The organism is Roseovarius sp. M141, assembly GCF_024355225.1.
Lineage (GTDB): Bacteria > Pseudomonadota > Alphaproteobacteria > Rhodobacterales > Rhodobacteraceae > Roseovarius.
Genome location: NZ_VCNH01000008.1, coordinates 965001 through 1080343, shown reverse-complemented (window position 1 = coordinate 1080343; position 115343 = coordinate 965001). Strand labels below are relative to the sequence as shown.

General features: G+C 60.7%; 99 protein-coding genes, 1 tRNA gene and 7 pseudogenes (2 of these 107 cut by a window edge). 51 read left to right on the top strand and 56 right to left on the bottom strand.

Annotation, left to right across the window (positions count from 1 at the left end; all coding sequences use genetic code 11):
- A pseudogene (locus tag FGD77_RS09355) lies at nt 1–115 on the top strand (transposase) (its annotated part extends 105 nt beyond the left edge of the window); the annotation flags it as partial.
- A gap of 61 nt (nt 116–176) precedes the next feature.
- On the opposite strand, the gene FGD77_RS09350 reads toward FGD77_RS09355, so the two are convergent.
- The 3 genes from FGD77_RS09350 to FGD77_RS09340 form a co-directional block, all read right to left on the bottom strand.
- Complete coding sequence (locus FGD77_RS09350; protein WP_255008847.1) at nt 177–1286, bottom strand: AI-2E family transporter; 1110 nt, start codon at nt 1284–1286, stop codon at nt 177–179.
- 127 nt (nt 1287–1413) lie between these two features.
- The gene (locus FGD77_RS09345) at nt 1414–2694 is read right to left on the bottom strand and encodes a D-amino acid dehydrogenase (protein WP_255008845.1); all 1281 of its coding nucleotides are present in this window, start codon (nt 2692–2694) and stop codon (nt 1414–1416) included.
- A gap of 312 nt (nt 2695–3006) precedes the next feature.
- Nucleotides 3007–6786 (bottom strand): PEP/pyruvate-binding domain-containing protein, encoded by a 3780-nt coding sequence (locus FGD77_RS09340; RefSeq protein WP_255008843.1) that lies wholly within the window; start codon nt 6784–6786, stop codon nt 3007–3009.
- Between the two features lie 43 nt (nt 6787–6829).
- On the opposite strand from FGD77_RS09340, the gene FGD77_RS09335 reads away from it, so the two are divergent.
- Nucleotides 6830–7927 carry an ABC transporter substrate-binding protein gene (locus tag FGD77_RS09335; RefSeq protein WP_255008841.1) on the top strand — a complete coding sequence of 366 codons (1098 nt, stop codon included), beginning with the start codon at nt 6830–6832 and terminating at the stop codon, nt 7925–7927.
- A 272-nt stretch (nt 7928–8199) separates the two neighbouring features.
- Here the strand turns inward: FGD77_RS09335 and FGD77_RS09330 are convergent.
- The 5 genes and pseudogenes from FGD77_RS09330 to FGD77_RS09310 all read right to left on the bottom strand — a co-directional run.
- Nucleotides 8200–8582: pseudogene (locus FGD77_RS09330) on the bottom strand (DDE-type integrase/transposase/recombinase); the annotation flags it as partial.
- Nucleotides 8583–9062: 480 nt separating this feature from the next.
- Complete coding sequence (locus tag FGD77_RS09325; RefSeq protein WP_255008839.1) at nt 9063–9365, bottom strand: FmdB family zinc ribbon protein; 303 nt, start codon at nt 9363–9365, stop codon at nt 9063–9065.
- 60 nt (nt 9366–9425) lie between these two features.
- Nucleotides 9426–9935 carry an AmiS/UreI family transporter gene (locus FGD77_RS09320; RefSeq protein ID WP_255008837.1) on the bottom strand — a complete coding sequence of 170 codons (510 nt, stop codon included), beginning with the start codon at nt 9933–9935 and terminating at the stop codon, nt 9426–9428.
- Nucleotides 9936–10020: 85 nt separating this feature from the next.
- Nucleotides 10021–11247, bottom strand: coding sequence for a formamidase (gene fmdA, locus FGD77_RS09315; RefSeq protein WP_255008835.1), 1227 nt, complete (start codon nt 11245–11247; stop codon nt 10021–10023).
- Nucleotides 11228–11446, bottom strand: coding sequence for a hypothetical protein (locus FGD77_RS09310; protein WP_255008833.1), 219 nt, complete (start codon nt 11444–11446; stop codon nt 11228–11230). Before FGD77_RS09310 ends, fmdA begins: the two co-directional genes overlap by 20 nt.
- 118 nt (nt 11447–11564) lie before the next feature.
- On the opposite strand from FGD77_RS09310, the gene FGD77_RS09305 reads away from it, so the two are divergent.
- Nucleotides 11565–12299 (top strand): winged helix-turn-helix domain-containing protein, encoded by a 735-nt coding sequence (locus FGD77_RS09305; RefSeq protein ID WP_255008831.1) that lies wholly within the window; start codon nt 11565–11567, stop codon nt 12297–12299.
- Here FGD77_RS09305 and FGD77_RS09300 read toward each other — a convergent pair.
- From FGD77_RS09300 to FGD77_RS09290, 3 genes are read right to left on the bottom strand one after another with little or no spacing between them, the layout of a single operon-like run.
- The gene (locus FGD77_RS09300; protein WP_255008829.1) at nt 12269–13432 is read right to left on the bottom strand and encodes a sensor histidine kinase; all 1164 of its coding nucleotides are present in this window, start codon (nt 13430–13432) and stop codon (nt 12269–12271) included. The two genes, FGD77_RS09305 and FGD77_RS09300, sit on opposite strands and share 31 nt — an antisense overlap.
- A complete protein-coding gene (locus FGD77_RS09295) occupies nt 13429–16071 on the bottom strand; it encodes an ATP-binding protein (protein ID WP_255008828.1) in 2643 nt (880 codons plus the stop codon). The genes FGD77_RS09300 and FGD77_RS09295 overlap by 4 nt, the downstream gene beginning before the upstream one ends.
- Before the next feature lie 39 nt (nt 16072–16110).
- Nucleotides 16111–16731 carry a transposase gene (locus FGD77_RS09290; RefSeq protein ID WP_255008826.1) on the bottom strand — a complete coding sequence of 207 codons (621 nt, stop codon included), beginning with the start codon at nt 16729–16731 and terminating at the stop codon, nt 16111–16113.
- A 381-nt stretch (nt 16732–17112) separates the two neighbouring features.
- Between FGD77_RS09290 and FGD77_RS09285 the strand changes: the two genes are divergently transcribed.
- The 3 genes and pseudogenes from FGD77_RS09285 to FGD77_RS09275 form a co-directional block, all read left to right on the top strand.
- Nucleotides 17113–17538, top strand: a complete 426-nt coding sequence (locus tag FGD77_RS09285) for an MbcA/ParS/Xre antitoxin family protein (protein WP_255008824.1) — start codon at nt 17113–17115, stop codon at nt 17536–17538.
- Nucleotides 17539–18100: 562 nt separating this feature from the next.
- A pseudogene (locus FGD77_RS09280) lies at nt 18101–19026 on the top strand (tyrosine-type recombinase/integrase).
- Nucleotides 19027–19039: 13 nt separating this feature from the next.
- Nucleotides 19040–19372 (top strand): annotated as a pseudogene (locus tag FGD77_RS09275) (transposase zinc-binding domain-containing protein); the annotation flags it as partial.
- Between the two features lie 393 nt (nt 19373–19765).
- On the opposite strand, the gene FGD77_RS09270 reads toward FGD77_RS09275, so the two are convergent.
- The gene (locus tag FGD77_RS09270) at nt 19766–21277 is read right to left on the bottom strand and encodes an arylsulfatase (RefSeq protein WP_255008822.1); all 1512 of its coding nucleotides are present in this window, start codon (nt 21275–21277) and stop codon (nt 19766–19768) included.
- 179 nt (nt 21278–21456) lie between these two features.
- Between FGD77_RS09270 and FGD77_RS09265 the strand changes: the two are divergent.
- Nucleotides 21457–21726, top strand: a pseudogene (locus FGD77_RS09265) (integrase core domain-containing protein); the annotation flags it as partial.
- Here FGD77_RS09265 and FGD77_RS09260 read toward each other — a convergent pair.
- From FGD77_RS09260 to mutM, 8 genes are all read right to left on the bottom strand, one after another.
- Nucleotides 21723–22199: a hypothetical protein gene (locus FGD77_RS09260; protein WP_255008820.1), complete on the bottom strand. Its 477-nt coding sequence runs from the start codon at nt 22197–22199 to the stop codon at nt 21723–21725. The pseudogene FGD77_RS09265 and the gene FGD77_RS09260 overlap by 4 nt on opposite strands.
- A gap of 317 nt (nt 22200–22516) precedes the next feature.
- Nucleotides 22517–24934: a DNA topoisomerase (ATP-hydrolyzing) subunit B gene (gene gyrB, locus FGD77_RS09255; protein ID WP_255008817.1), complete on the bottom strand. Its 2418-nt coding sequence runs from the start codon at nt 24932–24934 to the stop codon at nt 22517–22519.
- Between the two features lie 84 nt (nt 24935–25018).
- Nucleotides 25019–26122, bottom strand: coding sequence for a DNA replication/repair protein RecF (gene recF / locus FGD77_RS09250; RefSeq protein WP_255008815.1), 1104 nt, complete (start codon nt 26120–26122; stop codon nt 25019–25021).
- 44 nt (nt 26123–26166) lie between these two features.
- Entirely contained in the window at nt 26167–27285 is a 1119-nt protein-coding gene (gene dnaN / locus FGD77_RS09245) for a DNA polymerase III subunit beta (protein ID WP_255008812.1), read from the bottom strand.
- Nucleotides 27286–27428: 143 nt separating this feature from the next.
- Nucleotides 27429–28784: a chromosomal replication initiator protein DnaA gene (dnaA, locus tag FGD77_RS09240; RefSeq protein ID WP_255008811.1), complete on the bottom strand. Its 1356-nt coding sequence runs from the start codon at nt 28782–28784 to the stop codon at nt 27429–27431.
- A gap of 473 nt (nt 28785–29257) precedes the next feature.
- Complete coding sequence (gene rpsT / locus FGD77_RS09235; RefSeq protein ID WP_255008809.1) at nt 29258–29521, bottom strand: 30S ribosomal protein S20; 264 nt, start codon at nt 29519–29521, stop codon at nt 29258–29260.
- A gap of 425 nt (nt 29522–29946) precedes the next feature.
- Nucleotides 29947–30723, bottom strand: a complete 777-nt coding sequence (locus FGD77_RS09230) for an enoyl-CoA hydratase (protein WP_255008808.1) — start codon at nt 30721–30723, stop codon at nt 29947–29949.
- Nucleotides 30724–30796: 73 nt separating this feature from the next.
- On the bottom strand, nt 30797–31648 hold the full coding sequence (gene mutM, locus FGD77_RS09225) for a bifunctional DNA-formamidopyrimidine glycosylase/DNA-(apurinic or apyrimidinic site) lyase (protein WP_255008806.1): 852 nt from the start codon (nt 31646–31648) through the stop codon (nt 30797–30799).
- Between the two features lie 86 nt (nt 31649–31734).
- Here mutM and ubiE point away from each other — a divergent pair, with 86 nt between their 5' ends.
- The 4 genes from ubiE (at nt 31735) to FGD77_RS09205 (ending at nt 36980) form a co-directional block, all read left to right on the top strand.
- Nucleotides 31735–32478 (top strand): bifunctional demethylmenaquinone methyltransferase/2-methoxy-6-polyprenyl-1,4-benzoquinol methylase UbiE, encoded by a 744-nt coding sequence (gene ubiE / locus FGD77_RS09220; RefSeq protein WP_255008804.1) that lies wholly within the window; start codon nt 31735–31737, stop codon nt 32476–32478.
- 3 nt (nt 32479–32481) lie between these two features.
- On the top strand, nt 32482–34014 hold the full coding sequence (gene ubiB / locus FGD77_RS09215) for a 2-polyprenylphenol 6-hydroxylase (RefSeq protein WP_255008801.1): 1533 nt from the start codon (nt 32482–32484) through the stop codon (nt 34012–34014).
- A 117-nt stretch (nt 34015–34131) separates the two neighbouring features.
- Nucleotides 34132–36327 carry a YjbH domain-containing protein gene (locus FGD77_RS09210; protein ID WP_255008799.1) on the top strand — a complete coding sequence of 732 codons (2196 nt, stop codon included), beginning with the start codon at nt 34132–34134 and terminating at the stop codon, nt 36325–36327.
- Nucleotides 36324–36980: a YjbF family lipoprotein gene (locus FGD77_RS09205; RefSeq protein ID WP_255008798.1), complete on the top strand. Its 657-nt coding sequence runs from the start codon at nt 36324–36326 to the stop codon at nt 36978–36980. Before FGD77_RS09210 ends, FGD77_RS09205 begins: the two co-directional genes overlap by 4 nt.
- 150 nt (nt 36981–37130) lie before the next feature.
- Here FGD77_RS09205 and FGD77_RS09200 read toward each other — a convergent pair whose 3' ends face one another.
- From FGD77_RS09200 to FGD77_RS09190, 3 genes are all read right to left on the bottom strand, one after another.
- The gene (locus FGD77_RS09200; RefSeq protein WP_255008796.1) at nt 37131–37328 is read right to left on the bottom strand and encodes a hypothetical protein; all 198 of its coding nucleotides are present in this window, start codon (nt 37326–37328) and stop codon (nt 37131–37133) included.
- Between the two features lie 816 nt (nt 37329–38144).
- Nucleotides 38145–38825, bottom strand: a complete 681-nt coding sequence (locus FGD77_RS09195) for a flagellar hook capping FlgD N-terminal domain-containing protein (RefSeq protein ID WP_255008794.1) — start codon at nt 38823–38825, stop codon at nt 38145–38147.
- Nucleotides 38826–38837: 12 nt separating this feature from the next.
- Nucleotides 38838–40280 (bottom strand): flagellar hook-length control protein FliK, encoded by a 1443-nt coding sequence (locus FGD77_RS09190; RefSeq protein ID WP_255008782.1) that lies wholly within the window; start codon nt 40278–40280, stop codon nt 38838–38840.
- A gap of 230 nt (nt 40281–40510) precedes the next feature.
- Between FGD77_RS09190 and FGD77_RS22435 the strand changes: the two genes are divergently transcribed.
- From FGD77_RS22435 to FGD77_RS09155, 7 genes are all read left to right on the top strand, one after another.
- Nucleotides 40511–40684: a rod-binding protein gene (locus tag FGD77_RS22435; protein WP_369682714.1), complete on the top strand. Its 174-nt coding sequence runs from the start codon at nt 40511–40513 to the stop codon at nt 40682–40684.
- Between the two features lie 58 nt (nt 40685–40742).
- The gene (locus FGD77_RS09180; protein ID WP_255008778.1) at nt 40743–41033 is read left to right on the top strand and encodes a flagellar protein FlgN; all 291 of its coding nucleotides are present in this window, start codon (nt 40743–40745) and stop codon (nt 41031–41033) included.
- Nucleotides 41034–41240: 207 nt separating this feature from the next.
- A complete protein-coding gene (locus FGD77_RS09175) occupies nt 41241–42071 on the top strand; it encodes a flagellin (protein ID WP_255008776.1) in 831 nt (276 codons plus the stop codon).
- Between the two features lie 75 nt (nt 42072–42146).
- A complete protein-coding gene (gene flaF, locus FGD77_RS09170; protein WP_255008774.1) occupies nt 42147–42524 on the top strand; it encodes a flagellar biosynthesis regulator FlaF in 378 nt (125 codons plus the stop codon).
- On the top strand, nt 42521–42925 hold the full coding sequence (flbT, locus tag FGD77_RS09165; RefSeq protein WP_255008770.1) for a flagellar biosynthesis repressor FlbT: 405 nt from the start codon (nt 42521–42523) through the stop codon (nt 42923–42925). Before flaF ends, flbT begins: the two co-directional genes overlap by 4 nt.
- On the top strand, nt 42922–43137 hold the full coding sequence (locus tag FGD77_RS09160) for a hypothetical protein (RefSeq protein ID WP_255008765.1): 216 nt from the start codon (nt 42922–42924) through the stop codon (nt 43135–43137). The genes flbT and FGD77_RS09160 overlap by 4 nt, the downstream gene beginning before the upstream one ends.
- The gene (locus FGD77_RS09155) at nt 43107–43727 is read left to right on the top strand and encodes a DUF1217 domain-containing protein (RefSeq protein WP_255008764.1); all 621 of its coding nucleotides are present in this window, start codon (nt 43107–43109) and stop codon (nt 43725–43727) included. The genes FGD77_RS09160 and FGD77_RS09155 overlap by 31 nt, the downstream gene beginning before the upstream one ends.
- A gap of 577 nt (nt 43728–44304) precedes the next feature.
- On the opposite strand, the gene FGD77_RS09150 is transcribed toward FGD77_RS09155, so the two are convergent.
- Complete coding sequence (locus tag FGD77_RS09150) at nt 44305–45684, bottom strand: FliI/YscN family ATPase (protein WP_255008762.1); 1380 nt, start codon at nt 45682–45684, stop codon at nt 44305–44307.
- 86 nt (nt 45685–45770) lie between these two features.
- On the opposite strand from FGD77_RS09150, the gene FGD77_RS09145 reads away from it, so the two are divergent.
- From FGD77_RS09145 to FGD77_RS09105, 9 genes are read left to right on the top strand one after another with little or no spacing between them, the layout of a single operon-like run.
- On the top strand, nt 45771–46157 hold the full coding sequence (locus tag FGD77_RS09145) for a FlgB family protein (RefSeq protein ID WP_255008760.1): 387 nt from the start codon (nt 45771–45773) through the stop codon (nt 46155–46157).
- 12 nt (nt 46158–46169) lie between these two features.
- Complete coding sequence (flgC, locus tag FGD77_RS09140; protein ID WP_255008758.1) at nt 46170–46559, top strand: flagellar basal body rod protein FlgC; 390 nt, start codon at nt 46170–46172, stop codon at nt 46557–46559.
- A 47-nt stretch (nt 46560–46606) separates the two neighbouring features.
- Nucleotides 46607–46897, top strand: coding sequence for a flagellar hook-basal body complex protein FliE (gene fliE / locus FGD77_RS09135; RefSeq protein WP_255008756.1), 291 nt, complete (start codon nt 46607–46609; stop codon nt 46895–46897).
- A gap of 4 nt (nt 46898–46901) precedes the next feature.
- On the top strand, nt 46902–47171 hold the full coding sequence (locus FGD77_RS09130; RefSeq protein ID WP_255008754.1) for a flagellar biosynthetic protein FliQ: 270 nt from the start codon (nt 46902–46904) through the stop codon (nt 47169–47171).
- 1 nt (nt 47172) lies between these two features.
- Nucleotides 47173–47892, top strand: coding sequence for a flagellar hook-basal body complex protein (locus tag FGD77_RS09125; protein ID WP_255008752.1), 720 nt, complete (start codon nt 47173–47175; stop codon nt 47890–47892).
- A gap of 10 nt (nt 47893–47902) precedes the next feature.
- Nucleotides 47903–48688 carry a flagellar basal-body rod protein FlgG gene (flgG, locus tag FGD77_RS09120; RefSeq protein ID WP_255008750.1) on the top strand — a complete coding sequence of 262 codons (786 nt, stop codon included), beginning with the start codon at nt 47903–47905 and terminating at the stop codon, nt 48686–48688.
- Nucleotides 48688–49104, top strand: coding sequence for a flagellar basal body P-ring formation chaperone FlgA (gene flgA, locus FGD77_RS09115; protein ID WP_255008748.1), 417 nt, complete (start codon nt 48688–48690; stop codon nt 49102–49104). The genes flgG and flgA overlap by 1 nt, the downstream gene beginning before the upstream one ends.
- Before the next feature lie 11 nt (nt 49105–49115).
- Nucleotides 49116–49844, top strand: a complete 729-nt coding sequence (flgH, locus tag FGD77_RS09110; RefSeq protein WP_255008746.1) for a flagellar basal body L-ring protein FlgH — start codon at nt 49116–49118, stop codon at nt 49842–49844.
- Between the two features lie 10 nt (nt 49845–49854).
- Entirely contained in the window at nt 49855–50394 is a 540-nt protein-coding gene (locus tag FGD77_RS09105; protein WP_255008744.1) for a flagellar basal body-associated FliL family protein, read from the top strand.
- Here the strand turns inward: FGD77_RS09105 and FGD77_RS09100 are convergent.
- The 10 genes from FGD77_RS09100 to fliL form a co-directional block, all read right to left on the bottom strand.
- Nucleotides 50382–50801, bottom strand: a complete 420-nt coding sequence (locus FGD77_RS09100; protein ID WP_255008742.1) for a hypothetical protein — start codon at nt 50799–50801, stop codon at nt 50382–50384. The two genes, FGD77_RS09105 and FGD77_RS09100, sit on opposite strands and share 13 nt — an antisense overlap.
- Entirely contained in the window at nt 50798–51883 is a 1086-nt protein-coding gene (locus FGD77_RS09095; RefSeq protein WP_255008741.1) for a flagellar biosynthesis protein FlhB, read from the bottom strand. Before FGD77_RS09095 ends, FGD77_RS09100 begins: the two co-directional genes overlap by 4 nt.
- Nucleotides 51883–52656: a flagellar biosynthetic protein FliR gene (locus FGD77_RS09090; RefSeq protein ID WP_255008739.1), complete on the bottom strand. Its 774-nt coding sequence runs from the start codon at nt 52654–52656 to the stop codon at nt 51883–51885. Before FGD77_RS09090 ends, FGD77_RS09095 begins: the two co-directional genes overlap by 1 nt.
- A complete protein-coding gene (gene flhA, locus FGD77_RS09085) occupies nt 52653–54734 on the bottom strand; it encodes a flagellar biosynthesis protein FlhA (RefSeq protein WP_255008736.1) in 2082 nt (693 codons plus the stop codon). Before flhA ends, FGD77_RS09090 begins: the two co-directional genes overlap by 4 nt.
- A complete protein-coding gene (locus tag FGD77_RS09080) occupies nt 54731–55546 on the bottom strand; it encodes a transglycosylase SLT domain-containing protein (RefSeq protein WP_255008734.1) in 816 nt (271 codons plus the stop codon). The genes flhA and FGD77_RS09080 overlap by 4 nt, the downstream gene beginning before the upstream one ends.
- Nucleotides 55547–55624: 78 nt before the next feature.
- Nucleotides 55625–57898, bottom strand: coding sequence for a hypothetical protein (locus FGD77_RS09075; protein ID WP_255008732.1), 2274 nt, complete (start codon nt 57896–57898; stop codon nt 55625–55627).
- The gene (gene motA / locus FGD77_RS09070) at nt 57895–58764 is read right to left on the bottom strand and encodes a flagellar motor stator protein MotA (protein ID WP_255008730.1); all 870 of its coding nucleotides are present in this window, start codon (nt 58762–58764) and stop codon (nt 57895–57897) included. The genes FGD77_RS09075 and motA overlap by 4 nt, the downstream gene beginning before the upstream one ends.
- Before the next feature lie 70 nt (nt 58765–58834).
- Nucleotides 58835–59425, bottom strand: a complete 591-nt coding sequence (locus tag FGD77_RS09065) for a MotE family protein (RefSeq protein WP_255014164.1) — start codon at nt 59423–59425, stop codon at nt 58835–58837.
- On the bottom strand, nt 59425–59790 hold the full coding sequence (locus FGD77_RS09060; protein WP_255008729.1) for a hypothetical protein: 366 nt from the start codon (nt 59788–59790) through the stop codon (nt 59425–59427). Before FGD77_RS09060 ends, FGD77_RS09065 begins: the two co-directional genes overlap by 1 nt.
- Nucleotides 59791–59799: 9 nt before the next feature.
- Entirely contained in the window at nt 59800–60303 is a 504-nt protein-coding gene (gene fliL, locus FGD77_RS09055; RefSeq protein ID WP_255008727.1) for a flagellar basal body-associated protein FliL, read from the bottom strand.
- A gap of 122 nt (nt 60304–60425) precedes the next feature.
- On the opposite strand from fliL, the gene fliF reads away from it, so the two are divergent.
- The 7 genes and pseudogenes from fliF (at nt 60426) to FGD77_RS09020 (ending at nt 66123) form a co-directional block, all read left to right on the top strand.
- A complete protein-coding gene (fliF, locus tag FGD77_RS09050) occupies nt 60426–62048 on the top strand; it encodes a flagellar basal-body MS-ring/collar protein FliF (RefSeq protein WP_255008725.1) in 1623 nt (540 codons plus the stop codon).
- A complete protein-coding gene (locus FGD77_RS09045; protein ID WP_255008723.1) occupies nt 62048–62635 on the top strand; it encodes a flagellar biosynthesis protein in 588 nt (195 codons plus the stop codon). Before fliF ends, FGD77_RS09045 begins: the two co-directional genes overlap by 1 nt.
- Nucleotides 62635–62931, top strand: coding sequence for a FliM/FliN family flagellar motor C-terminal domain-containing protein (locus FGD77_RS09040; RefSeq protein WP_255008721.1), 297 nt, complete (start codon nt 62635–62637; stop codon nt 62929–62931). Before FGD77_RS09045 ends, FGD77_RS09040 begins: the two co-directional genes overlap by 1 nt.
- A 20-nt stretch (nt 62932–62951) precedes the next feature.
- Nucleotides 62952–63656 carry a flagellar type III secretion system pore protein FliP gene (gene fliP, locus FGD77_RS09035; protein ID WP_255008719.1) on the top strand — a complete coding sequence of 235 codons (705 nt, stop codon included), beginning with the start codon at nt 62952–62954 and terminating at the stop codon, nt 63654–63656.
- A gap of 534 nt (nt 63657–64190) precedes the next feature.
- A pseudogene (locus FGD77_RS09030) lies at nt 64191–64940 on the top strand (3-oxoacyl-ACP reductase family protein).
- A gap of 109 nt (nt 64941–65049) precedes the next feature.
- Entirely contained in the window at nt 65050–65394 is a 345-nt protein-coding gene (locus FGD77_RS09025) for a multidrug efflux SMR transporter (protein WP_255008712.1), read from the top strand.
- A 651-nt stretch (nt 65395–66045) separates the two neighbouring features.
- A tRNA-Arg gene (locus tag FGD77_RS09020) sits at nt 66046–66123 on the top strand.
- A gap of 454 nt (nt 66124–66577) precedes the next feature.
- Here the strand turns inward: FGD77_RS09020 and FGD77_RS09015 are convergent.
- Nucleotides 66578–66994, bottom strand: a pseudogene (locus FGD77_RS09015) (transposase); the annotation flags it as partial.
- Between the two features lie 430 nt (nt 66995–67424).
- Between FGD77_RS09015 and FGD77_RS09010 the strand changes: the two are divergent.
- The gene (locus tag FGD77_RS09010; RefSeq protein ID WP_255008710.1) at nt 67425–70409 is read left to right on the top strand and encodes a hypothetical protein; all 2985 of its coding nucleotides are present in this window, start codon (nt 67425–67427) and stop codon (nt 70407–70409) included.
- 519 nt (nt 70410–70928) lie between these two features.
- On the opposite strand, the gene truA is transcribed toward FGD77_RS09010, so the two are convergent.
- Nucleotides 70929–71738, bottom strand: coding sequence for a tRNA pseudouridine(38-40) synthase TruA (truA, locus tag FGD77_RS09005; protein WP_255008708.1), 810 nt, complete (start codon nt 71736–71738; stop codon nt 70929–70931).
- Nucleotides 71739–71923: 185 nt separating this feature from the next.
- Here truA and FGD77_RS09000 point away from each other — a divergent pair, with 185 nt between their 5' ends.
- The 5 genes from FGD77_RS09000 to FGD77_RS08980 all read left to right on the top strand — a co-directional run bounded on the left by FGD77_RS09000 (nt 71924) and on the right by FGD77_RS08980 (nt 78592).
- Nucleotides 71924–73351 (top strand): YcjX family protein, encoded by a 1428-nt coding sequence (locus FGD77_RS09000; protein WP_255008699.1) that lies wholly within the window; start codon nt 71924–71926, stop codon nt 73349–73351.
- Nucleotides 73348–73806, top strand: a complete 459-nt coding sequence (locus FGD77_RS08995; RefSeq protein WP_255008697.1) for a GNAT family N-acetyltransferase — start codon at nt 73348–73350, stop codon at nt 73804–73806. Before FGD77_RS09000 ends, FGD77_RS08995 begins: the two co-directional genes overlap by 4 nt.
- Nucleotides 73803–74804 carry a YcjF family protein gene (locus tag FGD77_RS08990; RefSeq protein WP_255008694.1) on the top strand — a complete coding sequence of 334 codons (1002 nt, stop codon included), beginning with the start codon at nt 73803–73805 and terminating at the stop codon, nt 74802–74804. Before FGD77_RS08995 ends, FGD77_RS08990 begins: the two co-directional genes overlap by 4 nt.
- A gap of 190 nt (nt 74805–74994) precedes the next feature.
- Nucleotides 74995–77973, top strand: a complete 2979-nt coding sequence (gene ileS, locus FGD77_RS08985) for an isoleucine--tRNA ligase (RefSeq protein ID WP_255008692.1) — start codon at nt 74995–74997, stop codon at nt 77971–77973.
- Nucleotides 77974–78055: 82 nt separating this feature from the next.
- Nucleotides 78056–78592 carry a HutD family protein gene (locus tag FGD77_RS08980; RefSeq protein ID WP_255008682.1) on the top strand — a complete coding sequence of 179 codons (537 nt, stop codon included), beginning with the start codon at nt 78056–78058 and terminating at the stop codon, nt 78590–78592.
- A 308-nt stretch (nt 78593–78900) separates the two neighbouring features.
- On the opposite strand, the gene rpsA is transcribed toward FGD77_RS08980, so the two are convergent.
- Both rpsA and FGD77_RS08970 read right to left on the bottom strand, forming a co-directional pair.
- Nucleotides 78901–80583 (bottom strand): 30S ribosomal protein S1, encoded by a 1683-nt coding sequence (gene rpsA, locus FGD77_RS08975; RefSeq protein WP_255008680.1) that lies wholly within the window; start codon nt 80581–80583, stop codon nt 78901–78903.
- A 242-nt stretch (nt 80584–80825) separates the two neighbouring features.
- Nucleotides 80826–81437 (bottom strand): d(CMP) kinase, encoded by a 612-nt coding sequence (locus FGD77_RS08970; RefSeq protein ID WP_255008678.1) that lies wholly within the window; start codon nt 81435–81437, stop codon nt 80826–80828.
- 243 nt (nt 81438–81680) lie between these two features.
- Between FGD77_RS08970 and dapF the strand changes: the two genes are divergently transcribed.
- The 5 genes from dapF (at nt 81681) to FGD77_RS08945 (ending at nt 85601) form a co-directional block, all read left to right on the top strand.
- Nucleotides 81681–82547 (top strand): diaminopimelate epimerase, encoded by an 867-nt coding sequence (gene dapF / locus FGD77_RS08965; RefSeq protein ID WP_255008676.1) that lies wholly within the window; start codon nt 81681–81683, stop codon nt 82545–82547.
- 8 nt (nt 82548–82555) lie between these two features.
- The gene (locus tag FGD77_RS08960; RefSeq protein WP_255014163.1) at nt 82556–83293 is read left to right on the top strand and encodes an amino acid ABC transporter ATP-binding protein; all 738 of its coding nucleotides are present in this window, start codon (nt 82556–82558) and stop codon (nt 83291–83293) included.
- Between the two features lie 27 nt (nt 83294–83320).
- The gene (locus tag FGD77_RS08955; protein WP_255008664.1) at nt 83321–84118 is read left to right on the top strand and encodes a transporter substrate-binding domain-containing protein; all 798 of its coding nucleotides are present in this window, start codon (nt 83321–83323) and stop codon (nt 84116–84118) included.
- Nucleotides 84119–84206: 88 nt separating this feature from the next.
- A complete protein-coding gene (locus tag FGD77_RS08950) occupies nt 84207–84899 on the top strand; it encodes an amino acid ABC transporter permease (protein WP_255008662.1) in 693 nt (230 codons plus the stop codon).
- Nucleotides 84900–84911: 12 nt separating this feature from the next.
- Nucleotides 84912–85601 carry an amino acid ABC transporter permease gene (locus tag FGD77_RS08945; protein ID WP_255008660.1) on the top strand — a complete coding sequence of 230 codons (690 nt, stop codon included), beginning with the start codon at nt 84912–84914 and terminating at the stop codon, nt 85599–85601.
- A 34-nt stretch (nt 85602–85635) separates the two neighbouring features.
- Here FGD77_RS08945 and FGD77_RS08940 read toward each other — a convergent pair whose 3' ends face one another.
- The 8 genes from FGD77_RS08940 to FGD77_RS08905 all read right to left on the bottom strand — a co-directional run bounded on the left by FGD77_RS08940 (nt 85636) and on the right by FGD77_RS08905 (nt 94946).
- On the bottom strand, nt 85636–86646 hold the full coding sequence (locus FGD77_RS08940) for a PAS domain-containing protein (protein ID WP_255014162.1): 1011 nt from the start codon (nt 86644–86646) through the stop codon (nt 85636–85638).
- 117 nt (nt 86647–86763) lie between these two features.
- Complete coding sequence (locus FGD77_RS08935) at nt 86764–87924, bottom strand: PLP-dependent aspartate aminotransferase family protein (RefSeq protein ID WP_255008658.1); 1161 nt, start codon at nt 87922–87924, stop codon at nt 86764–86766.
- On the bottom strand, nt 87921–88805 hold the full coding sequence (locus FGD77_RS08930; protein WP_255008657.1) for a DmsC/YnfH family molybdoenzyme membrane anchor subunit: 885 nt from the start codon (nt 88803–88805) through the stop codon (nt 87921–87923). Before FGD77_RS08930 ends, FGD77_RS08935 begins: the two co-directional genes overlap by 4 nt.
- 1 nt (nt 88806) lies before the next feature.
- The gene (locus FGD77_RS08925; protein WP_255008655.1) at nt 88807–89553 is read right to left on the bottom strand and encodes a 4Fe-4S dicluster domain-containing protein; all 747 of its coding nucleotides are present in this window, start codon (nt 89551–89553) and stop codon (nt 88807–88809) included.
- A 91-nt stretch (nt 89554–89644) separates the two neighbouring features.
- Nucleotides 89645–92473 carry a molybdopterin oxidoreductase family protein gene (locus FGD77_RS08920; RefSeq protein ID WP_255014161.1) on the bottom strand — a complete coding sequence of 943 codons (2829 nt, stop codon included), beginning with the start codon at nt 92471–92473 and terminating at the stop codon, nt 89645–89647.
- Between the two features lie 83 nt (nt 92474–92556).
- Nucleotides 92557–94014 carry a PLP-dependent aminotransferase family protein gene (locus tag FGD77_RS08915; protein WP_255008653.1) on the bottom strand — a complete coding sequence of 486 codons (1458 nt, stop codon included), beginning with the start codon at nt 94012–94014 and terminating at the stop codon, nt 92557–92559.
- Nucleotides 94015–94087: 73 nt separating this feature from the next.
- Nucleotides 94088–94669, bottom strand: a complete 582-nt coding sequence (locus tag FGD77_RS08910) for a DUF1523 family protein (RefSeq protein WP_255008651.1) — start codon at nt 94667–94669, stop codon at nt 94088–94090.
- A gap of 10 nt (nt 94670–94679) precedes the next feature.
- Nucleotides 94680–94946, bottom strand: a complete 267-nt coding sequence (locus FGD77_RS08905) for a hypothetical protein (RefSeq protein ID WP_255008649.1) — start codon at nt 94944–94946, stop codon at nt 94680–94682.
- A gap of 322 nt (nt 94947–95268) precedes the next feature.
- On the opposite strand from FGD77_RS08905, the gene FGD77_RS08900 reads away from it, so the two are divergent.
- Complete coding sequence (locus FGD77_RS08900) at nt 95269–95658, top strand: nuclear transport factor 2 family protein (RefSeq protein ID WP_255008647.1); 390 nt, start codon at nt 95269–95271, stop codon at nt 95656–95658.
- Between the two features lie 147 nt (nt 95659–95805).
- On the opposite strand, the gene FGD77_RS08895 is transcribed toward FGD77_RS08900, so the two are convergent.
- Nucleotides 95806–97014 (bottom strand): aminopeptidase P family protein, encoded by a 1209-nt coding sequence (locus FGD77_RS08895; protein WP_255008645.1) that lies wholly within the window; start codon nt 97012–97014, stop codon nt 95806–95808.
- Between the two features lie 163 nt (nt 97015–97177).
- On the opposite strand from FGD77_RS08895, the gene FGD77_RS08890 reads away from it, so the two are divergent.
- The 3 genes from FGD77_RS08890 to FGD77_RS08880 all read left to right on the top strand — a co-directional run bounded on the left by FGD77_RS08890 (nt 97178) and on the right by FGD77_RS08880 (nt 100933).
- Nucleotides 97178–98176 carry a P1 family peptidase gene (locus tag FGD77_RS08890; protein ID WP_255014160.1) on the top strand — a complete coding sequence of 333 codons (999 nt, stop codon included), beginning with the start codon at nt 97178–97180 and terminating at the stop codon, nt 98174–98176.
- A gap of 83 nt (nt 98177–98259) precedes the next feature.
- Entirely contained in the window at nt 98260–99381 is a 1122-nt protein-coding gene (locus tag FGD77_RS08885; RefSeq protein WP_255008643.1) for a transporter substrate-binding domain-containing protein, read from the top strand.
- A 73-nt stretch (nt 99382–99454) separates the two neighbouring features.
- Nucleotides 99455–100933 (top strand): NAD-dependent succinate-semialdehyde dehydrogenase, encoded by a 1479-nt coding sequence (locus FGD77_RS08880; RefSeq protein WP_303626360.1) that lies wholly within the window; start codon nt 99455–99457, stop codon nt 100931–100933.
- A 61-nt stretch (nt 100934–100994) separates the two neighbouring features.
- On the opposite strand, the gene FGD77_RS08875 is transcribed toward FGD77_RS08880, so the two are convergent.
- The 9 genes from FGD77_RS08875 to FGD77_RS08835 all read right to left on the bottom strand — a co-directional run bounded on the left by FGD77_RS08875 (nt 100995) and on the right by FGD77_RS08835 (nt 113283).
- The gene (locus FGD77_RS08875; protein ID WP_255008639.1) at nt 100995–101462 is read right to left on the bottom strand and encodes an Hsp20 family protein; all 468 of its coding nucleotides are present in this window, start codon (nt 101460–101462) and stop codon (nt 100995–100997) included.
- 138 nt (nt 101463–101600) lie between these two features.
- Entirely contained in the window at nt 101601–102395 is a 795-nt protein-coding gene (locus tag FGD77_RS08870) for a serine protease (protein ID WP_255014158.1), read from the bottom strand.
- 87 nt (nt 102396–102482) lie between these two features.
- Nucleotides 102483–103793 carry a glycolate oxidase subunit GlcF gene (gene glcF, locus FGD77_RS08865; RefSeq protein WP_255008637.1) on the bottom strand — a complete coding sequence of 437 codons (1311 nt, stop codon included), beginning with the start codon at nt 103791–103793 and terminating at the stop codon, nt 102483–102485.
- Nucleotides 103793–104914 carry an FAD-binding protein gene (locus FGD77_RS08860; protein ID WP_255008635.1) on the bottom strand — a complete coding sequence of 374 codons (1122 nt, stop codon included), beginning with the start codon at nt 104912–104914 and terminating at the stop codon, nt 103793–103795. The genes glcF and FGD77_RS08860 overlap by 1 nt, the downstream gene beginning before the upstream one ends.
- A 59-nt stretch (nt 104915–104973) precedes the next feature.
- Nucleotides 104974–106413 (bottom strand): FAD-linked oxidase C-terminal domain-containing protein, encoded by a 1440-nt coding sequence (locus FGD77_RS08855; RefSeq protein ID WP_255008634.1) that lies wholly within the window; start codon nt 106411–106413, stop codon nt 104974–104976.
- Between the two features lie 180 nt (nt 106414–106593).
- The gene (locus tag FGD77_RS08850) at nt 106594–108639 is read right to left on the bottom strand and encodes a hypothetical protein (RefSeq protein WP_255008631.1); all 2046 of its coding nucleotides are present in this window, start codon (nt 108637–108639) and stop codon (nt 106594–106596) included.
- On the bottom strand, nt 108636–111383 hold the full coding sequence (locus FGD77_RS08845; RefSeq protein ID WP_255008629.1) for a DUF4159 domain-containing protein: 2748 nt from the start codon (nt 111381–111383) through the stop codon (nt 108636–108638). The genes FGD77_RS08850 and FGD77_RS08845 overlap by 4 nt, the downstream gene beginning before the upstream one ends.
- Entirely contained in the window at nt 111380–112279 is a 900-nt protein-coding gene (locus FGD77_RS08840; protein WP_255008627.1) for a DUF58 domain-containing protein, read from the bottom strand. The genes FGD77_RS08845 and FGD77_RS08840 overlap by 4 nt, the downstream gene beginning before the upstream one ends.
- Entirely contained in the window at nt 112276–113283 is a 1008-nt protein-coding gene (locus FGD77_RS08835) for a MoxR family ATPase (RefSeq protein ID WP_255008625.1), read from the bottom strand. Before FGD77_RS08835 ends, FGD77_RS08840 begins: the two co-directional genes overlap by 4 nt.
- Before the next feature lie 68 nt (nt 113284–113351).
- Between FGD77_RS08835 and FGD77_RS08830 the strand changes: the two genes are divergently transcribed.
- On the top strand, nt 113352–113960 hold the full coding sequence (locus FGD77_RS08830) for a DUF1285 domain-containing protein (protein WP_255008623.1): 609 nt from the start codon (nt 113352–113354) through the stop codon (nt 113958–113960).
- A 127-nt stretch (nt 113961–114087) separates the two neighbouring features.
- Nucleotides 114088–115343 carry the 5' portion of an aspartate aminotransferase family protein gene (locus FGD77_RS08825; RefSeq protein ID WP_255008612.1) on the top strand. Its footprint extends 142 nt past the window's final position, so only the first 1256 of its 1398 coding nucleotides appear in the window; its start codon is at nt 114088–114090; its stop codon lies off the right edge, out of view.

Genomic DNA, 115343 nt, shown 5'->3' with positions numbered 1-115343 from the left:
GAGGTTTCGAAAGCCGCCAGTCTGAAGACTGCTGGAGGACGAGAATGCCAAGCTCAAACGCCTGCTGGCCGATACGATGCTCGACAATGTGGTTCTGAAGGATCTTCTGGAAAAGAACTGACGACATACTCCGAGGTCACGGAATTCTGCGCGTTGCGACCCTTAGAGTCGCGTGGCTAGGGCCGCTTGTATTCGATCCGGTCCGCCATGAGGATGGCGATGGGACGCGTAGGTTCGAACGATGAAAAGACGATCGACAGGATCGATGTCAGCGGCACCGCCAGCAGCGCGCCGGCCAGCCCCCAAAGCGCGCTCCAGACCGCCAGCGAAAGCAGCACGACAAACGGGCTTAGATTGACGCGCCGCCCGATCAGGCGCGGCTCGACGATATTGCCGACGATCATCTGCGCCACGGTCAGCAGGGCTGCCAGCAATAATGTCCACCACAGATCTCCGAACTGCACGATCGACAGGCACACTGGAAACGCGACGCCGATCAGCGATCCGAAATAGGGGATGTAGTTCAACAGCGCGATCACCAGCGCCCAGAAGATCGCAAAATCCACATCCAGCGCCCACAAAATGGCATAGGACACCGCACCCAGGATGACGTTGATCAATGTCTTGATCGCCAGATAGTCGCCGATCCGGTGGTTGATATCGCGGATCATCGCCTCGGTCCGCGCGGCGCCTTCGGCGTCACGCATCGCCGCCGACAGCTTGACCGCAAAGCCGGCCCGCTCGGACAGCAGGAACGCGGAATAGACGATGACCAGAAACACCGACGCCCCGACACCGGTGAAACTGTAAAGCGCGGTGTTGATCAGGCTTTGCAAGGACAGGCGCCCGAACGTGGCATCGCGGATCGTCTTCCAGTCGGGCCGCTCATCAACGCCCAGCATGTCGGCACCCTGCGCGACCAGCCTTTCGATGTTGGATTGATAGGTCGGCGCCTCGCGCAGGATGCGGCTGATCGTGTCCACCACGACGCCCAGCAGGGTCATGACCACCAATGTGAAGGCCATCAGTACCAACAGCCGCCGCAACGCAGGGGACAACCGCCCGATCAGCGGCACGACGCGCAGCGCCTCGGACGCGTTGATCAGAACGTAGACGGCGATCACAGCCGCCAGAATGGGCAGCAAAACAGGCTTGCCGATCAGCAGCAGGAAGCCGGTCAACACCAACAATAGCGCCGCGTTGACGAGCAACACCAACTGCTGCGGATACTCGATCATCGGCGCGGCCGGTTCTGCGGATCGGTCAGGACGGTATGGGGCATGCACGCGGCTCCTTCGGCACAGGCCGAACAGCGCCTGCAACTTTGCTAATGCAACGTTATGCCAAATTCGTAGCCGATTGCCACCAGTTGATCCCGGCCCCCGCCCCCTCGCAACAGGCTATACCGCCGCCTCAGGCGGCGCGGGGCGCGGTGCCGGCAACATAGCGGTCATAGTTCAGATCCGCCGTTTCGATATCGGATGCGCGGCCTGCGACCAGATCGCTCAGCACCCGCGCCGATCCGGCGGCCATGGTCCAGCCCAGCGTACCGTGACCGGTATTCAGGTATAGGTTCGGCGCGCCCGATTGTCCGATGATCGGCGTGCCGTCCGGCGTCATCGGGCGCAGACCGGTCCACAGCACGGCGCGGCTCTGGTCAGCGGCGCCTTTGAACAGCGATTCAACCGACATCGTCAGCGTCTCCTGCCGCTTCGCGCTCAGGCTCCGGTCCATGCCGGCCAGTTCGGCCATGCCGCCCACGCGGATACGGTCGCCCAGGCGAGTGATCGCGATCTTGTAGCTCTCGTCCATGACGGTCGATTGCGGCGCACGGTCAGGCGCGATGATGGGCGCGGTGATAGAGTACCCCTTAACGGGGTAAATCGGCAGTTTGAGGCCCAGAGGGCGCACCAGATCCGGCGAGTGGTTGCCCATCGCCACAACGAACACATCCGCGGTCACGCGACCCTCGGACGTCTCGACCGCCTCAATGCCACCGGGGCCTTGGATCAGCGCGCGGATTTCGATGCCCGGGCGGAATGTGACGCCCAGATCCTCGACCATCATCCGGGCCAGTTTGCTTGTGAACATATGGCAATCGCCCGTCTCGTCCCCCGGCAGGCGCAGGCCGCCTGCAATCAGGTCACGCGCACCGGCCAGTCCCGGCTCGGCCTCGATGCAGCCGTCAGCGTCCAGAACCTCGTAGCGCACACCGCCCTTTTCCAGAACCTTGATATCCTTGGCCGCGCCATCCACCTGCTTTTGCGTGCGAAACAGCTGCAACGTGCCCTTCTGACGGCTGTCAAAATCAATCCCCGTCTCGTCGCGGATCTCGGTCAGGCAGTCGCGGCTGTATTCGGCCAGCCGCACCATGCGCCCCTTGTTCACCTCGTAGCGCGCCTCGGTGCAGTTGCGCAGCATGCGCGCCATCCAGCTGAGTTTGCGCCAGTCCATCTGCGGCTGCACGATCAGCGGCGCATGGCGCTGGAACAGCCATTTCATCGCCTTCAACGGAATGCCCGGCGCCGCCCAAGGCGCCGAGTAGCCCGGCGAAATCTGCCCGGCATTGGCAAAGGTCGTATCCTCACCGACCGCGGCGTTGCGATCAATCACCGTCACCTCGTGACCATCCTTGGCCAGATACCAAGCGGATGTGACGCCGATGACGCCGCCTCCAAGAACAACGATTTTCATAGCTCACTCTCCTGCCAACGCGCGATCGCTTGGCGCCCACAAAAACACCATGCAGGCATGAATTTTCCATTTGATTTCGACACGCAGCGCATATCTTTTCGAAGATTATTCTAAATTTTCGGAAAAATATGATGCTTTGTTGCCGGATCAGGTGAAAGCACCGGACACAGTCCCGGAAATATCGGGTAATGCGCCCCTTTCGTGCATGAGCAACACCCTCTCTGACCGGCCTGACCGAGATCAGAATACTAACGCAAGACCATGGATACCATTAGGAGTTCTCCTGTCGTGACCCATCAATAACGTCCACCGTCAGGCTGATCTAAGTCGTTCAGTATCTGCCGTTTCAATAACACTGATCGCCCCGTCAGCAGTGACTTCAACCGGTGTGCCGTTGACCAAGCGGTTCAGTCCGCTGCACCCAACGAGCATCAAGATATCCTTTTCGCGTGCGACGATCGCCATGTGGCTTAGCCAGCCCCCGACTTCGCATAACACGGCACCAGAGCGCATGACGAAAGGCAACCACGCCGGGCTGACCATGCGGCATACGATGATGTCCCCATCCTGAAAGCCTGCAAAGGCGCTGGAATCCACTACAGATTCATCATCGACAAGGAAGACCCGACCGCTTGCGCCCTTGCCTCCTGACACAACGACCCCACCCAGTTCCCCGCCCTCAGACCGGGCGCCAGCACGGTGATCAAGTGAAAACAGCTCGCAATCCCTCAGTGTCAGAAGCACCTGACGTGGCGCTGATTTAATCAAGCTCTCGGTCGTCGATCTGCGTATGTCGGCCTCGACCTTTACGCGCTCCAGGTCCAGATGCTGAATCTCGAAGAGGTCCTGAATATCCAGCTGAAAGATCAGATCACCCAATTCGGTTTTGACACCGAGGGCCAGAATGGCGCGTCTGATCTCTGCCACGATCTTGAGGGCCTCGTGTTTCGCCTGCTCCTTCAGATCCTGAAACGCGATCGCCAGGTCAACAGGATCATATTGTCCGGAAAGTCCCGTTGCGCTGTCCAGATTGGCTGGCGTCGCGCTCGCGCCCTTCAATAATTGCCACAGCAGATCTGGCGCTTCGCTGTAGCGCGGCGTGCTCAATTCGTAGTCAAAGATCGCCCGGTGCCCCATCATCGCCATCAGTGCATTTCGCTGATGGTCTTCGGTCAATGACGCGCAGGACTCTATCAGGTTCACCGGCGCGTGGCTCAGGACGGGATGCAAAAGACGCTGTCGCGCGGCCTCGTCCTTCTGGCAATAGGTCTCTGCTTCCGTCATCAGGAAGCCCGCGAGAATATTGATCTTTTCAGCCTCGACGTAAATGTCATGCCGCAGTTTATCGTGCAGCTGCCTGATGCTGGTGATGATCTGCCTTTCTGGCAGAGCGGTGAAATCCGTTGCCCGCCAGATGATCATATCCTCTTCAAGCCCCGGCATCACGTGGTCGCGAAAATCCGATATCATCGGCACGGCCTGCTTGCGCAATTGCCTGGCTTTCGTGTTGCTCAGTCGCAGTGTCATCTGCGATTTCAACGCGCAGTCCACGTAAGTGCGGCCAAACAGATTGACCAAATGCCCCGGACGCCCTTCGGGCAGGTCGTAGCGAACACCCAGTTGGCGACATGCAAGGTCGACACTTCCCCCCGGTGACCACAGTGTCGCCATCAGCGAAAAGGACAGCGGCGTGGGGCGCGGAAGGACTTCGGACATTTCGTCCTGGGCAAGGATCACCTGGTCGGGCGCGGCATCGCCGTAATGGCTTAGAATGCGCCTCCATTCATCCAGGCGCGCCCGCTCGACGGCACCGCCTGCGGCAAGGGTGGTAATGTCGCGGCTCTGAACAATCTGAAAAGCGCCGTCGGCATAGGCCCACTCGATGTCCTGAGGACACCCGAAAACCTCCTCGATCTTTTTCCCAAGCTCAAGAAGCGGTTTGATATCGATGGGCCCGTCCTCGTCATGCGCGGGCAATAGAGTATACCGCCCAAAACGCAGACTTTGTGGCGTGACCCTACCGGACACAAGGTCATCACCGCACCCCTCGACCAACTCGACCATCATCATACCCGGTGCCGTAGGATCCTCGGTGAACAGCACGCCTGCAAATTCCGAGCGGACCATTTGCTGGACAAGAATATTGCCCTCGGCGCTTGTGCCCTCATCATGGTTGTAGGTGGCAGCCCTTGCCGAGGAGAAGGACGCGACGACCTCGTCCAATGCCTCGCGCATGCCGGCTTGTTCGACTTCAAGAACGCTGTCGAACACACCCGCAAAGCTCTGATCCGCGCCATCCTCGTTCGAGGCAGAGCTGCGGACCGCGCAGGGCTTTTGACCCACCATCCGCCAGATCATTCCGGAAAACGCCTCTTTGTCTTTGGTCGCCATCTGCGTGTATGCCTCGATGGCGTCTGATCTGATGACTACACCACCCGGAACCGGCACCCCTGCTTTCTTGAGAACGGACAGACGATAAGATTTATTGCCACTGCCAATCAGCGCCCCGGTATAGTCAAGCGGGACAATGCCATGGAAAATATTACGTACCTTCCACCGCTGCCAGGCGTGCTGAACAGCAGATCCAGAACGCTGGACAAGGCCCACTACAAAGGCCCGCTGAACAAGCAGCAAGATCAGGCTGGTGCAGAGATAAATGTTACCGGCGGCGCTCAGCTGAAAAACAAGCGCAAACATCGCGGGCGCACCGATGATCCAACATAGCGTTGCCTGCTTGGTCGACTTTGCCACAGCCCAGTGCAGGTAAATACCCGCCAGTAGGGCAAAAATACCCGGAAGGATATATGTGTGGTCAGGCATGCCCAATTGCGAAACCCACAAGAAGGACGCTGACGTCGATACGCTCGCCTTCTCTACGGCGCCCAGGCCCAGCATCATGACGGGCAAGAACAGCAACGCGATCAGGTTTCGCATCGGGGTCAGGCCCTTATCCGTATAGAACGCTTGAACGGCACGGGCCTTGCGCGTGGGGTCGGATCTCAGACGCTCCTTCAACGCTTTCATCTCGACCGCATACTTGGCAGTCACCATCTGATCGCGCTCTGATTTCAATGCGATCGGAAGAACAAGGATGCGCGACAATAGCGAAAGCGCGATTAGACCAACCACAAAATACGTCCGGTCGCCTATCCAGAGCAATGCTTCCGCCAGCCTGGAGACCGCTTTCTGCCAAAGGGTTACATTCTGCTCGGCCATCCACTGCTGAACATGGGGCTTAGGCTCTGGCCGAACAAAATAGTCCCAAGGGGTCGTATATCGTCCCCGAAAATCGAGACCGGCCTGACTCAACTCGAAGCCCAGAACCTGCGCCATAAAGCAGCTGCGCCTGTCGTAGCAGGCGGCAATGGTCGGCTTGTCCTTCAACAGCTCGATCCGCCGCTTCATCTCATCAGTCGGCAAAGCCCGGACAGGAATATTGATCGCGCCCGGCAAATGCCCGGTCGCAAAATCGCCCGGATACCGCGTATCGACAATCTGCAGATCCTCGCCCGAAAGAAGATGCTCGAAGTCAGAGGTGCCCAGTAGCGTGCTTTTGTTGTCATATTCGGGAATCGCCCGCAGGTCGGACAAGGAGCCGACACTGTGGTCACTAAACTTGCGTCCTTCGACGATCCACTTTTCAATGCCGCCCGCAATGAAACGGCAATCTATCCCGCGGGCCGCAAGCTTCGCACAGGTTTCACTGCTGCGGTTTCCGTTGTGGCAGAACAACACCACCTGTTTTCCATCCAATGGGATATCGGATTGCAAGAAATCTGGATACCGGACGTGTCGTGCGCCGGGTAGTGTACCCATAGCGTGTTCTGCGGTTTCCCGGATATCAAAGAACAGTGTAGGGGTGTCGCCGGCATCGTCCTGAAGCAGTTTTTCAGCCTCATCCGTGCTCAGCGCATTAAGGCTTTCCGACTGCTGATCAAAACTGGTTTCGACCAGCGCCTTGTCTTGGATTTCTGTCCCGTCAAACTGTGCTGGTCGTACAAGAGTAGCTTGAAGACGGGCCATCTCGCGCGCATTTTCTGAACGGAACTGCCAGATATTCAACATAGCGAAGGCCAGCGATGCCAGGACCAACCCCAGTATCATGCGCGTTGGGAAGCGGACGACCGCATTGGTCTTGCCGAACCTCAAGGACATCAAGATCGAAGACACATCCACGGTCGCTTTCGAATTGTCGGGCGGCAACGCCGATTTCCCGTTCACGCTGACCGACTACCATCTGACAATACTTCCGGCCAAGGACGATTCAGTCGATTGGAGATCTGCGGATGGGTGCGGCAGCTACATTCTAAGGGATGTCAATTTTGGCGTATCGGCTATGCTTGAGCGCAACTCAAATCACGGGCGCAACGACGTTGCCTGGTTTGACAGCATTGAGATGCTTGCGCTCGCGGGTCAAAATGCCCGAACGTCTGCCCTGATATCGGGCGATATTGATATTGCTGACCGGCTCGATCTGAAAACTGTCAATTTGTTGGCGCGAAACCAGAATATCGACATCAACGAAATTGCAGGCACGCAGCACTTCGCCTTCTCAGTGTCGACAAACAAGTCGCCGTTTGAAAACAACCACGTCCGGATGGCATTAATACATGCCATAAACCGCGAGGAAATGGTTGAGAAAATACTCTTTGGGTTTGGCTCAGTCGGCAATGATATACCTGTCGGCAAGAACCAGAAATATTACAACAGTGATCTTGAACAACGGACCTACGACCCCGACAAGGCAAAGTGGCACCTAAAGCAAGCTGGCATGGATGGTCTTTCGGTTGACCTCTCGGTAGCTGACGCAGCATTCAATGGTGCCGTTGATGCCGGTACTCTCCTCCAGAATTCGGCAAAAGCTACCGGCATCAACCTAAAGGCTGTGCGCGAACCCAATGATGGCTACTGGTCAAGCGTCTGGGTGCACAAGCCCTTCTCAGCGGCTTATTGGGATGGGCGGCCGGTGATGGATAAGATGTTCGCCAGTGCCTATACCTGCGGCGCATCTTGGAACGATACGTTCTGGTGCCATGAGCGGTTCGAGAAACTACTGGTTACGGCCCGGGCCGAACTTGATGAGGCCAAGCGCCAGGAAATCGTCCATAATCAGAGTGGGGCGATTATACCGATGTTCGCGAATTATGTATTCGGAACGTCCAAGAAAATCGGAAAGCCAGAAATCATGTGGTCAAATCTGGATCTTGACGGCTCACGTTGGGCAGAACGTTGATGGTTCGTATAAGGCTAACTTTCCACATTCAGAACTGGAGCCCTCACGGGCGGGTCAGTACGAAGGTCCGTTTTGTTCACTACATCATGCCAGTTCGGCCACCATGTAGTCCGTTCTGGAAAACCGTCTCACCTTTGTCGAAAGCTCCCTCATACCTATTGAGCCGCGCGCAGAGCGCCCCTATCCTTGCGGAATCCTTGGCATAGCCCGCGACAGTCTGGATGATGCGATGGCTGGTCTTGTCACGCTTACGTTCCGGTCTCTCGACTCATTTAGGTGGCCTTTCGTTCGAAAGCCAAGGGGCTTTTGTCGCCTCCCGTTGATTATATAACCCATTGATGTATTGAAATATAGTTCCTTCTCATTGTCTGCGTGTTTCCCGTTTCTGACGCCAGAGAGGCTCATCCTTCAGGGCTTTGAAAAAGATTTCGACCATAGAATGGTCATGGCAATTGCCTTTACCGATCATTGATACCAGAAAGCCATGTTTCTCCAGCCGTTTCTGATAATCTCAAGAACGGTATTGAGACCCGCGATCCGTGTGGTGAATGCAGCCTTTGGGTGGCTGGCGAAAGGCCACAGCCATATCCAGCGCACTGATTGCCAAATCGCTTTTCATGCGGTCACTGACAGCCCGGTCGATGACACGGCAGGAAACCCACGGGAAGTTACCCCCCAAAACACCGCATAGAAACTTAATGGCCCAGATCGTCTCCCAGGTTATTGATAAAGGCAAACCTCACGCATTTTGATTTGCGAATAAGATCGTCACGTTCTTTAACACTTCCCTCTCCCTCCTCGCGGAGTAATCGGTTTTCTTTGCGAAGGCGAGAGTTTTCCTTTTCAACACCCTCATGCGGTCCCAACATCAGATCATCATTCTGATGGTGCTGACCCACTTGTTCAGGATAGAAACGCCAACCCCCAAATCTGATGTAATCTGAGGGCGCGTCAACCCACTGGTCGTTGCTATGCGAACCGCATCACGTCTAAATTCCTCGGTGTATCTTGCTGCAATTTCTTGTCTCCTCCATTGTAAACATCGCTCGAAAGAGACCGGACCTAAACTGCGACAAGACCACATGAGCACAGCCCGTTTCGGCAGGCCTTTCAACCTTGAGAAACGCTTCGTGGGTCAGTGACCGATCATCCACTTGTATCGCGTTGGCCGCTCCTTTGGTTTTCCGATTTTGCACAGCGGGCAGCCGCAGCCTGCCAGATGTTTCTTGTTCACCACCCGCGGTTCGCTACCGCTTTTTTCCGAGCGCGACATGTATCCGCGCAGTTTCGAGTTCATCAGGTTGAGCCCGGGCAAGGCCACTTGGCGCGGGCTCGATTTAGTGCAGTTGGGACAACTGATTGCACTGGCTGCATCGACAATGGTGTTCCATGTATCGAACGTTCCGCAATCGTCACATGCGTAAGTGTAAATCGGCATCTTGCCTTCTCCCCTTGTTGATTTGCTCTGTTCCGACATCCGGCACCGGAGCGGTCCATTTTACAAAAGTCCTTCGAGTATTAGGAACCCAGGCACCCAGCCGGTCACGATGCCCGCGAACAGGGTCGCTGACGCCGTCGCCTTCAGGATCGGACGTTGCAGGGCCAGCAGCAGGAAATACATGAACCACACCACGGCCCAGATCGCCCAGTTGATCCCCATCCAATAGTCCAGCGTGGTCTGCGCCGTGGCCAGCGTCCTTAGTGCGACGGGCGTCACGGTGATGGCAACGAACAGGCTGAACCAGCCCAATCCGCGCCCGTCCACGGCCACCAGCCGGTTATAGGCCACCCAGAAGTACGTGGTCGCGAACAACAGCGTCAGCGATCCGGCACGGGTCGACTCCGCATCGGCCCCGGCGCCGAAAACCGAAAAAAATGCGACCAGCATGGCCACGGTTCCGGAGACGACATTGATGACGACAATCTCGCGATCCTCGATCTTGCCCGACAGCCAAAGACCGTTCAGGAACAGGACCACGCCGACATACAGCAATAAAAATCCTAGCATTCTACCTCAGTGCCTCCCCTTTTGGCCGGGCGACCGGGTATCGGCCCCGGTCGCACAATTTTGGTCTCGCAATCGCCAGAAGACCTTAGCTGGTCTTGGCGACATCCGCGCCGGTGACCTGTTTGGTCGGTCCGGACGCGTTAGGGTTGATATCGAAATCGAAGATCGCCGTCGGTATCGCCAAGGTGGCGCAAACGTTGGGGATGTCGACGATGCCCGCTATTCGCCCTTCGACCGGGGCGGTGCCCAGGATCATGTAGGCTTGTTCGCCTGAATAACCGAATTTCTTCAGATACTCGATCGCGTTCAGACAGGCCCGGCGATAGGCGACATGAGCATCCAGATAATACTGCTCGCCGGTGTGCTCGTCGACCGAGATGCCTTCGAAGATCAGGTAGTCGTCAAAATGCGGGTCGATCGGGCTGGGCTTGAAGATCGGGTTTATGACGTTGTATTTTGCCATGCCGCCCTTGATCACATCGACGCTGATGTCGATCCAGCCGGCCATCTCGATGGCACCGCAGAACGTGATCTCACCATCGCCCTGCGAAAAGTGGATATCGCCCATCGAAAGCCCCGCGCCCTTCACATAGACGGGGAAATAGACCTTCGAGCCGCGCGACAGGTTCTTGATGTCGCAATTGCCGCCATGTTCGCGTGGCGGCACTGTCCGCCAGGCTTCGGCGGCGGCGGTGCTTGCGGCGTCGCCTGTCATCTGCCCCATCAGGGCCGTGTCCGAATACGGCATCGCGGCAAGTGGCGGCACCCGGTCGGGATCGGTCGCCACCAGTTCGCCCTCGCGGCGGTTGGCCTCGTCCAGCAACTTGCGGTCGGGCAGGCAGCCGATCAGGCCGGGATGGATGATGCCGGGATAACGCACGCCGGGGATATGGCGCGATGTCGTGTAGATACCCTGGAAATCCCAGCATGATTTGCTGGCATTTGGGTAATGCTCGGTCAGGAAACCACCCCCGTTCTCCTTGGCGAACAGGCCGTTGAAGCCCCATTCGGAATCCGCTTTCGCGCCCAGATCCAGAATATTGACCACCAGCAGGTCGCCCGGCTCTGCGCCCTCGACGCCGAACGGACCGCTGAGATAGTGAACGCGGGTCAGGTCCACATCGCGTATGTCGTTGGCACTGTCGTTGTTGCCGATCTGTCCGCCGGTCCAGTCGTGACATTCCACCCTGACCGTTTCGTTGGGTTTCAACATTTCTACAAATGGGATATCGGGGTGCCAGCGGTTGTGGGTCTTGACGTCGTGATCTTCCGGCGCCTTGTTGAGATCAACTTCAAATACGGTTCTTGGCATTGTGTTTCCTCCCTGGGTGCAGCGGCGTGCCGAAATCGCACCCCGTTTTGCTGATCCGATGCGAATCGCGCAGCGTCGCATGGGCAGGAAGATTGGTATCGAAGCTTTGTAATCGCAGTGTGCGCCAGAGCTGGCACTTTTGTAATTTTTTGTAACCGGATCCGCCTGCACCGGGCCTGTCGGCGACCACACCCGCCATAATAGAATTAGCTTCTCAATGGCTTGGCCCGTCAGCGCGACAATATCCTGCTTCGCGTGCCTTCCCTGCGCTACCTTCACAGTCGACGTCGCCAAATGAAACGGATTAGTGTTGATCCATGGCTGGAGAGCACATTGCAAACAAGGTTCTCGTCGTTGATGACGACAGGGGTATCTGTACCTTCCTCGAGCGGTTTCTGGGCGGCGAAGGCTTTGCCGTGCAAACCGTTCACGAGGGGCACAAGATGCGGCTGGCGCTGGCCGATGACGCGTTCAACCTGATCCTGCTGGATCTGGGGTTTCCACAGGGCGAGGACGGAATGACCCTCGCCCGGCGTCTGCGGGCGCAATATGATTATCCTCTGATTATCCTGTCGGGCAAGAATTCGACCATCGACAAGGTCGTCTGCCTGGAACTGGGGGCCGACGATTATGTCACGAAACCGTTCGAGCCGCGCGAGTTGCTGGCCCGCATGCGGTCGGTGATGCGGCGTTATTCGAAGCGGGTCGAACCCGCGCCTGATCCGGATCGGCCTGAAACGGCGCTCAGCTTTGCCGGCTGGAAACTGGATCTGGAACACCATGCCCTGCTGTCGGCGGCAGGGGAACGGACCCGGCTGACTGGTCGTGAATTCGAGGTCCTGCGAACGCTGGTTCAGCGCCGTGGTCGGATCCTGACGCGCGAACAGATCCTGGATATCGTCGCCAATCGTGCCTGGTCCCCCTATGATCGCAGCGTCGACGTGCTGATCGGCAAGATCCGGCGCAAGCTGCATGATGACGCCAGTGACGGACAATTCATCAAGACCGTGCGCGGCGTCGGTTACATGTTTGCGCCCCCTGACCGGGTCTGAGTTGCGCTTGGCAGGAAAAGCGTTACGGATGCACCCTGCCCCGGCGCACTTTCGATCTCGATCCAGCCGCCATGGGCGCGCACGAAATTGTCCACCATCGCCAGCCCCAGACCGTTTCCGTCACCGCGTTTCTTGGTGGTAAACAGCGGCTCCAGCGCCCGCGCCCGCACCCTGTCGGACATGCCGCCGCCGGTATCCGTGATCGTCAGTTCGACAAAATCCCCGGACACTTTGCGCGCCTGTTCCGCTGCCCGCATCGGCCCGATCCGCAGGTTTCGGGCCTTGATGCACAGCGTCCCTCCGTCGGGCATCGCATCGCGCGCGTTCAGCGCGAGATTCAACAGGCTTGTTTCCAATTGCCCGCGCAACACCTCAACGCGATCCAGCCGGTCCGGCAAGTCCAGCCGCACCGACCATTTGTCGCCAAAGGTCCGTTGCAATATCACGATGTAATCAGGCAATATTTCGGCCAAGTTGACCACGGATGGATTTTCGCCCGGATGGGTTCCAAAGTTCAGCATCCGCGTTGTCAGATCCTTGCCCGTGAGGGTCGCATCAATCGCTTCGGAGACCAGTTCGCGATACTCGGGATGGCCTTCGCCGATCCGCTCTTCGAGCAGCCGTAGATTGCTCAGCAGTACCGCCAGAATGTTGTTGAAATCATGGGCGATACCGCAAGCCAGTTGTCCGATTGCCTCCATGTGCTGTTTTTGCTGCAACCGGACGGCGTTGAGTTTCTGTTCGTTCAGTAACTGGATCCGTTCGAAACACCGGTCGAGCGTCGACAACAGATCCTCACTGTGGAACGGCTTGGACAGATAGTCGTAGGCCCCCGCCTGCAAAGCGTGGATCACAGTTTCCACTGAAACATAGGCTGTGATCATCAGGCAGATAAGGTCCGGGTTGATCTGACGCAGCTTGCGAACCACATCCAGGCCGCCGTTTCCGGCGCCAAGTCGGATATCGACAAGCGCCACCGCCACGTCCTGCCCCCTGACGGACTGCATGGCGCTGTCGATCCCGTCGGCGTGCAGCGCGTCATAGTTTTCCAGCGTCAACAACCGGCAAAGGCTTTCCGAGAAATCTATGTCGTCATCGACGATCAGGATGGTGCGGCGCGGCTTTTCGGTCATGATGACAATCCTGTGGCCAACGGAAGTTGAAATTGCACCGTCGTTCCGCCTCCTGCTTGACTGACCACTCTGACCTGACCGCCCAATTGCTCGACGATACGTTTGACCAGCGGCATTCCCAAACCGACCCCGAAGGCCTTGGTGCTGTAAAGTGGCTCGAATATCCGCTTTTGGATGTCGGCGTTCATACCCACACCGTTATCGGTCACCTCTAGAACAACACCGTCGGCGTCGCTTGAGGTCGACACTACGATCCGGCCCTCGCCATCATGCACATCGCAGGCCTGATCCGCATTGATCAAGACGTTTACAAAAGCCTGCCGCAGCCTTTCGCTGTCGGCAAGCACTTTTGCGTGCGACCCCAGATCACGGACGGTCGGCGTACGCAGCTCAGGTCCGATATCCGCCAATGCGCGCGTGACCCAGCCGTCCAGCTCTATCGGGACCGGACAAAACGAATGGCTGCGTGAAAAGTCCAGCAGGTCGTCGATGATCTTGACGCAGCGCCAGGCGTTGCGCTGTAACCGATCCAGTTCCCCCAGGGTTTCGGGATCGTCAGTGGCCACCGAGCGGCGCAATACATCCGCCGAGTTCACAAGTGTGCCCAACGGGTTGCGCAATTCGTGGCTGACTGTCGCTGTTACTTCGCCAATCGCTGCCAGTCTCTCGTTTACCGCTAGTTCCTGTTGCGTTTGCGCCAACTGTTCAAGCGAGGTCAACAGGTCGCGTTCCGCCAGCTCGCGACTTTCATGCGACAGCACGATCCACCACGTCCCCACGGCCAGCAAGGGCAGCAACGCAAGGAACACGCCGATCAGCACGATACTGCTGCCCAGATGGGGGGCCTCGGGGTCCGGCTCGATCAACCGATAGGTGATCAGGATTGCTGCGGCGACCACAACCGTCAAGGCCAGGAACACCCCGCCCGCCTTGACCACGCGATTGATCGTACCGGAAGCGATCTTGCGCCGCAGTCCGCCCAGCCAATGCACTGCATCGGCCTCATCCCCCTCCTCATCCTCGACCGGCGGCGCCTTGCACATGTCATGGCAATGCGATTCCAGGCTGCAACACAGCGAACAGATCGGGCGCTGATAGAACGGGCAATGCGCCATGTCGGGGCGTTCGTATTCAAAGCCGCACAGTTCGCAGCGGATGGTCTCCTGTTCGCCCCCGGAAAAGCTGAAAGGCGCGCGCGCAATATAATATCGGCCACGTGTTGCCATCCCGATCGCCACCGCCGTCACCAGCGCCAGAACAAAGGCAAGCGGCGCGGCATAGACCTGTGCAAGCGTGCCCAAGTAGCCCATGAAAGCCGCAAAGGCCACCAGCGAGGCCAGCCCCATCGCGCCGCAACCAACCGGATTGAAATCCGGCAGGTAAGCGCGTTTGAACTCGGTAAAGGAAGGACTGACCCCCAGCGGCTTGAGGATCGCCAGATCCGCGAAAATCGCCCCCACCCAAGCCGCCGCGATGACGGAATAGATCGCCAGCACGACTTCGAGCGTGTCAAACACCCCCAGCATCATCAGCAAAAGCGAGATCATGATGTTGAACAGCAGCCAGACCACCCGACCAGGATGGTACAGCGTCACGCGGGAGAAGAAATTCGACCAGGCCAGCGAGCCGGCATAGGCGTTGGTGACGTTGATCTTGACCTGCGAGATGATGACAAAGACGGTTGCCGCCGCCAGCACCACCGCCGGATCGGCGCTGACGTATTCATAGGCTTTGATGTACATATGAACGGGTTCCAGCGCCACCGCGTTGGGCAGGCCCGCCGAAACGACCAGAACCGCAAGGAAACTCCCGAACAGGATCTTCAGCCCACCGACAAGAATCCAGCCTGGCCCCGCGAGGATCACCGCCGCCCACCATCTGGCCCGGTTCGTGTCGCTCTTGTCCGGTAGAAATCGAAGATAATCCACCTGTTCCCCGATCTGGATCGACAGGGCGAACAGGATGCCCAGGGCGCTGCCGAACGACAGGATGTTAAACTGATCGCCACCCTCCTGCGTTCCCATGAAAGCGCCCCATTTCTGGATCGTTCCGGGATCCTTGATGAGGATATAGACGAATGGCAGCAACTGCATTGCGACCCAGATCGGCTGACTGATCAGTTGCACCCGGTTGATCATCGTCACGCCCATGAAGGTAATCGGGATGATGACGATGGACGAGATCAGGTAACCGAGCACAAGCGGAATATCGGCCAGCAGCAGCAGGGCCTGCGCCATGATCGCACCCTCGAGCGCAAAGAAGATAAAGGTGAAAGTGGCGTAGATTAGTGACGTGATGGTCGAGCCGATATAGCCGAAACCCGCGCCGCGGGTCAGCAAATCCATATCAATGTTGTAGCGGCTGGAATAGTAGGCAATCGGAAAGCCGGTGACAAAAATGAACACCATGGCCACCAGAATGGCCGGAAACGCGTTGGCAAAGCCGTAGCTCAACGTGATCACGCCACCGATGGCTTCGAGTGCGAGAAACGAAATCCCACCAATGGCGGTGTTTGCGATGACGAAAGGGGACCATTTTCGAAATGATCGGGCCGCGTATCGCAACGAGTAATCCTCAAGCGATTCATTGGCGATCCACGAGTGATAGGATCTGAGCAGAGGTGAATATGCGTTTTTCAAGGCGCGACTCGGCTCCAGTGACGTAACCGTGAAGTAATCTCATACCACAACCTTTGCCAATCGCCGCCTTGCGTTCGCGCCCACTTCGCTTGGCCTTGCAAACCCGCTCCCCGATGTTCGAAGGCACGTCGACGGAGCGCCGCACCGCATGTTTCGGAAATCACAAGCATAGATGGGACCGTTGCGTTGTTGAGGCCTGGTCGAGGTTGGTTTCTTGAGACTTCCATCAGGCTGCCGCAGCGAGGAGTTTCCGGGCAAAACCGATCTCGCTTCGACGTCGGGCAGATCGATTTGAATGTGGCCGTTCTTGATCGTGCGGATCGTTTCGATCGCCATGAGCGTCGCTTTCGCCGAGCGCAGAGAGTCCAAGGACTGGCGCGCTCCGAGCACCCGCGTCAGAGCGGCGTGATCGCTCTTGATCCTGTTGTTCCGCCATTTGCGATCAATGTGCGTGATACTGTAGAAATGCGGATCGTAGCCGTGGTTCAGATCCTGAATGACCTTGCGATAGCTCGGCGCCATGTCCGTGCAGATGGCGACCGGCCGGTAAAGGCGGACGCGCTCAATGGCCTTTTTCAGAAGGGCCCTGGCCGCTTTGGCGTCACGCCTGATGGATGGCCTGAAGTCGATGAACTGACCTTTCTGATCCCCGCACGCCATAGCCTCTCGGCAGATTGCTTCGCAATCGCCTGTTGGCCAGTAGATAGCGCCGCTTCCCTCCCGGAAGGATATAGGTCTCACCAACATACCAGTTTGGACCAGTCGCGGTTTGATGCCGCTCCTTTGATAGCATTTTCTGCACCAAAGGAGACAAAGAATGAGACACGTAAAAACGGACGAGTTCCGCAAGGATGCGGTTCGCATCGCGCTGACCAGTGAACTTACACGTAAGCAGGTAGCCACACAGCTTGAGTTGCCGATCCCACGTTGAGATACTGCAAATGATTGGAGGTCGAGATGCAGATAGCTGGCTTTTCACCCTCACCCGAAGGATCCGACGATCTAGAACCCCGTACGCTTTTACGAGAGGATCGTGCGCGCGTGAGCGGTCCGGGACTGCGCGCATTCGGCAACATCGCTGATCAGTTCGGCCTGAGCGAAGCCGAGCGCAAAACCCTGCTCGGCGACCCGCCGCGATCAACATATCATCAGTGGATGCCGAAAGCGCGTGATATTGACCCCTTACGCTGCCACCCGATACGCTCCTACGGGTCTCTACCATCCTTGGTATCTACAAGGCCCTGCACATCCCTTTTCGAGGACCAGGATCAGGCGATGGTCTGGCTGAAAGGACCCCACAAGAGCACCCTCTTCGCGGGCGCCTCGCCGATGACGTGTATGCTCGACGGTGGCCTAGATAGCTTCATGTCCGTGCGTCGTTATCTCGATGCTTGGTGCGCGGGACATTCGGGCGCTGCGGCGTCCGAGGGAAAAATCGAGCCTGTCACCGAAGACGACCTCGCCTGAGCGGCCATAACCGGCGCACACCGACATGGATGGTTCAGTTTGCGCGGCAGTGCAGCCCTCCTAAACAGCCCTCCATTTATCGTCCATAGCCGCATGATGTCGTTGGTTCTGCATCGCGTGGCAGCTTGTATCTCCCTGATTGCAATATTCTAATCTTCAGGAGGTTAATCAAAATCAGTAATAAAATGAAGATCTATGCAGTAGTTTCACGCGGACCTCAGAAGGGGGAGACCGTTACACCACATCTCCATGACGATGGGAAATATGTGGTATCACCAACACCGTTTGAGCGAGACCATGTTCGCGCGGCAACTTTGGAAGGCTTCGCATCCAAAATTCGGAAAGGTGTGAAAGGACGCTTTTATTTTCCTATTGCAAAGGGCCCCCGGCTTTTCAGCCAATCGTCGATATACATTGAAGGTTAACGGACCGAGGACGAAGCCGCTCCGCGGCATTGGTGCCTTTGGCTGATGGGGTGAGCCGCCCATAGCTGTGCGCATTTTGTGATCTGGCTGACCTGATTGACGATTGGGGTTTCTCAATCGTCAATCAGGAGGTTCCCATGACAGAGGAGAAGATGAGCCCGCTGCGCCAGCGGATGATCGATGACATGCGCATTCGAGGAATGGGTGACAAACATCAAAAGTCACATATTCGGGCAATCAAGGATTTCGCGGCGTTCCTTGGGCGATCACCAGATACCGCGACGCCGGAGGACCTGCGCACCTATCAGCTTCATATGACGGACGCAGGGGTCACGCCATCGACCTTCAACACGCGCATCGTGGCACTGCGGTTCTTCTTCGGCATGACCTGCGGGCGCGAGGAGATGAAGCGCTACATGCAGTTCCGGACCGAGCCGCGGAAGCTGCCTGTGGTCTTCAGCGTCGAGGAGGTGTCAGACATCCTGATGGCGGCACCCGGACCTGGGTTGAAGTATCGCGCCGCGCTCAGCATTTCCTATGGCGCAGGTCTCAGAGCCGCCGAAGTCTGCAGCCTCAAGATCGGCGACATCGACAGCGACCGGATGCTCATCCATGTCGAACAGGGCAAGGGGCAGAAAGACCGCAAGGTGATGCTCTCGCCCGGATTGCTGGAGCTGTTGCGCGCCTGGTGGCGCGAGGCGCGCCCGGAGGGCTGGCTGTTTCCCACTGCCCGGCAGGCGAATGCATGCATTCGCCGAGAGGGGGCAAGCCCAAGATCAACCCGATCTCACCGCGGCAGCTGAACCGCGCCTTTACCTCGGCCAAACACATGGCAGGCGTCAAGAAGCCCGCGACACTGCACACATTGCGGCATAGCTTTGCCACCCACCTGCTGGAGGCCAATACCGATGTGCGGGTGATCCAGGTGCTGCTCGGCCACGCCAAGCTGACGACCACTGCGCGATACACCCATGTGGCCACCAAGACGATCCGCGACACGGTCAGCCCCTACGAGATGCTGGCCAAGCTGCAGGATCAGACGGTGAAGCGAAGCCTGGAGTAGACAAGGCACTGGGGTGCCCCGGCCAAAGCTGGAGATTGCTGACATCTTCCGCGCCCATGGTCCCGCGTGGCGGCGGGCCAATGCGGGGCATGTCAGCCTTGCCCAGCTCAAGGTGATGTCGGCGATCGAGGCCTGCCGGACCGAAGCGCTCGGCGGGCATGTGGCCGGGTGCGCCAAGTGCGGCCACCATCACATCGCTTACAATTCCTGCAAGAACCGGCACTGCCCGAAGTGTCAGGGGCCAGCCGCGCGCGACTGGATGGACGCGCGGGCCGAGGACTTGCTGCCGGTGGAATATTTCCACGTCGTCTTCACCCTGCCAGCCGAGATCGCGCAGATCGCCTATGCGCTGCGGTGTGGTCCGGTCGGCCGTCAGACCGGTGAACATCATCGCGCAGACCATCGGGTTCACGAGCGAGAACAGGGTGGCGATGGCCTGCAGGGCGTATTCCATCGATAGTTCCTTAGCAGCAGTGCTTCAGGTGGACCCGACGGATTTCAGACGGGCGCTTCCAATAAACTCATTTTTGTCGCTCGCCCTGATCCCTGTCTGTGACCGCCCGGAACCTGAAGGTTGATAACGACGGTCGAACCCGCCGACGATTAGAATCGGGTGCGGATCCATATCGATACGATAGACCTGCTGAAAGCACAGCTCGATGCCAAGGCGAACCTGGTCTTGGCGATGTTATCAAAGATCACCCCGCCCTGCGCGCGCAAGGCGAGATGATGCTGCCGTTTATTGACTGTAGCCTTTGAATTCCTTCGCCCCCGCAGGAATATTCGGGTACTTTTTCACGCTCTTCTCGTAGGCCCCGATGGCGTGGAGCATCGGGTCAAAGAGCCAGGCCATGGTCAGCGTGGTGGTCCACAAGTTGAAATCTTCATGCGGGTCGCTGGACAGATCGAAGAACAACGGCAGTTGCGGCTCGATGTAGGCCTGATCGATGGCTTCGAACGCCGGGCCTGCGGTCATCCGCTTGATCATCTTGTAATTCCGCCACTTGACCGACATCAGCTCGCCATCTGTCCCGAAGAACATGTAATCTTCGCGACCGGTGGTCTTGCTTTTACCCAGCATAAAGTCCGAGGCGTCCTTGCCATCAATGGGCCGGTCCGTGGGGACCAGGCTCGAAGCACTGACCAGAGAGGCGAGCGTTGGCATCCAATCCACCGCCGCAAGCATTTCGTCGGTAACCTGGCCCTTGGCAAACTTGCCTGGCCAGCGAACGATGGCGGGAACGCGCATGCTGCCCTCGAAAGGCGTGTAGAAGAAATCGCCGCGGAACGGGCCGTTCGAGCCGCCATTCGCACCTGCGCCGCCAGAGAGACCGCCGGTGGCGTTGTCACTGCTGAGAACAACGATGGTGTTGTCCTCGACGCCTGCCTCTTTGATGCCATCCAGCACCTGCCCGACACGATAGTCCATCTCGGCGATGCAGTCCGAGTACATCCCACCGCGTTCTGGCGACGTGCCCACGAATGCCGGATTGCACTGGATCGGTGGGTGCATCTCTGAATAGCCAAGATAGACGAAGAAGGGTTTCTTGGCCGCGGCCTGTTCCTTGATGAAGTTGACAGTCTTCGGAATGAGGTAATCTGCGTCGATGACCGGACGCACATTCATGTCCAAATCCATCGCGGGCTTGGACGGCTCACCCTTCTTGCCTTCCAGAACGTGCGGCGGGACGTTCAGCAGCTCGGTCTTTTTTTCTTCTGCCAGAATTTCTTTCGCCAAAAGGTTGTACATCGGATAGCTTGTGAAGCCAGACTGGTCCCAGCTGTTCGGGATTCCCCACCACTCGTCAAAGCCCTGATCGTTGGGCAAGCGGCCTTGCACGTTGCCCAGATGCCATTTGCCATACAGCGCCGTGGCATAGCCGGAATCCGACAGCAATTCCCCGATCGTGTATTCCCACGGCGTCAATCCGTCCTGACCGCCCGGCGGCGGAAGCACGGAATAAGTGCCGGACCGGACCGGGTGGCGCCCGGTCATGATCGCCGAACGCGATGGCGTGCATTGCACCTCGACGTTGTAGTTTGTGAAACGCAAACCCTCAGCAGCCAGCTCGTCTATACGCGGCGTTGCCGTCGTGCCACCGTAAACGCTCCAGTCGCCATAGCCGACGTTGTCGACAAGGATGAACACGACGTTGGGTTTCTCGTCCTGCGCCGACGCCGGTAGGGCCACGCACATCGCCGCGCCAATCAGGGCGCAGCCAAACGTGTTGTGTATTGCGCTTCGTCTCATGTGTATTCCTTGTTCAGATTAGGTTCGGGTCGTTACGTGTGGTCCGGTTTGCAGCCAACCGGACCATTTGGTTCATTGGCGCCCCATTTTGCAGGGTGCCGGTGAAATTGCACTGTCAGTCCTTGGTGACCATGGCCTTCTGCAACTTGGCCTTGTCTGCTTCGGTCATCACCGGGTGTCAGTATTGTTCACACGACTACCAGAAAATCCTACGCCAACATGGGTTCAAGGTATCGATGAGTGGCAAAGGCAATTGCCATGATAATGCAGCTGTCGAGACCTTCTTTAAATCCATCAGGGCTGAACTGATCTGGCGACATCCGTGGGAAACACGGCGGAAGGCCGAGATGGCAATCTTTGAATACATCAACGGGTTCTATAACCCGCGCCGCCGACACTCAGCACTGGGCTGGAAAAGCCCTGTCGCTTTCGAACGAAAGGTCGCTTAAACGAGCACTTGAGCCGACACTAAAGCGCGACAGGTCCAATACCGTGCCAAGGCTTCCAAAGGCTCTTGATCATCCAGGGCCTTCGCGATTTCTTTTTCGGCGGAGCGCTCGGCAGCTTCGAAAAATCTTTTGGTGCGACGACGGGAAAAGTTGCCCGCGATATTACTCCAAAGCTCAGCCGGACCCTCGGAGTGGTTGGTTTTTCCTAGTACAATAGGTACCCAACTTAAATGGTATTCACCATTCATCCAGCCAAATCGGTGAAACGCGATTGCACGAAAATCGTTCTGGTTATCCATCATCTGAAGCTGGGCCAGCGTCAGCGGACCTGTCGCACACGGCTTATCATTTACAAAAACCGGTTCTATCCAACAGGCATCTTCAGCGACGTTTGCGGCACGGTATCCGCCTGTAAAATGTAAATAAAATCCAGTTCCGCCTGTCTGACGCGGAAGTTCAATAATCTGTGTCACGCTTGCCCCCACCCGACCTTTACCGTCAAATCCAGAGTAAGCTATAAGCTAAGTTCGGTGTAGAAGGATTTGCAGCGCCAAATGTACTGTTAGCGAACGCTATAAGTTAGCGGCAATCTGAAGCCAGACCGCAACGCGAGACCTTTACTTCACCAGTTTCTCGTTCAGAGAATTCCGAGATCACATGAAACGGAGTTTCCCAATGGCTGGATCGCTCATTTCCGCTTGCGACTCCAAACCCTTCGAACGAAGACTTATGGGCGTTTCGCGAAGAATTATGGGGTGTGCGAAGTGCTTTGGGAAATCCTACATATCAATCAAAAGTCCAGATTTTCCACATTCAGTGCGTTCTGCTGGATAAACTCTCGGCGCGGCTCGACCACATCGCCCATCAGCTTGGTAAACAAATCGTCGGCCTCGGCCACGTCATCTACCTTCACTTGCAGCAACGTGCGCGCGTCCGGGTCCAGCGTCGTTTCCCACAGCTGGCCGGGGTTCATTTCACCCAGGCCTTTGTAGCGTTGAATCGACAGCCCCTTTGCGCCCTCGGTTAGGATTGCGTCGAGCAGGTCGAGCGGACCATAGATCATCTGCGCGCGGTCCTTGCGCATCAGCTTGGCCGGCAGATCATAGACATCCTGCAATGCCTTGGTGAACGTGCCCGTGCGCTTGGCATCACCACCGCGCAGGATGGCACCGTCCAGCGTGCGGACCTCTTCGACACCGCGTAGGATACGGGCCAGACGGATGCCGTGATCCTGCGTGATTCGGCCCTGCCAGCCACGTTCATATTCCAGCGCGATCAGGTTCAGACGTTCAGCAACCCGGTCGGCAACGCCTTGCAGATCCGCCTCGACCGCGCCGGCGGTAAAGGCACCCGCGATCGCCGCCTGCTCCAGAATGTGGCGCGGATAATGGGTGGGAAACGCCTCCAAAACGCGGCGAAGCTGGCGAGCCATATCGACCACGCGCGCCAGATCACCACCGGCTATATCCTCGCCGTTGCCCTGCCGCAGGGTAACGCCCTCGATACCCTGCTGGACGAGGTATTCCTCCATCGCCGGCTCGTCCTTGAGGTACACCTCGGACTTACCGCGCGTCACTTTATACAGCGGCGGCTGCGCAATATAAAGATGACCGTTTTCAATAAGTTCCGGCATTTGCCGGTAAAAGAACGTCAGCAACAATGTCCGAATATGCGCGCCGTCGACATCGGCGTCCGTCATGATGACGATCTTATGATAGCGCAATTTGTTAATGTTGAATTCATCCCGGCCGATGCCGGTACCCAGCGCCATCACCAGATTGCCGATCTCCTGGCTTCCCAGCATCCGGTCGAAGCGCGCGCGCTCGACGTTCAGGATCTTGCCCTTCAGCGGCAGGATGGCCTGCGTGCTGCGGTCGCGCCCCGTCTGCGCACTGCCCCCGGCGCTGTCCCCCTCGACGAGGAATACTTCGGTCTTGGTTGGATCCTTTTCCGAGCAATCCTTCAGCTTGCCTGCCAGAAAGTTGACGTCCATCGCTGTTTTGCGCCGCGTCAAATCACGCGCCTTGCGCGCCGCCTCGCGGGCCAGCGCGGCCTCGACGATCTTTGAGGTAATGACCTTGGCCTCGTTCGGGTTTTCCTCGAACCACTCGGCCAGCTTCTCCGACACAAGGTTCTCAACCGCCGGGCGCACCTCGGACGAGACCAGCTTGTCCTTGGTTTGACTAGAGAATTTCGGATCCGGCACCTTGACCGATAGAACGCAGGTCAGCCCCTCGCGCGCGTCGTCGCCGGTGAAGTTCACCTTCTCCTTCTTGGCGATACCGCTGGTCTGCGCATAGTTGTTGATGGTCCGCGTCAGCGCCCCGCGAAAACCCGCCATATGGGCGCCGCCGTCGCGCTGCGGGATGTTGTTGGTGAAGGGCAGCACCGTCTCGTGATAGCTATCATTCCACCACATCGCGACCTCGACGCCGATATCGTCACGCTCGCCGACAATAAAGATCGGATCGGGCAGCATCGCCACCTTGTGCCGGTCCAGATACTTGACAAATTCCTTGACGCCGCCTTCGTAATGCAACTCAGATTCCAGAGGCTCTTCGGGGCGCTCGTCGCGCAACAGGATGCGCACACCGGAGTTCAGGAACGCCAACTCGCGCAGACGCTTTTCCAGCGTCTCAAAGCTGTAATTCAGGTTCGAAAACGTGTCGGTCGACGCCAAAAACCGCACCTCGGTCCCCTTGAGGCCATTTGCGGGGCCGACAACCTCAACATGACGAACGGTATCGCCCCGCTCGAAACGCCCCAAATGCTCCTTGTCGTGACGCCAGACGCGCAGCTCCAGCCAATCGCTGAGCGCGTTGACCACCGACACGCCGACGCCGTGCAGACCGCCCGACACCTTGTAGGAGTTGCTGTCGAATTTCCCGCCCGCATGCAGCTGGGTCATGATGACTTCGGCGGCAGAAACGCCCTCCTCCTCGTGGATCGCCACCGGAATGCCGCGGCCGTTGTCGCTGACCGAAACCGAGCTGTCGGCGTGGATCGTCACCGTCACACGGTCGGCATGGCCTGCCAGTGCCTCGTCGATGCCATTATCGACAACCTCATACACCATGTGATGCAGGCCCGAGCCGTCATCAGTGTCGCCGATATACATGCCAGGACGCTTGCGAACGGCATCCAAACCCTTGAGAACCTTGATAGAATCGGCGCCATATTCTTCTGGCGCGACGACTGCCTCGGACATGCGGAATTTCCCCAGTAATTTTGTCATTTTATAAGGGTTTCAGCGGGGGATGTCACGCAGCTATGCGCCGATTTCCGCCCCGTACTAAAGCGCAGCGACGCGGGACAGCCCAGCCTCATCCGTCACCTCGACATGCTGCGCCCGCGCGCCAAGCTCTGCAAATAGTTCAGGCCCCGTTCCCGTCATCCACGCCTGCGCACCAAGCGCGCAAATCTCATCATACAGCGCGGCGCGGCGGTCCGCATCCAAATGCGCCGCAACTTCATCCAGCAGCAGGATCGGCGGCGCGCCCAACGACTTGGCCAGCGCCCGCGCATTGGCCAGGATCAACGACACCAGCAACGCCTTCTGTTCCCCGGTCGAACAATCGCGCGCCGACACGCCCTTGGCCGCGTAAACGCCATATAGGTCCGCCCGGTGCGGCCCGACCAATGTGCGCCCCGCCATCAAATCGCGAAGCCGACTTTCGGCCAATGCAGTTCCATAATCCGCTTCGCTGCCCGGCATTTCGCCATCGGTCACCGTCAACTCCAACTCAGCCACAGGAAAGGCCGTCTCGGCCTCCGCCTGCGCGCGGTGCAATTCAACCAGCGCTGCACGCCGCCCTGCGTCGATCTCGGCGCCGCTGCGCGCCATCTGCGCTTCCAGCGCCTGATACCAATGTGCATCACGCACCTGATCCTTGAGCAGGCGATTGCGCTCGCGCATGGCCTTTTCGAAATCCAGGACCGCCTCGGCATGGCTGGGGATAAAACTCATCGCGACCCGGTCCAGAAACCGCCGCCGCCCCTCGGCCGACTCGATCCACAGCCGGTCCATCGCAGGCACCAGCCACAAAACCCGCGCAATCCGGCCCAGCGCCAGTTGCGCCGCTGCCTTGCCGTCGATTTTAACTTGGCGCGCGCCGCCATCCTCCGCCCAGATCTCGACCTCATGCACGCGGGTTTGCGACTGCAAGATACCGGACACTTTCCACCCCAGCGCCTCGGGCCGCCGGACCATGTCTTGCGCCGCTGCGCGCCGCAAACCGCGTCCTGGGGAAAACAGAGAGACCGCCTCGATCAGATTGGTCTTTCCCGCACCGTTCGGCCCATGAATGGCCACAGGCCTCCCGTCCAGCGCCAATAGCGCCGATTTATGCGACCGGAAATGTGAAAGACCGAGCGATGACAGATGCAGACCTGTCACTTACCGGCTTTCAATGTTCCAAAAATACTCAAATCTGACCTGCGTCACACGCGCATCGGCATGACGACATAGACCGCGCTATCATCATTGCCCTCACGCATCAGCGTCGGATCACCGGCCGAGTTGAAGAGGAACACGGCATTTTCGCGATCCACCTGGCTGGCAATTTCCAGCAGGTATTTCGCGTTGAACCCGATTTCCAGCCGCTCGTCACCATAGGCGACGGCCAGCTCCTCTTCGGCGGCACCGCTGTCAGGGGCGTTGACCGACAGGATCAGACGGTCCTCGTCCAGCGAAAGCTTGACTGCGCGGGACCGTTCGCTGCTGACGGTGGCCACACGGTCGACGGCCTGCGCAAATTCGGCGGCGTCCACCTCCATCCTGCGGGTGTTGCCCTGCGGGATGACGCGGGTGTAGTCGGGGAATGTGCCATCGATCACCTTGGATGTCAGCGTGATGTTCGGCGTGGCAAAGCGGACCTTGGTTTCGCTGACCGATACGGCGACGATCATATCGTCATCTTCCAGCAGCTTGCGCAGCTCGCCCACGGTCTTGCGTGGGACGATCACGCCGGGCATGTCTTCGGCCCCTTCCGGCAGATCGGCGTCGATCCGCGCCAGCCGATGGCCGTCCGTGGCCACGCAGCGCAGAGCCTTGCGCCCCTCGGCGTCGGCCACATGCATGTAAACGCCGTTCAGGTAATAGCGCGTCTCTTCGGTCGAGATGGCAAATTTCGATTTGTCGAAAAGCCGCCGCAACACCGGTGCCTTGGCCGAAAAGTTGCTGGCGTATTCCGAGGACGCCATGACCGGAAAATCCTCTTTCGGCAGCGTCGCAAGGTTGAAATTCGAGCGCCCCGCCTCGACCGTGAGACGCCCGGCGGTGCCATCATCGGCCAGCGTGACCAGTGCGCCGTCGGGCAGCTTGCGGACGATCTCGTGCAGCAGCACGGCCGACACGGTCGTCGCGCCCGCGCGTTCAACCTGCGCGAGGGCCTTGTCGCTGACCTCGATATCCAGATCGGTGGCGCGAAAATTGACGGTTTCGCCGTCGGCCTCAATCAGCACGTTGGCGAGGATCGGAATGGTATTGCGCCGCTCGACGACCGATTGCGCCTGCGCGACGGCCTTGAGCAGTGTTCCACGTTCGATGCTGAGCTTCATGCCCATCCTCCCTGAAAGATACCGACGCCGCGCCGGGACTGGCACGGTATCAACACCGCCTTGCGGCGCAAGCGGTTAATGCACTTTTTATGTGGAAAACACATATCGTCAAGCGCCGCCCGCCCGTAAAGGGGCGGCGCGGCTCACGCCTCCAGTGTGCGGCGCAGCAGTTCCAGATCCTCGGCGATCTGGCTGTCGGTCACGCGCAACTCATCAATACGGCGCACGCCGTGCATGACCGTGGTGTGATCGCGCCCGCCAAAGCGGCGTCCGATTTCAGGCAGGCTGCGCGATGTCATCTGCTTGGCCAGATACATTGCCACCTGGCGCGGGCGGGCAAAGATACGCACACGCTTGGGTCCGATCAGATCGCTGAGACGGATGTTGAAGTGGTCCGATACCTGACGCTGAATTTCCTCGATGGTCACCTGCCGCTCGCTGCTGCGCAGCACATCGGCCAGGCAATCCTGAGTCAACTCCAGCGTGATTTCATGTCCGACCAGCGACGCGAACGCAAAGAGACGGGTCAGCGCGCCTTCCAGAACGCGGACGTTTTTCGTGATGCGCATGGCCAGAAATTCCAGCACGCCATCGGCCAGCGTCAGACCGGGGTATTGCGTGCGGTAATATTCGACCTTGGATTGCAGGATACCAAGGCGAAGCTCGTAATTGGTGGGATGCAAATCTACGACAAGGCCGCATTGCAGGCGCGACTTGATCCGCTCTTCCAGATTCTCGATCTCGCCGGGGGCGCGGTCGGCAGAGATGATGATCTGCTTGCCGCCGTCTACCAAAGCATTGAACGTATGAAAGAATTCCTCCTGCGTGCTTTCTTTGCCGGCGATGAATTGCACATCATCGACCATCAGCACGTCGACCGCGCGGAACATGGATTTGAAATCCATCATCTTACGCTCGCGCAGGGCCTGCACAAAACGGTACATGAACTGCTCGGCCGACAGGTACACGACGTTCAACTCGGGCTGGCGCTGGGACAGTTCCCACGCAATAGCGTGCATCAGGTGCGTTTTACCAAGACCGACACCGCCATATAAAAACAGCGGATTGAACATAACGGGACCGCCGCTGGCCACGCGCTTGGCCGCCGCATGGGCCAACTCGTTCGGCTTGCCGACGACGAAAGTGTCAAAGCTGAACCGCTTGTCCAGCGGCGCGGCGGGCATCATCGGGTCGCGCCGGGCGGCCTGCGGGGCGGGCGCAGCAGCGGCGCGGGCGGGCGCGGGGCGGCCGGCCTGATTGTGCGGCACCTGAAAATGCACGCGGCGAATTTCGGGCGCGACGCTCTGCACATGATAGAGGATCTGATCGCCATATTTCTGCGAGACATAGTTGCCGACAAAGCTGGTCGGCACGGCAAAGGTCGCGACTCCCTCATCCATGTGAGAAAGCTCGAGCGGCTCGATCCAGCTCTTGAAATTGCTTTTGCCGACCGACTTGAGAAGATCCTGCTTAAGCCTACCCCATTGATCCTGTGTCATGCCTGTCCGTTCCGCAACTCATACGTTTCACTTGAACACGCGAGGCCAACTGTGGCCCGGCGCACGAAACGATCCCACTCCGAAGACAAAGCTTACCCGCCCCGCTGCAACGACGCAGCAGGCCCTCCGGTCCATTTAGGACGGATGTCAGGCACGACATAATACGCCCGCACGACCGGGATTCCGGTCCATGCGTAACGATCGTCGGTATACTTTATTTGGACATGCCGGGATATTCCCGAATTGACGCCGATCTGCGGCCCCCCCAAAGGCCCGCCACCGGAATCAGCCTGTCCCCCCAAGCGTGAATCGTAGGCTCAAGTTAGCAACTCGGCCTGAGCGGCGGCAACCGATCTTATGTCTTGACTCTGATTTTGCGTGAAAAGAATCTTTCAGCGTGTCCGACCCACTGAAAAGCAAAAGGGCGCCACATATTGGACGCCCTTTTAACAAATATTAACAATGCGTTAAGATCAAGCGATCGCTTTGACCCGGCTGGACAGGCGCGACATCTTGCGCGCAACGGTGTTCTTGTGGAACACGCCTTTGGTGACGCCGCGCATCAGCTCGGGCTGGGCCGCGCGCAGGGCTGCGGTGGCCGCCTCCTTGTCACCCGAGGCGATCGCCTCTTCGACTTTGCGCAGGTATGTACGGATGCGCGAGCGGCGCGCCTTGTTCACGGCCAGACGTGTTTCGCTCTGACGTGCGCGTTTCTTTGACTGAGGCGTATTTGCCATATGAATCTAACCCTTGATCTGGTGTCGTTTACAAAATTTCATGCGTGACGACACCGTCCGGGTCTTCGGACAGGGCCGGAGACGATTCTTGCCTGAGCGGGCATCACGCGCATGTATGACGGCGGTCAATACTTCCAGACATTGCAAAATGCAACCGCATAAAGCCACGCCCGCAGTGCACGCTCATCCAAACTGCGCCTGATTCCCCGGCACGTCACGAAATCCCGCAACAAATAGTGCCGCACACGTCTGCAAGCACAATTTATAGGCTGGGCGAGTCGCGGATGCTCGTCTGGGACGGAAGTTAAATGCAGGGAATCACGCAAGCGACCACATTAACCACGTCGCCGTCCTGTTTTACCGTGTAGATCTGCGTGACGGACAGGCGCGGTGCGTTGCGATACCCCAACTCCGACCGTTCCGCCCTATTTATCCCGGAACTGCGCCTGACGCTTTTCCTTGAACGCCGCCATCCCTTCGGACTGGTCTTCGGTCGCGAACAACGAGTGGAACACGCGCCGCTCGAACAAAAGACCCTCGGTCAGGGTCGTCTCATAGCTGCGGTTCACGGCCTCCTTGACGGCCATAACCGAAATCATCGATTTCTCGGCGATCTTGGCAGCGGCGCCGCGCGCCTCTTCCTTCAGCTTCTTGACCGGCACGACACGGCTGACCAGCCCCGAACGCTCGGCCTCGTCGGCGTCCATGAATCGGCCCGTCAGGTTCATGTCCATCGCCTTGGATTTTCCGATGAAGCGGGTCAGGCGCTGCGATCCGCCAAGGCCCGCCATGATACCAAGGTTGATTTCAGGTTGGCCGAATTTGGCTGTATCGGACGCGATGATAAAATCACACATCATCGCCAATTCGCAGCCACCGCCCAGCGCATAGCCGGACACGGCGGCGATGATCGGTTTGCGGATACGGGTGATCGCATCATGCTGCGAGCCAAAGAAATCTTCCGTAAACATTTCGACAAAGGACTTGTCCGACATCATCTTGACGTCAGCGCCCGCCGCGAAAGCCTTGTCCGATCCGGTCAGGATAATGCAGCGGACCTTGTCGTTTTTCTGCGCCTCCCCGAGTGCGCTGACCAATTCGCCCAGCAGCTGTTCGTTCAGCGCATTCAGGGCGTCGGGGCGGTTCAGGGTGATCTGGGCGACGTGGTCTTCTACTTCGACGATGATCGTCTCATAGGCCATGAAATATGCTTTCGCTTGTTCCTGTCAGACAGGCAGTCTTACCACTGAAGCCGCGCGGTTCAACCTCTCATTGCTATCTTTGGCACTTACCACAGTAGAAGCTGGAGCGGCCGGACTGCACGATACGCCCGACCGTTCCGTCGCAACCGTCGCGCCTGCACGGCTGCCCCTCGCGCCCGTAAACGTCGAAACTGTGCTGGAAATACCCCAATTCTCCGTCTGCTTGCCGAAAGTCGCGCAAGGACGATCCGCCCGCCTCGATTGCATCGCGCAGTACATCGCGGATGATCGGCACCAACGCGGCACCGCGGCGCGCACTAATGTGTCCAGCCTTGCGGCGCGGCGAAATACCGGCACGAAACAACGCCTCACACACATAGATATTCCCAAGGCCTGCGATGATGCGCTGATCCAGCAATACCGATTTGATCGGTGTGTTCCGCCCTGCCAGCGCAGAGACCAGATGCGCCTCGTCAAAGGCGTTTCCCAGCGGCTCGGGCCCCAGTTTTGACAGCAGGGGATGATCGTCCGCTCCGGTCGTAGCAAACAGATCCATCGCGCCAAAACGGCGCGGGTCGTTGAAGGTGATGCGGGCGCCATTTTCCATGTGAAACACAACATGGTCATGTTTTTCCGGCGCGGGATGGTCATGCACGAACTGACCAAGCGGATCGCCGGAAACCAACATGCGCCCCGACATGCCAAGGTGAATCAGCAGCGTTTCGCCCGTGTCCAGATCAGCAAGAATGTATTTTGATCGCCGCCGCAGGCCCAGCACCCTCTGCCCGGTCAGCCGCGCCGCCATATCGGGCGGAAAAGGCCAGCGCAGGTTGGGCCGGTTCACATCGGCCTGCGAGATGACGACCCCCTCCATCACGGGGGCGAGGCCGCGGCGAACTGTCTCGACCTCGGGCAATTCCGGCATGTGGGCGCCTTTCGGATACCGCGCCGCATTGTGTCTGCGCGGCTGCGCCCTATAACAAGGCCCAGAACAGGCGCAAGGCAAGAGCGATGAACGAGAAAACCACCCATTTCGGATTTCAGGACATCCCCGAGGACGAAAAGGCGGGCCGCGTGCGCGGCGTCTTTGGTTCGGTCGCAAGCAAGTATGACGTGATGAACGACGTGATGAGCCTCGGGATTCACCGCGCCTGGAAGGACGCGATGATGGATTGGCTGGCGCCGCGCCCCGGCCAGCGCCTGCTGGACGTTGCCGGCGGCACCGGCGACGTTGCATTCCGGTTTCTGAAGCGCGCCGGCAGTGGCCATGCCGCGGTGCTGGACCTGACCGAACCGATGCTGATCGAGGGCCGCAAACGCGCCGAGGCCGAGGCAATGGCAGACAGCCTCGACTGGATCGTGGGCGACGCGATGGCCCTGCCCTTCGACGACAATGCATTCGACGTTTACACGATCAGCTTTGGCATCCGGAACGTGACACGCCCCCAAGAGGCGCTGAACGAGGCCTATCGCGTGCTGCGTCCCGGTGGGCGGCTGATGGTGCTGGAATTCAGCCAGATCCCGAATGATATGATGCAAAAGGCGTATGACCTCTACAGCTTCAACATCATTCCACGCATGGGCCAAGCGATTGCGGGGGACCACGACAGCTATCAATACCTTGTCGAATCCATTCGTAAATTTCCAGATCAAGATACGTTTCTGAGCATGGTGAAACAGGCCGGTTTCGGCAATGCCAAGTATCGCAACCTGAGCCTGGGTATTGCCTGCCTTCATTCCGGCTGGAAGCTGTAGGAAATGCGCGGTCCGCACAATATCATCCGCCTGATTCGAACCGGCGCCACGTTGGAACGCACAGGCGCCATGAGCGTCGTGATGGACGCGATGGATGCGCCGCCGCTTGTGCGCACCACCTTGCGTCTGATCGCGTGGCCGTTCAAATGGCTGGGCGTCGAAGGCGATCCATCCGTGCCGCCCGCGCCGCGTGCGCTGACGGCATTGGGGCCGGCCTACATCAAGTTCGGGCAGATCCTGTCGACCCGACCCGACCTTGTGGGCAACGATCTGGCCGCGCAGATGCGCGTGCTGCAGGACAAGCTGCCCCCCTTCCCGACCGAAACCGCCAAGGCCAGCATCGAGTCCGAACTGGGCCTGCCGGTCGAGGCGATCTACGATGATTTCAGCCCGCCCGTCGCCGCCGCCTCCATCGCGCAGGTCCACAAGGCGCGGCTGAGGGACACGGGCGAAGCGGTGGCGATCAAAGTCCTGCGCCCCGGTATCGAGCGCGCGTTTCGCGTGGATATCGACGCCTTCTACTTTGCCGCCAACGTGATTGAATTCCTCTCGCCCTCGTCCCGGCGCCTGCGCCCGACCGACATCATCGCCCATTTCGAAGGCGTCGTCATGGGCGAATTGGACCTGCGGCTCGAGGCCTCCTCGGCCTCGGAATTTGCGGCCAACACCAAGGACGACAAGGGTTTTCAGCTGCCCGGCATGAAATGGGACCTGTGCAGCCGCCGCGTGATGACGATGGAATGGGCGGACGGCGTGCCGCTGGGCGACAATGACGCAATCGATGCGGCCGGTCATGACCGCACGGTGCTGGGCGACCGGGTGCTGCAACTGTTCCTCAGCCATGCGCTGCGCGATGGGTATTTTCACGCCGACATGCATCAGGGCAACCTGAAGGTCGCGCCAAACGGCAACATCATCGCTTATGATTTCGGCATCATGGGCCATATCGACGAATACACCCGCCGGGTCTATGCCGAGATCCTCTATGGCTTTATCAAACGCGATTACCACCGTGTCGCAGAAGTGCATTTCGAGGCCGGGTACGTGCCTGCCGACCGCGACGTCGATGAATTCGCCCGCGCCCTGCGCGCGGTGGGCGAACCGATTTTCGGCATGGATGCCAGCCGCATCAGCATGGGCAGCCTGCTGAGCTATCTGTTTGAAGTCACAGAACGTTTCGGCATGGAAACACGGACCGAGCTGATCTTGCTGCAACGCACGATGGTGGTGGTCGAGGGCGTGGCGCGGTCGCTGAACCCGCAGATCAACATCTGGCAGGTCGCAAAGCCCGTGGTCGAGGATTACATCCGCCAAAGCCTGGGTCCGCGTGCCATGGCCCAGAGCATGGGCAAGACGCTGATGGTACTCGCCCGGTTCGGCCCGCGCATGCCGCAGTTGGTCGAAGCTGCGCTGATGCGCCAGTCCAGCCCCCCGCCCGAACCTCGACGGCGCAGGCGCCGCGATCTGGCGACATGGGGCATCGGCGGGCTGGCAGCGGGGGCCGCACTGGCAACGGCGCTGGCCCATTTGGGATAATGCGTGTGCGTAGCGGCCACAATCCTGCGAAATAACGCTGTACTCGGCCAATTGCCCTGTTGTTCCAGCAGAGCCATCCCTATTGTGCGGAAAATTCTACGCTGCCGAGGGACGCCCGTGATCTGCAAACAGCCCATTGCTGCCACCTTGGTGGCAACCTTCATGCTGAGCCCCGCGAGCCTCGCGGCCCAAGCTCTAACCGCGGAAGAACTGAACTCGAGCCTTGCTCCGGACCGTCCAGCAGGCAATCAGATCACAACGCAAACCAACATCTACGGCACGCCCGGCGGTCTGATCGACATGCCGACCGCCGAAATGGCCCCCGATGCGCAATTGTCGACGACGGTGTCGTTCTACGGGGCAGGTAACAGTTCGACGACGCGCACGACGCTGACCTTTCAGGTGCTGCCGCGCCTTTCTGCCAGTTTTCGCTATTCGGGCATCGGTGGCATCATGCCCGATCGGGGGCGGCCGACTTTCAACACGCTCTACGATCGCTCCTTCGACCTGCGCTATCGCCTGGTAAACGAAGGGCGCTATGTCCCGGCTATTGCCATCGGCCTGCAGGATTTCATCGGCACCGGCCTCTATGGCGGCGAATATCTGGTCGCGACCAAGACCTTCAACTCGCGGCTGCGGGTGACGGGCGGTATCGGCTGGGGCCGGTTCGGCAGCCACAACAGCTTTGGTCGCACCGGCACCCGGCCCAAGACCCTGCTGGGTGAGGGCGGAATCCCAACTTATGACCGCTGGTTCCGCGGCGATGTCGCAGCCTTTGCCGGCCTGTCCTATGCGGCCACTGACAAGCTCAGCTTTGGGGTTGAGTATTCGTCCGACGGCTATGACCGTGAACAGCGCGACGGCAACATCAATCGCAAGTCATCATTTAACTTCAAGGCCAGCTACACCGTCAGCGACGCGCTGAGTTTTAGCGCCTATTCGCTTTATGGCGATGAGGTGGGCGCATCGGTAACGGTATCTCTGAACCCGCGCAGCCCCGCGATCAAGGGCGGAGCCGAGGGCGCGCCGTTGCCTGTCGCGCCGCGCGCGCCCGGCTCTGCGGCCGATCTGGGCTGGACCACCGACAGCACCCGCCAGAGCGGCGCGCGAGCAACCCTGGCATCACTGCTGGAACGCGAGGGTATCGCGCTACACGGCATGGATATGGATGCCACCCGCGCCAATGTGCAGATTCGCAACCACCGCTATGGCCAGCGCCCAGAGGCTTTGGGCCGCACGGCGCGGGCGATGACACGCAGCCTGCCCGCCTCGGTCGAGGTGTTCACGATCACGCAAATGGTGCAGGGGCAGCCAGCCGGCTCGGTTACGTTTAACCGCTCCGATCTGGAGCAGCTGGAGAATGCGCCCGCCGTTGACATGCTGGCGCGCACCGACATCGCCGACGGGCTGCGCTATTCGGACGGCATCACCCTGGCTGAAGATGCCTATCCGCGATTTGAATACGCCATCGGCCCCTTCCTGCGCCTCAGCGTGTTTGATCCTGACAACCCCGTGCGCGCCAACGCGGGTATTCAGGCGCGTGCAAAATATCACTTTGCGCCCGGCTGGGTCGCATCCGGCTCGATCTCGCAAAAGCTCTTGGGCGACTTGGACGACGTGCCTCTGCCCGGTACGTCGGGCCTGCCGCGGGTCCGCTCGAACGTGGCGTTCTATTCGCAGACCAACACGCCGACGATTGACTACCTGACCCTGTCGAAATACGGGCGCCCGGCCAAGGATTTCTACAGCCGCTTCACGGTTGGCTATATCGAACGGATGTATGCCGGCGCTTCGGCCGAGATCCTATGGAAGCCGGTCGACAGCCGCCTCGGCCTTGGGGCCGAACTGAATTATGTCCAGCCGCGCGAGTTCGACCAACGATTGGGTCTGCGCACACGCAATACGACGGGTGGCGTCATCCCCGAATGGAACGGCCACGCATCGGCCTATTACGATGTTGGCTACGGCTTTCACGGGCAATTGGACGTTGGCTGGTATCTGGCCGGCGACTTTGGGGCGACCTTGGCGGTAGACCGTGTTTTTGCCAATGGCTGGAGCATAGGCGCCTACGTCACCAAGACCGATGTAAGTTCGGCCACCTTCGGCGAAGGATCCTTCGATAAGGGTATCCGGATCGAGGTTCCCTTTGCCTGGGGTGTGGGCACGCCGACGATACAGACGTCGAAGACGACCCTGCAGTCCCTGTCACGCGATGGCGGCGCGCGACTGGATGTCGACGGTCGTATTTATGATCTGATCAAGGAAACAGATGCGTTGTCACTGGCCAATACCTGGGGGAGGTTCTGGAGATGAGCGTCATGAATGCGGTGCGCGGTGTTGCCCTAGGACTCGCCTGCCTGACGATGATCGCGGGCTGTTCGAACGCGCCCGACGATCAGGTGACGGCGGGCACATTTACCAAGTCGATCCTGAAAGGACGCAAAGCCACGCCCGCCCCCAGCGCGCAGCGAATCGCCGCTGATGTAGCCAAGGCGCTGGCGGCAACCGACGCGCCCCTGATACTGCTCGTGATTCCCGAACGGCAGGCCGTCACCGTCATGCAAAAGCTGGAGCAGAACCGCGGCTACGACACCTACGGCACGGCAGACCGGCGTACTGTGACCCTACGTGGCGGGATGGTGTCGGCCACACGCGGTTTGGGCAACGATATCATGTCTTCCGATATCGAAGCGGTGCGCGCCCTCGTCTCTACCCGGCAGGCCGGTACGGCGCAGCGCGTGACGCGTTATCTGGATGGCGAAGACTTGACCATTGCCGAGGTTCGCGCATGCACCGTGCGTATCACCGAAACGAACGCCCGGATCACCCATGTCAGTGAAACCTGCAAGGGCGATGGTACTGATTTCACCAACACGTATCAGGTGACGGCAGACGGCCTAATCACACAATCGCGGCAATGGCACAGCCCATCAGCTCAATACCTGACAATCCAGAAGCTGCGCTGACGCCCGGTAGCATTCTGAGAGTCGCAACTCTGGACGCCTATGTTGTTCAGACGCTATCGACACGACGATAGCCGCGCCACCGTCGGCATAAAAAAGGCGACCCCGAAAGGGCCGCCTTTTCGACTAGATCGCGAAAAATCGCGGATCCGATCAGGTGTCGTCGCTCGAATCGATCGCAGCAATCGCGATGATGCCAACGGCAAGACCAGCAGCAACCAGTGCGGGTGACACGTTCATTGCGCCTTGCGACGAAACGAACGGGTCTGCGTTGACGTCCTGTGCCACAACGGGCGCAGCAGCGACAACGGCGACAGCAGCGGCTGCCACAAAAGTCGAAATCTTTTTCATAACTAGCTCCTCTTCATTTGCCTCCACGAATGTCCGTGTGGCTTCAAAGCAGATATTACACAGCGGAGTCCGAAATAAAACTGTTTTTGGCACGATCTCCGTAAAACCACCCTTATTTGACGGACGCACCACGACCTCTATAAAAAGCTATTTCCTTTCCATGACTTAACGCTATGCGTGTGTTGTTTCTGCACCAAAATCCGACATGGGGTCGCGTATAAAGTGTGACCTGAGCCCAGGCATCTTCCAGATTCCACAGAGTCATCGGGGTTCAATCAGTGACTTGACGCCGCCATTTTGGCTTTCACTATACTTAGCGGAAGCTTCATGGATGACAGTTGGCCAAAGGCAGAATCTGACCTGTTCCGATAGTAAACTTCCCGCCAGTCGCCCATCGGATTCCACGTTTCGTGCCCAGCAACGTTCCGTTCAGGCAGCCATCCGCTATCTGGCAGCGTATTTTACACGCACGAAAGCGAGGCATTCGCCCTGCCTTCTTCAGCTTGTCGTTCTCTTCCCCCAAGACCATCAGCCGATTCGCGTCAGACGGCTCCATCACCGCCAGACCTCGCCTGTATCTTTAATATCTCGCAGAACTGGTCCCATGCCACCGACATACGTCAGCGCTATTCTCACCGGCGTCCTGCGCCTTGATCATCTATATGACCTGCTCGCTTGTGAATCGCGCCTTCAATCGCCCGCCCTTTTGTGGGGTGAACCCTACACAATCTGGAGGAGGTTTGCGGCCAACTACACCACTAACAGTTTCGTCTTACCCGCCAGTAATGCAGGGATATTGCGAGTGTATCAGAGATTTTATGCAGGGTGGCGCAACCCGAGAATATCAGCCGCCAATACGCGTTGCCCCCCTTCCATTACAAGAAGTGTGGAACCACCCGATAGTTGCGCCTCAATGATTCGCGCCTGACTTTGGACCGGCGTTGATCCCAGAACGTCCTGCCCCTGAAATGAATCGACTGAAATCGAATATGTGCCTGCGGGCAGCGGTGTGCCGTCTTCACCCAGACCCTTCCAGACAAAATCACCACCCGCGATCGGCACGCCCTGTTGCTGGACAATGCTGCCGCTGGAATCGCGCACCATCATCTGGGCAAGGTCCGCGCCAGGCAATGCAGTATACGTCAGCGATACGGGCGATCCGTCGAAGACAACTGGCATCTCGGCCCGCGCTGTCATGCCAACCCACCCCTGCAATTGCCCCATGCCAAGCACACCCAGTTGCTGGCCAAGACCCGTCAACAGATCGTTTGTCATCACCTGCTGTTCGACCGTCGAGAATGCGGCGAGTTGCGATGCGAATTCAGTCGAGTCAACTGGGTTTAGCGGGTCCTGATTCTTCATCTGCGCCGTCAACATCTTGAGAAATGTCTCAAAATCCGAATTTAACGTCGTCCCGGCCTCTGCGACGGCGGACGCAGGATTGCCGCTCGAAGCGCTGGGTGTAGCGGCGCCGGTAGTGGGGGAGGTGATGTCCATTTCTGGTCCTTTTCAAAGGCGAATATCAAGACGGTCAGTGGTCACGCCAGGCGCGCTCTGCGAAAGGAAACCCACGGTGCCGGTGTTCAAAACCTCATCCGCATGCGAGGGGTCACCAGATTGGTCCACTCCGGCATTGCGCGCCTCGCTTCCCTCCCTGGAAAAGGTGAAGTCGGTCCCGCCATAGCCAAGATCGCGGAACTCCTGATCCAATATGTCTATGTGGCGGCGCATGAGGTCCAGAGTCTCCTGTCGTTCGGCACTTACGCTCACCACCATGCCGCCATCACCCGGCGTCAGAGTGATTCGGACACGGCCCAACTCGGATGGGCTCAATGTCAGGTCCGATGGCTTGTCTAGAGCCTTCCCGGCGGCTTCGGAGAGTTGGATTGCAATATGGCGCGCCATCTGCGGAGTGCTTCCGCCTGCCACCGCGGGCATACGCAGCTCGGCGGTCGTAGTCGGCGCAGGACGTGGATCGCCGGATATCGCCGGGTCATTCACAATGATAGCTGATCCCCCGCCCTCTTCGCTCTCTGCCGAGTCCGTAGCAAAGGCAGCAACCACTGGCTCCGGCGGCGCGGGTGCCAGACTACGCATCATGTCCGGCGCCGTAGTCCTCACCGCACGGGGGCTTGCATCATTCGTCGCACTGCTCCTGTCAGGCAATGGGACATCTTCTGACGACTGCGCCCCAAACGGCAGGCCTGCGATCGCACCGCCCGGGGCCGTGATTTCGTCGGCAATGGTCGGTCCATCGCGGGTTGAAATCGGCAGCGCCGTGATGGTGGCGTCCAATTTTACAGGAGGAGTGCCGGCATTTACGACAGGTAAGAGGTCAGCCGTGCGCCAGTCAGACACCGACCGGGTTCTATCTGCATTGCCGCGAAGAACAGCCTGCGGCGATGAAACAATCTGATCTTGCTGAGGCAGAGCTGTCTGAGACGCGCCACCATGTGCCACCCCGCCCATTTCCGCACTGCTGTTACTGGGACTCACGGAAATCAATCTAGACGCATCCTGCCCTAAATCACTGTCACCGCGTGTATCATCAGCATACTGGGCTGGGCCGCCCGGCGTCGTTGTGAAAAATGCAGGTTCACCCAATTCGCAATTCATCTGGCCTGCCTGAGCTACATCATCGGCCACCTCTTCCTGGTCAGGATCAGGGGGATCCAGTGAATCCGCTTCATCAATTTCCAAGCCGTCCTGCACAGCCGAAGCCGATTCGCCCCGCGCCAGGCTGTCGCCCACCGCTTTCTGCTGGGATACATCAGCCATCCCCGGACGCGTCGTATTGGCTTTCGCAAAAGCCGCTTGGAAATCGGTGGAATCTGCCCCTTTTACAGCTTTGGTAGCCTTCTGCGGCTCGCTGCCTTTCACGGTCCCATCAGGCGCCGCACCAAGCCCCGACCGGGCTGAGGACGGATTGAATGTCGATAGAAAGCCGAGCATGCGCCCCTCCGGGTTTTCTTCCTTGTGAGGGGCATCTTCTCAAACTCTGGTTACTGCTTCTTTACCGGTTTGCGGTCAAATGGCCCCGAGTACGATAAATTCGAGGTATTCCCATGACTGAAACTTTACCATTCACGGCGACGCAGGCAGTCCAACCGCATGCCAAACGGGTGACGCCACCCTCGGCACGGGAAACCGCGCAGAAACTAGAGGCGACCTTTCTGGCGGAGATGTTGAAATCCGCTGGATTTGGCAAAAATGCAAATTTTTCTGGCGGCATTGGCGAGGAACAATTTGCATCCTTTCAAAGGCAGGCCCTGGCCGACGAAATGGTCAAGGCTGGGGGGCTGGGCCTCGCCGATGCCTTTTACCAATCAATGATGGAGGCGTCCTATGACAAATGAGGTCACTCACACACTGATAGATGATCTGAATACCCTCCTGGATCGGGAACGCGCCGCATTGCTGGACGGCGACCTTGAGGCAATTTCTGCACTTCTCCAGCGCAAGGAAGCTTTGATTGATCAGTTGAACACGCAAGCGCCACAATCGCGCGAGGACATGTTGGACCTGAAGGGAAAGCTCGCCCGAAATCAGGAATTACTGGACGGTGCGCTACAAGGCATCCGCAAGGTCGCCGCGCGCATGGCAGCCGTTCGCAGGATTCGCCGCAACCTTGAAACCTATGACAAAAGCGGTCGCAAATCCGAGGTTCCCGGCATCATCGAACACAAGATGGAAAAGCGCGCCTGACATTAATTTGCCTCAAATGCCACTGAGATAAAGGGCTGCCTTAGCATTCCATTAGCACATATCGGCCCATTCTAAGCCTGCATCCGATCTGGATGGCGCAGCATAAACGAAATGGCTGCACGGGTCAGAATGACATTTGAAAACCGCCTCGAATCCGAGGCGGGACATGAAACAGGCGCAAAGCGCCGCAAGCTATAGGAAAATGCTATGTCCAGCATTCTGACAAACAACAGCGCAATGGTTGCATTGCAAACCCTGAAATCAGTCAACAACAACCTGGGCAAGACTCAGGACATGATCTCAACCGGCAAGGAAATCGGCAAAGCCAAGGATAACTCGGCCATCTGGGCGATTTCAAAGGTGATGGAATCCGATGTCAGCGGTTTCAAGGCGATTTCGAAATCTCTGGCGTTGGGCGAATCAACCGTGGCCGTGGCCTCAGCCGGTGCCGAACAGATCACCAATATCCTGAAGGATATGAAGGAAAAAGTGGTCGCCGCAACCGGCGAAAACGTCGACTACGCCAAACTCACTGCGGACGTGGATGAGATGAAGGCGCAGATCACGTCAATCATTGGCGCGTCGCAGTTTAATGGTGCGAATCTGCTCGACTCCAGTGTCGCTGCGACCGGCATTACTGTCCTCTCGTCTATTGACCGCGACAACGCCGGTGCGGTTGCCGCCAGCAACATCACTGTCGATTCGGTTGATTTCACAGCCAACTTGGTTCTGACTGATGTATTGGTCGACAGCGCAGCAAACGCCGAAACGTCGATCACGGCGCTTGAGGCCCATATCCAGACCGCAGTCGATGGGGCCGCAGCCTTGGGTGCGTCAGCCAAGCGTATCTCCGACCAGGGTGACTTCGTCTCGAAGCTGACGGACGCCATGAAATCCGGCATCGGCGCCCTCGTCGACGCCGATATGGAGGCAACGTCGGCCCGCCTGCAGGCCCTTCAGGTCCAGCAGCAGTTGTCGACGCAATCGCTGTCAATTGCCAATCAGGCACCACAGGCGATCCTGTCGCTGTTCCGCTGATAATCCTGTCAGGGGTGCCCAACCGGCACCCCTGATCCCTCAGCCCAAGATCGAAATTTCCGGAAGGACTAACTTGTGAACGCGATTCGCCAAGCGCAGAATGCCTATGGACAGACCAATCACTCGATTCGGACCCTACGCGGGACGGAATATGACGCAGTAGCGCGCATTACTCACCGTCTGAAATCAGCCGCCGAAAGCGAGCCGCTGGACATGAAAGAGCTGGCCGGAGCAATTCTCGACAATCGCAGCATGTGGACTCTTTTCGGTACAGAAGTCGCCGATCAGGACAATCCTCTGCCCAAGGAATTGCGCGCGCGCATCTTCTATCTTGCAGAGTTTACCGATGAACACAGCCGAAAGGTGCTGAACCGCACCGCAAGCGCAGATGCACTGATAGAAATCAACACCGCCGTCATGCGCGGCCTTCGTGACAGGAGTGACGCGACATGAGCGGCCTTGTCCTCAAGCTCGGGCCAAAAGAGCGTGTTTTGATAAACGGCGCCGTGATTGAAAATGGCGACAAGCGATCGCGCCTTTCGGTTGTCACCCCCGAAGCGAACATTTTGCGCCTCCGCGACGCGATACACCCGGAACACGCCACGACGCCCGTCCGGCGTGTCTGTTATGCCGCGCAGTTGGTTCTGTCAGGGGATGCTGATCCCGATGACGCCCGCCTGCCCCTCCTGCGTCGCATAGAGGAACTGAGCCAGATCCTGACCGATGCCGACAGCCGTAGTCACTTGGCGCAAGCGACCCAATCGGTTCTGGACGGTCAATTTTATCAATGCCTGAAATCGTTGCGTAATCTACTTGGACGCGAGGATAGGCTGCTCGCTCGACACGCATCATGACCTTCCAGCCCGCTCTTGCCGCTGGCGGTCTGACTGGCTGGAGCTTTCTAAACCGCACCCTCGGACAGCAAACCAAAGCGTTCGAAAGAACCCCGGAGATCCGCCGTGATACCGAGTATTTTGAAAAGAATATTGCACAAGCCCGCACGGCACCGAAGACTTGGTATCGGATCGCCGCCTTTTGCGGGTTGCGCTCGGTGCGTTTGGACTAAGCGACGATCTGAATAGCAATGCGTTCGTTCGCAAGATTTTGGAGGGCGGGACACAAGACACCGACGCGCTTGCCAACAAGCTTTCGGATGTTCGATACCGCGAATTCTCCAAAGCGTTCGGCTATGGCAATATCGGCGGCGCGCGCACCGGCAGTTCGTCTTGGGCACGTGGCATTACAGCACGATTTCGGCAGCTGGAATTCGAGGTCGCTGTCGGTAATCAGGACCAAAGCATGCGTCTGGCGATGGATGCCAAGCGCAACATGCCAGATATCGCCAAGCAAACCGGCACGGATGAAACACGCTGGTTCAAAATCATGGGCAACCCCCCGATGCGTCAAGTATTTGAGACAGCGCTCGGCCTCCCACCGAGTTTTGCCCAAGCCGATCTAGACACACAAGTTGCCGAGTTTTCAGATCGCGCCAAACGGCAATTGGGCTTGGATAGCCTCAGCGCCTTATCGGACACTGCCATTCAGGATGCGGTGATCGAACGCTTTCTGATACGTGATCAAATCAAGGCATTTCAGGTTCAATCCGCCGGGTCCGTTGCCCTCACACTCTTGCAGAGCGCGCCACGACTTTTCTGATGCGTCGCAACTGTAGGCGATCTAGTGAAATATCTGGCGGACAGGCTCACGATATTTGCCAGATAACCAAACTGCTAGTGTAGCAGCACCCATCCGCGTAAATCACTCGCGACCAGCTTGGGCGCCATGCCAGGGCACACCCTGAGGCATGCGCGGACTCCGACTTACTCGACCTGCGGCGGCTTTCATTGACAACCACGGTTGCCATGCAAGCCACGTCGCGCGACCAACCACCTAGGAATTCATCTTATCTGCACATGCACCCGATGATCTGGCTTCCGCATACGGGAGCTTTATGTGCAGTTCGGATCCAGCGTATCAGTTCGAGGCCTGCCGCACAAATAGAACGTGGCGCGCAATGCGGCCTAAGCCGGTGGATCTCAGCCAAAAGCCAGCGTGCAATACGCACACTCGGCCGATGATCCGGGACAGTCCTCCAATTGCCTGATCTGGCAGCGCTGCCGACTAGGAAAGGAAAACCCATCCGTCTCAACCGTTCAATTCCCTCGAACCACTACGCGACCTCACGGCAAGACTGCTGCATCCCTACCCCACTGCGGACTCCGATCTCTCTATCCTATTTAGCCGGGCGCATACCGACGCCCGTATGCAATTTTTGCCCCTGTGACGGCGCAGCTGACGCACGTCGTAGAATCAGCGCCAAACGGTCGAAGCTGTCCTTTGTCGTTCCGGCTTCGATTTCCGCTAAAAAACGGTCAAGATCAGGCCAGGCCCGAATTGCCCTATCCAGTTCGGGATCACTGCCGTGCGCATACAGGCCTGCGCGAATCATGGTCTCGGAGCGGTCGTATGCCCCCAAAAGCGCGCGCGCCTGACGAAGCAGATCATTCTCCGCATCCGAGGCCGCACGCGGCAGGCTGCGTGAGACCGAGCGCAATAGATTGATTGCGGGATATCGCCCACGCTCGGCGATGTCGCGATCCATGACGACATGGCCATCCAAGACACCGCGCAGAATATCCGCCACAGGCTCATCCATATCAGATCCGGCTACCAGGACGCTGAAAATACCGGTAATACTGCCCTGACCTTCGCCCCCTGGGCCTGCCCGTTCGCAAAGCGACATGATCATATGCGCGGTTGATGCAGGATAGCCGCGCAAGCTGGGCATTTCTCCGGCGGCGGTTGCGACCTCGCGATGCGCCTCGGCAAACCGGGTGATCGAATCGGCCAGGAGCAAGACGTCCAGTCCTTGGTCGCGAAAATGCTCGGCCACGGCCATTGCGGTCCATGCGCATCGGCGGCGCACCAACGGTGATTGATCCGATGTGGCGGCGACGATCACGGACCGGGCCATGCCTTCGGGCCCCAAGACATTTTCAGCAAATTCGCGCAGTTCTCGCCCCCGCTCGCCAATCATTGCGAAAACGACGACATCGGCCTGCATATTGCGGCCCAAACTGGCCAAAAGGCTGGATTTCCCCACACCGGATCCGGCAAAAAGGCCAATCCTCTGGCCGCGAACGATAGGCAGGAACGTGTTGAACACTGCGGTTCCGGTCTCCAACCGGTCACCCAGGGAATTACGCTGTGCAGGCGGCGGCGGATCAGCGCGCAAGGCGCGCGACACGGCTCCGCGCATCAGAGGACGGCCGTCGATTGATCGCCCGTAGGGGTCGATTATGCGGCCGATCCATCCATTCGACGGCGCAATCGTTGCGGCATCCTGCAACGACACACGATCGCCCAAGGATACCCCCGTCGGCGCGTCGTCGGGCAGCATGACGACATGGTCTTGCGCCAGTCCCAGCACCTCACCAGACAGCTCAGACCCGTCGCGCCGCCGCACACACAGCCTGTCACCCAATCGCGCCGCCACCGACAAACCAGCGATTTCCAGCGTAGCGCCCGCAACGGCACTTACCCTTCCGATCGCATGGACGGCGTGCAAGCCCGCGATCTCCGCGCCAAGACACTCCAGATCATTTGTGCTCATCGGGCTCTCCAAAAAATCTTCTGAAAACAATTTCTAAAGGAATCACAGTTAATCCTTGATTGAAGACGACCGAGAGAGACGAAATAATGTTTGAGAAGCTGCAAATTTTTCGCATGGCCCACGCCATGGCCCAGCACGCCGGCGCACGGCAATCTGTGCTGGCGCGCAATATGGCGAATGCGGACACCCCCGGATACAAGGCCCGCGATATCGCGCCCTTTGCCCAGACATATAAGGCCGGGGACGGGTTCGCCGCCCGCACCACGCGTCCGGGGCATATTGGCGATAGCGCGGGCGGCTACGCGGTGGAAATGCGCGACGCTGCCAGTACCGAGACCGACCCAAACGGCAATTCCGTCTCGCTCGAGCAGGAAATGCTCAAGGCCGTCGATGTCAAACGGCAGCATGATCGCTCGCTGGCGATCTACAAGTCAGCCCTCACCGTTCTGCGCAGTGCAACCGGGCGCCGTTAAAGGAGACCATCCATGAGCGACTTTTCCGATTCTCTTTCCCTGTCCTCGTCCGGCCTCAAGGCGCAGGCCGCCCGCTTGCGGCATGTTTCCGAGAACATCGCCAACAGCGATACCCCCGGATATCGGCGCAAATCCGTTGCATTCGAAACAGTCATGGGCGGTACGACGCCCGGCGCCGTCGAAACGGGGCGTGTGCATCTGGACAAAAGCGAGTTGGAGCGGATCCACGACCCATCTCACCCAATGGCCGACGAGAGTGGCAACTATGCAGGCTCGAACGTCGAATTGATTATAGAAATTGCAGACGCGCGCGAAGCACAGCGCAGCTATGAGGCCAACCTGAAAATGTTCGATCAGGCGCGGCAGATGTCGTCCAGCCTGATGGACCTTCTGCGCCGTTGATTTGGCCGCAAAACAAACCTGAACAGTAATAGAAAAGGAATTCCAGAATGGAACTCAGTGCCCTTGGCGCCGCCAGCAAATACACCGCCGCCCGTCCCGCGACCGATCCCAAGGATGGCGCGGACGGTCCTGTCCAACTGGCCGCCAACCTCGCCCGCGATTTCGCTGCGACCCTGCAAGACAGCGAACAACTGGCCAAATCCGCGATGACCGGTGGGGCTGATCCACATGCGCTTGTCCAGGCCCTCGCCCAGACCGAACTCGCCGTCGAGACAGCCATCAGCGTGCGTGACAAGGTGGTCGAAGCCTATCAGGAAATCCTGCGGATGCCGGTCTAGGCCGATGCAAAGCGAAGTGATTTTCTACGACACCCTGCGTCAGGGATTGTGGGTGGCTGTGATGATCTCGGTCCCGATCCTGACGGTCGCCCTGTTGGCGGGGCTGACCGTGGGCCTGCTTCAGGCGCTCACCTCAATTCAGGAAATGACCCTGACCTTCGTTCCGAAACTGGCGGCCATCGTTGCCGTTTTCTGGATCTCGATGGGATTTATGACCACGACGCTCGTGTCGTTCTTTCAGGATCGGTTGATCCCGCTCATCATAGGAGGCTGACATGGAAAATGCTGGCTACACCACACTTACCCGCCAATCCGGCCTCATGCGCGAGATGCAGGTGGTCGCCAACAACATCGCCAATGCCGCGACCTCAGGATACCGGCAGGAAGGGCTGATCTTTTCCGAGCACATCACACGCATGCAGGACGGCCCGTCGCTGTCTATGGCCACGGCGAATGTCCGCAACACCTCGATGGTGCAAGGCGCATTGACGCAGACTGGCGGCACGCTCGATTTTGCAATTGAGGGCGACGGTTTCTTTCTGATTGAAACGCCCGCAGGCGAGCGCCTGACCCGCGCGGGCAGTTTTTCGGTCTCGGCCGACGGCGACATGGTGACGAATGACGGCTTTCGCGTGCTCGACGCGGGCGGCGCGCCGGTCTTCGTGCCGCCTGATGCGGCCAATCTGGCAGTATCGCCCGACGGCACGGTCAGCGATGATGGCCGCCCACTGGCGCAGATCGGGCTGGTTCAGCCGCTCGACCGCACCGGCATGGTGCGCGAAGACGGCGTCATGTTCCGCTCCGAAGCAGGGTACGAGCCAGCCGAGGGCGGGCGCATTCTGCAAGGGTTCGTGGAGGGTGCCAATGTCGATCCCATCGGCCAGATGGCCCGCATGATCGAGATCCAGCGCGCCTATGAGATGGGCCAGAGCTTCCTCGAGAACGAAAACAAACGCATCCGAACCGCGATGCAGACCTTCATCCAATCCAGATAGGAGACACCACATGCGTGCCCTGAAAATCGCCGCCACCGGCATGGCGGCTCAACAGATGCGGGTCGAGACGATCTCGAACAACCTCGCGAACATGTCGACCACGGGCTACAATGCCCGCCGCGCAGAATTTGCCGATCTGCATTATCAGCAGCTATCCCGCGCCGGCAGCATCAATGCGGCAGACGGCACGGTCCTGCCGACCGGCGTCCAGTTGGGCCTGGGCGTGCGGCCTGCCGCCGTGTCGGTGCATTTGGCGCAAGGCTCGCTTTCGGCGACAAACGGCGATCTGGACGTGGCCATCGACGGGAATGGATTTCTCGAAATACAGCTTCCGTCTGGAGAAATGGGCTACACGCGCGACGGTGGGCTGAAACGCTCAGCCGAAGGGGTCATCGTCACATCGGACGGTTTTCCGGTGGCGCCCGAAATTGTCATTCCCGACGATGCGCGCAGCATTTCGATCAATGGCGAGGGCGAGGTTTACGCCTATTTTCAGAACAATGTCGAAGCGCAGCTTCTGGGCCAGTTCACCCTGGCCAATTTCACCAACCCCAAGGGGCTGGAGGCCCGCGGTAGCAATCTGTTCACCGAAACCGAAGCATCCGGCCCCGCGCTCAGCACCACGCCGGGGCAGGACGGGCTGGGCACGCTCAGACAAGGCTATCTCGAGGACAGCTCGGTCGATCCGGTCCGCGAAGTAACCGAACTGATCGAAGCGCAGCGCGGGTATGAGTTGAATTCCAAGGTCATCTCGGCCGCCGATCAGATGCTCGGCGCAACTGTGCAGGTGCGCTGATGAGATATCTCGCCCTCATAGGCTGCCTGATCGCTACGCCCGCTGCCGCCGATACCGTGCTTGCCGCGCGTACCATCCGTGCGCAAACCCTGATCACAGCCCAGGATCTGGTGGTGAAAGATGTCGATGTCATCGGCGCCATTTCGGACCCCACCCTGATCGCCGGCCAAGAGGCACGCGTGGCGCTCTACGCAGGCAGGCCCATCCGGCCCGGCGATATCGGCCCACCTGCTTTGGTCGAGCGAAACCAGATCATTGCGCTGATCTATGACAGGTCCGGCCTCAGCATCACCGCCGAGGGCCGGTCGCTATCTCGGGCCGGTCCGGGCGAGACGGTGCGTGTGATGAACATGTCCTCTCGTATCACCGTCACAGGCCAGGTCCTGCCGGACGGCCGCGTTTTCGTATCTTATTAGGGGGCTGCATCATGCGCATCCATTTCGCCGGTTTTTGCCTTATCCTCGGCCTCGCTGCGTGCGGACGCGCCGGACATATCGGCAAAGCACCCGAGTTCACCCCATTAATAGATTCGCCCGAACAGGCTGCGATGTTCAGCCCCGGCCTGCCCGAGACGTCCACTTACGAGCGCAAGGCTGATCAGGCATCGCTATGGAATGCCGGGCGCCAGTCGCTGCTCGGTGACCGGCGCGCGATGAAGCGCGGCGATATCCTGACCGTTGTCATCGATATCGACGACGAGGCCAAAATATCAAACTCGACCTCCAGGTCGCGCTCCGGTTCGGAAAGCCTGGGGATCCCTCAGCTCTTCGGCCTGCCTCAGCGCATAGACGAAAAACTCCCGGTAGGCGCCAGTATGGCCGATGCCGTGTCGCTTGACTCGACCAGCAAATCAGGCGGCGACGGGTCGGTCAAGCGCCGGGAAGAACTGACACTGCGCGTCGCCGCGACCATCATGCAGGTTTTGCCCAACGGCATTCTGTCGATCCAAGGCAGTCAGGAAGTTCGCGTGAACTACGAAATGCGCGAGCTACTGGTCACCGGCTATGTACGCCCCGAGGATATCACGCGCCAGAACCAGATAACCTACGACAAGATCGCATCCGCCCGCATTTCCTACGGTGGACGCGGTCAGATCACGGACATGCAACAGCCGCGCATAGGCCAACAGATTCTGGACGCTGTGCTACCCTTCTGAAAGGACTCCAATGAGACTTCTCATACCCCTCATCCTATTACTGGTCGGCCTTGGCGGTGGGGTAGGCGCGGGCCTAGCCCTGCGCCCAACGCCGGAGGCCGCCGCGCTACCCCCGGGCAAGGGCGGAAAAAATGAAGCAGGCGTCGATGCGCATGCAACGCCCTCGGGCACCCATTCAGCCGCCAAGGATTATCGCAACTCGAATCACGGGGGCGACACTGCCGACAATTTGGAATACATCAAACTGAACAATCAGTTCGTCGTTCCCATCGTCACCAAGGACGATGTTGAAGCGATTATCGTGATGTCCCTCAGCCTTGAGATCGCGGCCGGCCAGTCAGAAACCGTCTATCAGCGCGAACCTAAGCTGCGAGACGAATTCCTGAGCGTCCTGTTCGATCACGCCAATATGGGCGGTTTTCGCGGCACCTTTACCGATACGGGAAAGCTGTCGTCGCTTCGCAACGGTCTGTTTAGCGTCGCAAAGAACACACTGGGACCGATTGTGACTGCTGTTCTCATCACCGATATCGCCCGTCAGGACTTGTAACTGCGCAACAGCGCCAGATCCTCGACGGCACGTTGATCGCGGCCCAGCGCAGACTTGCGCCGGGCCGCTTTTTGCTGCTCCAGCAGGGCCGAGACAACTTCGGCACGACCGAAAGTCTGGGTGAGCGCAGCCATTTTTTCCGCTTTTGAAACCAACACTTGCGCTAATTGTACGTTCAGATCCTGCCGCGAGCGCTGCGTCCAACCCTGCCAGAGCATATCCGCACCGATTGCGCGCGGCGCAGCCCATTGATCGGCAGGCAAGGCGCGTGCCGCGCGTCTTTTTTCATCCAGATCGACCAGCGCATGGCGCAAGTCTGCCTCCTGCCGCAGGACATCGCGCAACTTGGCCTGCTCGGCCTGATAGGCCGCTTCTGTCGCTTGTTTCAACTGGTGCAGATCGTTCATGTACGGCCCTTTGCGCGGTGCCGCATGGTTTCGGCAAATCTGATCGCCGCAGCGACGGCGCGGTAATGGTCGGGATCGATCTGCTGGCCAATCTCGGTCGTTGCGTGAAGCGCGCGGGCCGTGGGCGGATCGTGACGGATGGGCACCCCGTGCTGCATCGCCAGATCGCGGATGGCCAGCGCCACATGGTCGACGCCCTTGGCCACGCATTCCGGGGCTGCGCCCGGCGCGCGGCTCCATTTCAGCGCGACAGCATAGTGGGTCGGGTTGACGACAATCACATCGGCCGTCGGAACATCGGCCATCATCTGATCCTGTGCGATACGCATGCCCCGTGCGCGTCGCTCGCTCTTCATGTGCGGATCACCCTCCTGCTGCTTCGCCTCATCGCGCACCTCCTGATGCGACATCCGATTTTTGCGGAGATGATCGAAATGCTGCCACAGGAAATCGAGCACGCCGATACCGATTGCGACGAGGCAGACGATCAGCATGAATTCGGTCAACACCTGCGCGAGCAGTGCGCCAATGCCCCTCGGCTCGGCGTAAAGGGCGCTTTGCAACGCGGGCAGGCGCCAATTTAGAAACAGCCCGAGACTGACGGAGTAAACCACCAGCTTGACGAAACTTTTCGCGAACTCAAACAGCCCGCTCGCGCCAAATTTGTTTTTCGCGTTGGAGATAGGATTTACCCGCGATCCTTTGAGGGCCAGCTTCGTCGGGGCGAAAACCAGCGTTCTTGTGGCAAAGAGACTGAGCAGAGCCAGCCCCGCCGGTATGGTGAACCAAGCAATAAGACCCAGCCCCATAGCCCCGATGATACCACCGATCGGCGCCGACGCATGGCCGTCAAAGATGATATCTGCCAAGCCTTCCGCCTGATCGATCATAACCATAAGCAAAGACGAAACGTAGGTGATTGATTGCGATCCGACGGCCAGTCCCGTCAACAGGAAGCCGACATAGGCCGCCGCCGCGGTGAGATCCGCAGATCTGGCAAGTTCGCCCTTTTTGCGTGCCTCATCCAGCTTGTGCTGGGTCGGCTCCAGGCTTTTTTCCGCATCGTCGGACTGTCCTGACATCAGCGCGGCCCAAATGGATTTGCGACATACCCCTGCAATGCGATGCCCCAGATGCTCAGCATAACCGGCGCAAGCAAAAAGAGTAGAACCAGCCCACCGGCCGTGATGACCGGGGCGCCGACGAAAACAACCATCATCTGCGGCATCGCCCGGTTGATGATGCCAAGTGTCAAATTATAGAGCACCGATATCAGAACAAAAGGGGCCGCCAGACTGAAGGCCAGTGAAAAGGCACCAGCCACCTGCGCCACACCCCATTGAGAGGTCGAGCTAGCATCCGGCAGCGCGCCGACAGGAAAGATGCTGTACGTCGCGATCACCATTTCCGCCACATGCACATGAAGATGCAAGATCATGGCCAAAGCGATTCCGCCCATCGTCAGCACATGCCCAATGGCAGGCAGCGGCGTAGCCCCTGCGGCCCCCAGAATCTGCGACAGGGATGTCGCTTGTGCGGCCATGGACCCAGCCGTCTGCAAAGCCAGCAGAAACATTCGAAAACCGATGCCTATCATCAATCCGACGGCCGTCTCGCTCAGAACGGTCCGCGCAATATCCAGATCACTGAACTGACTGGTGTCGATATAGGGTGCCGCCGCCGGTGCAACTACCGCCGTGAAGGCCAGCGAAAGGACAAGCTTCACGCGAACAGGGACCACCCTTTCACCAAACCCAGGAAAAAGAGCCATGATCGGCCCGACTCGTAAAAAGACGGTCGCGTGCAGCCACAGCAGATCTTGGCTGATCTGCAACAGTTCAGCCAACCCGCTCATGCAGCAACCACACCAACAAGCGACGGCTGCGCCTCTACACCGATTTCCTCAAAGGACAGCACCGGGTTACCGATGTTCTTGGCCGACAGCACGGTTCTAAGGAACCTTCGCCGCGCAGTGGACGTGACGATAGCCGGGAAAATGCCCATATCCGCCGCGCGCGCCACCTCGCTTGAGACCGACGCGGTCAGCGTATTGAACAGCTCGGGCGGCAATGCGACATCCAGCCGCCCCCGGTCCTGATCCATCTGATATGTCTGAAAAGTCTCCTCCCATTCCGGTGCCAATTGTATGAGAGGCAAGGTGCCATCATCGCGTTGCAAATTAGCGACCAGTTGGAACCCAAGGCGCTGGCGAACATGCTCGCAGATTGCATCGGGCGACTGATGCAGTTGCCGCCCCTCCGCCGTTGCCTCGAGAATGAGAGGCATGTTGCGAATGGAGACTTGCTCAGCCAGAAGCAGACGCAATATTGCATGCAAAAGATCGGCAGGCACCCGGTCGGGAATCATCTCATCCAGCAGCTTGCGGTTCGCTTCTGACCGGGATGGATCACTTAGGTTGACCATTTCATCAAGAAGTTTGCGCATTGCCTTCATCGTCAGAAGGCGGCTGAGGTTGCGACGGATAACCTCAAGAAGATGCGTGGCCAATACCTCTGTCGGCGCAACGATCGTAGCGCCTGACAGCGCAATAGCATCCTGATCCTGTGCTGAAATCCAGCGCGCCGGCGCGCCGTAAACAGGCTCCATCACGTTCTCGCCGATCGGTAGGTCTGCAATATTGGCCGGGTCCAGCAACAGGACATGATCGGTTCGTAAACGCGCCTGACCCTGCTCGACGCCTTGAACCCGGATGACGTAGCTGCCGCTGGGCAACGCGGGGTCGTCTGTCAGCCGTATCTCGGGTAAAATTAGGCCATATTGCGTCGCAACATGGGTTCTCATATTTGCAATCCGCGCATCCAGCCCCGTGCCCGGATCCAGTACCAGATTGACAAGGTCCGGAGCAAATTCGACGTGAATATCATCCAGCTCCAGTATGTCGCCCAATGACTTTTCAAGTGTCCGCCCCAAGGAAGCGTCCGGCTTCGTTTCGGTTTTAGAGCGCACCTGGGATCTTTTGTATGAAATGACGGCTGTAGCCCCCAGTCCAATACCGCCGATAATAAAGGGTAGAAAAGGCAGACCGGGAACGAGCGCGAAGAGTACCATGAGGACGGCGACCGTGCCCATCGCTGCCGGGTGCCTGCCCAGCTGTGCCGCCAAGGCCAGATCGGTCGCACCAGTACTTCCACCACGCGCGAGCAGGAGTGCCGAAGCAATCGAAATTATGACTGCTGGAATCTGCGTGACCAGCCCATCGCCGACGGTGAGGATCGTGTATGTTTCAAACGCCGTCGCAAGGGGCATATCGTGCACGACCACGCCCATGATCAACCCCATAACGAGGTTGAGCAACGTGATCAGCAAGCCGGCGATTGCATCACCCTTAACAAATTTCGAGGCGCCATCCAGCGACCCGAAGAATGTCGTTTCCTGCTGTTCTCGCTCGCGTCGCTCACGCGCCTCGGCATGGTCGATCGCGCCGGCAGACATATCGCTGTCGATTGCCATCTGTTTGCCCGGCATTGCGTCCAACGCAAACCGCGCGCCCACCTCGGCCATGCGAGCGGCGCCTTTTGTTATAACCATGAAATTTACGATTAGCAGAACGCCGAATACCACGAGACCCAGAAACACGCTGCCGCCCATAACGAAGCTTGCGAAGCCCTCGATGACACCTCCAGCCGCATCCGTTCCGGTATGACCCTGGCCAATGATTAGTTTGGTAGAGGACACGTTCAGCGACAAACGCAGCATTAGGGAAGCGAGCAGAATTGTGGGAAAAGCAGAGAAATCGAGCGGGCGCTCAATAAAAAGCGTGATGGTAAAAATCAGGATCGCCAATGCAAATGATGCTGCGAGTCCCACATCCAGCATCCAGGAAGGGACTGGTAGGATCATCATTACAATGATTGCCATCAACGCTAGCGCTAATAGGACCGTGGGTTGAAATATTTCGCGAATAGATATCACTCTTCAGCCCAACGTTCGCCTCTTGCAGAAAATGCAATAATTTTCACATGACCGCCAACTATCGGAACCAATGAACTGAATTTATGATTCTTCGCACCACCCTTTAAAAATGGATAGCTATTTATATCGTGAGAAGTTATTGAAACCATTTCGCTCCCGCTCATATCCCTCCCACCCTCCTTTGGATAAGGTGAAGCCGAATCATCTCCATTACTCAAAACACCTCTAAATATCCTATCGAATATTTTCATATATCTTTTAGCGTGTTTTTCGGTTCGAGAGTGGTAAGCTCCTACAGCCGAAGACCAGTTACCTCTCTCAACGTAGAGTTTTTTTAAAAACCTTGCAGCATATATTGCATTTTCCTCTGGATCGAACATTTTCGAAACAGAATCAAAATTTTCACCGTGCCATTTGAAGCTTATCTGAAAACACCCTATATCAATATTTCTTGATCCATTTATGGATTCGCCATTAACGTATGACAATGCACTTTCACGAGAGTCAAACCATTTTCCAGTACCGTCCATATTCACCGTCCAAGGCCATGGCTCCAGCCGCCCAGAAACTGTCCTTCCAGTCTCGCTCCGGGCAACCGCCTGCAAGACCGCAAACGGGACCCCGGTCTTTGTAGACGCGATGCGGGCGGCAGTATCACAGATTTCTTTTGATTGAGCATCTGCGCCCGAAAATATGGTGGAAAGTGTTACACATATGAAAAACATACACTTAGCGTAAACCTGCCCACTCAGGCATCCGGAGTAGATATACACACCATATGCACATCGTGATTTTTTGGATACTGACTTCACCAAGAGCCCCTTGAATGCACCATACAGATCAAGGAATTAATAACAAAAAATCATTTAAAATTAGTAACCAATAGTAAGTTAGTTTATGCTATCACTTAAAGCTTCCGATGCCTCAAGAAATCGCGTAACACCATCGCGGATAAACTCGCTCTCCGCGAGCAGCGTATCACCCCTGAAGAGAGGAGCGTTAACGCCCCCTTCTACATTATTCTGATCATTAATTTCTATTATGTTTGTCAACTCAGGATCGGCAAGCCTTGCGGCCTCCGTCCAGTCATCCCCTTGCAATGCCTGTCTCAATGCACCTTCGTCATCTCCTGATGCTCCGTAAAGTTGTGATGCAACCATGTGATTACCCAACTGATCATTTGCCTCAGCACGCAATGCATCGACATCAGCACCACTCATGCCAAGCAAACTGCCAATGGCGTCTCTTGGTGCACCCATAGCAAGCGAGGCCTCAGCCCTTAGAAATTGCCGCTTTTCCTGGGCCGTCCCCTCTGCACTTCCTGTTAGATATATAAGCGCTTCGGAGGGAAACCCCAATTCGAGCAATCGATTCGCCACCTCATTTTCAACAACTCCGGACAACTCCAGATCACCTTTTTTTCCGCGATAGCCCAGATGCTTGAGGAAAGTTACATCATCAGCATTACGGACCGTATAGGACGCGATCACATCAGCAGATCGAATCAGAGCCTCACTCCAGCCATCGGCCTTGGAGCTATTGATCTCATCAAATGCCAATTCGTATCGACCCACAGCGGCCAAGGCGCGCATATACCTGTGGCCAAGAGCTTCGCCAATCTCGGCTCCCCTTTGCTCATGCGCATACGACCCCACCAGATCAATCCAGCCAAGAGGCATATCTGAATATTCGTCCACTCGATTGTCAATCAGCCCCATTAAGGCCAGCGATGAAATTTCAGTATTGCTATCAACTACAGAAAGTAACGCTTTTTCAGATTCCTCTAGAACTTCCTCACTGACGTTACCACTCATCCAATCAAACTTTACATCACCAGAAGATCTATTCAAAATACGAAAAATTCTTTCTGACACACCATTTTGATCACTTTCTTGAAATTTCTCAACCAGCCTTGGAGCAATCAAAATTCTCAGGTGGTACGGAAGTGACGACATCGCTCTGAGAATCGCATCAATATTTGCCCCCTGTAAAGAGTTGCCATCCCCATAATTCAATGCAGACCATAGCGCTACATTATTGTTGCAGCCGACTTGATCTTCAAAAATTTTTACTCTCGTTACACCTCCATCCAAAATCTGAGAAATGGCCAAATAGACACCGCCACTCTCGTCACCCAACCCTTCCGCGGTGATGATCTGCTCAGCTTCCGCACCAAATCCAAAATATAGATAAAGTCGCACTATATTCAATTTTGACGCGACATTACCCTGGCCCATAAATTCCGCAATTTTTCGGTGCGCGGCGCCGATCTGATAGAGAAATGGATCTTCCTCCCCCCAACTTTCAATGGATATCTGGTCATCAGGGATGCATGATTTACCTTCCTGATTGTGAACCAGATTTTGCCCATCACTACCCAGAAATGGATCCGCGCTTGTATACGAAATCATATTTCCAAGTGCCATACTCCGTTCCGGTTGAACTTTGTCTGCATTGGGTTCTTTTGGAGACTCCACATCTTGCGTTGCAAGTCCACTGTCCGCGTACGTCATACTCAAAGCCAGATCGACCAGACCCAAACCTGCAGCGCGCCCAAATTGTTTCGCGATATTTTTTCGGGCAGCTCCTGACGACCTTTGAGACGCCTGACCTCCATCTGTGAAGGTTTTGAGTGTTGGGAATAGGCTTTTCCCAGCGAGCCGAATTGCAGTTTCTTGAGAGGCATCTAAACTAGGGGACCTGCCTGATTGCATCAGCCTTGGCGTCTGTGGTTTGTTGGATTCCACTTCATGGATGGAAATATATTTTGGAACCGGTACCTCTAGATCCGAAAATTTTTCATCAGATACATCCACGACCAGCATGGAGCTTCCATGCCAAAAGACATTAACTTTACAATTACAATTTAGGCCTATAGCCAGGCCCGCCTTTCCTTTCAATGATTCAATGCTTTTTATTCTTTGATCAGAAATACGCATGAAAACCTGTTTCAGGTCCCACTCAATTTCTCTTGCCTTCAGAACCAAATCTTTGACATTTTTCGTTCCAGAAAGCGTCCACCCAATGCGTTGAGGAAGGTGTACTACAAGCCGAGAGAATCCATCATGTTCGCCAGACCGAACGACGACTTTTTCAGCTGCTGCCAGTGACGCCATAAAGGACACCACAACACTAAGCCAGAAAACTTTCATATTGATATTCATGCCGCGTCCTGCTTGAGTGTTTTCAGCGCATCTTCCAGATCTATGAAGGACGGACGGCAATGTGATGGAGTGTTCTGACGGCCAACCTCGATACAGATGTTTGTTGCGTGGTTGTGCAAATTTGCTATCAAAACTTCCCTGATAAGCTGATAAAAATGGGCATCCTCTTCGACAACCGATTTCACCTTTGCGGCGAAAGGTCCCACCAGACCATATGCGAGGAAAACGCCGAGAAACGTCCCCACGAGTGCCCCTCCGATCATTTTCCCCAAAATCTCAGGAGGCTGGTCGATCGAGGCCATCGTTTTGATGACGCCGAGAACCGCCGCCACAATACCGAGCGCGGGAAGGCCATCGGCCACCGTTTGCAGGGCATGACTGGAGTGCATTGCATGATGCAGATTTGCGTCAATGCGCTTTTCCAGCACCTCTTCTACCTGGTGAGGGTCGTCATAATTCATCGACGCCGACCGCAATGTGTCGCTGATCAGCGCGACGGCTTCTTTATCAGATAGGATTTTGGGGTATTTCCCGAAAATCAAGGACTCCGCCGGGTTTTCGATATGCTCTTCTATTGCGACGGGATTTTGGCGACCCAGGCGCAGCAGCTCAAACAGAAGACATAGAAGATCGCGATAGTCGCCCTCCCGCCATTTCGGTCCTTTGAACACCTTTCCAATATCCCGGATCGTATGTTTGATCCCAGCCAGGTCATTGCTGAGCAGGAAAGCCCCCGTCGCTGCGCCGCCAATCATCATCATCTCGAATGGAAGCGATTTCAGAATAATGCCCAGCTTTCCTCCCGCAGCCAGATAACCGCCGAAAACCATCACAAAGATGAGCACGATACCTATAAGACCGATCATTATATTCTCCGCGCATGGGTTCGACAGCAATCTGTCAGCATCAGGTTAAAATTTGCTGACTGGATATATTTTACTGGGTGGGTGCACCAGCATTGCGCCCGGCCAGCACCACCGAAATTGTATGCGCGGCCTGGGGGCTGAGACCCGCCATGATTCCTGCCGCCGCCTCAGGGCGCATGCGGCCGAGGAAACCAGCCGCAAACTCCGGGCTCATCTCCTCGAAAAGGGCTGCGGCCTGTTTTGGCTTCATGGCCTCGTAGACTTTGGTCAGGCGGTCGACATCGCTCTCGGCGGCCGTATCCGCCATGGCCATCGTTCGGCGCAGTTCCTTTTCCGCCGCTTCCAGACGGGCAAGCTTGCTTTCGATTTGACGGTCGGCCAACTTCAACGCTTGATGCCGGTCGAGCATTGCTTTTTCCTGCTGTTCCAAACGCGCCTCTCGTTTCTGAAACCCTTTCAGCATGGCGTGAAAATCGTCGTCAGTTTTGCAGGCTGTCGCCGTGGTTTGCCCTGCCGTTGCGCTGTCTTGCTCCGCACCTCGCGCCCATGCCTGGCCAGCATCGCCACCAAGGCGAAGGACCGCCGACGCGACGAGCAGACACGCGATCAGTCCCAACGTGCCTCGCGCATTTTTTGCGCGCTTCTTTGCTTTCACGCGCATCACTGAGATGCTCCGGCCGAATCGTGACGACGGAAGATGGGCCCGTTTGTCGTTTTGAGCTCTGGCTCTGGTGGCGGTTCAGAAGGCAGGTCGTGCATAGACGCCATCATCAACTCCAGCCGCTTGGCCACGCTTTCAGCACGGGCCGTTAAGTTTTCAAGCGTGGCTCCAGATGTTTCCGCCGTCGCTTGCGCAACATCAAGCGTTTTGGCCAGATCGTCGACCTGCATGGACAAAACCGCCACCGCACCGCCCATCCCGGTTTCAAGATCGTTGAACCGATTTAGACGCCGGGCAAGAATGTAGCAGTAAAATCCGGCCCCCAGCGCACCTGCGACCAATAGAAAATCAGCGATAAGTTCCATGTGTCCTCCTTAGTTCAGAACAAATTCCATGATGAGCAGATCATTGATCCGATCCCCCCCCGTCACGACCTGAACACGGCGCAGCATTTGCGCACGCAGCCTCAAGAGCCCTGCGCTATCGGTCAGGTCTTCCAGCTTCAGCGCGCGTAAATATGTATTCAGCACATCCACGACACGCGGCAACAGCTGTTCCACCTCAGCGCGATAAGCCGGAATCACCTCAAGCTCTGCTCGAAATCTCAAATGTCGGCCCGACATCCCTTTGCCGAGCGATATCACCAGTGGCTCGATCGGCACGTAGGCGACAACTGGCATCGCACCTACCTTGCGATGCGAATCATCCATGGGTCCCGCAGGGGCGCTTGCTTGTGAATCAGATGCAAACAACAGGCCGCTATGAACCGCATAGAAACCACCGCCGCCGCCAGCGAGCGCTAGAACCAGCCCCATAATCAAAGGCATTTTCGAGCGTTTCACAGGTGTTTCGCCGGTGTCTTCTTTTTTGTCAGCCATGATGCGACCCTCGTTTGCTTCCGGGTCAACATAGTCGGCAGGCACTAACCGATTGTTAAGGCTGATGCGCCAAACATGACCCCACCGTCCGGCAGAACGCAGGACATGTGGAGGCAAAGAAATTGCAGAATATCGCGACCCTCTGGACCGCCCTGGATCCGCGCAGGCGCATTGTCGTCGTGCTTGCCGGCATTGCGATTCTCGCAGTCGTCATCGGTCTGACGCGATTGGTGGCGACACCCAGCCTTTCATTACTCTACGCAGGCCTCGAAAGCGGTCCGGCAGGCGAAGTGGTGCGCGCATTGGAACAGCGCGGCGTCACCTACGAAGTGCGCGGGGGCGCGATTTTCGTCGAGTCCGGTCAACGCGACACGCTGCGGATGACGCTTGCCAGCGAAGGGCTGCCGACCAATTCCAGTCAAGGCTATGAGCTGTTGGATAGTCTGTCTGGCTTCGGGACCACGTCCCAGATGTTTGATGCCGCGTATTGGCGCGCAAAGGAAGGCGAACTGGCCCGCACCATCATCGCGAACCCGTCCATCATCGCGGCGCGCGTACATATCGCGAATACCGGCTCGAATCCCTTCCAAAGGGATGTGCGGGCGACGGCGTCGGTGATGATCACGTCGGGCGGCAACGATCTGCCTGCAAAACAGGCGCAGGCCATCAAGTATCTGGTCGCCAGTGCCGTGCCGGGCCTGACTGCCGAAGATGTATCGGTCATTGACAGCGTCGGCGGCTTGATTGGTGCCGTCGAGGAAGCGCCATCCAATGTGGGTGAGGATCGCGCCGATGCATTGCGCCACCGCGTCGAGAGGCTGCTGGAGGCACGCGTCGGGTCCGGAAATGCAGTGGTCGAGGTCAGCGTTGACACCGTCAAGACGACAGAGATCGTTCGCGAACGGACGATCGATCCGGAGAGCCGCGTCGCCATCAGTATCGACACCGAAGAGCGCACGAATTCCGCCTCGGATCAGGGTGGCGGCGATGTCACCGTTGCCTCCAATCTTCCGGATGGCGACGCGGCGGGGAATGACAGTTCCAGCAGCCGGACCAATGAGACACGAGAGCGAATAAACTATGAGGTTTCTGAAACCGAAAGAGAGATCACTCAGGCCCCCGGAGCAATCAAACGCCTTAGTGTCGCCGTCCTGATCAATGGCACGTCCACGACAAACCCGGATGGGACCGAGAGTTTTGCGCCGCGGCCCGACGCTGAAATGACCGCCTTGCAAGATCTTGTCGCCTCTGCCGTCGGCTACAGCGAAGAACGCGGCGATGTCATCACTCTCAAATCCATGCAGTTTGAACCGATCGCGGTCCTCGGAACCTCTGCCGAGCCATCCCTTTTCACATCGATGGGGCTCGACATGATGTCCTTGATCCAAGCTGTAGTTCTCGGCTTGGTGGCGCTGATCCTCGGCCTGTTCGTGGTCCGTCCGATCCTGTCTCCGGCGCGCGGTTTAACCAACATGGCTCTTGCCGGGCCACCTGCTTTGGATGCCGAATCTACCCGCAATACGGGGAACGTCGCCCCTCCGGTGCAGGCGCTTACAGGTGAAATCGACGAATCCCAGATGAACGCGGACGACCTGCCCATCATCTCCGAGCGCAACGCCCGGATCGCGAATGCTGCGGAGGGAGAGGATGCAGTGGCACGTCTGCGCAGCATGATCGGAGAACGGCAGGAGGAAACAGTTGAGGTCCTGCGCAACTGGCTTGAAGGAGAAGAGGAGAACGCGTGATGACTATATCCCATTTGCTCGAAGACTTTTCAGGCGGATCCGACGCGCATACCTTCTCGATCAGCGACGTCTCGCTCGAAGAACAGCGCCTGGAGGCATTTGAGTCCGGTTACAAAGCTGGTCGGGACGATGCCGTAAAAGCCGCAAGTGATGACTCCAGCCGTATTGCTGCCGATTTCGCCGCAAATTTACAGGACATGTCTTTCACCTTTCAGGAGGCGCAATCCAGCTTGCTGACGGCATTGCGCCCCCTGTTGACTGGCATGGTCAACAGCGTTCTGCCCCGCCTGTCCCGCCAAACCCTTGGCGCTCGCGTACTGGAAACGCTGGACGCAATGGCCGCCGCCACCACAAACGGCCCGATTGAGATCACGACAGCACCGCAGAACACAACGGTGCTGCAAAAGATCCTCGACGAGCAGGGAGTGGACAACGTGCAGATCACCGCCGAGCCGTCACTGGGCGATGGTCAGGTGCACATCCGCGCAAACAACAGCGAACAGGAGATCGATCTTGACGCTGTTCTGGCTCAGATCGACGCGACAGTGACCGGATTTTTCGATGACAGACAAAAGGACATCGCATAATGGATGCCAAGACAGACACCCCCGCCCCCCCTGCGGACACCGCCCATCCGTTTTCTACGGTGCCAATCGAAATCACGATCTCAGTAGGCAAGGCCAGACCGCTGATCCGCGACCTGCTCAAGCTCGGCAAAGACGCTGTCTTGCCGCTAGACAAAAACGTGGACGATCCGGTGGAGCTTTACATTGGGGACCGCCTGATCGCCCGCGGTGAGCTGGAAGAGCTGGAAGGCGATCAAAAAGGCCAGCTGGCCGTGCGCCTTACCGAAGTGGCCGATCTCCAAGACGGTTTGACATGATCGCGCGTGTTCTGTTTTGCATGATCGCGATTTTGATCATCAGCGGGCCGGCTCAGGCACAGGAGCTTTCGCTGTCGCTCGGCGATGGCGGTTCTCTTTCAGCGCGTACTTTGCAATTGTTGGCCTTGCTCACCGTGCTCAGCCTCGCGCCTGGCCTTGCCATAATGATCACCTGTTTTCCATTCATGGTGACTGTCCTCGGAATTTTGCGCCAAGGTATTGGCCTGCAGCAATCCCCTCCCAACATGCTGATCGTCAGCCTCGCGCTGTTTCTGACGTATTTTGTCATGGAGCCGGTTTTCATGGTGGCGTGGGAGCAGGGCATCGACCCCCTGCTTCAGGAGGCGATCCCAATCGAAACGGCAATTACTCAAACTCTCGAACCTTTCCGTCAATTCATGGCGGCGCGTCTGGACGGCGATACATTCGCAGCGATGGCGGCGCTGCGCCCGGATGCAACCGGCATTGCGCCGGGCCCCGATGCGCCGCTATCCGTTCTGGTTCCCAGCTTTCTGCTATCCGAAATCTCACGTGCATTTCAGATCGGATTTCTGGTCTTTTTGCCATTTCTAATCATCGATTTGGTCGTGGCCGCGATTTTGATGTCCATGGGTATGATGATGGTCCCCCCCGCGATCGTATCGCTGCCCTTCAAGCTTGCCTTTTTCGTTATCGCCGACGGATGGTCTTTGATCGCGGGCAGCCTCGTCAGGGGGTACTTCTGAGCAGAACAATACCACGTCCCTCTCAGGTCGGAACCGAGGCTTCTTGGCTTTTGGCTCGCGAGGAAGTGGGGGCTTTGGGCGGCACGCGGCTACCTCTCGCCCATCTCTGGGACATGCTATTGACGATATCATCACTCAGTTTCTGGAATTACGTTCCAAACGCGGCGCCACCAGCATCAGCCGGTCAGTGTTCACTGGTCTTCACAGAAGGGCAACATCGTTAACGATACACGGACAAATTTGGTAGGCTCCGTTAGTCGTCTTAATGACCAGAAGGAACGCAGGGCCGCGTCGCCAAGAAGTTTTCCAGTGGTTTCACGCAGGCGCCGATGGCTCCGGCGGCTGTGTGTTGGTCTACGAGCCGGGGCGCGGAATGAAGCGGTCGCCTTTGGACAGTTGACTCGCAAAGACTTGATCAGAATATGTAAATACAGTAGCAGAAATTTTTTTGAAGGATGTCGGGCAAGGATCCATTGCCCGGAATGAACTCTCCACAAGAGCCGCCTGCACTCCTCCGGTCAAGGTCAGCTACACATGAAACAGTCGAATAACCTGCACGGAAAAGTGGCCTTTGTACAAGGTGGCAGTCGTGGCATCGGTGCCGCAATTGTTAAGCGTTTGGCCCACGATAGTGCCGCCGTTGCGTTCACTTATGCGTCTTCAGAAGAGCTGTCCCAACAGCTGGTCAGAGAAGTGACGAAGCTCGGGGGCGAAGCCTTTGCTATCAGGGCTGACAGTACAGACCCTACGGCAATACGCAACGCGATCCGCGGGACCATAGAGAAATTTGGCGGGTTAGACATTGTGGTGAACAACGCTGGCACTTTGGTTTAGCATAGTATTGAAAATCTGGCGCTGGAAGATTGGGAGCGTACAATCAATATCAATGTGCGAAGTGCTTTTGTTGCAAGCCAGAAAGCAGCTCTTCATATGAATGATGGCGGCCGAATTATCAACATTGGCAGCGTCAACGCCGGGCGCGTTCCATTTGTCGGTGGTGCACTGTATAGCATGAGCAAATCGACACTGGTTGGTTTGGCGAAAGGACTGGCACGGGATCTGGGTCCCCGCGCCATTACCGTGAACAACATCCAACCCGGTCCAGTCGACACTGATATGAACCCGGACAACGGAGAGTCATCAGAGCCGGTCAAAGCTATGGGAGCATCTGGGCGCTATGGTAAGGCCGAAGAAATTGCCAGCTTCGTGGCCTTTATTGCCGGACCTGAGGCTGGCTATATCACAGGAGCAAGTTTAATGATTGATGGTAGTTTCTCCGCATGAATAAACTGGCGTCGAGGGGCAACAGATGGCCCGGATTCGACACAGCCCTCCCATTAGAAGACACCGCAGGTCCAGTGGAAAATACATTTCTTAACAAGGGGTTATAATCATGAACTCGCTCTGGGCGGCTTATGTTTCGCTTGCAGTTGCCATAGCCTGCGAAGTTACAGGCACGTCACTGCTTCAGAAATCCGAGCAGTTCTCCAAACTGTTGCCCACTATCGGGATGGTCATCTGCTTTGCTGTGTCTTTTGCCTTCCTGTCGCTCGCGCTCAAGGCCATCCCGCTTGGCATCGCCTATGCGATCTGGGGTGGGGTGGGCATCGTGTTAACGACGATCATCAGCGTCGTTGTGTTCCGCTTCACTCTGGATGCCTGGGCAATTCTGGGTATCGCATTGATCGTTTCCGGCGTGCTCGTCATGAACCTTCTTTCCAACAGCGCGGCACACTGACATGATTGTTGCGAACCCAATCGCAGCAACAACGCGTGAATTCCAAAAAATGGCTTGAATATTTGAACATTGGCAATTTTCACTAACATCTCTTGGAGAACTGAACGACTACCGGCTCACGCCGACAGGATCAGTGATGTCTATTTTCCAAAATTGCACCGTTGGTGAGCAAAAAGCACCCCCACCCCCAAAACCACCTGCCCCGCTAGCGTTTTCGGATCGCGGGAAACGCCGTTGCGCTTTGTCGGGCGAATGACCCTTTGCCCTGCACACCAGCCGGAAATGGCCAGCGTCGACGACACGAACATGTGGACGTGACCGCTCGACACCTTGAAACAGTTACTTGGTTAAACAATCGTGACGATACCGGTGGTAAAAACCACAGTGCTTTTCGGTGTCATATTGCATGCTTTTATCCTCGCGCAGAAGTGCTCCCGTCTGGAGGACGGGGGGTTCCGAAGCGTGGATACTAAACAGTTAAACGGCTAGAAGGTTTGGTGCCCGCCCGCGCAATTCAGCTGGATAGCGCGAAAATAGTCGCCAAGAATCTGCCGTGTGTGTAAGTTCTTGAGGTGAAACCGTAAAAGGTAGTCATACCAAGGAGAGACCAAGTTGACATTTGAGGGGTAGGGATACATGTGTTTCAGCAACGGGCCGTTAGCTCAGCTGGATTAGAGCAGGGAACTTCTAATTCTCAGGTCGGGGGTTCGAGTCCTCCACGGCTCGCCATCTTGCACTCGGCTGACTCGTCCGCAACTATCCGCTCACCTTCCAGTACAGGATTCCGAGCCTTTCATATCAACGCATCTGCCTGGCCGTGGATCGGGCAGCCGGTGCATGGCCAAGCTGCATACCGGGATTTGAAAGGAATCCGCCATGCTGAAACCGACCATCCCCTTCGCGAACATCCACTTCTTCGACGCCACCCCTTCGGTAGCTGCGCTGGACCGCAGGTTCTCCAGGTTCCTGGGAAACCTGCGCGAGCAGTGAGACACTGCCCTGCGGGTCAAGACCAAAGCTGAAGGTGGGTCTGAAAAAGCTCTCGAGCTGTTCGCGTGCTCTCTTTCAACCGAAGACAAGATGAAGATCGCAAACCGTGCTGTGAGCTATGGAGAGCGACTGGAAGCCGCGACAGGGATGCAGCATCTGAGAACCGATGACCGTAATACCCTGCCGGACAGTGGATCAAACTGGCGTCCGCCGCGAAGCGCTGGCCGCTGACCAGCCCCTCTGCGATGCACCGCCCCACGGTCGTCTCGAACAGCAGGCGAAGCAGGATGCTATCCCGGAAACGGCCGTGCCGGTTCTTGGAAAAGCTGAAGTGATCAGGTACGCGGTCGGCCAGATCCAGACGGCAGAACCAACGTTATGCGAGGTTCAGGTGCACTTCCTCGCAAAGCCGCCGCCGAACCGAACGCCCAAGCAATAGCCGATCAGCAGCATGCGGGTTAGCAGTTCGGGATCGATCGAGGGGCGGCCGGTGTTGCTGTAGAACGGTGCCAAGATGCTGGCGGATGCTGGACAGATCGACAAAGCAGTCGATGGAGCGCAGCAAGTGGTCTTGGGGAACGTGACCCTCGATCGAGAATTCGTAAAACAACGCGCCTTGCGCCTCTTGTCTTGGTCCTAATACAGCAGATCTTCCCGCTTCATAGGGGGAATTGAATCAGTGCCAGCGCTCAAAATCAACAAGAGTCTTTCAACAGAATTGGCCCTTGTTCCCGTTTTCTGCGGCACAACTGACGTCATCTAGCACGGATGCTTCTTAAGAATGATCCTTCTTGGAACCAGTGCGTCTTCAATCTCTTCAAACAAGTCTGGTAAGCGATTGATTTGGCGCACAACAACCTCCTGTGCCGACCGACAACATCGGCGTCCTTGCCTTGACCGTATCCTCGTGGTGTTACTAAGATGACTCAGAGTTGCACCCGTCTCCGAGTTCCGAGCCAGAGCCTCCAGGGGGCAGGCAGCCACATTCGCGACAACGCCGGATGGCGGCAGCACAGACACTGGGAGAGGAGTAGACCGCATTGAATCGACTTACTTTAAGCGGTCTAAAACGTCTTCTCGGCTATGTCGTTGCGCTGGCCGCTCTCGTTTTCCAAGCCAACGCACAAGTCGAGATTGATGCCACGTCGTCTGATCCGGTTTTTATCGCCAGCGGCGAGCCGCGCTCGGCATTCGCAACCGCCTATATCCCCGACGGCGGAAGCAACAGCCTCTTGTACGCCAACGAACTCAATCTTCTCGGTTTGTCCTACGACCGCTACGCTTCGCTCACGGAGGCGAACATTCTCCAAATGGTCAAGGATCCAGACATGGTGGCGCTGGTGCCCGGAAACCTGCTGGGAGGGCCAAACGCCGGGGTGTTTTTCGACGGTAACTTCTTCGCTTTCGTCTCGACTCCTGAGGGGTTGCAGCCGGTACGGGTGGTCCGCAGCGACGGTATGCTGATGGAACCGCGGGACCTCGCGCCAATGGCTGCGGCCACCCTGCCTGTCGTGCGGCCCGCGCAAGTCCAGACGACGCTGATGGCGAGCGTTGCCCTTCCAGCATCCGGACGGCTGGAGGTGTTCCGTTTCGGCATGAAAATGGACGAGGCCGGACTTGCGCAAATTCTCGCGAAGGCGGGACTGGCCTCCGCACCCTCCACCCTGATTGATGCGGCAGGCGTACCGGACGCCCTGACACCCGGTTCCGCGCTCCTTTTCATGCCTCTCACCCAGACCGATCCTGCGCTCAGCCCTCTTTTCGCGCCCGGTGCCGGAACCCGCTTCCACGCCGTCACTAATTTCGGCCTCGTCCCCGTCCGACCCGAAGCCGCGGTAGAGATACTAGGGCTGCCACCGATTCAATCCCCAACGCCAGTAGTTGCGGCAGCGCCACCCGCCCCCGCGGCGATTGTCGAAACCTCTCCGGTGGCGCCGGAACTACCGCCCGCCGCCGCCCATCCCAATCTCGACATCTCCGACACCGAAGCGCTCGCGGCGATCCTTCCGGCGGGGATGCTCCCCGAAAACGTCCGGAAGGCGGATCTGGTATGGCGCGCCCGGCGAGCCGCCGGCGGGCAGATTTTCGACATCTCCGACGCGGAACGAGTTGAGAACTTGGCCCGGATCGCGCGTGAGGCGCTGCCCGGAGTGCGTTTCAATGTGGACGGTAATTATTCCGAACTTATAGATATGAGCGACGGTCCCGCCTCAATTATTCTCAAGAACATGCGCAACAGCGGCACGGCGCAGCTGATCAGGATGCAGGATCTCGCCGAGCCGTTGTTCGGGTTCCTTCTGGACGACCCGGCCGTTACCGTCTGGCATCTCACTTCGGGCGGACTGCGAAGAATAGCCTCCGTCACGCCCGCGGCATGGCCCGGCGCCGTCGCTTTCGAAAATCTACCCGACCCGGCGCTTGTCGCCTTCATGGCTGCGGGAATGAACCCCGGGGACGCGGCCTCCGCCCATCACGCCGGCATTGTCGTGCTCCAAGAGGACGGAAAGGATATTGACAGCGCCAAACGCATCGAACTGCTCGGCTGGCCGACCAGCGACGTGATCGCGCGCCAGCTTGACATCGCCCGCGACGATCTGCGTACGACGGACGTGTTGCGCGTGTCCGGCACCGACGGCGCGCTGGCGCCTGCCGAGGACCGCGCCGTTCTGCGGGTGATGACGGCCGGACAGCTCCGCGACCCCAAGCTCGCGCCGCTTCTGGCGGGCGGAAGTCTCGACTTTTGGCTGCTGGCCTGGAACCGGCTGACCTCAGTGACCATTGGCACGTCGGCGGCCGCGCTGGCCGCCACCCCGGAGAGTGCCGCAGCCCAGCCCCCGACATTTGATCTCACGCAAGGCGCGGCGATGATCGCGGTTATTCCTGATAAAACAGATCTCGCCGACCAGTTCAGCGCGCACTTCGCCACCGGCATCAGTGTTTTCGAGAACGACATCCCTAAGATCAACGCGCGCAACATCGTCCCCCTCGACCGGCTGCGCCGCTACTCCACGACCGTTTCCGGCCTCTTGCCCGAGTGGCAGGAGGTGCAGCTGAACGCGTCATTCGGCGTCAGCGATGGCGAAGTCTACGAACCGCGCGGCGGCGCGATTTTCGTCATTCGTTCCCAGGATCTCGCCGATCCGCAATTCGATGCCCTGCGCGCGGCGCGCGGTGTCAGCTTCTCGCTGCTGAGCGGCGACGGTTTCACCCCCATCCAGCCGACGGTCGGATCAGGCACACTCGACGCCACTCCCGCCATCACCGAACTCGCGGCCGTGATCCAGAACCGTGACACCCGCGCGCACCTCGCCGAGGCGGCCGGAGGCGCCCTTGCATCGCCGCGCGGCGACAGCCCAATCGGGGTGGCCGTCACCTTCCTCCCCGGTGTTGATCCGGGCGCATGCGTTACCTATCCGAAAGCTGGGCCTGTCTACTCCATTCGTTGCCGGCGAGACGGCGGGGTACCCTTACTTAATGCGGTAAAGATATCACTCCATGCCAAAATGGCTGAGCCATACGCGACGCTGTTCGCGCAGGACGGGGTGGCGGTGCTTCTTCCCGGCGGGAATCCCGGGAGAAATTTGCAAGACCTTGGACACCCCTTCTATGACCCACTCTTTGATGGGTCGCGCCGCTTCGTTCGCGTAACGGACGGGACGCCAATTGAGATGCCCGCTCTGGAGCGCTTCGCCCCTCCGGCTCAGACACCGGTCACCGACGCGCCATTTTGCGGGGTTCAGGGCGGGCCGCTGAAGATCTGGAGTGGATCAGGTCGCGGCGTCGGTCGGGTATTCCATGACGACCTCATGGTCGTCGCTTTGGCGCGAGCGGTGATGGATCGCGATCCGACCTGGCAGCTGGAACTCGGGTACGAAAGCGCTGACAGAAACGGCGCTCAAGGCTACCTCGTGTCCTCATCCGGCGTCGCGGCACGAGAGATCGGTCAGACGGATTGCGACAGGCTTGTCATCGAACCGATGTCAGCGCCCGCCGGAGCGGCCCCGTCGGTGGTGTCGGACCAATGATGGTATTGTTCTGGGTCGTAGATGCAACGTTTGTCCTAAGTGACCATTGGCGCCGCTGCCGCGGATGGCTGCAAAGTCCGCAGACCGACGTTTGAGCAGACAGCATGTTGCGCGAACCACGAATGGCCGTTCTGACGGGCTGCAACGCAGCATTGCGTCAGAGCGTGGATGGCAGGTCTGGGCCCGCGACCCCGACGTTTGGATGATGTCCGGTGCTTTGAATAACGTGTTCGCGGCGCGTCCTATACCCTTGTTGGCTCCATCACCATGCGCAAGGCGATGGGCGCGATAAAACACGAATTCGCTGTGCTGGAGGAAGAGGGCCTCCTGATCCCGCGCGCGCACCAGCAAGATCAAAGCCCATGAAGTATCTCGGACGGGACCGCCCTTGTCGCCGAACTCCCGACGAGGACGGTTCCTGTCGCGCAGGGCGACGGCGAGTAGGAGACCATGCTCCTCGCTCGTCGGCGGTCGGAGATCGGCCTGTCGGCTCTGGTCGGGGCGATCCGCGAAGAACGGCTATCTGTGAGGCAACGGTGGGGGGGCGCACCTTGCACCCTGCGCCGTAAACGGATCCAGCGGATAAACCACCCGAGCCAGATACAAGCCCTGCGGCGGGCAGACCGGTCCGCAGGCGGCGCGGTCGCACGCTTCCAGCGCGGCTTTCACGTCGCCGGGTGCCCAAGCACCCCGTCCGACACGTTCCAGCGTGCCGACGATGCTACGCACCTGATTGTGCAAAAACGACCGCGCCCGCAGAGCAAATCGCAACTCAGGCCCACCCGACCCGGCCACCTGAGAAATCTCCAGCGCATCCAGCGTTTTGATCGGGCTGGCAGCCTGGCAGATGGATGACCGGAAAGTGGTGAAATCATGCCGCCCCACCAGATGCGCCGCCCCCGCCTGCATGGCCGCTACATCCAGCAGATGGGGCACCTGCCAGACCAGCCCGGAATCATGGGTAGCGGGCGCGCGGCGCATCAACAGACGAAACTTGTACTGCCGTTCCAGCGCCGAAAACCGCGCGTGCCAGTCATCCGCGACTTCGGCGCAATCCACGATCGCGACCGGCTGAGGCTTCAGGTGATAATTCAGAGCCTCCATCAAACGAAAGGGCGCCCAATCCTTGGCCAGATCGCACTGCGCCACCTGCCCTAACCCATGCACACCAGCATCCGTGCGCCCCGCAGCGGCAATGGTATGCGCCCCCGGCTCCAGCCGGGCCAGCGCCGCCTCGATGGCGCCCTGCACAGACGCTTGGTCGCGCTGACGCTGCCAGCCCGCAAACGGCCCCCCGTGATATTCAACTTTCAGCGCAAATCTAGGCATGCTTTGCCGCTTAGCCCAAATCATGCCCCTGTTAAAGCGCGCCTTGCCATTCTTCTTGCTCCAAATATCCTCGCCGAAGGCCCCGCCCCAAAACACCCACGACAGGGGATGCGACGCGCAGCACTGGAAACGCCCCGCCACCACCGTTATCTAATGACCCAAGGTAACTACGAAAGGGCGGCACATTGGGGATCTCGACACTGGCCGACGGGCTGGCCCGCAGGGCCGAGCGGGTCTCCGGCACCCTCTCCGAGGCATTTTTCGAACCTGTCATCCGTATCGGCGTCACCGGCCTTGCGCGGGCGGGCAAGACGGTGTTCATCACCTCGCTCGTCGCCAACCTGCTGGAGCGGGGGCGCATGCCCGGCCTCGTCGCCGCCAGCGAGGGGCGCATCACTGCCGCGTTCCTGCAACCACAGCCCGACGACACCGTGCCACGGTTCGACTTTGAATCCCACCTTGCCGCCCTCACCGCGCCTACACCGCACTGGCCCGACAGCACCCGCGCCATTTCCGAGCTGCGCCTGTCCCTGCGCGTGCGCCCCGCCGGTCTGCTGGCCGGGATCACAGGCCCGCGCACCGTGCATATCGATATTGTGGATTATCCCGGCGAATGGCTGCTGGACCTCGCGCTGATGGACAAAACCTATGCCGACTGGTCCGCCGCCACCCTCACCACCATGCACAGCCGCGACATCGCCGCGCCCTACCTCGCCGATGCTGGCGCCAGTGATGCAGACGCCGCATGGGAAGAACCACAGATCAGGGCGCTGGCCGATACCTTCACCGTCTACCTGAATGCGGCGCGCCAGCGCGGCCTGTCGGGCATCGCGCCCGGGCGCTTCCTGCTACCGGGCGAGATGGCCGGATCGCCGGCGCTGACTTTCGCCCCCATCGCCAAACCGGACCGCCCCGGCCGCCGCAGCCTCTGGCGGGAAATGGAGCGGCGCTTTGAAGCCTATAAATCGCAGGTCGTCGCGCCGTTCTTCCGCGATCACTTCTCGCGGATCGACCGCCAGATCGTGCTGGTTGACGCGCTGGAGGCGATTCATGCAGGCCCGCCCGCCGTGGCCGACCTACAGGACACGATGACCGAAATCCTGTCGGCCTTTCGTCCCGGTCGCAACGCGTTCCTCACCCGCCTGCTGATGGGGCGCCGGGTGGAAAAGATCCTGTTTGCCGCGACCAAGGCCGACCATCTGCACCACACCCAGCACCCCCGCCTGACCGCCTTTATGGAGGCGCTGACCGCCGACGCGCGCGCCCGCGCCGATTTCCAAGGGGCGCAAACGGCGTCTATCGCGCTGGCATCCCTGCGCGCCACGGTCGAGGAAACGCGCGAACATCAGGGCGCCCCGCTCGATTGCGTGCGCGGCACGCTGCTGACCTCCGACGGCAGCCGTGGCAAGGAGGCTGCGTTTCACCCCGGCGATTTGCCCGATAGTCCCGCATCGCTGATCGCGGCGGCCCGTCATGGCCATGAAGCGTGGCTGGATCAGGACTACCGCATCATGAAATTCGCCCCCGCCACTCTCCATCTCAAGCCCGGCATGGGTCCGCCGCATATCCGCCTTGACCGCGCGGCGCAGTTCCTGATCGGCGACCGCCTGTGAGAGCAGCGCAGCCAACCCGCGCGCGGTTGTGGCATGTGCCGCAGATGGCCGCGATCCTCTGGGGCGTCATCCGCCTTACCCCGTGGCTGCCACGTGTGCGCCCCTATCGCACCGATCTGCGCGTCATGGCCCGGATCACCCGCGCGGGCTGGGTGCGGATGCTGCGTGATCGGCGCGGGCCGGCCGCGTTCATCGCGCGTGACGGCGCGATGGTGCATGCGCTGTATGTGCATCCGCGCGCCCAAGGTCGTGGTCTGGGTCGCGCGCTGCTGGAGGATGCCAAGCGCGGCCAACGCCGACTGGAACTATACGTGGCCGAGGCGAACGCGCCCGCGCGCGCCTTTTACACCGCCCATGGCTTTGCCGAGGCGGGGCGTGGCTGCGGCGCGGACAATGACGAACACCTGCCCGACATTTACATGATCTGGCACCAAGACAGGAGCGCCGAAAAATGAGCCGCCCCAAAGGCCCCGTCCTGTTCGATCTGAACGAGGACGCCCCCCGCGCCGCCCCGTCCGAGGCCCCCCCGGTCCCCGATCCCGACCTGCCGCCGCCGCCCGATGGCCGCGCGATGCAGACCATCGCCGCGCTGGCCGCGCGCCGCCCATCCCGGCTGGCGCGGCTGTTCTGGGGCTTGCTGGGCAGCCTTCTTGGCCTCGCCATATCACTGGCGGCGTGGAACTTTGCCACAGGCCTGATCGCCAGCGTGCCGCTGCTGGGCTATCTGGTGTCGGGCCTGTTGATTGCCCTCATCGTCGTCCTGCTGGCCATCGCCCTGCGCGAAATCGCCGCCTTCGCCCGACTTGGCCGCATCGACGCATTGCACCGCGCCGCCGATGCCGCGCTGGCCGATGATGATCTGCCCGCCGCGCGCCGCCTGACCGACGATCTGGTCAAACTCTATGCCGCGCGCGAGGATACCCGCTGGGGCCGCGAAAACCTGGCCGAGCGGCGCGGCGATCAATTCGACGCCGCCGCCCTTCTGGCCCTGACCGAGGCCGAGCTGCTGACGCCGCTCGATGCCGCTGCCGCGCGGCAGGTCGAGGCCGCAGCGCGACAGGTCGCCGCCGTTACCGCGCTGGTCCCGCTGGCACTGGCCGATGTGGTGGTCGCGCTCAGCGCCAATCTGCGGATGATCCGCCGCATCGCCGAAATTTACGGTGGCCGCTCGGGAACACTGGGCAGCCTGCGCCTGACCCGCGCCGTGCTGACGCATCTGGTGGCCACTGGCGCCGTAGCGGTTGGCGACGACGTGATCTCCAGCGTCGCGGGTGGCAGCCTGCTGTCCAAAATCTCGCGCCGCTTCGGCGAGGGGGTGGTGAACGGCGCCCTGACCGCCCGCGTCGGCGTGGCCGCGATGGAGGTTTGCCGCCCCCTGCCCTTCTCGCCCGGCAAACGCCCCAAGGTACGCCGCCTGCTGGCAACTGCACTCAGCGGATTGTTTCCCAGCTGAGGCGGCTTTCACCGCCTCTGGACGCGCGTCGAACCGCGCCCTATAAGGCGCCCATGATGCGTCTCATTGCGATCATCATCCGAATTACATGCCCGGCGCTCTGACACCTGAGCCGCCGGGACAAGGCGTTCGAGCCTCTCGCGCCGCCCCTTCATTTTCATCCGAACACCCGAGATAAAGGACGCCCGCAATGTGCGCCGACACGCCCGAATACAAAGACACGCTGAACCTGCCGCAAACCAATTTTCCGATGCGCGCCGGCCTGCCCAAGCGCGAGCCGGAATGGCTGGCCCATTGGGACAGCATCGGCATCTATGACCGCCTGCGCGAAAAGGCAGCCGACACCCCCGGCGCCCGCCCGCCCTTCACCCTGCATGACGGCCCTCCCTATGCGAACGGCCACCTGCATATCGGCCACGCCCTGAACAAGATCCTCAAGGATATGGTCGTGCGCAGCCAGCAGATGATGGGCAAGGACGCGCGCTACATCCCCGGCTGGGACTGCCACGGCCTGCCGATCGAGTGGAAGATCGAGGAACAGTACCGCGCCAAGGGGAAGAACAAGGACGAGATCGACATCGTCGACTTCCGGCAGGAATGTCGCAAGTTCGCCGAGGGCTGGATCGACATCCAGCGCGACGAATTCAAGCGCCTGGGCATCACCGGCAAATGGGAAAACCCCTACCTCACGATGGATTTCCGCGCCGAGCGAATCATCGCTCAGGAGTTCCAGAAATTCCTGATGACGGGCACGCTGTATCAGGGCTCCAAACCGGTGATGTGGTCGCCCGTGGAAAAAACCGCGCTGGCCGAAGCCGAGATCGAGTATCACGACCACAAGAGCCACACGATCTGGGTGGCGTTCAACATCGACGGCTGGGACGTTCTGAAACAAACACCGCCGACGCAGGGCGATGAAAGAGCGAAGCGTCCGGACATGTCGTCGTTTGAAGATCTTCGGCACGCCCGTGTCGTCATCTGGACCACCACCCCTTGGACGATCCCCTCGAACAAGGCGGTCGCGTTCAGCCCGTCCATCGCCTACGGCCTCTACCGCGTCGACACCACCGAGGACGAAAGCTGGACCAATCCCGGCGATCTCTACCTCTTTGCCGATACGCTGGCCGCCGAAACGCTGGCCAAGGCGCGCGTGACCGACCATACCCGCGTCCGCGATGTCACCGCAGATGAGCTGGGCGCGTTGACCCTCGCCCACCCCTTCGCGGGCCTCGATGGCGCGGATGGATTCTGGGACTACCCCGTGCCGATGATCGACGGCGACCACGTCACCGAAGACGCAGGCACCGGATTTGTGCACACCGCGCCCAGCCACGGCGCGGATGACTACGAGGCCTTCGTCAAACGCGGCTGGATCAAGGAGATGACCCATAACGTCGGCGAGGAATCCGAATTTTTGGATCACGTCCCCTTCTTCGCCGGGTTGCAAGTCTTCGACCGCAAGGGCAAGGAAAGCAAGGCAAATCCCGCCGTCATCGACAAGCTGGTCGAGGCGGGCGGCATCATCGCGCGCGGCCGCACGACCCACAGCTATCCGCATAGCTGGCGGTCCAAGGCGCCGATCATCTTCCGCAACACGCCGCAATGGTTTGCCGCCATCGACCGCCCGGTGGGCGACGGGCAGGACACCTACGGCACCACGATCCGCCAGCGCGCGCTGACCTCCATCGACCAGTTGGTCAAATGGACGCCGCAAAAGGGCCGCAACCGTCTTTATGCGATGATCGAGACCCGGCCCGACTGGGTTCTGTCACGCCAGCGCGCATGGGGCGTCCCGCTGACCTGCTTCACCCGCAAGGGCGCGCTGCCCACCGACGAGGGTTTCTTGCTGAAGAACGAAGAGGTCAACGCCCGCATCCTCAAAGCGTTCGAGGCCGAGGGCGCGGACGCGTGGTACAAGAACGGCGCCAAGGACCGCTTCCTGTCGGGTGTCGTAAACTCCGACGACTGGGACAAGGTCGACGACATCCTCGACGTCTGGTTCGATTCCGGCTCCACCCACGCGTTCGTGCTGCGCGACCGCGAGGATGGGTCCGATGACGGGCTGGCCGATCTCTATCTGGAGGGCACCGACCAGCATCGCGGCTGGTTCCACTCCTCCATGTTACAGGCCTGCGGCACGATGGGCCGCGCGCCCTATCGCGGCGTGCTGACCCACGGCTTCACGCTGGACGCCAAGGGCAACAAGATGTCCAAATCGGTCGGCAACACCATCGTCCCCGAGGAGGTGGTCAAACAATACGGCGCCGATATCCTGCGCCTGTGGGTCGCGCAGACCGACTACACCGCAGATCAGCGCATCGGGCCGGAAATCCTCAAGGGCGTCGCCGACAGCTACCGCCGGATGCGCAACACCATGCGCTATCTGCTGGGCGCGCTGGCCCATTTCGAGGACTCCGACCGCACCCCGGCAGACCAGATGCCCGAGCTGGAACAATGGGTACTGCACCGCATGGCCGAACTGGATAAAACCGTGCGCGAGGGCTACGACGCCTATAACTTTCAGGGCGTCACGCAGGCGCTGCTGAACTTCTGCACGATAGACCTCTCGGCGTTCTATTTCGACGTGCGCAAGGACGTGCTCTATTGCGACGGCGACAGCATCGAGCGGCGCTCGGCCCGCACGGTTCTGGACCTGCTGTTCCACCGGCTGACCACGTGGCTGGCCCCCGTCATGGTCTTCACGATGGAAGAAGTCTGGCTAGAGCGGTATCCCGGCGCGGACTCGTCACTGCATCTGTCCGACATCCCCGAGACGCCGCAAAGCTGGCTGAACCCACAGCTTGCCGCAAAGTGGACAGGCATCCGTCAGGCGCGCCGTGCCGTGACGGCAGCGCTGGAAATCGAGCGCACGAACAAGGTCATCGGCTCCTCGCTGGAGGCCGCACCGGAACTCTTCGTCGAAGACGAGGCGACACTCGCGACCCTGACATCGGTCCCTTTCGCGGATATCTGCATCACCTCGGCCATCACCCTGACCAAAGGCGCACCGTCCCAAGGCGCGTTCCACCTCCCCGAGGCCGAGGGTTTCGGCGTCACCTTCCACAAGGCGCCGGGCGACAAGTGCCACCGCTGCTGGAAAATCCTGCCGGACGTGGGCACCCACGCCCACCCCGGCACCTGCGCGCGCTGCTCCGCCGCGCTGGGCTGATACGAACCCCGCCGGGCGCACCTGAAAACGCGCCCGGCTTTCATCGTTCCACAAATACTCAAAAATCCAAGGGCGCGCCCACATGCACCGTTTCGATCTGCGCACCATCCCGGCCCAGCCTTGGGTCAACGGCGCCGGTACGCGGCAGGACCTGGCCACGGGGAAACACGACAGCCAGACTGTCTGGCGCCTCAGCGTTGCCGCGATTGACCGCGACTGCCCCTTTTCCACCTATCCCGGCCTCGCGCGGCTCCACACGATTATCGGCGGGGCCGGCACGCGGCTGGTCGGCGCCGGTGTCGATCTGAATGTGCGCCCGATGGTGCCCGTTGCCTTTGATGGGTCCATCCCGCTGGATTGCACGCTCACCGGGGGGCCTGCGACTGCGTTCAATATCCTCTATGACCCCACCGCCATCGACGCGGAATTGCACGTCCTGGCTGCCGGCGCCCACATGCCGGAGGCCCGCGAAATCGCGGCGTTCTGCGTCTCGGGCAGCGCCACGATGGACGGCCAATCGCTTGAGGCGGGCCAAGGCGCCCTCACCGAAACCGCCGCCGCGATCACGGTCGATCCCAGCGCAGAGGTCCTTTGCGCCATTTTGAACCCGGCGCGCTAACCGCAGGGGCATAGGGGCATCCCCCTGCTCAAACGCCTCTCGTCGCTGACAGAGCGGGCATGGGCAAGTATCCGATCAGCATCACGACTATCTCCAGGTTCGAGGCTTGCGCACCGCCACGCGACGCCACATGTGCGTTTGGCATATTCCTCAGGACATGGCCGCCACCGCGATGGATTTCATGTACGGTCTCGCGGGGCTGATCGGCTAAGCCCTTATTTCATCGGCGCAAAAGGCTGATGCGCGAATGACAAAGGCCCCGCAGTTTCCTGCGGGGCCGTCATCAGGTCATGCCCTGAGGCGTGCGGTCAGCTGTCGTCGGACTTCAGCGCTGCACCCAGGATATCGCCCAGCGATGCGCCCGAAGCGGAAGAGCCGTACTGTTCCACGGCTTCTTTCTCTTCTGCGATCTCGCGGGCCTTGATCGACAGACCCAAACGGTGCGATTTGGCATCCACGTTGGTCACGCGCACGTCGACCTTGTCACCGACCGAGAACCGCTCGGGGCGCTGCTCGGCACGGTCACGCGACAGGTCGGAGCGGCGGATGAAGGATTTCATGCCCTCATATTCCACTTCGATTCCGCCATCCTCGATCGAGGTCACCGCAACGGTGATGATCGCGCCGCGCTTCACGCCGCCGACCGCCTCGGCGAACTTGTCGCCGCCCAGGTTCTTGATCGAAAGCGAAATACGCTCCTTGTCGGTGTCGACCTCGGAGACAACCGCCTGAACCACATCGCCCTTGCGGTAGTTCTGGATCGCATCTTCGCCGCGCTCGTCCCAGCTGATGTCGCTGAGGTGAACCATGCCGTCGATCTCGCCTTCGAGGCCGATGAACAGACCGAATTCGGTGATGTTCTTGACCTCGCCCTCGACCTCGGTGCCCTCGGGGTGTGTTTCTGCAAACACTTCCCACGGGTTACGCATGGTCTGCTTGAGACCCAGGCTGACCCGCCGCTTGGCGCCGTCGATTTCCAGCACCATGACTTCGACTTCCTGAGAGGTCGACACGATCTTGCCGGGGTGGACGTTCTTCTTGGTCCAGGACATTTCGCTGACGTGAACCAGACCTTCGACGCCCGGCTCCAGCTCGACGAATGCACCGTAATCGGTGATGTTCGTCACGCGGCCCGTATGGGTGGATTCCAGCGGGTACTTGGTGGCGACCAGATCCCACGGATCTTCCTGAAGCTGCTTCATGCCCAGGGAAATACGGTGGGTTTCCTTGTTGATCTTGATTACCTGAACCTTGACCGTCTCGCCGATGGCGAGGATCTCGGACGGGTGGTTCACGCGGCGCCATGCCATGTCGGTGACGTGCAGCAGGCCGTCAACACCGCCCAGATCGACGAATGCGCCGTATTCCGTGATGTTCTTGACGACGCCGTCGACATTCTGACCTTCGGTCAGGTTGCCGATGACTTCTGCGCGCTGCTCGGCGCGGGATTCTTCGAGGATCGCGCGACGCGAAACCACGATGTTGCCCCGACGGCGGTCCATTTTCAGGATCTGGAACGGCTGCTTGAGACCCATCAGCGGACCGGCATCGCGCACCGGGCGCACATCGACCTGAGAGCCGGGCAGGAACGCAACGGCGCCGCCCAGATCCACGGTGAAGCCGCCCTTGACGCGGCCAAAGATGGCGCCTTCGACGCGCTCTTCTGCGGCGTATGCCTTCTCCAGGCGATCCCAGGCTTCCTCGCGGCGGGCCATCTCGCGGCTGATGACGGCTTCGCCGCGCGAGTTTTCGGCCGAGCGCAGGAAGACTTCGACTTCGTCGCCGACATTGATGTTCGGCTGCTCGCCGGGATCTGCGAATTCTTTCAGATCGACGCGGCCTTCCATCTTGTAGCCGACGTCGATGATGGCCTGGCCCGCTTCGACAGCGATGACCTTGCCCTTGACGACTGTGCCCTCATCGGGCGTGTCCATTTCGAAGCTTTCGTTCAGGAGGGCTTCGAATTCCTCCATAGATGTGTTCTGAGCCATGTGGTCTCGGATTCCTTTATACGGTTTTTTCGGGCCGTGCGGTTGTCTCCGCCGGTCTTGAGGTTTCGTTGGTCGGGCGATGGGCAAAACACGGAAAGAGGACCCGGTGAAACAGGCCCTGCTCGATTCTTTCGGATTTGCGGCAGATACCGCCTTGGTGACAGGCGCGCGTATATTTCAGCCGGGCCCGGATGACAAGGGCGTGCGCCCCGGATCAGGGCGCCCCGGATCAGGGTATGTGGTCAGCCGCGCTGCACGCGCTCGACCTCGGCGATGGCGGCGGCGACGGCCTGTTCGATCGTCAACAGGGACGTATCCAGCAGGATCGCATCCTCGGCCGGTTTCAGCGGCGCGGCTGAGCGGGCGCTGTCGCGGGCATCGCGCAGGCGCAGATCCTGTAGCACCTCCTGATAGGTGATGTCGTGGCCCACGCCGGTCAGTTCGGTCAGGCGGCGCGCGGCGCGCACGTCATCCGTGGCGGTGACGTACAGCTTGACCTCGGCCTCGGGGCAGATGACCGTGCCGATATCGCGCCCGTCCAGCACCGCGCCGCCCGACCGGCTGGCAAAGGCGCGCTGAAAGTCGATCAGCGCCTGGCGCACCTCGGGAATCGCGGCAACGCGGCTGGCGGCCTGTCCCACCTCGGGGGTGCGCAGGTCCGGCGCCTCCAGATCGGCGCGTTCGAGGGTCCGCGCGGCTTCGACCGCATCGATCCCGTCCAGCGTGCGCCGTCCCGTCGCGCGGTAGAGCAACCCCGTATCCAGATGCGCAAAGCCGAAACGCGCCGCCAGAAGACGCCCTACCGTGCCCTTGCCCGCCGCTGCCGGTCCGTCGATTGCGATTGTGAAAGTCATATGCGCCTCGCCCGCTGTCTGTGCGCATCGGTAGAGGAAGCTGCGCGGCGGCTCAAGCAGTGGATGCGCGAACCAGACCGGTGGTGGGTGTTGGTCCTGCCGAAATTCGGGTATTTTCACCAAGAAAAGCTGCCCTGCCGTCTCATTCGCGAATCTTGCATTGAATGCGCCCTGCCGCGATAGTGCGGCGAGGGCGGCGTCGGCCATGCCCCGGCATCAACCATCCGAAAGGGCGACATAGCGATGACACAGCCCTGGAGCAGCGCCCTGCCCGGTGATGGGCGGCCCTTCGTCAAGATGCATGGGCTGCGCAATCACTTTGTCATCATCGACGCCCGCCATGTGCCCTACGCGCCGGACGCGACCGAGATTGCGGATATCTGCGATGTGCAGGTCGGGGTGGGGGGCGATCAATTGTTGGTGATCGTCCCGTCCCAGCGCGGCGATGCCTATCTGCGCATCCTCAATATCGACGGGCGCGAGGTGGGCGCCTGCGGCAACGCCACCCGCTGCGCCGCATGGCTTCTGATGCAGGAGGCCGGCACCGACGCAGTGACGTTGGAGACGGGCGCGGGCCTTCTGCGCTGCGCGCGCGCCGGGGCGCTGGAGGTGTCTGTGCAAATGGGGCGCGTCGCACATGACTGGCGCAGCTTTCCGCTGGCCCGCGCGGTGGACACGCTGGATCTGCCCTTGGAGCACGGACCGCTGGTGCACGGCGTGGCGTCGTGGATCGGCAATCCGCATGTGACATTTTTCGTCGACGACCTGCCGTCTCTGGATGTCGCGGTACTGGCCCATCCGGTGCTGACCGACCCGCTGTTTCCCGATCAGGTGAATGTCGGGCTGGCCGAGGTGCTGGGACCGGCACTTATCCGCTTGCAGGTATATGAACGGCCCGGCATGCTGACCGGGGCCTGCGGCACCGGCGCGTGCGTGGCCGTGCGTGCCGCGCAAATGCGAGGTCTGGTGGACATCGGGCCGGTTCGGGTTCAGATGGGCGCAGGCGCCGTGACGATCGACATTGACGAGGACGGCAGCGCCGTCATGACCGGGCCGGTGGCCTATTCTTTCAGGGGGCACCTGCCCCGCGACATGGAAAGGACGACATGAGCGAGCCGATGATCGTCATCGAAGGGGTCAGCAAGACCTATCACATGAAGGCCCGCGCCGACGTGCGCGCGCTGGACAATGTCAGCGCCACCATCGACCGGGGCGAGGTCGTCGTGATCATCGGGCCGTCAGGGTCGGGAAAATCCACGCTGCTGCGCGCGCTGAACGGTCTGCAACCCGTCGACAGCGGGCGCATCGTGATCGACGGGGTCGAGGTGACGTCCAAGAAGACGGATATCAACCGGCTGCGCGCCGAGGTCGGCATGGTGTTCCAGCACTTCAACCTGTTCCAGCACAAGACCGCGCTGGAAAACATCGTCCTGCCGCAGATCATCGTGGCCAGGCGCAAACGCCCCGAGGCCGAGGCCATCGCGCGCGATTTGCTGAAAAAGGTCGGCCTGCCCGATCAGGAGGGCAGCTATCCCGTCATGCTGTCGGGCGGCCAGCAACAGCGCATCGCCATCGCGCGGTCATTGGCGATGAAGCCCAAGGTGATGCTGTTCGACGAGGCGACATCGGCGCTGGACCCCGAAACCGTCGGCGGCGTGCTGGAACAAATGCGCGCCCTTGCCGCCGAGGGCATGACCATGGCCGTCGTCACGCATGAGATGGGGTTTGCCCGCGAGGCGGCGGATCGGGTGATCTTTATGGATGGCGGCGCCATCATCGAGGAAAACACGCCGGCGGCGTTTTTCGACAATCCACAGACCGACAGGGCACAGCATTTCCTAAGTCAGATCCTGTAAAATGACCAACCAAGGAGGACAACAATAATGAAACTGAAATCCCTTATATCGGGCCTGATCGGCGGCGCCGTCATGGCCGCGACAGCAACCGTATCGCTGGCCGAAACCACGATGGAAAAGATCGTGCGCACCGGCGAAATCACCATCGCCGTGCAGACGCAGGGCCCGCCCGTCAGCTTTGTCGACAAGAACGGCGAGCGCACCGGCCTTGCCATCGAACTGGCGCAGATGATGGCTGACGACATGGGCGTCAAGCTGGTCGTGCAGGATTATGACTGGAAGGGCCTGATCCCGGCCCTGACCTCGGGCAAGGCTGATTTCATCGCCGCCGACATGACACCGACCGCCCAGCGCAGCATGCAGATCATGTTTACCGAGCCGGTTTTCTTTGCCGAAACAGTCGCCTTCGCCAAGGAAGGCCATGACTATGCCAACTGGGAGGACCTGAACAAGCCTGACATCTCACTGGCCGCCACGCAGGCATCGTCCTACGCCGCCGCCGCGCGCAAATTCCTGCCGGACGCCGAGCTAAAGGAATTTTCGGGCGGGACCGCGCAGGCGGTTCAGGCAGTCATGTCGGGCCGCGCATCCGCGGGCGTGACTGACAAGGCAACCCTTTCGGGGTTCATGTCATCGATCGACGGTCTGGTTCAGATCGACGGCGAGTTGAACCGCGAACCGCTGGGCTTTGCCGTGCGCCCGGATTCGGTGCATCTGCTGAACAGTCTCGACAACTACATGCGCCTGATCCGCATTGATGGACGGCTGGACGAAAAGGTCACCTACTGGTGGAACTCCACTGATTGGGAAGCCGACCACAAGTGATGAATACGGGCAGGGGCGCAGCCGTGTCCCTGCCCTGTCCAAACACAAGCATACACTCTGACATGACACACAGGACCGCCCCCCGCCGATGATGTGGCTTCAGAATTATTTCAATCTCCGGCTGGTGTCGGAATATGCCGATGTCTTTGCGCAAGGCATCTGGCAGACGCTGTGGATTTCCGCCGTGTGCCTTGTGCTGTCGCTGATGTTCGGCACGCTGCTGGCGCTGGCGCGCATGTCGAAAAATCCGCTGCTGTGGCGCCCGGTTGCGGGCTATATCCAATTCATCCGGGCGACACCGCTGCTGGTGCAGATCTATCTGGTCTATTACGGCCTTCCGTCGATCATGCCCGCCGGTATGCTGTTTGACGAGGTTCAGTCAGGCATCATCGCGCTCACGCTGCACACCTCGCCCTATATGGGCGAAATCATCCGTGCCGGTATCGGATCGGTCGCGCGCGGCCAGATCGAGGGCGCGCTGTCGACCGGCATGACGCCGCGCCAGACGATGCGCCATATCACCCTGCCGCAGGCCATCGCCAACGTGATGCCGCCTCTGTTGGGACAGACCGCGGTGCTGATCAAGGATACGTCACTGCTCAGCATCATCGCGGTGTTCGAACTGCTGGGCGCGGGGCTGCTGATGTTTTCCGAAACGGTGGTGGCGACCGAAAGCTATGTCACCGTCGCCGTGTGTTATCTGGCGATCTACGCGATGATGCTGGTGTTGTCGGGCATCGTCCAGAACCGTCTGGGCGGCAGCGCCTGGCAGGCGAATTGAGGGGGACCGCGCATGGAATGGATCACCGATAAATGGGACATCGTCGTCGCCCTGTCCCCCTTCATGCTGAAGGGGTTGTGGCTGACATTTCAGATCTCGATGATCGCGATCGCCATCGGGTCGTCGATCGGCTTCGTGCTGGGCGTGGCCAAGACGCTGGGCTTTCGGCTGCTGAACGGGGTGATCAACCTCTACCTGCATCTTCTGCGCGGCTCGCCCTATCTGGTGCAGCTCTACATCGTCTATTTCGTGCTGCCCGCGACCGGCATCGCGTGGCTGTCCTTTGACAGCTATACGGCGGCGATCGTGTCGCTGTCGCTCTATACTTCCAGCTATGTCACGGAAATCGTGGCCTCTGCCATCAATGCCGTGCCCAGCGGTCAGGCCGAAGCGGCACGGTCCGTCGGCATGACCCGGATGCAGACCTATCGCCATATCGTGGTGCCCCAGGCGCTAAAGCTGACGATCCCGCCAATGGCCAGCATCTACGTCATCGTCATCAAAAGCACGGCGGTCCTGTCGGTCATCGGCATATCCGAACTGACCCGTCAGGGCGAAGTGGCAATCATGCGGATGCCCGGCGACATCATGTTCATCTACAGCCTGATCGCAGTGTTCTATTTCGTCTACTGCTACCCGATGCTGCGCCTGTCGAAATGGGCCGAAGGCCGGTTCGGAACCGCGGGCGGCGTAGATACCTGAGCAGGGCAGCGGTCACATCAGCCGCCCGAGCGCCTCACGCCTCGTCCATCGGCAGATCCAGCGTGACGATCAGCCCCTCGGGCTGCCAGTCGAAATGCAGCGCGCCATCAGATGCGCGGACCAGATTTTCCACGATGCCGGCGCCGCTTTCGCGCGAGGGCGTCGTCACTTCGGGGCCGCCCCGTTCCTGCCAGATCATGCTGAATTCGCCAGCCTCCGAAACGCTCCACGACAGGTCCACATGGCCCTCGTCGGCGCCAAGGCTGCCATGCTTGACCGCGTTGGTCGCCAATTCATGCAACAGCAGGGTCAGCGATGTGACCATACCGCCCGACAGTTCCACCTCGCCGCCGTGAAACCGCACTTGGCGTTCGCCCAGCGGGGCGTAGGCCAGCAGCAAGGTGCGCGCCAGATGCTCGAATCGCAGCGCCTTGGGCGCCTCGTCCGTCATCGTGTCGAAATGGGTCTGCCCCAGCGCAGCAAGCCGCGCAATCACCTTGTCGCTGTATGTCTGCGGGTCGGTTTCGCTCCGGCCTGTCATCTTGATGACGACCGACATCACGTTGACGATATTCTTGAGCCTGTGCAGCAATTCGGACGTGCGCAGCGCCGCCGCTTTCCGGTCGGCATCGCGCGCGGCGGAAATGTCCATCTGCGAGCCGAAGCGAAAGATCAGCCGCCCCTCATCGTCCAACACCGGCCCCAGTTGCAACGCATTGATGAACTTCTCGCCATTCTTGCGATAGTTGACAATCTCGACCATCGCCACTTCGTTCGATGCCAGCGCAGCGCGGATCGCCTCGACGCTGGCGCGGGTCGTCTCTTTGCCCTGAAGAAAGCGGCAATTCTTGCCGATGAATTCGGCCTCGTCATAGCCCGTCAGATCGCAAAACGCCTGATTGGCGAAAATGATCGGCTCGTCCGGCCGGGTCGGATCGGTGATGCACAGAGGCAGACGGCTGTGTCGAATCGCATGTGCGAACACATCGTTTCCGCGCATCTGTTCGGGCGAAAAGCTGAGAGCGTCTTTCAGGTCCAGTGACATCGCATCCACGTCAAATCGTTGGCAATCAGACTTTATACGCCGAGTCATCCACCGGAGGCAAGCAATCCTGACGGCCGCATGTGCCACCTTTGTTCCGCACCGCCCCGCCGGTGCCTATCATCCGACAGCGTGGGTCAGCGCCTGCTCCAGATCGTCGATCAGATCCTGCGCGTCCTCGATCCCGATGGATAGACGCAGAAGGTTTGGATGCACGTCAAAGCCGGGGCCCGATACCGTCTTGCGATGTTCGATCAGGCTTTCGACCCCGCCCAGCGACGTGGCGGGATAGAACAGGCGGCAGGCGCGGGCGGTGTCGATGGCCGTCTGCTCGCCGCCCTTGGTGATGATCGACAACATGCCGCCGAACATGCCCCCCGTCTGGCGCAGGGCGACCCCATGCCCCGGATGGGATGGCAGGCCAGGATAGAGCACCGATTGCAGCAGGGGATGCCCCTCGAAATGCTGCGCGATGGCCAGCGCGTTTTCGGTCTGCCGCTCCACGCGCAGCATCAGCGTGCGCATCCCCCGGATCAATAGCCACGCATCGAAGCTGTGCAGGATCGTGCCCTGAAGTTTGCGCACATCTGCGATCGCATCCCAGATCGCACCTGTTTCGCACACCGACAGCGCGCCTGCGGTGACATCGGAATGCCCGTTCAGGTATTTTGTCGCGGAGTGGAACGATATATCGGCCCCCAGATCCAGCGCCCGCGTGCAGCAGGGCGGCGTGGCCGTGCAATCGGCAATCAGGCGTGCGCCTGCGTCATGGGCGATCCTGGCCGCCGCTGCGATGTCGGTCACGGTCCAGTCGGGATTGTTCGGCGTCTCGACCCAGACCAGCGCCGTCTGGCCGGGCCGGATGGCGGCCTGCATCGCGTCCAGATCACCCGCAGGATACTGCGTAATGGCAAGTCGCCCGGTGGTCTGATGCTTGTGCATCTGTTGCAGCACGCCGTGATACATCACGCCCGGCGCGAGGACATGCGCGCCCGGCGCGAGCGACTCCAGCACCGCCCCCGCCGCCGACATGCCCGACGCGAACAGCAAGGTGGCCGCTGCGCCCTCCAGATCGGCGATGATCGCCTCGGCATGCTCGGTCGTCTCGTTGCTGTCGCGGCGGTAGATATAGGGCTGGCGCGGCGCGTAATCGGCGCCGCGCGCATAGGTCGCCGAGAGTTGAATGGGCGGCACGACGGCGCCGGTGCGCTCTTCGACATGGTGCAGCGCCTGCGCAAGGCGCGTGGCGGGCGACAGGGGGCGATTCTTGCGATCAGTCATGCTACGCGTTTCCCGTAATAAAGCCCGACCACATGTTCCGCCTCGGCAAAGAACAGCCAGCGCGACGCAAGGATGCCGGTGATATGGCTCAGCACCGCCAGCGCCGCAGCGACATGCGGCAATGGTAATGGCAGCCCCAGTAGCAGGATCGGCAGCAGATAGCCCAGCACAAAGGCGATGGCGCGCAGTTTCTGCGCATGACGGCGCCCGACCACGTGGATGAATTCACGCGTCAGGTAATTGGTGCCGGTATGGGGTGGCTCGAACGCGCGGGGCGTACCGATATGACCAAGGCCGGTGGCCGTCTCCAGATCGGTGCCCGAGCGCGCCAGCGCGCGATCGCCGCGCACCCACCACGCGATTTGCACGACCGCCGCAACAGGCAGCAGGATCACGGCAAACGTGATCTGCCCCGCCAGCAACGCGCCGCCCCCCAGCGACAGCGCAATGAACAGCGCGGGCGTCAGCCAAGTGCGCCAGCGCGGTATCGTCCGCATCTGTGTGTAGATCATCGACGTGGCCCCCACCGCGCCCAGACACGAGCCCGCGCCCAGCCAGCCGAGGGGCGTCCAAGCCACGCCCCAGAACACGAGGCCCGCGCCATAGATTGCCATGATGCTCAGCGCGGCGACCGACAGCCACGCCTCGCGGCTGAGCCAACTGCTGCGCCATTGGGTGAAGGCCTTGAGCGCGCGTTCCGGGTGGCCAAGGTGAAAGGCCGAGGCCATTAGCCCGCCCACGGCCAGCAGATAGGCGACGGCGAAAAACGCAAGGGCGACCCACCCGGCCGGCGCCAGCAGCCCAAGGCCCAGCCAGAAAAGCAGGCCAAAGCCGAGGCCGGACAGCGTGGTAAAGATAATTACAGACGGCGCCGGATGCATGTCAGAGCGCCCCCAGCGCGCGGTCCAGCCACGCGACAAACCCCTTGGTTTCCTGCGCGACGGGTTCAAGGAAAGGGGCGAGAACATCCGTCTGATCGAGCGAGTCGCGCGGGCGCGGCGGCAGGTATTTGTTGACCGGCTTCGTGCCCTGCTCGGGCATCAGATCAAAGCCCCCCCGCGCCGCTGTCAGTTGGCTCACATGGCTATCGGGATCGCCGAAATCGCCAAAATGGCGCGCGCCTGCCGGGCAGGTGCGCACGCAGGCAGGCTCGCGGTCCTCCTCGGGCAGGTTTTGGTTGTAGATGCGGTCGACGCAGAGGGTGCATTTCTTCATCACGCCTTCGGCCGCGTCCATTTCCCGCGCGCCATATGGGCAGGCCCACGCGCAGAGACCGCAGCCGATGCAATCGCTTTCGTTTACCAGAACGATACCGTCCTCGACCCGCTTGTAGCTGGCGCCGGTGGGGCAGACGGTGACGCAGGGTGCATCCTCGCAATGCAGGCAGGATTTGGGGAAGTGGACGAGCTGGGCGGCGCCGCGATCAGGCTGTACCTCGTAGCTGTGAACCCGGTTCAGAAACGTGCCGCTGGGGTCCGCACCATATGGCTGCTGATCGCTGAGAGGGGCGCCGTAATTTTCGGTATTCCAACCCTTGCAGGAGATGACGCAGGCATGGCAGCCGACGCATGTATCCAGGTCGATGACGAGGCCCAGTTTGCGCTGGGTGCTGGTTGGAAGGTTGGTCATCGATTGATCCGTCGGCTGTTGCGGGCAAGGCAGGACCGGGGCGCTGCCCCGGACCCCGGGATATTTCTGGCAAGAAGAAATGAAAGGCAGGTCATTTTCCGACCTTCCACTGCAATTCATCCGGCGCCTGCCCTACGGGTGATTTGATCGGCGGCATCACCGGGTGCGCCTGTTGCGGGGCGCCGGTTTTTTCGATCTTTACGCGCAGATCGAACCATGCGGCCTGCCCGGTGACCGGGTCGGAATTGGCCCAGCGCAGGCCATCACCCTTGGGCGGCAGAAGTTCGTGAATGAGGTGGTTCAGCAAAAAGCCCTTACTCCCTTCGGGGGCGCCATCCTTCAGCGCCCAGGCGCCCTTGCGTTTGCCGATGGCGTTCCAGGTCCAGACAGTGTGCGGGTTGAGCGCGGCCATATGCGCGACCGGCACGGTGATTTCTCCATGGGCCGAGGTGACGCGCGCCCAGTCGCCATCGGCGAAGCCGTGTTTTTGAAAGAGGTTCGTGGGCAAATAGAGAGGGTTGTGCCCATGGATCTGGCGCAACCACGCGTTTTGCCCCCCCCAGCTGTGATACATTGCCATCGGGCGCTGGGTGAGGGCGTGGATCGGGTATTCTTCGCCATCCACATGACCATCCTCCAGCGGGGGATACCAGATGGGCAGGGGATCGAGCGTCGCCTTGATCCGCTCGCGCAGGTTGTCGGGCGGCTGGCGGTCACCATGCCCCTCGGCGGCCAGTTGAAATTTGCGCAGCGGTTCGGCGTAGAGGTCAAAGAGATAGGGATGCGGGATGTCGAAGATACCGATGCGCACGGCCCAGTCCTGATAGGCCATGTTCCACGGTTTGTAATATTGCGCATCCTCGGGGATGTGCTGGACGCAAAAGCTGCCATTTGCGATGTAGTTGTCCAGCTGTGCCGCGTTGGGCGCACCGCGTCCGTGGACCGTGCCAAGTTCCCCCATACGCCAGCCCGCCAGCGGGCCGATGCCCGGCTTGCGCTGGTGATTGGTGATGTAGTCGGCGTAATTGGCGTATTTCTGGCCGCCATCCCCGGTGACAAAGCCGGGCAGGTTCAGCCGCGCGCCCAGCTCGCACATCACCGACTGGAAGCCGCGCACATCGCGGTCCGGCTGCACCACCGGCCAGCGGATCGCGTCGGCGGCGGCGTTTGGCTCGCTTATCGGGCGGTCCAGCAGGGAGATGCAGTCGAACCGCTCCAGATAGGTGGTGTCAGGCAGGATCAGGTCGGCATAGGCGACCATTTCACTGCTGTAGGCATCGGAATAGATGATGCGCGGGATGACGTAATCGCCGTTTTCATCGGTGTCGGTCAGCATTTTGGTCACGCCGACGGTGTTCATCGACGAATTCCACGCCATGTTCGCCATGTACAGAAACAGCGTGTCGATCTTGTAGGGATCACCAGCATGGGCGTTCGAAATCACCATATGCATCAGCCCGTGGGAACTGAGCGGGTTTTCCCACGTGAACGCCTTGTCGATGCGCGCGGGGCTGCCGTCGGCCTTCAGGCACAGATCCTCCGGCCCGGCGACATAGCCCAGGTGAGGCCCATCCAGCGGTGTGCCGGGCGCGCTGCGCGAGTGGGGTTTGGGGTGAATCGACACCGGCTTGGGGTATGGCGGTTTGAAGCGCATCCCGCCGGGCACCTCGACACTGCCGAGCAGGATTTGCAGCACATGCAGCGCGCGGCAGGTCTGAAAGCCGTTGGAATGGGCTGAAATGCCGCGCATCGCGTGAAAGCTGACGGGGCGGCCCGTCATGGTCTGGTGCGTCTCACCGCGGAAATCGGTCCATTCGCGCTCCAACGTAATCGCCTCGTCAAAAGCGACGCGGGCCAGTTCGGCGGCGATCGCCTTGATCTTTGGCACGGTCAGGCCGCAGCGGTCTGCCACCGCCTCGGGCGCGTATTTCGGGTCGAGATAGCGTTCGGCCATCAGGTGCATGACGGGGCGGTGCGTGATGCCGGCCGCGCGGTGGGTGGCGTGCAGATTGGGGCGGATGCCGGGGGTGTCAAACGCTACCGGTTTGCCGGTATTCCGGTCGATCACCAGCGGCTTGCCGTTCTCATCGCGCAAGAACAGGCCGTGATCGGGCGATTTGGCATCGCCATTCACCAGCACCGGCGCGTTGGTGTAGCGCGACAGATACTCCACGTCGATCTTGCCCGCTTTCATCAGCTCATGGACGAGGCTGAGGATGAACAGGCCATCGGTGCCGGGGGTGATGCCGACCCAATCATCGGCGACTGCGTTATACCCGCTGCGGATCGGGTTCACCGCGATCACCCGCGCGCCGCGGGCCTTGATCTTGCCTATGCCCATCTTGATCGGGTTGCTGTCATGATCCTCGGCGACGCCGAACAGCATGAACATCTTGGTGTGGTCCCAATCGGGGGTGCCAAATTCCCAGAACGCGCCGCCCATCGTGTAGATGCCTGCCGCCGCCATATTGACCGAGCAGAATCCGCCATGCGCCGCGTAATTCGGCGTGCCGAAATTCTGCGCCCAGTAGCTGGTGAAACTCTGGGACTGATCGCGTCCGGTGAAAAAGGCCAGCTTTTCGGGCGCTTCGGCGCGCAGGGGTGCCAGCCAGTCGGTCGCGAGACCCAGTGCCTCGTCCCAGCTGATTTCCTCGAATTCGCCCGACCCTCGCGGGCCAACCCGTTTCAGCGGCGCGCGCAGGCGGGCGGGCGAATTGTGCTGCATGATGCCGGCGCTGCCCTTGGCGCACAGAACACCCTTGTTCACCGGATGGTCGCGGTTGCCCTCGATATAGGCGACCTTACTCTCCTTCATGTGCACATTGATGCCGCAGCGGCAGGCGCACATGTAGCAGGTCGTCTTGCGCACCTCGTCCGAAACCGGCGGGCTGAGGTCAAGATCGGGCTGATGATGCGGCACGGCGGCAGACCCTTCCAGCGGTTTGGGCGGAAACATATCCTATCCCTGCCAAAGTAAGCAGAATTTCGTTCCCGTTGTCACCTCTATTCTCTCAGCGCTTCGGCGATCAGGGCGATGCCAGCGCCGATGCGCTGTGACGGGATCGACGAATAGGCGAGGCGGTAATAATTGCGCGGCGGGGCATCGCCGTGGAAAAACGAGGCGCCCGGCTCGATCAGCACGCCGTGGCTGCGCAGACTGACCGCGACGGCGCCCATATCCACACCCTCGGGCGCACGCATCCAGATGGACGATCCGCCATGCTCGCCACGCCCCGCGACGGTCAGGCCATGCTGCGCCAGCGCCGCCTCCATCACGCGCCGGCGTTCGCCATAGGCGCGCGACATGCGGCGGATCAGGCTGTCATAATGCCCAAGGCTGAGAAAATAGGCCGCCGTGCGCTGCATCAGGCCGGGCGGGTGGCGCAGCACGCTGGCGCGCAGCGCGCGCGCCTCGCGGATGAAGGGGCGCGGCCCGACCAGATAACCCAGCCGCAGACCCGGAAAGATCGACTTGGAAAAGCTGCCGACATAAATCACCCGCCCATCGCGATCGAGCGATTTCAGCGACGGCGATGGCGCGTTCAAAAACGCCATTTCGAACTCGTAATCATCCTCGACGATCAGCGCGTCCATGTCCCGCGCCGATGCCAGCAGCGCGCGACGGCGCGCCATCGGCATGGTGGCGTTGGTCGGGCATTGGTGGCTGGGCGTGGTGAATATCACGTCGGCATGATCCGGCAGCGCGCCGGGGCGCAGACCACGCGCATCCACCGGGACGGCGGCGGTATGACAGCGCGACTGCGTCAGGATATCGCGCAGCCCGTGATAGCAGGGGTCTTCGACCACCGCCGTGCGCCGCTGGGTCAGCAGCACCTGCGCGGTCAGCCATAGCGCGTTCTGCGCGCCCATCGTCACCAGAATTTCATCTGGCTCGGCCAGAATGCCGCGCCTTGGCAGCGTATGACGGGTGATGAATTCGATCAGCTGTGGATCGTCCTGATCGTAGTAGTCGGTGGCCTGCGCATGAAAATCCCGCATGCCCAGCGCCCGCAGCGCGCAATGGCGCCAGTTGGCGTGATCGAACAGCTTTGGGTCGGTCTGCCCGTAGAGGAAAGGATATGGATAATCGGCCCAGTTCAGCGGCCGGTCCGGCGTCGCCCCGCCGGAAAAACGCTGCCCCAGCGCGCGGGACCAGTCGATGCGGTCCTGCCCCGGATGGCGCGAGGCAAAGCGCGGCGGTTCGGGCGCGGTATCCGATATATAATGGCCCGAGCGGTCGCGCGCCGCCAGATAGTCGTTCGCCTGAAGGTCGCTATAGGCCAGCGTCACGGTCATGCGGCTGACGCCCAGATGCGTGGCAAGGCTGCGCGATGACGGCAGCCGCTCGCCCTTTTTCAGCCGACCCGACAGGATGCCCTCGGCGATCATCTGCTGGATGCGCGCCTGAAGCGTGCCTGCCCCATCAGGGCTGAGGAAAAACGTCTCGACCGGGATTGCCATGGCCTGATGTTAGACTGGACCTATCGGACGCGCAATCTGGCCCGATGCCGGGGGCAGGCCTTTCGCAAGGATCCTAACCCCAGCCATCGGTATATTCGTCAAACTTGCGCTTTTCGCGGCGCGCCCAGAATTTGTTCCATCGGGCCCAGATACCCCAGGAAAGGGCGGCCAAAAACGTCAGGATGATGATGTTCAACCACGGGATGATACGCACGTCCGGCCCCTCGACCGCCTTTACCGAGATCGCGTTAGGGAAGATCGAAAAGAATTCGTTGCGCCATCCGTAATGCGTGATCAATACCCACTGTGGCGACCCGGCGCTTCTTTTAGAGATCAGGTCAGACGCTTCGGCCTGAAGATTCGACGTGTCGAATTTGAAATAGGGCGGCCAGCCCCAACCAGTATCCTCGTTGCGGTAGATCATCGGCTTGTCGTTGGTGCGGAACGCCTGAATGAAGAAGACGTCCCGGCTTGACGGCGCGACGGCATTGCCGCTGCTTGACTCGGCCCAGAAAATCGAGTTTTCGCCGAAATCGACGCGCTTTTCATATGTGTCTGTGATGCGCGCGATATCGTGCTGCGGCAGTGTGTAGTTCAGGAATGCGAGAATGATCACCCAGAACACGCCCCAGAAAACCCATTTTATGTAGACCATTCAGCCCCCCTCACTTGAAATTCGTCAAATACACGATCGCTGTGATCACGATCACCGGCACAATGTAAACGCCCCAGATCAGTTTTCGTCGCACCGACCCATCATATTCCTTCAATCCCGCCTCGATATAGGCATCGCGCGCGCCCGGACGGCCCGTATCCTGCCATTCGCGGTCCAGCTTGCCGCGCCGTACCCGCCGCGACCAGAGCGACAGCACAATATAAATCACCGTCAGGACGGCCCCGCCGATGAGAATGAGCTTGAGCAGTGCCAGCACTTTGTCTCCGCCGTTTGGTTATATTTTTCATGTTACTGCGGAATCGCGCCACATGGAAACATCAAGTGGTGCAGCGGCACAATGGCGCAGCATCTTGTGACCCGCGCGGACCCGGCGCACCAGTATCGTCGCCGCGCAATAGCGGATGAATTGGACGCGCTCCTTACCGGAGGTGTTGTAGATTGCGCACGGCGTCAGGTGCGGTGCGCAACCTCGCATGGCCCGCTGCGCGCCCTGAGCGGTCCTTGCCACTCGATCAGCGTCCGCATGTGGTAAATTTTCGTGGCAGGATGTACGCTCGCAGGCTTGGGAGGGCCGACACATGATCGATCCGAAGGTAATAGAAGGTATTGCCGCCGACTATACGGCTGCCTGGAACTCGAAATCTGCGGATGCTGTGGCATCTTTCTACGCGCCGGAGGGCGAAATCATCATCAATCGCGGAGAACCTTGGACAGGGCGATCGCGCGTGCGCGAGATGGCAGCGGGCTTTTACGCCGATGTCCCCGATCTCTCACTGACTTGTGATGATGTTCGTTGTTCGGGCAATCACGCCATCTTCGTCTGGACCTTTACCGGCCATGCAGCGACCACTGGCAATCCCTTGAATATCCGCGGTTGGGAAGAGTGGGAGCTTGACGGTGACCTCAAGGTAATTGCGTCCCGCGGTTGGTTCGACGCCGAGGACTACGCGAAGCAAGCTGGCGGTTAACGCTGATAGACAGTTCGCAATCGCCACCGCAAACTACGCCATACGGCGGCAAAGTTAGGCATAAGCAACCCCGGCGGCGGTGCAACACATCTGGCAAGGGGCGGCCCATGACAGGCCGCCCCCCTTTCAGGTCATGTGAAACCAGCCCTAGCCGACGACGTTGAAATCCGGGCCGTAGGGATAGCCGGTGATGTCCTCGTTGCCGTCTTCGGTGATGATCAGAACGTCATGCTCGCGATAGCCCCCTGCACCGGGCTGATCGTCCGCGATGGTCAGCATCGGCTCCATCGAGATGACCATGCCGGGCTCCAGCACCGTGTCGATATCCTCGCGCAGTTCCAGACCCGCCTCGCGGCCGTAGTAATGCGACAGGATGCCAAAGCTGTGGCCATAGCCGAAGGTGCGGTACTGCAGCAGCTGACGCTCTTCGAGGAAGGTATTGATCTTGTGCGTGATCTCCGAGCAGGTTGCACCGGGCTTGAGCAGGCTCATGCCGTATTCGTGCGCGGCAATATTCGCCTCCCAGATCTTCAGCGACGCGTCGTCGACCTCGCCCACGAACATCGTGCGCTCCAGCGCGACGTAGTAGGCGCTGATCATCGGGAAGGTGTTCAGCGACAGGATATCGCCGGTTTCCAGCTTGCGCGCGGTGACGGGGTTGTGCGCGCCGTCGGTGTTGATGCCCGACTGGAACCAGACCCAGCTGTCACGGTATTCCGCATCCGGAAATTCCTTGGCGATCTCCAGCTCCATTGCGTCACGGCCTGCGATGGCCACGTCGATTTCGCGCGTGCCGACGCTGATCGCGTCCTTGATGGCATAGCCGCCGACATCAGCGACCTTGCAGCAGCGACGGATCAGATCCAGTTCGGCCTGGCTTTTGGCCATACGCTGCACCATCGTGGTGGGCGCGATGTCGACCGATTTGGATGGCTTGAGGAAGCTGTCCAGCTTGGATTTCTGCAGCAGCGTCAGGTGATCGGCCTCATAGCCGACGACTTTGCCCTCACCCGATACGGACAGGATCGCGCGCCAGTAATTGTCGCGCTGCCAGTCGGTGTAGGTGATGTTGTCGCCGTGGCTGCGGCGCCAGGGCTGACCTGCGTCGATCCCGGCGGAAATGGTCACATCCTGATCGGCCGTGACGACCAAACCGTAGGGGCGACCGAACGAGCAATAGAGAAAACCGGAATAATAGGCGATATTGTGCATCGAGGTGAACACGGCCACGTCGACACCCAGATCGGACATGCGCGCGCGCAGTTTCTTCAAGCGCGCGTCATACTCGGACGCCTCGAATTGAAGTGCTGCCTTTTCGCCGTTGTGAAAACGGTACATTTCTGGACGTTCAGTCATTTCGACCCTCCTAGAAAAAGAAAGGTCCCGGCGTTCAGGACTGTTTGATTATGCGGCTTTGACCCGATTCGGGCGAGCGGCGCCACCGCTCAAACCTGATGCTGTTGTTGCCGATTTCACAGATTCTGGCAAGGTATTTTGCAAAGTGATGAAAGGCCACATGATGCGCATCCAGACCGGCCCCCAAAACCTGTTGACCGACGTGCCGGGGCTGCGCGTCGGCAACGCCAGCGATGGCGCGTTGAAATCGGGCGTCACGGTGCTGACGGCGGATACGCCGTTCACGGCGGGCGTGCACGTCATGGGCGGCGCCCCCGGCACGCGCGAGACGGATCTGCTGGCCCCGGACCGCACGGTGCAACAGGTCGATGCGCTCGTGCTTTCGGGCGGCTCGGCCTTTGGGCTGGACGCGGCATCGGGGGTGACGGATGCGCTGCGGGCCGCCGGGCGCGGCTATGCCGTGGGGGATGTCCGCGTGCCGATCGTGCCGGCGGCGATCCTGTTCGATCTGCTGAATGGCGGGGCCAAGGGGTGGACCCAAAACCCCTATGGGCCGCTGGGCGCTGCGGCGCTGGCCGCCTGCGATACCCGTTTCGATCTGGGCAGCGTGGGCGCCGGAACCGGTGCGTTGACGGCAACGCTGAAGGGGGGGCTGGGGTCGGCGTCCTGCGTTCTGCCCTCGGGGCATGTCGTCGGCGCGCTGGTGGCGGTTAACGCGCTGGGATCGGCGACCGTGGCGGACGGCCCGCAGTTCTGGGCCGCGCCGTTCGAGATCGGGAATGAGTTCGGCGGTCTCGGCCCTGCGCGCGACTATGGCAAGGTGCATCTGCCGCGCACCAAGATGGGCGATGACGCAAACACCACCATCGCCATCGTCGCCACCGATGCCGCCCTTGGCCAAGCGCAATGCACGCGCATGGCCACTGCCGCCCATGACGGCATGGCGCGGGCCTTGCTGCCGTCACACACGCCGATGGACGGTGATCTGGTCTTTGCCGCCAGCACAGGCGCGCACGATTTGAACGATCCGGCGCGCGACACGCTGCTGCTGGGCCATGCCGCTGCGACATGTCTGGCCCGCGCCATCGCGCGCGCCATCTATATGGCGCGGCCCGCACCCGGGGATGTGCTGCCCTGTTGGTCGCAGCGTTTCGCAGGGTAGAGACAAAGCGCGCTGTACCCTTGCACCTACTGCCGCAAATACCGATAAGGCGCGTCATCCGGAAACAAGGGAGACCGCACGCCGTGCCGACAACCAAAACACGTGCCCCCGCCCGTGCATTCGCCTTGATTTTCGCCCTGCTTCTGGGCGCGCTTCCCGCGATCGCGCAGCAACAGGGCGCCGCCCCAACGCCGCAATCGGCGCAGGAGACCGGCCCGCTGATCATCGCGACCAAGGACGTGCCGCCTTTTGCCTTTGTCGGGGCGGGCGGTGAATGGACTGGCATCGCCATCGACGTCGTCACCGCCGTAGCCGCCGATCTGGGCCGCGCCGTCGAATGGCGCGAAGACACGCTGAGTGGCATGCTGAGTGCCGTCGAGGCAGGCGAGGTGGATGCAGCCGCTGCCGCCATCACCATCACCCCCGCGCGCGAGGCTGCGCTGGATTTCACCTTTCCCTACTATACCACCGGTCTGGGCATCGCCGTCGACCCGGAGGCCGGCACTGGCTGGTTTCAGGTGGTACGCAACCTCTTTACTTGGCAGTTTGCCGTCGCCATCGCCACGCTGTCCACCGTCCTGCTGATCGCCGGCGCCGCCGTCTGGGCGTTCGAGCGCGGCCATAACGAGGAATTTCCCAAGGACACGGCGCAAGGCCTGGGCGATGGGTTCTGGTGGGCCGCTGTCACAATGACCACCGTCGGATATGGCGACAAGGCGCCGCGGACACTGGGCGGGCGGATCGTCGGGGTGATCTGGATGTTCACCGCCATGCTGATCGTCGCCAGCTTTACCGCCGCCATCGCCGCATCGTTGACGGTCGGCAGTCTCGGCACCCCGATCCAGAGTGTTTCGGACCTGAAAAACTACCGTGTCGGTGTCGTAAGCGACACGACGGGCGCGGATGAAATGGCCGCGCGCGGCCTGCGCATCGCGCATTACGACAACGTCGCGGACGGGTTCGGCGCGCTTTTGGAAGGGCAGATCGGCGCGTTTGTCTATGACAAGCCGCTGATGCAATATATCGCGATGCAAAACTACGAGGGCGAAGTGCGCATTCTCGAAGATGCCATCGGGCGACAGGACTATGGCATCGCCCTGCCCACCGACTCTGAACTGCGCGAACCGATGAACCGCGCCCTTCTGACCTACCTGCGCAGCGAAGACTGGACGCGCGTGCAGACCCGGTATCTGGGCAATAACTGACCTGCCCCGCCCGGCGTATATGGACAAAACGGGCGCAAGATGCTTTGCCTCGTCGCAAATTCAACCCGAAAGGATGCATGACATGAGCAAGACCGATCTCAAATCCCTGCTCAAGGATCCCAGCCTGCTGGCCGACAAATCCTATGTGAACGGCGAATGGGTCAGCGGCGACAAGACGTTCGACGTGAAAAACCCCGCGCGCGGCGACGTCATCGCGCAAATGGCGGACCTCAGCCGTGATCAGGTGGCTCAGGCCATCGCCGCCGCCGAGAAGGCCCAGAAAGAATGGGCCAAGTGGACCGGCAAGGAGCGCGCAGGCGTGATGCGCAAATGGTTCGATCTGATGATGGAGCACCAGCACGATCTGGGCATCATCCTGACCGCCGAGCAGGGCAAGCCGCTGGCCGAAGCCAAGGGCGAGGTCGCCTATGGCGCGTCCTTCATCGAATTCTTCGCCGAAGAGGCCAAGCGCGTCTACGGCGAGATCATCCCCGGCCACCAGCGCGACAAGCGCATCAACGTGATCAAGCAGCCGATCGGCGTCGCCGCCTCGATCACGCCGTGGAACTTTCCCAACGCGATGATCACCCGCAAGGCCGCCCCGGCGCTGGCCGCGGGCTGCGCATTCGTCGGGCGCCCGGCCAAGGAAACCCCGCTGAGCGCCACCGCCATGGGCGTTCTGGCCGAACGGGCCGGCATCCCGGCGGGCGTGTTCAACATCGTCACCTCCTCCAGCTCGTCCGAGATTGGCAAGGAGTTCTGCGAGAACCCCGCCGTGCGTAAACTGACCTTCACCGGCAGCACCGAAGTGGGCCGCATCCTGCTGAAACAGGCCGCCGATCAGGTCATGAAATGCTCGATGGAGCTGGGCGGCAACGCACCCTTCATCGTGTTTGACGACGCCGATCTGGATGCCGCCGTCGAAGGCGCCATCATGTCCAAGTTCCGCAACAACGGCCAGACCTGCGTCTGCGCCAATCGGATCTACGTGCAGGCAGGCGTCTACGACACTTTCGCGGAAAAGCTGAAGGCGGCGACCGAAAAGCTGAAGATGGGCGACGGTCTGGATGAGGGTGTCACCCTCGGCCCGCTCATCAATGCAGACGCGATCACGAAGGTGCAGGAGCATGTCGCCGACGCCAAATCCAAGGGCGGCAAAGTCATCCTGGGCGGCGGCGAGCCGACCGACGGCGACGGCCACTTCCTGCCCCCCACCATCATCACCGGCGCCACGCAGGACATGCAGTTCGCCACGGACGAGACATTCGGCCCCCTCGCGCCGCTGTTCAAGTTCGATGATGTGGATGATGTCATCGCGATGGCCAACGACACGATATTCGGCCTTGCCAGCTATTTCTACGCCAAGGATCTTTCCCGCGTCTACAAGGTGGCCGAGGCGCTGGAATATGGCATCGTCGGCGTGAACACCGGCATCATCTCGACCGAGCTGGCCCCGTTCGGCGGGGTCAAGCAATCCGGCCTTGGCCGCGAAGGCAGCCACCACGGCATCGACGATTATCTGGAGATGAAATACATCTGCATGTCGGTCTGAGCCTCAGACAGCTGATGCTGACAAATACGCCCCGCCGGAAATCCGGCGGGGCGTTTTCGTCCTAGTTCACCGCTTTGGTGTCAAGAACGTCCTTGTTGCTGGCGCTGCGGCTTTCGATCGCGATGCGGCGGGGTTTCAGCGCCTCGGGCACTTCGCGCACCAGATCGACATGCAGCATACCATCGGCATGGGCCGCGCCGGTCACGCGGACATGGTCGGCCAGCTGAAAGCGCCGCTCGAACGCGCGGGTCGCGATACCGCGATGCAGATATGTGCGCTCTTCGCCGTCATCTGCCTTCTGGGCCGAAACGATCAGCGCGCCCTCGCGCAGCTCGACCGACAGATCATCCTCGGCAAAGCCTGCCACGGCAATTGAAATACGCCATCCGTCGTCCGCAGTCTTTTCGATGTTATAAGGGGGGTAGGTCGGCTGTGCGACATCACTGGTCAGGACACGGTCCATCATGTCCGCGATCTGGTCAAAGCCAACAGTGGCCCGATAAAGCGGGGCCAAGTCAAAGTTTCGCATGGGTCATCCTCCATTGAGCGATAACAGTATGTTATGCCTTCCCTCATGGGACAGGCGGCCTTTGCGCGGACCCTTGCGGCGTCCGGCTCTAGATATCTGGGTAAGCGGCGCGGCCGTTTCAAGGCCCGGCCAAGCGCCTTATGGCTTGGCGAATTTCGCGCCGGTCCGGCGCGGCTGGGCGACAGCCGCCATGTAGGGTCGGCTGCCCGCGCGCATGACCCCGCCCGAGGCCAGTTCGGCCCGCAGAACCTTCAGCGGCAGTTCCAGCTGGGTGCCCAGCGATACCTTCTGCCCATCCACATCAGCCATGGCCGACACGACCGACACGACACGCGGCGCACCGCCGTCAAACGTAAAGATGGGCGCGCCAGAGCTGCCGAAATCCACGTCACACGACATCACCAGAACGCCTTCCTGATTGGCCATCACATCGCAAACCTCTTGCAACGAAGGCACATCCGCGCGACCGCGCGCATAGCTGACGACGCCGACGCGCTGCCCGGTCCGGGGCCGTTTGTCGGTGCCGAAGGGCACAACGCGCGCGTTGCGGATGGGGTGCCGCAACTCCAGCAGGGCGACGTCGTCGCGCACGCGCGAGGCAGCCGCGACCCCGCCAAAGGCGTAGGACGGATGCACCACCGCCCGCCTGACCCAGCGATAGGCCGAGGCGTGGCCATTGCGCCAACCGGCCAGAAACTCGATCTTCTCATCCTCCAGCCGCGCGCCCGTCGCCTTGTCATAAAGGCAATGCGCCGCCGTCAGCACCAGATCGGGCGCAATCAGCGCCCCGGTGCAAAACCCGCGCCCGGCAAGGTCCAGACGGCCCACACCCTCCCAGCCGCGCCCGTCATCGCCGGTATCGAGCCGCCTCAGCCCGGTGTCCTGCGCTTGCGCGGCAGGCACCGTCAGGACGGCCCAGGTCAGGGCCAGCATGATGACCGTCAACAAATGGCGCGGCATGCATGTCTCCGATCATGTAAAGGTCGGGCAGATTCGGCTACCGACGCTCTGAGGTAAAATTCAGGCATCCGGCGTGACACGCACGCGCCCCGCCAGGCTGGGCGGCACCGGACCGCCAGTTGCCCAGTCCAGCAGTTCGACCGTGTGCACGACCGGCACATCCGTGCCGCTGCCGATCTGCATCATGCAACCGATATTACCAGCTGCGATGATATCGGGCGCCCGCGCCTCCAGCGTCTGGATCTTGCGGTCCTTCAACTGGCGCGAAATCTCGGGCTGCATCAGGTTGTAGGTTCCGGCCGACCCACAGCACAGATGGCTATCGCTGGGCTCGACCACTGCAAAGCCCGCGCGCTTCAGCAGATCCTTGGGCAAGGTCTTGATCTGCTGGCCATGTTGCAGCGAACAGGCGGCATGATAGGCCACTGTCAGCCCCTTTGGCGCGCCTTCGGGCAGGTCCAGTTGGGCCAGCAGCTCGGTCACGTCCATCGCCCGCGCCGACACCCGCGCGGCATCCACGGCCAGCGCATCATCGCGCAACATGTGCCCGTAATCCTTGACCGTCGTGCCGCAGCCCGAGGTGTTGATGACAATGGCATCAAGGCCACCGCCATTCATCTCGGCGCTCCACGCGCGAATGTTGCTGGCCGCCGCCGCGTGGCTTTCACCGGTCTTGCCCATGTGATGCACCAGCGCACCGCAGCATCCGGCCCCCTTGGCCACCACCACTTCGCAGCCCAGCCGCGTCAGCAGGCGGATGGTGGCATCGTTGATATCCGTATTCAGCGCCTTCTGCGCGCAACCCGTCATCAGCGCGACGCGCTTGCGGCGCGGCGCGGCGGGCGCAAAGCTCTGCGGATCGTCGTTGCGGCTGACCGGTGGAATCTGCTCTGGGGCCATCTCCAGCATCGCGCGCAGCCGCGCATCGGGCATCAGCCGCGCAAAGGGGCGCGCCGCCTTGGCCCCCAGCAGGGCAAGGCGAAAGCGCATCGGATAGGGTAGTATCCGCGCCAGCATCCAGCGCAGCGCGCGCTCGCCCAAAGGACGCTTGTAGCGCTCTTCGATATAGGCGCGCGCGTGATCGACCAGATGCATGTAATGCACACCCGACGGACAGGTCGTCATGCAGGCCAGGCAGGACAGGCAGCGGTCGATATGCAGCACCGTCCTGGCGTCCGGTATGCGGTCATTCTCCAGCATGTCCTTGATCAGGTAGATACGGCCGCGCGGGCTGTCCAGCTCATCACCAAGCACCTGATATGTCGGGCAGGTTGCCGTACAGAACCCGCAATGCACGCAGGCGCGCAGGATCGCGTTCGACCGTTCGGTATCGGGATCGGCCAATTGCTCGGGCGTGAAATGGGTTTGCATCAGATCCCCCTGCCGCCCGGCGCCATCAGCCCCGGGGTAAAGATCCCTCGCGGATCGAACCGCGCGCGCAAGCCTGCCTCAATCGCCGCAAGGGGTGCCGCCGACCGGGGGAAAACGCCCAGCCGCAGCTTGGTCTCAGGAGATGCGCGCACCAGCGTTGCATGGCCATCAAACCGGCACAATTCCGCGCGCAGATCCGTCCCCTCCGGCACGCGCAGCCAAATCAGACCGCCGCCCCAGTCAAACACAGCATCGGCGCCCGGCACGCACGCGGCCAGCGCCGGTGCATCCGAGGGACGCGTGGACAGGCGCCACACATCCCCAGCCCCCTGCAGCGCAGCGACATCGCGCACATCGCGCCAGACATCCCCGGCATCCGCCAAAACCTGCCAGTCACCAAATTCGGCCAGCAGGCTGCTCAGACGCTCGGCGCGATAGGCGACCGACGCCGCAAACCCCTCCAGCCTCAGCAGGGTGCGCGCCGCTCCGGCCACGACATGGGTTGCCCCCGACACCTCATAGGGCGATCCCAGCGCGCGCGACAGGGCCGCAACGGCGCGCGCAGGCTCCAGCCCGTCCAACGCCAGAGTCGCGGACGCGCGCGCCACCGGCAGCACCTTCAGCGACACCTCGCTCAACACGCCCAGCGTGCCATGGCTGCCCGCCATCAGCCGGGCCAAATCATAGCCGGTAACGTTCTTCATCACGCGCCCGCCATTCTTCAGCACGCGGCCCATGCCATCGACAAACCGCACGCCCAGCAGAAAATCACGGCACGCCCCGACCGAAATACGCCGCGGGCCGGAAACATTGCCCGCCACCACGCCCCCGATGGTCGGCATGCCCTCCCCCCCCAGCAGCACGCGATGATCCATCGGCTCGAACGGCAGGCACTGCCCCTCGCGCGCCAGCAGCGCCTCGACCTCGGCCAGCGGTGTGCCTGCGCGCGCCACCAGCGTCAGCGCCCCCGGCTCGTACAGCGTCACACCGCTCAGCCCGGCAGTCGACAGCACCTCGCCCTGCGCCAAGCCATAGCTGCGCGTGCCGCCGCCAACGATGCGCAATGGCCCAGCGGCACCGGCGACCATCTGCGCAAGCTCCTGTTCAGTTTCCGGACGCATCACTTTCTTCTTGCCTTAAATATCCAATCAGAACTTACCACACGCGCCGCCCCCGGATCCTACTGCGCCGCCATCCGCCGCGCAGCACTTTGCGCGAGCGGAAACACCTTGGCCGGGTTCAGCAGCCAGCCGGGGTCGAACACATCCTTGACCGCCATCTGCATGTCCAGATCCTCGGGCGCGTATTGATACTTCATCAGATCGCGCTTCTCGATTCCGACCCCATGTTCGCCGGTCAGGCAACCACCCACCTCAACGCACAGCTTCAGGATTTCCGCCCCAAACGCCTCGCATTTTTCCAACTGGCCGGGCGTGTTGGCATCGTAGATGATCAGCGGGTGCATGTTGCCGTCCCCGGCATGAAACACGTTGCCCACCTTTAGCCCGAACTCATCGCTCAGCTCGCCAATCCGGCGCAGAACGAACGGCAGCTGGCTGACCGGAATGGTCCCGTCCAGACACATGTAATCCCCCATCTGCCCCATCGCACCAAACGCGGATTTGCGCCCCAGCCAGATGCGCGCGCTTTCCTCAGCCGAGGCGCTTTCGCGCAGTTCGACGGGGTCATGGCGACGCGCGATCTCAAGGATGATCTCAAGCTGCTCGTCGATCTCGGCCGGGCTTCCCTCGACCTCGACGATCAGCAGCGCCTCGCAATCGGGGTATCCGGCATGGGCGAACGCCTCGGTCGCGCGGATGCAGGGGCTGTCCATGAATTCGATGGCGACGGGCAGAACGCCGGCCTTGATGATGTCGGACACGCAGGCGCCCGCCACCTCGCTGCTGTCATATCCGATCAGCACCGGGCGCGCGCCCTCGGGCTTGGGCAGGATGCGCAAGGTCGCCTCGGTCACGACTCCCAGCTGCCCCTCGCTGCCGCAAATCAGCGCCAGCAGGTCCAGCCCCCCGGCATCCATGTACGCTCCGCCGATGTCATGCACCGTGCCGTCCATCGTCACCAGTGTCACGCCCAGCAGGTTGTTGGTCGTCACGCCGTATTTGAGGCAATGCGCGCCGCCCGAATTCATCGCGATGTTGCCCGCAATGGCACAGGCCAGCTGGCTGCTGGGGTCGGGCGCGTAGAAGAACCCATCCGCCTCGACGGCGCCAGTCACGCTCAGGTTCGTGCGGCCCGATCCGACGCGGATGGTGCGGTTGGGCAGATCCGTCTCCAGCACTGCATTCAGACGCGCGACGCCCAGCACGACGCAATCGGCGGTCGGCAGCGATCCACCGGCCAGCGACGTGCCGGCGCCGCGGGGCACGATGGGCACGCGCATCTCATTGCACAGGCGCAGCACGGTCGCGACCTCGTCGGTCGTGCGCGGCAACGCGACGGCCAGGGGCGGACAGCGATAGGCACTGAGCGCGTCACATTCATACGCGCGCGTCTCGGCCACATCGGAAATGATCGTGCCGGGCGGCAGCGCCGCTGACAGCCGCTGCACGATCTGCGGCTTGCGCGCGACAATTTCAGCGTCGGGTGTCGGCATCTCCATGGACCATCCTCCTGCGCGAACGGTATGCAAGCGCCGCGCCCAAGGCAAGCCACCATGGACGCGGCGCGCGCCTAGCTTGAACGGCCTCGCAAGGTCAGGCCATAATTTTTGCTTCAAGGCGCCCCGATCATCAGTCAAAAAAACGCTGGGCAGCTAAGTTTGCCAAGGGTCGCCGCCCGCCTAACGCCGCCCTTCGCGCAGCCACGCGCCCGTCACCAATGCGGCGATCAGTATCAACACCAGCCACGCGGGCAGCAAGGCGGTCTGCGTCACGCTTTGCGTCACATAAGCGCCGCGCGGCGTGATCCCCAGCCAGTCGCGCCCTGCGGCAGGGCGCCCCTCACGCACCGCGCGAATGTTTGGCACGCCATCCTCGATGGCGCGGACGGCGCCATTCGCGCCCGCGATCAGCGGTGCCAGCGCCGCGCCGCTGGCGATGGTTTGTTCGAACTCTACCGGCGCGGCGGGGCCAAGGCCGATGACCGCGCTCTGGTCGCCGCTGATCAGACGATACAGCCCGATCTGCGGGCCGTCATACTGTGCCTCGAACCGGCCCGGCGCGACCTCCTCCAACGGCAAGGTCACCTCGCTGCCATCCGGCGCGGTGATCGTGACATCTCTGGCGTCCGCGCCCAGCGACCGGCGAATGATGCGCATGCGCTGGCCCGTCGCCTCGGCCCACAGCGCCTCTTCCTCCAGTTCCGGTTCTTTCATCATCCAGTGGGCAAGGCGGCGCAGCAGCTCCAGCTGCGGCCCGCCTCCCTCATAGCCGCGGTTCCACAGCCACGCGTGGTCCGACGCCAGCAGCGATACGCGCCCCTCACCGACGCGGGCAAGCATCAGCAGCGGGCGGTCCCCGGCACCCGACATCAGCACGTCGCCCTTCGGCGCGTCGACCTCGATCTGGCGCAGCCAGCGGCCCCATTTGCCGTCATGCATGTCCTCCAGACCGGCAGTCACCGGATGCTTTTGCCCCAGATCCGTTATGGCAGGACGATACGCCTGATCGACCACGCGGGCCGTGGGGCGTGCGGGCACGATCGCCTCCAGTGGCGAGCGGTAGAGGCTGTTTGCCCCGGCGAAATCCGGCCCGGCGGCAAACAGGACTGCGCCGCCCTTCTGCACGTAATCCGCCACGTTCTGGAGGTAGAGCGCAGGCAGGATGCCGCGCCGTTTGTAACGATCAAAGATAATCAGGTCGAAATCGTCGATCTTTTCCAGAAACAGCTCGCGCGTGGGAAAGGCGATCAGGCTTAATTCGTCGACCGGGATGCCGTCCTGCTTGTCGGGGGGGCGCAGGATGGTGAAATGCACCAGATCGACGGAACTGTCCGATTTCAGCAGGTTACGCCACGTGCGCCCGCCTGCATGCGGCTCGCCCGACACCAGCAGGACGCGCAATCGGTCGCGCACGCCGTTGATCTGTACCAACGCTGTATTATTTCGCGCGGTCAGTTCGCCCTCCGCTTCGGGCGTGGCAAATTCCAGCACATTGCGCCCGCCATGCGGCAGCGCGAGGGGCAGCTCGATAGGGCGTCCGACCGGCACGGCAAAGCGCTGCGGCGCCGCGCCGTCGATGGAGATATCCAGCGGCACCTCGCCCATACCCTCGGGCGCGGCGCCGCTATCCTCGATCCGCAGGGTCAGGGTGATTTCCTCGTCCAGAATGGCGAAGGCCGGCGCACCCTCGACAATCAGGCGGCGGTCCCAATCCGTCGCGCGGCCCGTATGCAGCAGGTGCAGCGGCGCGGGCAGGGTCGGCGCGCGCTCCAGATCATGCAGGCGCCCGTCGCTGAGCAGGAACGTCCCCGCGATGCGCCCCTGCGGTTCGCTCGCCAATGCTTCGGCCAGCGCGGTCATCAACTGTGTGCCGCTGTCGTCAGTGCCGTCGGCCACACTGACCCGGCGCACCTCGACCCCGCGCGCGGTCAACCGCGCTTCCAGCGCATCCGCCGCCTGGCCCGTCATGTCCGCGCGATCGCCCAGCCGCTGGCTGGCGCTGGCATCCTCGACCACGATGGCGATGTCGGTCAGATCCTCGCGGTCCTCGCGGCTGAGGGTCGGCCCCATCAGCGCCGCCAGTATCACCGCGACGCCAAGGCCGCGCAGCGCCCAGCCCGACAGGCCCCGCCACGCCGCCAGCGCCAACGCAGCCAGCGCCACGCCGCCAAGGCAGGCGATGATCCAGACCGGCAGGACCGGATCGAACAGGATGCTGCCCGTCATTGGCCCAGCCTGTCCAGAAGGGCCGGGACATGCACCTGATCGGATTTGTAGTTACCGGTCAGCACATGCATCACCAGATTGACGCCAAAGCGGTGCGCCATCTCGCGCTGCCGCTCTCCGGTATAGCCGCGTCCGACCGGGCGCATCGGCGCGCCATTGTCGTCCACGGCCCACGCGGAGGCCCAGTCATTGCCACCGATCACCACCGGCGTCACACCATCGTTGAGATCGCGAAACGGCATGCCGGGGGCCAGTTGCGCATCCTCGGGCGACGCTTCGACCCAGACGGGGCGGCCGGCATAGCGGCCCGGAAAATCCTGTAGCAGATAGAATGTGCGCGTCAGCACGTGATCGCCCGGCACAGGCTCCAGCGGGGGGATATCCAGCGGCGCGGCCAGCCGTTGCAGCCGCGCGCCGTTTTGCGACGCCGCACCAAAGCCCGCGATATCGGCGTCGCGCGTGTCGAACAAGATCAGACCGCCGCTGCGCAGATAGGCGTTCAGTTTGGCATAGGCCGCGTCCGACGGGGTGGGCTGCGCGGCCGTGATCGGCCAGTAGAGCAGTGGGAAAAACGCCAGCTCGTCGGTTTCCAGATCGACTCCCTCGGGCGCGCCCGGCTCCACAGTGGTGCGATAAAACAGCGTCTCGCCAAGGCCGCGCAGCCCGGCATGGGCCAGATCGTCCAGCGCGGTGTCGCCGGTCAGCACATGCGCCAGCGTCACCTCGTCGGCCAGCGCCTGTGCCGGGCGGCCTTGGGCGGCAGAGGGATCCGGCAGCGCAAGAACCAGAGCAAGGATCGCAGCCCCGCGCACCGGCAACAGACGTCCCGACAGCGCCAGCGCGGCGACGATATCGGCGCTGAGCAGCACCAAGGCGGCCGCCAGCAGCCAACCGGACAGCGGGGTTTCAGCCGCGCGTGTCAGCCCCTGAACGTCGGCCCCCGCAGGCCAGTCCGCAGGGGCCAGCGTATCGTCCGCGCCCAGTACGCCGCGCGCGATACGCCGATCCTCGCCTTCGTAGAGCCCCGGTTGCAGATTGGGGCCGAGCGGCGCATCCAGCAATGCCTCGCCCGCAACACCCGGCAGGGTGCCCGCATCGCGCAAGGTGCCGAACCCGTCCAGCACCTGCACCGCCTGCCACGTGGTCCCGGCCAGATCCTCGGCCACGGGCGCGGCGGCGCCCGAGGAGATCGCCAGCCGCTCCAGCATTTGCACGAAAAGGCCCGACAGGGGCAGACTGCTCCATTCCGCGTTAGCAGTGACGTGAAACAGCACTACCTGCCCCTGCCCGATCCGCTTGCGCGTGACCAGCGGCGTGCCGTCCCCCAGCTGCGCGATGACGCGGGCGGCCAGCGTCGGATCCGGTTGGGCCATGACCTGGCTACTGACCGTCACGTCGTCCGGAACGGCAAGCCCGGCAAACGGGCTGTCCTCGGCAAAGGGTGCCAGCGCCTTGGGCGCGCCCCAGCTCATCGCGCCGCCGACACTGCGACCCCCCTTGCGCAGGCGCACGGGCATCAGCGCGTCCTCTTCGCTGCGCGACACGTCGCTGGCGGCAAGGCGCGGCCCGGCAAAGCGCAGCAGCATGCCACCCGCATCGGTCCAGTCCAGCAGGGCGGTTTCCTCGGCCTGCGACAGGGTCGCGACATCGGCCAGAACGATCACGTCAGGATTTGCGGGCAGCACATCCATCAGCGCACCGCCCATCAACGCGGCACTAGGTGCCAGCGCGCGTTCGAGGTAGTGCAACGGCGACAGCAGCTCCGGCCCTTCGCGGTCATCGCGCCCGGCGATCAGCGCGACCTCGCGCCGCCTGAGGCTGTCATCGCTCAGCGCGACGGCGCCGGCATGGCCTTGCCCTGCGATCTCGAACCGGGTCAGCCGCGCGCGCAGCTCGCCCGGCAAGGTCAGCGCGCCGGTGGCCTGCGCTGCGCCCTGTGCAAAGGTCAGCGGCAGCGTGGCCAGCACGCGCGGCGTGCCCGACGGATCGCGCCCATGGGCCAGCACCGTCACCTGCCGCGCCCCGCCGGGGGCAAGGCGCTGCGCCGTCAGTTCCAGCGCGCCATCCCCAGCCCGCGCCGGGATAAGCGCCAGAAGCGGCTGAGCCGTCTGGTGGATGGTGACGGTGCCGCGCGCCTCCAGCGCCCCGAGCAGGTCCAACCGCCCCTCATGCGCCAGACCATCCGACAGCCACAGCGTGTCGAACTCCCGCCCTTCCAGCAGATCGGCGGTGCGCGTCATCATATCAACCGTTGGCGCCCAGGCGGCGGGTTCCAGCCCCGCCAGACGGTTACGCCATGCGCCCGCCGCCTGAAATTCGGGCGGCTGCGGGTCGCTCAGGCGCATCAGCGCGACGGGGCGGCCATCGCGCCCGGCCTCGGCCAACGCGGTGTCCAGCAGATCGCGCTGCGCCTGCCAGTCGCGGGCGCTGGCCCAGCTGGCATCCATAATCACCAGCAGCTTGCCGGTGCCGCGCCCCTCGCTCGCGCCGCGCGGATTCAGCACCGGTCCGGCCATGGCGATGATCACGGCCGCCAGCGCCAACATGCGCAGCAACAGCAGCCACCATGGCGTGCGATCCGCCGCGCTATCTTCGTCCCGCAGGCCAAGCAGCAGCGCAACCCCCGGAAACCTGCGCCGGATCGGCGCCGGCGGCACGGCGCGCAGCAGAACCCACAGAACCGGCAGCAGCGCCAGCGCGACCAACAGCCACGGCGCGGTGAACCCTATGGCGCCCAGGGTCATCGCGCCGCACCGAGCGCAGAATAAAGCCACAACAGCGCAGACTCCGCCGAGGCATCCGTATGGTGGCAGAAATACTGCCACCCCGTTACGGCGCACAGGCGGCGCAGGGCGTCCTTGCGCTCGGCCAGACGGGACAGATAGCGGTCCCGCAGGTCGTCAGCCCTCAGCGTCTCATGCGACAGCGTGCCGCCGATGGATTCGAAAATGGCGCGGCCGCGATAGGGAAACGCCTCTTCGGCCGGGTCCAGCACCTGCATCAGCGCGCCGCGCACACCGCGGTCGGCGGCGCCGGTCAGGGCGGCGCGGATGCCTCCGAAATCACCCAGAAAATCTGACACAAAGATCGCGTGCCCCTGCGGCGGCAAGCCGCGCGCATCAGGGGCGGCATAGTCGCCCGCGTCCTGCGCCCCGTCCTGCCCGCCGGCCAGCATCCCGGCCAGCCGCGCGATCTGCGCAGCGCCCCGGCGCGGTGGCAGGACGTGGCCGGTCAGGCCCACACGCTCGCCCCCCCGGTCCAGCAGAATCGCCGCCGCCAGCGCCAGAAGCTGCGCGCGATCGGCCTTCTCCGGCAGGTTCCTGTCGCTGGAGAACCGCATTGACGCCGCGCCATCGACCCACAGCATCACCGTCTGGGCGATCTGCCATTCCCGCTCGCGCACGAATTCGACGTCACTGCGCGCCGAACGGCGCCAGTCAATGTGGCGGCGCTGGTCGCCCTCCCGCACTGCGCGGTATTGCCAGAAATCATCGCCCAGCCCCGCCCGCCTGCGCCCGTGCTGGCCCAGCAGAACCGACCCCGCCAGATGCCGCGCCCGCGCCAGCAGCGCGGGCAGACGCGCCGCCTCGGCCTCCGCCCGGGCGCGCAATCTGGCCGAGGGGGCGGCAGTTTGGGTCACGCGGCGGCCTGCGTCCGGTCCATCACGGCAACCGTATCGACAATCAGCGCGCTCAGGCTGTCGCCCCGCGCGCGCGCCGCGAAATTCAGCGCCATGCGGTGAATCAGCACCGGCTGCGCCATGTCCGCCACATCCTCGGCGCTGGGGGCCAGCCGCCCTTGCAGCAGCGCCCGCGCGCGCACCGTCAGCATCAGCGCCTGCGCCGCGCGCGGGCCGGGGCCCCATGCCACGCTGTCCTGCACGCGATCCGACGCATCCGGCTGATCTGGCCGGAAGGCGCGCACGAGGTCCAGGATCATGTCCATCACACCCTCGCCCACCGGCATCCGGCGCAGCAGAGTCTGCGCCGCGATCAATTCGGTCGCGGAAAACACCGCATGCGCCGCCTCCTCGGCCACGCCGGTCGTGGCCAGCAGGATGTCCCGCTCGGCGCTGCGCTCTGGATAGGGCACGTCGATCTGCACCAGAAACCGGTCCAGCTGCGCCTCGGGCAGGGGATAGGTGCCCTCCTGCTCGATCGGGTTTTGCGTCGCCAGAACGTGAAACGGCGCCTCCAGCGGGCGGTTCTGGCCCGCGACCGTCACCTGCCGCTCCTGCATCGCCTGAAGCAGCGCCGATTGCGTGCGCGGACTGGCGCGGTTGATTTCATCCGCCATCAGAAGCTGGCAAAAGATCGGGCCTTCGATGAACTTGAACGCCCGGCTGCCATCGGCGCCGGTCTCCAGCACCTCGGACCCCAGAATATCGGCCGGCATCAGGTCGGGCGTGAATTGCACACGGTTTGACCGCAGCCCCATCACCACGCCCAGCGTTTCCACCAGCCGCGTCTTGCCCAGCCCCGGCAGGCCCACCAGCAACCCGTGACCACCACACAGCAGCGCGGCGAGCGCCAGGTCGACGACCCGCTCCTGCCCGATGAAACGGCGGGTGATCGAACTGCGCGCCTCGGCCAGCCGCCCTTGCAGCGCGTCTATCTTGGCGACCAGATCGGCGCTATCAGTCATGGAAATTCTCCGGCTTGGGCTATATCATCGAACTGAGTGTATAGCGCAGCGCGGAAATGGCAAAAGCAATGAGCGAAAACAAGATCACGACAGCGTCACCCCCCCCCTCTGCAGCCCCCTCCGCAGAAGGCATCGCCGCTGCCGTCAAGGCCGCACAAAAGGGCCGCGGCCTGCCCCCGGTCGACACATGGAACCCCGAGTTCTGCGGCGATCTGGATATGCGCATCGCGCGGGACGGCACGTGGTTCTACCTAGGCACGCCCATCGGGCGGCCGGAACTGGTGCGGCTTTTCTCGACGATCCTGCGCAAGGACGGCGATGATTACGTCCTCGTCACGCCTGTCGAAAAGGTCGGCATCACCGTTGACGACGCCCCCTTTGTCGCCGTCGATTTCGAGGTGGATGGCACAGGCACGGATCAGCGCCTGACCTTCCTGACCAATGTCGGTGACAGCACGATCGCAGGCCCGGACGCTCCGATTCGCGTGGAGCGCGACCCCGAAACAGGCGAACCATCGCCCTACGTTCTGGTCCGCGCCAATCTGGAAGCGCTGATCGACCGCAAGAGCTTTTACCGTCTGGTCGAGATCGGCGCGCATCACGAGGGCTGGTTCGGCCTGTGGTCGGACGGGATGTTCTTTGGCCTCATCCCATCGGCGGAACTGCCCCAAGGCTGACATCTGGTCTGATGCATGGCCACCGTTTGGACCTATCGCCAAAGCCCGTCCTCGGATGTTATACTGACCAGCATATGCCCTTCCCCGGCGCTGTCGCTGCCGGGCCGCAACACGATGGAGGTTCGTCATGGACGGCAAGTTTCTGGATAACGATATCGAAAAGGTCGTCGCAGCCGACCGCGCCCATGTTTGGCATCACCTGAGCCAACACAAACCCTACGAGACGTCGGACCCCCGCGTTATCGTCGAAGGCAAAGGCATGCGCGTCTGGGACCAGAACGGCAAGGAGCATCTGGATGGTGTCTCCGGCGGCGTCTGGACCGTCAATGTCGGCTACGGGCGCGAACGGATCGCCAACGCGGTGCGCGACCAGCTGATCAAGCTGAACTATTTCGCAGGCTCCGCCGGGTCGATCCCCGGCGCGATGTTCTCGGAGCGTCTGATCGAGAAGATGCCCGGCCTCACCCGCGTCTACCACACCAACTCCGGGTCCGAGGCGAATGAAAAGGCGTTCAAGATGGTCCGCCAGATCGCGCACAAGCGCCATGGCGGCAAAAAGCACAAGATCCTCTACCGCGAGCGCGACTATCACGGCACCACTATCGCCTGCCTGTCGGCCGGCGGCCAGCCCGAGCGTAACGCGCAATACGGTCCTTTCACCCCCGGCTTCGTCGAAGTGCCGCACTGCCTCGAATACCGCGCGCACGACCAAGGCTGGGGGGATCTGAGCGGCGAGGCTTACGGGCTGGCCGCCGCCAACGCCATCGAAGAGGTCATCCTGCGCGAAGGCCCCGACACCGTCGGCGCCATCTGCCTCGAGCCGGTGACGGCAGGCGGCGGCGTGATCGTCCCGCCCGAAGGCTACTGGCCCCGCGTGCAGGAAATCTGCCGCAAATACGATATCCTGCTGCATATCGACGAGGTCGTCTGCGGCCTCGGGCGCACTGGCACATGGTTCGGCTATCAGCATTACGGGATCGAGCCGGACTTCGTGACCATGGCCAAGGGCGTCGCCTCCGGCTACGCCGCCATCGCCTGCTGCGTCACCTCCGAAAGGGTCTTTGACATGTTCAAGGACGATGCGAGCGATCCGATGAACTACTTCCGCGACATCTCCACCTTCGGCGGCTGCACGGCCGGCCCGGCGGCGGCGCTGGAGAACATGGATATCATCGAAGAAGAAGGCCTTCTGGAAAACACGGTCAAGATGGGCGACTACATGCTGGACCAGCTGCGCGCCCTCAAGGACAAGCACGAAGTCATCGGCGATGTGCGCGGCAAGGGCCTGTTCCTCGGCGCCGAGCTGGTCAAGGACCGCAGCACGAAGGAGCCGATGGACGAAAAATCCGTCGCCGCCGTCACCGGCGACTGCATGGCGCAGGG

Excerpts from the sequence above, each read along its gene's own strand:
- FGD77_RS09145 (WP_255008760.1), top strand. The coding sequence starts at position 45,771 with ATGTTTGAGAAGCTGCAAATTTTTCGCATGGCCCACGCCATGGCCCAG.
- FGD77_RS09325 (WP_255008839.1), bottom strand. The coding sequence starts at position 9,365 with ATGCCGATTTACACTTACGCATGTGACGATTGCGGAACGTTCGATACA.
- FGD77_RS08835 (WP_255008625.1), bottom strand. The coding sequence starts at position 113,283 with ATGACTGATAGCGCCGATCTGGTCGCCAAGATAGACGCGCTGCAAGGG.
- FGD77_RS09095 (WP_255008741.1), bottom strand. The coding sequence starts at position 51,883 with ATGTCAGGACAGTCCGACGATGCGGAAAAAAGCCTGGAGCCGACCCAG.
- FGD77_RS09200 (WP_255008796.1), bottom strand. The coding sequence starts at position 37,328 with ATGAAAAAGATTTCGACTTTTGTGGCAGCCGCTGCTGTCGCCGTTGTC.
- fliE (WP_255008756.1), top strand. The coding sequence starts at position 46,607 with ATGGAACTCAGTGCCCTTGGCGCCGCCAGCAAATACACCGCCGCCCGT.
- ubiE (WP_255008804.1), top strand. The coding sequence starts at position 31,735 with ATGAACGAGAAAACCACCCATTTCGGATTTCAGGACATCCCCGAGGAC.
- FGD77_RS08850 (WP_255008631.1), bottom strand. The coding sequence starts at position 108,639 with ATGACGGGCAGCATCCTGTTCGATCCGGTCCTGCCGGTCTGGATCATC.
- FGD77_RS08990 (WP_255008694.1), top strand. The coding sequence starts at position 73,803 with ATGAGCCGCCCCAAAGGCCCCGTCCTGTTCGATCTGAACGAGGACGCC.
- glcF (WP_255008637.1), bottom strand. The coding sequence starts at position 103,793 with ATGCAAACCCATTTCACGCCCGAGCAATTGGCCGATCCCGATACCGAA.
- motA (WP_255008730.1), bottom strand. The coding sequence starts at position 58,764 with ATGATCGGTCTTATAGGTATCGTGCTCATCTTTGTGATGGTTTTCGGC.
- FGD77_RS08845 (WP_255008629.1), bottom strand. The coding sequence starts at position 111,383 with ATGACCCTGGGCGCCATAGGGTTCACCGCGCCGTGGCTGTTGGTCGCG.
- FGD77_RS09045 (WP_255008723.1), top strand. The coding sequence starts at position 62,048 with ATGACTATATCCCATTTGCTCGAAGACTTTTCAGGCGGATCCGACGCG.
- FGD77_RS08940 (WP_255014162.1), bottom strand. The coding sequence starts at position 86,646 with ATGTCACTGGACCTGAAAGACGCTCTCAGCTTTTCGCCCGAACAGATG.
- FGD77_RS09040 (WP_255008721.1), top strand. The coding sequence starts at position 62,635 with ATGGATGCCAAGACAGACACCCCCGCCCCCCCTGCGGACACCGCCCAT.
- gyrB (WP_255008817.1), bottom strand. The coding sequence starts at position 24,934 with ATGTCCGAGGCAGTCGTCGCGCCAGAAGAATATGGCGCCGATTCTATC.
- rpsA (WP_255008680.1), bottom strand. The coding sequence starts at position 80,583 with ATGGCTCAGAACACATCTATGGAGGAATTCGAAGCCCTCCTGAACGAA.
- FGD77_RS08830 (WP_255008623.1), top strand. The coding sequence starts at position 113,352 with ATGAGCGAAAACAAGATCACGACAGCGTCACCCCCCCCCTCTGCAGCC.
- FGD77_RS09075 (WP_255008732.1), bottom strand. The coding sequence starts at position 57,898 with ATGAATATCAATATGAAAGTTTTCTGGCTTAGTGTTGTGGTGTCCTTT.
- FGD77_RS09130 (WP_255008754.1), top strand. The coding sequence starts at position 46,902 with ATGCAAAGCGAAGTGATTTTCTACGACACCCTGCGTCAGGGATTGTGG.
- FGD77_RS09105 (WP_255008744.1), top strand. The coding sequence starts at position 49,855 with ATGAGACTTCTCATACCCCTCATCCTATTACTGGTCGGCCTTGGCGGT.
- FGD77_RS08855 (WP_255008634.1), bottom strand. The coding sequence starts at position 106,413 with ATGGAGATGCCGACACCCGACGCTGAAATTGTCGCGCGCAAGCCGCAG.
- FGD77_RS08880 (WP_303626360.1), top strand. The coding sequence starts at position 99,455 with ATGCATGACATGAGCAAGACCGATCTCAAATCCCTGCTCAAGGATCCC.
- FGD77_RS09125 (WP_255008752.1), top strand. The coding sequence starts at position 47,173 with ATGGAAAATGCTGGCTACACCACACTTACCCGCCAATCCGGCCTCATG.
- FGD77_RS08895 (WP_255008645.1), bottom strand. The coding sequence starts at position 97,014 with ATGACTGAACGTCCAGAAATGTACCGTTTTCACAACGGCGAAAAGGCA.
- FGD77_RS09305 (WP_255008831.1), top strand. The coding sequence starts at position 11,565 with ATGGCTGGAGAGCACATTGCAAACAAGGTTCTCGTCGTTGATGACGAC.
- FGD77_RS22435 (WP_369682714.1), top strand. The coding sequence starts at position 40,511 with ATGTTGAAATCCGCTGGATTTGGCAAAAATGCAAATTTTTCTGGCGGC.
- FGD77_RS09065 (WP_255014164.1), bottom strand. The coding sequence starts at position 59,425 with ATGCGCGTGAAAGCAAAGAAGCGCGCAAAAAATGCGCGAGGCACGTTG.
- FGD77_RS08875 (WP_255008639.1), bottom strand. The coding sequence starts at position 101,462 with ATGCGAAACTTTGACTTGGCCCCGCTTTATCGGGCCACTGTTGGCTTT.
- FGD77_RS09025 (WP_255008712.1), top strand. The coding sequence starts at position 65,050 with ATGAACTCGCTCTGGGCGGCTTATGTTTCGCTTGCAGTTGCCATAGCC.
- FGD77_RS09320 (WP_255008837.1), bottom strand. The coding sequence starts at position 9,935 with ATGCTAGGATTTTTATTGCTGTATGTCGGCGTGGTCCTGTTCCTGAAC.
- FGD77_RS08870 (WP_255014158.1), bottom strand. The coding sequence starts at position 102,395 with ATGCTGGCCCTGACCTGGGCCGTCCTGACGGTGCCTGCCGCGCAAGCG.
- FGD77_RS08955 (WP_255008664.1), top strand. The coding sequence starts at position 83,321 with ATGAAACTGAAATCCCTTATATCGGGCCTGATCGGCGGCGCCGTCATG.
- FGD77_RS08970 (WP_255008678.1), bottom strand. The coding sequence starts at position 81,437 with ATGACTTTCACAATCGCAATCGACGGACCGGCAGCGGCGGGCAAGGGC.
- FGD77_RS08960 (WP_255014163.1), top strand. The coding sequence starts at position 82,556 with ATGATCGTCATCGAAGGGGTCAGCAAGACCTATCACATGAAGGCCCGC.
- FGD77_RS08890 (WP_255014160.1), top strand. The coding sequence starts at position 97,178 with ATGCGCATCCAGACCGGCCCCCAAAACCTGTTGACCGACGTGCCGGGG.
- FGD77_RS08915 (WP_255008653.1), bottom strand. The coding sequence starts at position 94,014 with ATGGCAATCCCGGTCGAGACGTTTTTCCTCAGCCCTGATGGGGCAGGC.
- FGD77_RS09230 (WP_255008808.1), bottom strand. The coding sequence starts at position 30,723 with ATGGCCTATGAGACGATCATCGTCGAAGTAGAAGACCACGTCGCCCAG.
- FGD77_RS09150 (WP_255008762.1), bottom strand. The coding sequence starts at position 45,684 with ATGAGCACAAATGATCTGGAGTGTCTTGGCGCGGAGATCGCGGGCTTG.
- mutM (WP_255008806.1), bottom strand. The coding sequence starts at position 31,648 with ATGCCGGAATTGCCCGAGGTCGAGACAGTTCGCCGCGGCCTCGCCCCC.
- FGD77_RS09205 (WP_255008798.1), top strand. The coding sequence starts at position 36,324 with ATGAGCGTCATGAATGCGGTGCGCGGTGTTGCCCTAGGACTCGCCTGC.
- FGD77_RS09090 (WP_255008739.1), bottom strand. The coding sequence starts at position 52,656 with ATGAGCGGGTTGGCTGAACTGTTGCAGATCAGCCAAGATCTGCTGTGG.
- rpsT (WP_255008809.1), bottom strand. The coding sequence starts at position 29,521 with ATGGCAAATACGCCTCAGTCAAAGAAACGCGCACGTCAGAGCGAAACA.
- FGD77_RS09160 (WP_255008765.1), top strand. The coding sequence starts at position 42,922 with ATGACCTTCCAGCCCGCTCTTGCCGCTGGCGGTCTGACTGGCTGGAGC.
- FGD77_RS08980 (WP_255008682.1), top strand. The coding sequence starts at position 78,056 with ATGCACCGTTTCGATCTGCGCACCATCCCGGCCCAGCCTTGGGTCAAC.
- FGD77_RS09310 (WP_255008833.1), bottom strand. The coding sequence starts at position 11,446 with ATGGCGGGTGTGGTCGCCGACAGGCCCGGTGCAGGCGGATCCGGTTAC.
- FGD77_RS09175 (WP_255008776.1), top strand. The coding sequence starts at position 41,241 with ATGTCCAGCATTCTGACAAACAACAGCGCAATGGTTGCATTGCAAACC.
- flgG (WP_255008750.1), top strand. The coding sequence starts at position 47,903 with ATGCGTGCCCTGAAAATCGCCGCCACCGGCATGGCGGCTCAACAGATG.
- flbT (WP_255008770.1), top strand. The coding sequence starts at position 42,521 with ATGAGCGGCCTTGTCCTCAAGCTCGGGCCAAAAGAGCGTGTTTTGATA.
- FGD77_RS08900 (WP_255008647.1), top strand. The coding sequence starts at position 95,269 with ATGATCGATCCGAAGGTAATAGAAGGTATTGCCGCCGACTATACGGCT.
- FGD77_RS09270 (WP_255008822.1), bottom strand. The coding sequence starts at position 21,277 with ATGAGACGAAGCGCAATACACAACACGTTTGGCTGCGCCCTGATTGGC.
- FGD77_RS09300 (WP_255008829.1), bottom strand. The coding sequence starts at position 13,432 with ATGACCGAAAAGCCGCGCCGCACCATCCTGATCGTCGATGACGACATA.
- FGD77_RS08860 (WP_255008635.1), bottom strand. The coding sequence starts at position 104,914 with ATGCGTCCGGAAACTGAACAGGAGCTTGCGCAGATGGTCGCCGGTGCC.
- flgC (WP_255008758.1), top strand. The coding sequence starts at position 46,170 with ATGAGCGACTTTTCCGATTCTCTTTCCCTGTCCTCGTCCGGCCTCAAG.
- fmdA (WP_255008835.1), bottom strand. The coding sequence starts at position 11,247 with ATGCCAAGAACCGTATTTGAAGTTGATCTCAACAAGGCGCCGGAAGAT.
- FGD77_RS09345 (WP_255008845.1), bottom strand. The coding sequence starts at position 2,694 with ATGAAAATCGTTGTTCTTGGAGGCGGCGTCATCGGCGTCACATCCGCT.
- flgA (WP_255008748.1), top strand. The coding sequence starts at position 48,688 with ATGAGATATCTCGCCCTCATAGGCTGCCTGATCGCTACGCCCGCTGCC.
- FGD77_RS09100 (WP_255008742.1), bottom strand. The coding sequence starts at position 50,801 with ATGAACGATCTGCACCAGTTGAAACAAGCGACAGAAGCGGCCTATCAG.
- FGD77_RS08925 (WP_255008655.1), bottom strand. The coding sequence starts at position 89,553 with ATGACCAACCTTCCAACCAGCACCCAGCGCAAACTGGGCCTCGTCATC.
- FGD77_RS09195 (WP_255008794.1), bottom strand. The coding sequence starts at position 38,825 with ATGGACATCACCTCCCCCACTACCGGCGCCGCTACACCCAGCGCTTCG.
- truA (WP_255008708.1), bottom strand. The coding sequence starts at position 71,738 with ATGCCTAGATTTGCGCTGAAAGTTGAATATCACGGGGGGCCGTTTGCG.
- FGD77_RS09190 (WP_255008782.1), bottom strand. The coding sequence starts at position 40,280 with ATGCTCGGCTTTCTATCGACATTCAATCCGTCCTCAGCCCGGTCGGGG.
- FGD77_RS08930 (WP_255008657.1), bottom strand. The coding sequence starts at position 88,805 with ATGCATCCGGCGCCGTCTGTAATTATCTTTACCACGCTGTCCGGCCTC.
- fliL (WP_255008727.1), bottom strand. The coding sequence starts at position 60,303 with ATGGCTGACAAAAAAGAAGACACCGGCGAAACACCTGTGAAACGCTCG.
- flgH (WP_255008746.1), top strand. The coding sequence starts at position 49,116 with ATGCGCATCCATTTCGCCGGTTTTTGCCTTATCCTCGGCCTCGCTGCG.
- ileS (WP_255008692.1), top strand. The coding sequence starts at position 74,995 with ATGTGCGCCGACACGCCCGAATACAAAGACACGCTGAACCTGCCGCAA.
- FGD77_RS08910 (WP_255008651.1), bottom strand. The coding sequence starts at position 94,669 with ATGGTCTACATAAAATGGGTTTTCTGGGGCGTGTTCTGGGTGATCATT.
- fliP (WP_255008719.1), top strand. The coding sequence starts at position 62,952 with ATGATCGCGATTTTGATCATCAGCGGGCCGGCTCAGGCACAGGAGCTT.
- FGD77_RS09290 (WP_255008826.1), bottom strand. The coding sequence starts at position 16,731 with ATGGCGTGCGGGGATCAGAAAGGTCAGTTCATCGACTTCAGGCCATCC.
- FGD77_RS08945 (WP_255008660.1), top strand. The coding sequence starts at position 84,912 with ATGGAATGGATCACCGATAAATGGGACATCGTCGTCGCCCTGTCCCCC.
- ubiB (WP_255008801.1), top strand. The coding sequence starts at position 32,482 with ATGCGCGGTCCGCACAATATCATCCGCCTGATTCGAACCGGCGCCACG.
- dnaA (WP_255008811.1), bottom strand. The coding sequence starts at position 28,784 with ATGACACAGGATCAATGGGGTAGGCTTAAGCAGGATCTTCTCAAGTCG.
- dnaN (WP_255008812.1), bottom strand. The coding sequence starts at position 27,285 with ATGAAGCTCAGCATCGAACGTGGAACACTGCTCAAGGCCGTCGCGCAG.
- FGD77_RS08935 (WP_255008658.1), bottom strand. The coding sequence starts at position 87,924 with ATGACTGATCGCAAGAATCGCCCCCTGTCGCCCGCCACGCGCCTTGCG.
- FGD77_RS09060 (WP_255008729.1), bottom strand. The coding sequence starts at position 59,790 with ATGGAACTTATCGCTGATTTTCTATTGGTCGCAGGTGCGCTGGGGGCC.
- FGD77_RS08950 (WP_255008662.1), top strand. The coding sequence starts at position 84,207 with ATGATGTGGCTTCAGAATTATTTCAATCTCCGGCTGGTGTCGGAATAT.
- dapF (WP_255008676.1), top strand. The coding sequence starts at position 81,681 with ATGACACAGCCCTGGAGCAGCGCCCTGCCCGGTGATGGGCGGCCCTTC.